Consider the following 113,878-nt stretch of genomic DNA (forward strand, 5'->3'; position numbering starts at 1 on the left):
TAAGCGGGAGGTAACGCCGACGTTTCAGGTAGTCGATTGCTCACGTAAAAACGCCGGGCCGGCGGCCTTGCGGCGCACCGACCCGGCGTGCTTACCGGCGTCGAAAGGTCAGGCCGTTTCGGTGATCGGCCGGTCGACCCAGCTCATCATCCCGCGCAGCTTCCTACCGGTCACCTCGATGGGGTGCTCGGCGCCCTGCTCGCGGTACTTCCTCAGCTCCGGCGCGCCGGCCTCGTCGTCGGCGATGAGCCGGCGGGTGAACTCGCCGGACTGGATGTCGCCGAGGATCCGCTTCATCTCCTGCTTGGTCTCCGCGTTGATCACGCGCGGGCCGGAGACGTAGTCGCCGAACTCGGCGGTGTCCGAGACGCTGTAGCGCATCCGGGAGATGCCGCCCTCGTACATGAGGTCGACGATCAGCTTGAGCTCGTGCAGGCACTCGAAGTAGGCGATCTCCGGGGCGTAGCCCGCCTCGGTGAGCACCTCGAAGCCGGTCTGCACCAGCGCGGCGGTGCCGCCGCAGAGCACGGCCTGCTCGCCGAACAGGTCGGTCTCCGTCTCCTCCTTGAAGGTGGTCTTGATGACCCCGGCGCGGGTGCCGCCGATCGCCTTCGCGTACGAGAGGGCCAGCGCCTGCGCGCCGCCGGTCGCGTCCTGCTCCACCGCGATCAGGGCCGGGACGCCCTTGCCGTCCACGTACTGGCGGCGGACCAGGTGGCCCGGGCCCTTCGGCGCCACCATCGCCACGTCGACGTCCGCCGGCGGCTTGATCAGCTCGAAGCGGATGTTGAGGCCGTGGCCGAAGAAGAGCGCCTTGCCGGCGGTCAGGTTCGGGGCGATCGACTCCGTGTAGATCTTCCGCTGCGCGGTGTCCGGGGCCAGCACCATGATCACGTCGGCCCAGGCGGACGCCTCGGCGGGGGTCAGCACCTTGAGGCCCTGCTCCTCGGCCTTGGCGCGGCTCTTCGAGCCCTCCTTGAGGCCGACCACCACGTCGACGCCCGAGTCGCGCAGCGACAGCGAGTGGGCGTGGCCCTGGCTGCCGTACCCGATAACGGCGACCTTGCGTCCCTGGATGATGGACAGGTCGGCGTCGTCGTCGTAGAACACTTCCGCGGTCATGACTTCCCTTTCAATCTTCTTGGTGACTAGGCCGCGCGCAGGGCGGGGCCGGTAGTGATCGAGCGCGAGCCGCGGCCGATGGCGACCAGCCCGGACTGGACCATTTCCTTGATGCCGTACGGCTCGAGGTCGCGCAGCAGCGCGTCCAGTTTGTCGGGGTTGCCGGTCGCCTCGATCGTGAGGGTGTCCGGGGCGACGTCGATCACCTTGGCCCTGAACAGCTCGACCGTCTCGAGGACCTGCCCGCGCACCGTGCGGTCGGCCCGCACCTTGACCAGCAGGAGCTCGCGCTGCACCGACTGCTGCGGGTCCAGCTCGACGATCTTCAGGACGTTCACCAGCTTGTTGAGCTGCTTGGTCACCTGCTCCAGGGGTGAGGAGTCGGCGTTGACCACGATCGTGATGCGGGAGACGTCCGGGTTCTCCGTCTCGCCGACCGCCAGCGAATCGATGTTGAAGCTCCGCCGCGAGAAGAGTCCCGAGACCCGGGCGAGCACGCCGGGCTTGTTCTCCACGAGCACGGACAGCGTGTGCTTGTTCATGGTGGTAGTTCCCATCCGCCTAGAGGTCGTCCTCGTCGAAGCTCGGGCGCACGTCCCGGGCGAACATGATCTCGTCGTTGCTGGTGCCCGCGGCGACCATCGGCCAGACCATGGCGTCCTTGCCGACCGTGAAGTCGATGACCACCGGCCGGTCGTTGATCTCCAGGGCCGCCTTGATGGTCGCGTCCACCTCGGCCTTGGTCTCGCAGCGCAGGCCGACGCAGCCCAGCGCCTCGGCGAGCTTCACGAAGTCCGGGATGCGGTGCTTGTGCGTGCCCAGCTCGGTGTTCGAGTAGCGGCCCTCGTAGAACAGGGTCTGCCACTGCCGGACCATGCCCAGGTTGCCGTTGTTGATGACGGCGATCTTGACCGGGATGCCCTCCAGCGCGCAGGTGGCGAGCTCCTGATTGGTCATCTGGAAGCAGCCGTCGCCGTCGATCGCCCACACCTGGGTGTCGGGGCGGCCGACCTTGGCGCCCATCGCGGCGGGCACCGCGTAGCCCATGGTCCCGGCGCCGCCCGAGTTGAGCCAGGTGCCCGGCTTCTCGTACTTGATGAACTGGGAGGCCCACATCTGGTGCTGACCGACGCCGGCCACGTAGACCGCGTCCGGGCCGACCAGCTCGCCGATCCGCTCGATCACGTACTGCGGCGCGAGGGTGCCGTCGGTCGGCTCGTCGTAGCCGAGCGGGTAGCGCTTGCGCAGGTCGTCGAGCTGCGCCCACCAGGACTGGTACGCCGCCGTTCCGCCCGCGGTGGCCGAGACGGCCGCGATCAGCTCGTCGATGACGTGCCGCGCGTCGCCGACGATCGGGACGTCCGCGTGCCGGTTCTTGCCGATCTCGGCGGGGTCGATGTCGGCGTGCACGACCTTCGCCTCCGGCGCGAACGAGTCGAGCTTGCCGGTGACCCGGTCGTCGAAGCGGGCACCGAGCGTGACCAGCAGGTCCGCCTTCTGCAGGGCGTAGACGGCCGGGACCGTGCCGTGCATGCCGGGCATGCCCAGGTGCTGCGGGTGCGAGTCGGGGAACGCGCCGAGCGCCATCAGCGTGGTGATGACCGGCATGCCGGTCAGCTCGGCGAGCTTGCGCAGCCCGTCGGTCGCGCCGGCCTTGAGCACGCCGCCGCCCACGTACAGCACCGGGCGCTTGGCGGCGGCGATCAGCCGGGCCGCCTCGCGGATCTGCTTGCCGTGCGGGTGCAGCGTCGGCCGGTAGCCGGGCAGGTCCAGGGTGGGCGGCCAGGAGAACGTGGTCGCCGCCTGCAGCACGTCCTTGGGGATGTCGACGAGCACCGGCCCGGGCCGCCCGGAGGCGGCGAGGTGGAACGCCTCCGCCATGATCTGCGGAATCTCGTCGGGCGTCTGGATCAGGAAGTTGTGCTTCGTGATCGGCAGCGTGATGCCCTGGATGTCCGCCTCCTGGAAGGCGTCCGTGCCGATCGAGGGCCGGGCCACCTGGCCGGTGATCGCGACGATCGGCACCGAGTCCATGTACGCGTCGGCGATCGGCGTCACCAGGTTCGTCGCGCCGGGGCCGGAGGTGGCGATGCAGACGCCGACCTTGCCGGTGGCCTGCGCGTACCCGGTGGCGGCGTGTCCCGCGCCCTGCTCGTGGCGGACCAGGATGTGCCGGACCTTGGAGTCGTACAGCGGGTCGTAGGCGGGCAGGATCGCGCCGCCGGGGATGCCGAACGCCACCTCGACGCCGAGCGCCTCGAGCGACCGCACGAGCGAACCGGCCCCGCTGGCGGGGGTCGGTGACACCGTGACTACGGCCGGGGCGCCGGCAGCCGCCGCGACGGTGGCCGGGGTGGCACGGTTGGCGAGGGTCTCGGGTGTGGGTCTCGTCATGGCGATTCAGACCTTCGTTCGGGATGGGCGGGCCGGTTCGTCCCCGTGCGTGAGCAACAAAAAAGGTCCTCGTGCCAAAGCACGGGACCTAGCGCACTGCTCATGAGGAGCAGTGCGCTCACATAAGTACTCGGGGCGACAAGCACATGCGGCTAAGACTGCCCCATCTCACGGGGTGCGTCAACTGATCTCACATCTTGGTCACCCGTCCGCGAGACTTCCCCGTCGGAGAAGGCCGGATCGGTCGGCAGCAGCGCCCTGAGCTGCCGCATCCCCGGGCCCAGCATGATCACCTGACTGCGCGCGGGCGCGCTGGGCTTGGTCACCGGGCGGGCGCGCTGCACCGGAACCGGCCGGGAGCCGGAGGACCGGGCGGTCTCCAGCTGCGCCTCGAGGTGCTCGGCGGGCACTCCCCAGCCGAAGAGCGAGCCCTGCCCCAGCCGGCAGCCGGCCTCCTCGACGATCGCCCGCTGCGCCGGCGAGCCGATCCCCTCGGCCAGCACCTCGAGCCCGAGCCGGTGGCCGAGCCGCACGACGACGTCGACCAGCGGCGCGGCCGTGCCGGTCCGCGACTCCGGCTCGGCGACCAGCGCGTGGTCGATCTTCAGGATGTCCACCGGCAGCTTGCGCAGCTGCCCGAGCGAGGAGTAGCCGGCGCCGAAGTCGTCGAGCGCGATCCGCACCCCGGTGGAGCGCAGCTCGCACAGCCGCCGGATGAGCTCGTCCATGTCGGTCGCCACGGCGTGCTCGGTCACCTCGAGCACCAGGCGCTGCGCCGGCACGCCGTACTTCTGCAGCACGCCGGCGACCTGGCCGGCGTAGTCGGCGGCGTGCAGCTCCTTGGGCGAGAGGTTCACCGAGACCCAGACGTCGTGGCCGACGGCCAGCCACTGGGACAGCTGCTCGCACGCCTGGTCCAGCACCCAGGAGCCGATCATGTTGATCAGCCCGGACTCCTCGGCCACCGGGATGAACTCGTCGGGCCGGACCGCGCCCAGCTCGGGGTGGTGCCAGCGCAGCAGCGCCTCGGCGCCGACCGGCCGCATCGAGGGCAGCGCGACCACCGGCTGGAAGACCAGCCGCAGCTGCTCGCGCTCGATGGCGTGGCGCAGCTCGTTCTCCAGCACGCTGTGCCGGCGCAGCAGCTCGTCGTAGCGCCGCTGGTAGCGCTCGACCCGGTTCTTGCCGCGCTGCTTGGCGTAGCGCAGCGCCAGGTCGGCGTCGCGCATCAGCTCGCCCGTGTCGCCCGGCTCGGGCGAGCCGGCGACGCCGACGCTCGCGGACAGGAAGACCGAGCCGTCCTCGGTGTCGTAGGGCTCGCCGAGCACCGCGAGCAGGCGCTTGCCGGCGAGCATCGCCTCCTCGGGCGTGGCCCACATGAGCACCGCGAACTCGTCGCCGCCGAGCCGCGCCGCCACGTCGCCGTCGCGCAGGTTGGCGCGCAGCCGCTCGCCGACCTCGACGAGCACGGCGTCGCCGACGTCGTGCCCGCGCATGTCGTTGACGTTCTTGAAGCCGTCCAGGTCCAGGCCGATCAGCACCCGCGACCGCTCCCGCCGCCCCGAGGGCTCGCGCAGCGCCCGGACCAGGCCGCGGCGGTTGGCCAGCCGGGTCAGCGGGTCGGTGTGCGCCAGCTCCCGGAAGTGCGACTCCCGGTGGCGCAGCTGCAGCGTGTAGCTCTTCACGTCGGCCAGCGCCAGGTACTGCCGGGCCACCAGGGCGAAGCCCTCGACGCTGAAGCCCAGGAAGCCGAACACGTCGAAGACGCCGCCGGCGGCGAGGTGGTAGCCGAGCGCGCCGACCATCGCGGACATCGGCACGAACGCGTACCCGGTGTTGCGCTGGGTGATGTCGCCGGTGACCTCGACCGGCCGGTCGGCGATCTTGACCGCGTGCGCGACCACGACCAGCCCGCCCGGCAGCAGCACGGCGCCGAGCAGCACGATGCCCGGCCAGCTCCGGCAGATCCCGCTGGAGAGGGCGGTCGCCGCGACGGCGACCAGCGTGACGCCGGCCGCCACCCGGACCGTGATGTGCCGGGGCCGGTGCGCGTGCATGGCCAGCACCGCGGTCAGCCCGGTCGCGACCGCCGCCATGGCCGCCGGCAGCAGGATGGACACGCCCGGCTTCGGCGTGTGGTCGCCGAGGATCCGGGTCGGCTCGGAGAGCAGCACCCAGCCGACGAACCAGAGCCCCGCGCCGACGACGAGCCCGTCCAGCAGGTGCCGCCAGGCCGCGCCGGCGTTCTCCGCGGCGCCGGGCAGCACGAGCGTGCCCGCCAGCAGCGTGGACGTGCCCAGGGCCATCGCGACCGCGACGGCCGAGCCGAGCTGCGCCGGGCGCTGCGCCAGGAAGAGGTCGCTGAGCAGGCCGGCCAGCGCGGCGGCCGTGGTGATCGCGGCGCCCCCGGCGAGCAGCAGGTGGGCACGGCGGGCGGCGCCGGTGTGCCGCCGACCGGAGTTGGCCAGCAGCGCTACGGCCGGGACCGCGACCAGAAGGCTCGCCAGCCCGGCCAGCTCCACGCCGGACGGTGAGTGCACGGGAACACTCTGCCGTACCGGAGGCCATTTCGGGAGGTGGACCGATCGACCGGTTTCGAACCGAAACTCACGATCACCATCCCGCGCTGTGGACGCGGCACCGCCCGGCGGCCGTGCGGTCCTTACCCGCGGTGGCAGAATGTAGGAATGCCTGAGCTGCGCTCCCGGACCTCGACCCACGGACGGACGATGGCCGGCGCGCGCGCCCTGTGGCGCGCCACCGGCATGACCGACGACGACTTCGGCAAGCCGATCGTCGCGATCGCCAACAGCTTCACCCAGTTCGTACCCGGCCACGTCCACCTCAAGGACATGGGCGGCCTCGTCGCCGACGCCGTGTTCGAGGCGGGCGGCATCGGCCGCGAGTTCAACACGATCGCCGTCGACGACGGCATCGCGATGGGCCACGGCGGCATGCTCTACTCGCTGCCCAGCCGCGAGCTGATCGCCGACGCCGTGGAATACATGGTCAACGCGCACTGCGCCGACGCCCTGGTCTGCATCTCGAACTGCGACAAGATCACCCCCGGCATGCTGATCGCCGCGCTGCGGCTGAACATTCCGACGGTGTTCGTCTCCGGCGGCCCGATGGAGGCCGGCAAGACCGTCGCCATCGAGGGCGTGGTGCACGAGAAGCTGGACCTGGTCGACGCGATGAGCGCCGCCGCGAACGAGAACGTGACCGACGCGCAGCTCGACACCATCGAACGCTCCGCGTGCCCGACCTGCGGCTCCTGCTCCGGCATGTTCACCGCGAACTCGATGAACTGTCTGACCGAGGCGATCGGCCTGGCCCTGCCCGGCAACGGCTCGACGCTGGCCACCCACGCCGCCCGCAAGGCGCTCTTCGAGCGCGCCGGCGCCCTGATCGTCGACATCGCCAAGCAGTACTACGAGAACGACGACGAGTCCGTGCTGCCGCGCTCGATCGCGAGCCGGGACGCGTTCGAGAACGCCGTCGCCCTCGACGTGGCGATGGGCGGCTCCACGAACACGGTGCTGCACCTGCTGGCCGCGGCCCGCGAGGCCGAGATCGACTTCAGCGTCACGGACATCGACGCGGTCTCGCGCCGGGTGCCCTGCCTGGCCAAGGTCGCCCCGAACAGCCCGAAGTACCACATGGAGGACGTGCACCGGGCCGGCGGCATCCCCGCCCTGCTCGGCGAGCTGGACCGTGGCGGCGCGCTGCGCCGCGGCGTGCGCTCGGTGCACTCCCCCGACCTGGACAGCTGGCTACAGCAGTGGGACATCCGCAGCGGCAACGCGAGCGAGGCGGCGCTGGAGCTCTTCCACGCGGCGCCGGGCGGCGTCCGCACCACCCAGCCGTTCTCCACGACCAACCGGTGGGCCACGCTCGACACGGACCCGGCCGAGGGCTGCATCCGGTCGGTCGAGCACGCATACACGGTCGACGGCGGCCTCGCGATCCTCTTCGGCAACCTGGCCCCCGACGGCTGCGTGGTGAAGACCGCCGGCGTGGCCGAGGAGCTGTGGAAGTTCAGCGGCCCGGCCCGGGTCTTCGAGAGCCAGGACGCGGCGGTCGAGGGCATCCTCGGCAAGCAGGTCGTCGCCGGCGACGTCGTGGTCATCCGCTACGAGGGACCGCGCGGCGGCCCCGGCATGCAGGAGATGCTCTACCCGACGTCGTTCCTGAAGGGCCGCGGGCTGGGCAAGGCCTGCGCGCTGATCACGGACGGCCGCTTCTCCGGCGGCACCTCGGGCCTGTCCATCGGCCACGTCTCCCCGGAGGCGGCCTCCGGAGGCCTGATCTCGCTGGTCGAAACCGGCGACGAGATCACCATCGACATCCCCGGCCGAACCATCCACCTGAACGTCACCGACGAGGATTTGGCGCAGCGGCGACACGCGGAGGAGCGCCGGCCCAAGCCCTACACTCCGACCGATCGGCAGCGGCCGGTCTCGGCGGCGCTGCGCGCCTACGCCTCAATGGCAACCAGCGCAAGCGATGGCGCCTACCGCAAGGTTCCCGAATAACCCTATTCCCTTACGCGGGCAGTAGCTCGACCGTTCGCCGGCACGAAGCTCCGTGCGGGTCAGGGCGGTCGAGCGCGCTGCGGGTTGATTCGCGGGTGTCGGCCTGCGCCGGGTCGGGGGTGGGATTCGCCCCACCCTTGCTCGGGGGTCTGTTGCGGTGGGGTGTTGGTTCCTCGCTGGTGGGTGCTTGGGTGGGCTTTTGCGTGCACCTTGCGGTGGGTGGTCTGGCTGCCGCGCGGTGGGCGCGGTAGGGGGTTTGGTCGGGCGGGCCGGGGTGGGTGGTGGGTCAAGCGGACGCACCTCGCCGGTTTCGGTCAGTGGAGACTGCAATCGCGCCGGGCCGGTCCGCAGGTGCCGCGCGGAAACGGCTCGCCCGGCGCCGGACGTGCTGGGAGCATGAGCCGCATGCAGCCATGCCGCCGGTCGATGATGCGCCCCCTCGCGGGGCCGTTCGGCGTGCGTTAGTCACCACCGATCAAGTCCCTGCCTTCGTGCGGGGACGACCGGCGGGGCGGGGCGCAGGAGTGAACATGACCTTCTACGTCACTACCGCGATCCCGTATGTGAATGCGGCGCCGCATCTGGGTCACGCGCTTGAGCTAGTGCAGGCCGACGTGCTTGCCCGGCACCGGAGGCTGCGCGGGGAGGACGTTCGGTTTCTTACCGGCACCGACGACAACGCGCTCAAGAACGTTGCCGCGGCACGGACCGCCGGCGTCGATGTCGCCGCGTTCGTCACGGCGAACGCCGACCGGTTCGCCGCGCTGCGCGGCCCGCTTGAGTTGTCGTTCGACGACTTCATTCGGACCGGCTCCGATCCGCGGCACGCGCCGGGGGTTGCCGCGCTGTGGCGCAGGTCCGCGGCCGACTTCTACCGCCGTGAGTACACCGGGCGGTACTGCGCGGGCTGCGAGGAGTTTCTGGACGCCGCCGCCTGCCCGGAGCATCCGGCGGCCCCGGAGGCGGTGGCGGAGACCAACTGGTTCTTCCGGCTGTCGCGGTATCAGGGGCGGATCCTCGACGCGCTGGAGTCGGGGCGGGTTCGCGTCGAGCCCGCCGCCCGGCGCAACGAGGTGCTCGCGTTCGTCCGCTCCGGGTTGCGCGACATCAGCGTCTCGCGGCCGGCGGCGCGGGCCGGCGGCTGGGGCATCGCGGTGCCCGGCGATCCGGAGCAGGTCGTCTACGTCTGGTGGGACGCGCTGGCCAACTACGTGACCGCGCTCGGCGACGGCGCCGCCTACCGGCAGTGGTGGGCCGGGTCGGATGAGCGGGTGCACGTGATCGGCAAGGGCATCGTGCGCTTCCACGCCGTCTACTGGCTCGCGCTGCTGCTCTCCGCCGGGCTGCCGCTGCCGACGGCGATCTTCGTGCACGACTATCTGACCGTCGACGGCGCGAAGCTCTCCAAGACCGCGGGCAACGCCGTCGACCCGGTCGCGCTGGCCGACCGGTACGGCGTCGACGCGCTGCGCTGGTGGCTGCTGCGCGAGCCGGCACCCGTCGGCGACACGGACTTCACCGAGCGGCGCCTGGTCGAGCGCGCCGACCGAGACCTCGCGGGCGGCATCGGCAACCTGCTCAACCGCACGCTGACCCTGGCACGCCGCCACGGCGTCGCACCCGCCGTCGACTCCGACCTCGGCACGCGCATCGACGCCGCGCTGGCACGGGCGGACTTCCGCGCGGCCACCGACGCCATGTGCACCGAGGTCGACCGCGGCAACCGCCTGATCGAGGCACAACAGCCCTGGAAACTGGCCGACCCGACCCCCGTCCTCGCCGAACTACTCGGCATCTGCCAGGTCGTCGCCGACGAACTACGCCCGTTCCTCCCCTCGGCCGCCGAACGCCTGCTGGCGCAACTACGCAAAGACGGGCCGCCGCGCCCCGCCTTCCCGCGAATCAGCCCGCAGCGCGCTCGCCGGGCCTGACCCGCACAAAGCTTCGTGCCGGCATAAGATCGAGCTACTGCCCGCGTAAGAGAAGAATGTCCTCTCAGACCAGGTCGTTGACGCAGCGCAGGACCGGCCGCGTGGTTAGGGCCGTCGGTTCCAAACCGGCACCTCCCCGGATGATGAACGTCGCCTGCTCGCCAGGTAGCAGCGTCACCACCGCGTCATTCGCCTCGGTTGCCGGGTCGAGGCGGTCCGGCTGTAGGACCAGGTCGCGCAGGATGTTGTGCGCGGTGATCTTCACCCGTGCGTCCGGGCCGACCGCCTCGAAGGTCGCGTCGAACTTCGCCTGCGGCCAGTCGATGTCCTTGTCCTCGGCGAAGAACCACCAGGCCCGGTGCTCATCGGCGGTCGCGACCAGCAGCTCCTGCGCCGGATCGCCGGCCGCGCCGACCTCGGCGGGCAGCGGAAGGACGATGGCCGAGCCCGGCGCGACGGTCGCGCCGACCGCGACCTCGGCCTCCACGACCCCCGCGAGGGTACGGCGGGACACGGTCGCCGACAGCGGCCACGGCTGCGCCGAGTCGTTGACCGCCACCAGCGCCGGCACGCCGTCGCGGGGCTGCACGGTGAGCAGCCGCGGCGCGTAGGAGCGGCGCAGGGCGTACCAGAGCGGCTTCTTGCGGCCGTCGCCGTCGACCGCCGCCCAGGAGGTCACCGGCCAGCAGTCGTTGAGCTGCCACATGATCGCGCCCATGCAGTACGGCCGCAGCGACCGGAAGTGCTCGATTCCGGTCGACAGCGCCCGGGCCTGGTTGAGCTGGGTCAGGTAGTGCCAGTCGTCGAAGTCGCGCGGTGGCGGCAGGTGCGCGTCGAGGCCGCGCTGCAGCTTGAGGTCCCCGTCGATCGCCTTCTGGTGTGCCCGCATGCCCGGCGAGTCCCGGGCCGGCGGCTGGTCGGAGATCGCGCGGCGCAGCGTCGCGTACGCCGGCGGCGCCTGGTATCCGAACTCCGCGACGAACCGCGGCCGGTACTGCCGGTACTTCAGGTAGTCGTCGGTGTTCCAGACATCCCAGACGTGCGTCGTCCCGTACGCGGGGTCGTTCGGGTGCAGGTCGTCGCGGCCCGAGTACGGGCTGCCGGGCCAGTACGGCCGGCTCGGATCCTCCTGCGCGACGATGCGCGGCAGCACGTCGAAGTAGAAGCCGGCGCCCCAGGAGCGGTCGCCGAGCGCCTCGATCCAGTCCCAGTCCGCGTGGCCCCAGATGTTCTCGTTGTTGCCGGTCCACATCATCAGGCTGGGGTGGCTCGAGAGCCGCACCACGTTCTCGCGCGCCTCGGCCGCCAGCTCGGTGGCGAACGGCTCCTCCTCCGGGTACGCGGCGCAGGCGAACAGGAAGTCCTGCCCCACCATCAGGCCGAGCTCGTCGGCGAGGTCGTAGAAGTCCTCGGACTCGTACCGGCCGCCGCCCCAGACCCGCAGGTAGTTGACGTTCGCGTCGACCGCCTGCGCGAACCGCGCGGCGAGGCGGTCCCGGGTGACCCGGTTGGCGAAGACGTCGTCGGGGATCCAGTTCACCCCGCGCACGAACACCGGGACGTCGTTGACGAGCAGCGTGAACGCGCTACCGCCGGCGTCCGGCGTGGTGTCCAGGCGCACCGAACGGAAGCCGACCTTGCGGGCCCAGGAGTCCAGCGGTTCGCCGTCCGGCCCGGCCAGGGTCACGTCGAGGTCGTAACGCGGCTGGTCACCGTACCCTCGGGGCCACCAGAGCCGGGGATCCTCGACGGTGAGGGAAAGCACGGCCTCGTCGCCCTCGGTCTGCACCGCCACGCGCCGGTCGGCGACCGTCGCGGTGAGGGTGACCGGCCCGGGGGTCTCCCGCTCCAGCCGCACGCGCACCTCGACGAGGCCGGTGCCGTCGGCGACCGTCACCTGCGGGCGCACCTCGGCCAGCCGCGCGACCGACCAGCTCTGCAGGCCGATGGGCTGCCAGATGCCGGCGGTGACCAGCGTCGGGCCCCAGTCCCAGCCGAAGTTGCAGGCCATCTTGCGGATGAAGTTGAACGGCTCGGGGTAGGCGTTCGGCCGGTCGCCGAGCCGGTCCCGCTGCGCCTGCGCGTAGGCGTACGCGGATCCGAAGCGGATCCGGAGCTGGTTCTCGCCCTCGCGCAGCACGTCGCGGACGTCGAAGCGGTAGCCACGGTGCATGTTGGCGGTGCGGCCCAGCTCGACGCCGTTGAGGATGACCGTGGCGACGGTGTCGAGTCCGGCGCAGACCAGGTCCGTCCGGCCGCCGCCGGTGTGCTGGAACACCGTCTCGTAGACCCAGTCGGTGCGCCCGATCCAGGCGAGTTTCTTCTCGTTCTCGTCCAGGTACGGGTCGTCGATCAGTCCCGCGGCGAGCAGGTCGGTGTGCACGCAGCCGGGCACCGTGGCGGCGACGCTGTCCACGTCGCCGCCGGTGACCGCCCAGCCGTCGTGCAGGGCTCGGTACGAGGTCACGGTTCTCCTCATCAGGACTTGACAGCGCCTTCCATGATCCCTCGCACGATCTGCCGCCCGCCCAGCAGCAGCAGCACGAGCAGCGGAACCGTGGCGACGAACGCGCCGGCGAGCACCCGGCGGTAGATGACGTAGTTTCCGCTGGCCAGGTCGGAGAGCGCCACCATCGAGGTCGGGAACGCGGTGCCGTTGAGCTGGATCAGCGGCCACTGGAACTCGTTCCACGTCGCGACGAACGTGAGCAGGCCGAGCACGGCCAGCGCGGGGCGGATCGCCGGCAGCACGATGCTCCAGTACACCCGCATGGTGAGCGCGCCGTCCATCCGCGCGGACTCGACCAGCTCGTCGGGGACCGCCTGCATGATGAACTGGCGCATGTAGAACACGCCGAACGCGCTGACCAGGAACGGCACGATGACCGAGATCAGGGTGCCGTTCCAGCCGAACTTGCCCATCAGGATGTAGAGCGCGACGATGCCCAGCTGGTTGGGGATCGTCAGGGTGAGGATCACGACGATCATCAGCTTGTCGCGGCCGGGGAAGCGCAGCTTGGCGAACGCGAAGCCGGCCATCGAGCAGAAGAACAGCGTCGACGCCGTCACCGCCGCGGCGACGAGGAAGCTGTTGATCAGCGACGCGGCGAAGTAGACCTGCTGCATGGTGAAGACCTCGTGCAGGTTCTCCATCAGCTGGTCGCCGGGCACCACCGACGGCGGGATCTGCGAGACCGCCTCGTCGTCGCTGGTGGCGATGACGAACATCCAGTACAGCGGGAAGGCCGACAACGCGAGGAACGCGACGAGCCCGAGATAGGTGTGCCAGCTGCCGCGGGTGTCCTGCGGCGCGCGGCCGATGTTCTTCAGGCTGCGCTTTCTGGGCCGGGTTGCGGTCGCGGTCATCGCCGTCCCCCTCCGAGTCGGTTCGTCGCCGCGGCGTTCAGGGCGGCGATGATGAGGATGATGAGGAACAGCGCCCACGACATCGCGGCCGCGTACCCGAGGTTGAGGTCCTTCCAGCCGACCTTGTAGATCAGCTGCGCGATGGTCTGCCACTGGTGGTCGGAGCCGCCGGACGCCGCCGCGGGGTTCTCCTCGAACAGCATCGGCTCGTTGAAGAGCTGCAGGCCGCCGATGGTCGACAGGACGACGGTGAAGACCAGCACAGGCTGGATCATCGGCACGGTGATGCGCCACAGCTGCCGCCAGGGTCCGGCGCCGTCGACGGCCGCCGCCTCGTAGACGTCCTTCGGGATGGACTGCATCGCCGACAGGTAGAGCAGCGCGTTGTAGCCGATCCACTTCCAGTTGACCATCGTGGCGATGGCGATCCAGGAGCTCCACTTGTACGCGCGCCAGTCCAGCGGCGCCTCCTCGCCGAAGCCGACCAGCGACAGCAGCCAGTTCGCCATGCCGTTGTCCCGGGCGAAGATGATGGCGAAGACCAGCGTCGACGCGACGACCGGCGTCACGTACGGCAGGAGCACGCCGACGCGCCAGAACGCGTTCGCGCGCAGTCGGCGGTTGAGCAGGTTGGCCACCACCAGCGCGATCAGCAGCTGCGGCACGGTCGACAGGACGAAGATGCCGAACGTGTTGACCAGCGCGTTCCAGAAGTCCTCGTCGTGCAGGAGCCGCTCGAAGTTGGCGAAGCCGGCCCAGCCGTCCTGGGCCGGATCGTCGAGGCGCCAGTTGCGCATCGCGACGATGCCGTTGAAGACGATCGGGAACAGCCCGAAGAGGGCGAAGAGCAGGAAGAACGGGGAGATCATCAGGTACGGCACCCGCTTGTTGTCGAAGCGGTGCAACCAGTTGCGACTCTTGTACCCGGACTTCGGCTTGCGGTGATGCGCCGGCTCGGTCGCCGAGGTCGGCGGCGCGCTGTGTGTCACGGACACGGCCACTCCTTCCAGGGAGCAGCGGGGCGGCCATGATGGCCGCCCCGCCGTCGTTTCGCTTTTAGGAAGCGGCTGCCTTTTCGGCCGCCTTGACCGCCTCGGCCCACGCCGCACTCGACTTGAGCGAGCCCTGCTGCACTCGGGTGATCACGTTCTCGACCTCGACCCGGGTCGGGCCGTTCTTCTTGCCCAGGTACTGCGGCTGCAGAGCCTCGGCCGTCGCGGCGTAGATCTGGCCGGTCGGCGCGTTGCTCATGAACTCCTTCTTGTAGTCCAGCACCGCGGGGTCCTTGTAGAGCGCGGGCTGCGACGGCAGGTTGCCGACCGTCTTGAAGATCTCGATCTGCTGCGCCGGCTGGACCATCCACTCGACGAACTTGTAGGCCTCGTCGACGTTCTTGCCCTGCTTCGGGATGGTCCACCAGGAACCGCCCCAGTTACCGCCGCCGCCGGGGATCGCGGCGATGTCCCACTTGCCCTTCTGGTCCGGCGCGGTCTCCTGGATGTGACCGAGCATCCACGCCGGGCAGGCGAGGACCGCGAACTGGTCCTTCTTGAAGCCCTGGTCCCAGTTCGGCTGGAAGCTGGCGAGGTTGGCCGAGATGCCGGCGTCGATCGCCTTCATGCTGACGTCGAACGCGACCTTGGGGCCGCCCTCCATCTGGAGCTGCTCGGAGGTGTCGTAGAAGCCGACCGGCTGCTGTGCCAGCACCGGGTTGAACAGGTTGGTGCCGGAGTCGACGAACTTCTTGCCGGTCGCCTTGGTGTACTTCGCCCCGGTGGCGATGAACTCGTCCCAGGTCTTCCAGAGGGCGGAGACCGACTCGCGGTCGGTCGGCAGGCCCGCCGCCTTGAACAGGTCGGAGCGGTAGCACATGGCCAGGCCGCCGACGTCGGTGCCGAGACCGATCTGCGCCGCACCGTCGGGCGACTTCGACTGCTGCCACTTCCAGGGCAGGTACTTGGACTCGTAGGACCCCGCGCCCTTGTCGAGCAGGTTGACGAACTTGTCGGCCTGGCCGCGGAACTGGACCATGAAGCCCTCGTCGACCGCGGAGATGTCGGGCGCCCCGGTGCCGGCGACCAGCTTCTTCTGCAGGTCCTCGTGCTGGGCGTTGTACTCGCCCGAGTTGAGCACGATCTTGACGTTGGGGTGGTCCTTCTCGTACGCCGCCTTGAGCGCGTCGAGGCCCATGTCGCCCCAGAAGTTGACCGTCAGGGTGGTCTGCCCCTCGGCGGCCTTGTTGCCGCCGCCCTCCAGGCTTTCTCCGCTGCAACCGGTAAGTGCCAGGGCCCCGGCGAGTCCGGCGGCGACAAGCGCCACGCCCCGCTTGGCGAACCGTTCCATTACTCCTCCACCCAAGGGGAATGTTGTCGAAAGAATTTACTGAACCGGATAAGTGACGTGACCGTATGACGCGCCTCACGGCGTGTCAAGACTGTGTTTCGCGTTCGTGACACGTCGCGTATTCAACCGATGTAAGCGCTCGTAAACCGGGTTATTTCGGCCACGGGGCTACAGCAGGTTTACGCCACGGCCAGTGGTCTGCAACACTTAACCGATCAAGTCATCCGTGCTGGCTAGACCCAAAGCGGCGCGAGGTAGCGTGAGAGCGCTCCACCAGCGCCGTTCTGGCAGCCCTTGCAGAGCGACCGTTTCCCGACGGCGGCTGGTGCCGGAGGATGGGTTCTTTGCAGAGAGGGGCACCCGAGTGAAACGGCCGACGATCGCCGACATCGCCCGCCGGGCCGGCGTGTCCAAGGGAGCCGTGTCGTACGCGCTCAACGGCCAGCCGGGCGTCTCCGAGGCGACCCGCCGGCGCATCGTCGCCATCGCGGAGGAGATCGGCTTCAACCCGAACAGCGCGGCCCGCGCCCTCTCCGGCGCCAGCTCCCGCGCCGTCGGGCTCACCCTGTGCCGGCCCGCCCGCATACTGAGCATCGAACCGTTCTTCATGGGCCTGATCAGCGGCTTCGAGCAGGAGCTCGCGGCCCGGTCGTTCGCGCTGACCCTGCAGGTCGTGGCCACTCCGCAGACCGAGACCGAGGTGTACCGCCGCTGGTGGGGCGAGCGCCGGGTCGACGGCGTGTTCGTCACCGACCTACGGGAGAACGACGTCCGCATCCCGGTGCTCAACGAGCTGCAGCTGCCGGCCGTGGTGATCGGCGGGCCGGGCGACACCGGCAAGGTGCCCCAGCTCTGGTCCGACGACGCCGGCGCGATCACCGAGGCGGTCCGCTACCTGATGGCGCTGGGGCACCGGCGCATCGCCCGCGTCGGCGGTCTGCCGGACCTGCTGCACACCCAGACCCGGACCAGGGCGTTCACGGAGGTGTGCGCCGCGCTGGGGCTCAGCGAGGCGGTGACCGTGCCGTCCGACTACACGGGCGAGGAGGGCGGCCGGGCGACCCGCCGGCTGCTCATCAACGCGGAACGGCCCACGGCGATCATCTACGACAACGACGTGATGGCCGTCGCCGGCCTGTCCGTCGCGCAGGAGATGGGCCTGTCCGTGCCGGGCGACCTGTCCATCGTGGCCTGGGACGACTCGCCGTTGTGCTCGCTGGTGCATCCGCCACTGACGGCGCTGACCAGGGACATCGCGGCGTATGGCGCGCACGCGGCCCGCCAGCTGCTGGCGGCCATCGCCGGCGAACCGGTGCAGGACGTCGAGGAGGGCACGGCACACCTGACCCCCCGCGGCAGCACCGCCCCACCCCGGGACTCCTGACCCAGCCCGCCCGGTACCGCTCAGGGGCGGTGGGTGTCCAGGTAAGCCTCCATGCGCTCGGCCGGCGCGGGCCTGGCCAGGGCGAAACCCTGGCCGTACATGCAGCCCGCGCGCCGGGCGCGCTCGATCTGTTCCGCGCTCTCGAGACCCTTGGCGACGATCTCCAGCCCCAGCCGGCGCCCCAGGCTGACCACCACGTCGATCACCGCCGGGCCCACCGGCTGCTCGGCCGGCGAGTTGACCAGCGCCTGATCGAGCTTGAGCATGTCGACCGGCAGGCGCCGCAGGTGGGACAGCGACGCCTGGCCCGCCCCGAAGTCGTCCAGCGCCGCGCGCACGCCCAGCTTCCGCAGGCCCGCGAGCGAGGCGACGATCGCCGGCACGTCCTCGGCCACCCAGGTCTCCTGCACCTCGATGACGAGCCGCTCCGGCCGCAGTTCGTGGTGGTCCAGGATCTCCGCGACCCGCTCCGGGAAGCGGGCCGTGAGCAGCTCGCGCGGCGCGACGTTCACCGAGAGCCAGTACTCGCTGTTGCCGCCGGTCCAGCCCGACAGGTGCCGGCAGGCCGCGTCGAGCACCCATTCACCCAGCTCGGCCGTGCAGCCGACCGCGCGGGCGATCGGCAGCAGCTCCGCCGGCAGGATCGTGCCCAGCTTCGGGTGGCGCCAGCGCAGCAGGGCCTCCACGCCGACGGGCTGCTCGTCGCGCAGCGAGACCACCGGCTGGAAGACCAGGTCGAGCTCGCCGCGTTCGACCGCGCCCAGCAGCTCGCGCTCCAGGTCCATCCGGCGGTGCAGCTGGATCTCGACGTCCGGGTCGTACCACTCGACGCGGTCCCGGCCGAGCTGGCGTGCGCGGCTGCGGGCCAGGTCGGCGTGGCGCAGCACCTCCTCGGAGTCGCGGCCGCCGGCCAGCTCCGCCAGGCCGACGCTGGTGTGCAGCTCGACGATCGTGCCGGGCAGGCGGTACGGCTCCATCAGCAGCGTCACGATCCGGGTGGCCAGCGCGTAGGCCAGCACCGCGCCGTCCGCCGTGAGCACCGCGAACTCGTCCCCGCCGAGCCGGGCCGCGACGTCACCGTCGGCGAGCAGGCTGCGGATGCGCCGGGACACCTCGATCAGCACCGCGTCGCCGGTCTCCCGGCCCTTGCTGTCGTTGATCTCCGCGAGCCCGTGCAGGTCGATCACCAGGACCGTGCCCTGCTGCCCGGCCCGCCGCCGGTACTCGAGCAGGTCGCGCATCAGCGCCCGCCGGTTCGCCAGCCCGGTCAGCTGGTCGGTGTAGGAGAGCTGGTGCAGGGTCCGCTCGAGGCGCCGCCGCTCGCCGACATCCCGGACGTGCACCACCAGGGCCGCCACCTCGGGCACCGACCGCTGGTCGGCCACCGTGGACTCGGTGTCGCGCCAGACGCCGTGGCCGTCGCGCAGCCGGGCGCTGAGCAGCGCGGGCGGTCCGTCGTCGTGCTCGCCGGCGAGCAGCGCGTCGATGCCGGCCTGTGCGCTCGCGGCGTCCTCCGGGTGGATGAGCTCGATGAACGTGCGGCCGACCACCTCCGAGTCCGCGAGCCCGAAGAGCCGGGCCGCCGCCGGGGACTGCCAGCGGACCGTGAGCTTGTCGTCCAGGACCAGGGTGAGGTCGGTCGCCCCGGCGACCAGCGACCGGAAGTGCGCCTCCTTGGTCCGAAGCTGCCCGGTGTAACGCCGGATGTCGCTGACCACCAGCAGCTCGCGCATCGTCAGGACGGCGACCATCGTGATGCCCAGGACGATCGCGACCTGGTCGAACGTCCCGACGGCGAGGAGGTGATAGAGGGCGGCCAGCACGCCTATCCCCGCGGGCACCGCCAGCAACGGATATCCGGAGAGGTACAGGTCCTGCTCGCGAGGGCTGATCGACACCGGCGCGCTCCGCCGGGATCCACCCTCCGCGGCAAGCCCCAGCCCGGCGACGATCGGCAGGCCGAAGAGCGCGACGATCCAGCCGTCGAAGCCCCAGAGCGCCAGATCGGCCGCCGTGGACAGCGCGACGAGAACGACGATCGCGCCGGCGCCGCAGCGCAGCGCCGCCGGCCGGTGCAGGCGGGCCCGCAGCACGACGACGGTGACGATCGAGATGCCCGTCGCCGCGCACAACGTGCAGGCCAGCGTCGCGTAAGGGGTGTCGCGCAGCGGCCGGAGCAGGTACGCGGCGAAGCCGAGCGCGATGCCCAGACCCAGCCCGTCGAACGCCCGGCGCAGGCGCACCGCGGTGGACGTGGCCGCGCCCGGAAGCAGCATCGTGCCGAGCACGAACAGCACGGTGACCAGGCCGACCCCGACCGCGAGAAGAGCGCCGAGACCGCGCGGCTCGAAGTAGAGCAGGGCGGCGGTCGCCCCGGTGGCGAGGGCACCCATGCCCAGGAAGCCCGCACCGCGACAGGCCGCAAAGGTGCCGTCCCGGTGATGGATCGCCAGGGCCGCGGCGACCAACACCACGGCGGCCCAGAGCGCGACGCCGCCGACCCCGATCGCCAGGGCGGCCCGCCCGGGCACGGAACCGGCCAGCGCGGCGAGCAGCACCAGAGCGCCGACGACCGGCGCGACCAGGAACGCCACCCGGTGATGCCGGGTGCCGGTACGCGCTGGGAGCCGCACTGCCACGGGGGGAGTGATCCTCTGCGTGTCTTTGGGTTTGGGGGGTAGGCGACGGCGAAGGGGGCTCACCGCACCCAATCCGGGTAACGATCGTTCCCCCGGACAGGTTACGTGCGCGAGTTGACACTCCGCACGTCCCGATCGTCGGCTATGGACGATCAAACGGCAATCCGACGAAAAGATCTAGCACCCCACCGCCTTCCCGTCCTCAGCCGCCGGCCACCGATGGGATCACCTGGATCTCCGCGGTGGGCGGGACCGCCGCCGCCAGGCCGCCGGAGCGGCGGCAGTCCTCTCCGTCCACGAAGACGTTCACGTAGCGGCGCAGCGTCCCGCTCTCGTCGCGGATTCGGCGCTCGAGGCGGGGCCACCGGTCGCGCACCTCGTCCAGCACCGCGCCGAGCGAGCCCTGCGCGGTCACCTCGAGCCGCGCCGCGCCGCCCGCCTCCGCCCGCAGCACGCCCGGGATCAGCAGGGTGGGCATCAGAACGTCGCCGCCCGGACGCAGAGGACGTCGCTCAGGTGCGCCGCCACGGTCGACCAGGTCTCCCCCTCGTCGCGGCTGGCGAACACCTCGCCCGACCGGGTGCCGAAGTAGACGCCGGCCGGCTCCGCGTCGTCGGCGCACATCGCGTCGCGCAGGACGCACACGTGGAACGGCTCGGTCGGCAGGCCGGCCTGCTGCGGCTGCCAGGTGTCGCCACCGTCGGCGGTCCGGAAGACCCGGCAGTGCTGGTCGACCGGCTCCCGCTGCCCGTCGCTGACCAGCGGGAAGTTCCACACCATCCCGCCGCGGCGCGGGTGCGCGACGATCGGGAAGCCGAAGTCGGCGGGCAGGGTGTCCGCGATGGTCTGCCAGGTGCCGCCGCCGTCCACCGAGCGGTAGACGCCGTGATGGTTCTGCGCGTAGAAGCGGTCCGGGTCGGCGCCGTCGCGGGCGACCTTGTGCACGCACTGGCCGAACTCCGGCCACGGGTCGGGCAGGAAGTAGGCCTTGATGCCCTCGTTGGAGGGTGCCCAGGAGGCGCCGCCGTCGGCGGTGCGGTAGACGCCGCCGGTGGACATCGCGACGAGCACCCGCTGCGGGTCGTCGGGGTGCGGAAGGATCGTGTGGATCGCCTGGCCGCCGAAGCCGGCGCCCCACTCGGGCCGGTGCGGGTGGTCCCACAGCGCGCGGACCAGCTCATAGGTGCGGCCGCCGTCCTCGGAGCGGAACAGCGCCGAGGGCTGCACGCCGGCGTAGACGACGTCGCCGGTGGCCGGGACGATCTGCCAGACTCGTTCGACCGCCGCGCCGGTGTCCGCCGGGAAGGCGAGCGGCGCCTTCTCCGGCTCCTGCCAGGTCTCGCCGAGATCGTCGCTGATCGCGACGCTCGGGCCGAAATGGGAGCTGTCGATACCGGCGAAGAGCCGGGGCACGGCGCGACGGGTGTCGATCGCGACGGCGTAGATCGAGTGCCCGGAGTAGTGCACGGAGCCGATCTTCCAGCTCTGCCGGTCGTCGTCGCTGATGGCCAGCAGGAGGCCCTTCTTGGTGCCGATGGCGAGTAGGTCGGTCATGGCGAGCAGTATGCGCGGGAGGTCCGACAGGAATGCCGCGTTCGGCGGGTGCGAGGATGAGGAACGTGAGCCGAAAGCCCGTCCTGCGCGTCCGTAAGTCCGGCGCCCTCATCGTCGCCGCCCTGATCGCGCTGGTCGGCACGCTCCCGTTCGCGGGTGCGCGCTGGCAGCTGGCCCCGATCCTGCTGATTCCCCTCGCGGTCCTGGTCTGGGCCGTGCGGGCGGGCACGGACGTGGACGCCGAGGGCCTGCGGGTCCGTGCGCTCTTCGGCACTACGGACATTCCCTGGTCCCGGGTCGCCGAGCTGGCGCCGGACGACCGTCGGCGGGTCTCGGCACTGCTCACGGACGGCAAGGTGATCCGGCTGACCGGGGTCACCTCGGCCAACCTGCCGGCCGTGATCGCGGCCGGCGGGCAGCGGCTGGACGGCGCCGACGGCTCAGTAGCCGTCGACCACCCGGTTGACGAGCGGCTCTCCGGCGGCGAACCGGCGTAGCTGGTCGCCGACCAGGCGATAGGCCCGCGGCAGCAGCCCCGCCACGGTGCCGGCGACGTGCGGGGTGATGAACACGTTCGGCAGCCGCCAGAGCGGGTGATCGGCGGGCAGCGGCTCCGGGTCGGTGACGTCCAGCGCCGCCGAGATGCGCCCGGAGGCGAGCTCGGCGAGCAGCGCACCGGTGTCCACCACCGGCCCGCGCGCGGCGTTCACCAGCAGCGCGCCGTCGGGCAGCGCGGCCAGGAACGCCGCGTCGACCAGGCCCCGGGTCCGCTCGGTCAACGGCACGACCAGGACGACCACTTCCGCGTACGGCAGCAGCGCGGCCAGCTCGCCGACCGCGTGCACGCTCCGCTCGGCGCGGGCGGTACGGGCGACGCGGGTGACCGTCACGCCGAACGGCGCCATCCGCTCCTCGATGGCCCGGCCGATCGACCCGGCCCCGACGATCAGCACCCGCCGGCCGGTCAGCTCGGCCGCCGGCGTGACGCCGCCCGGCGCCCACTCCCCCCGCTCCTGCGCCCGGGCGAAGGCCGGGAACCCCCGCAGCGCGCCGATCACGGCGCCGAGGACCCATTCCGAGACCGAGGCGTCGTGGACCCCGCGCGCGTCGCAGAGCTGGACGCCGGGCGGCACCCGGCCGACCCAGTTGTCCGCCCCTGCGGAGAGCAGCTGGACGACCTCCAGGCCGGTGAGCTTCGGCAGCAGCTCGGACTCCCGTACCCGCGCGATGAACGGCGGCACCCAGAACCGGACCCCCGCCGGATCGGACGGCAGGCTGACGGCGTCGGTACAGACCTCGACCCCCACACCGGCCGGCAGCGCGCCGAGGAGCTCGCGGCCCTGCTCATGGGCGATCCAGACCCTCACCGCCCCAAACTAACGCGAAGCGGGGTCCGGGTGCCCCTTCTCGCGTACCAGATCGATCGGGGCTTCAGAAGGGTCCCGGCTACCCTGGACCGGAAACGAGGAGGCCGGTGTGATCGAGCGCAGTCCCGGGGTCCGCACGGGTGCCGTGACGCTGGGTGCCCTGACGCTGGCCGCCGTGCTGGCGCTGACCACCGCGTGCAGCTTCGGTCCGCCGGACCCCGACGTGGCCGGCCAGCCGCCCAACCTGCCCACCCCGTCCGTCTCGGCCGGGCCGGACAGCGCCGCCGAGCGCGCCGCGGCCGTCACGGTTCTGGCCAAGCGCCTCGAGGTGCCGTGGGGGATGGCGTTCCTGCCGGACGGGGGCGCGCTGGTCACCGAGCGGGACACCGCCCGGATCCTGCGGGTCGGCCCCGAGACCGACGCCGAGGGCCTCAAGGTCGTCGAGGTGCAGCGCCTCTCCGAGCCGGAGCCCGGCGGCGACGGCGGCCTGCTCGGCATCGCCGTGTCCCCGAAGTTCGACCGGGACGAGACCGTCTTCGTCTACTACTCGACGGCCAAGGACAACCGGGTCGCCAAGCTCAAGCTCAAGGGCAAGCCGCAGCCGATCCTCACCGGCATCCCCCGCTCGCGCAACGACAACGGCGGCCAGCTCGCCTTCGGCCCCGACGGCTTCCTGTACGTGACCACCGGCGACGGCACCACCGCCGGCACGAATGCGCAGAACCCGAAGAGCCTCGGCGGCAAGATCCTGCGGATCACCGCCGCCGGCAAGCCGGCACCGGGCAACCCCGTCAAGGACTCGCCGGTCTGGTCGTCGGGTCACCGCAACGTGCAGGGCATAGCCTGGGACGCGGGCAAGAGGATGTACGCCGGCGAGTCCGGTCAGAAGATCAAGGGCGAGCTGAACCTGATCCAGAAGGGCAAGAACTACGGCTGGCCCGCCGTCGACGGCGACGGCACGGACGCGAAGTTCACCAACCCCCTCGTGAGCTGGCCGATCGAGGACTCGTACTGCTCGAGCGTCGCGGTACTGGAGAGCATGATCGCGACGGCGTGCCTGCAGGGCCAGCGGCTGTGGATGGTCGACGTCACCGGCAACGGAACCCTGCTGGGCCGGCCGCACGCGCTGCTCGAGGGCGAGTACGGACGACTGCGCGGCCTGATCGCCGCGCCGGACGGCTCGTTCTGGGTAAGCACCTCCAACCAGGAGGACGGCGGAGAACCGGGCCCGGACGACGACATGATCATCCGGCTGGTGTTCTCAGACGGCGGCGCCGGCCGCAGTTAACGTCTGACAACCGGCACACGGGGGGCAGGTGAGCCGATGACCATCAACGAGAGATACGCCGTCGCGGCCGCCGCGGTGCGCCGGACCTGGGCGCGCCCGTGGGTGCACCGCCTCCGCATCTGGGCCGCCGTGCTGGCCGTCAGCCTCATCGGCGTCTTCGTCGGCACAAGCCTGTTCGCGCAGTCGAAGGTGGCCGTCGGCCCGTTCCGCGCGGACATGTCGATCAGCCCGTCGATCAAGGGCGGCACCGAGGTGGACATCCCACCGCTGGGCTCGCTGCACCTCGACAGCCACGACGGCCCCATCCATCTCAAGGTCGACCTGGGCGCCCTGGACCAGGAACGCACCGAGGCGCTGATCGACGACCCGACGGCGATCAGCGCGGCGGGCCAGTCGGCGGTCGACGACGTGACCAAGGGCGTGCTGCAGCTCGGGCTGCGCGCGATGGGCGCGGCGATCGTGTGCGCCCTGATCCTCTCGGCGCTGATCTTCCGCAACATCCGCCGGGTGGCCGCCGCGGGCCTCCTGGCGCTGGTCGTGACCGGCGGCAGTCTGGCCCTGGCCGCGGGCACCATCCGCCCGGACTCGATCAGCGAGCCCCGCTACGAGGGCCTGCTGGTCAACGCGCCCGCGGTGGTCGGTGACGCGAGGCGCATCGCCGACAACTACGGCCGCTACTCCGACCAGCTCCAGCAGCTCGTCAGCAACGTCAGCCGCATCTACACCACGGTCTCGGCGCTGCCGGTCTTCGACCCCGCGGGCAACACGACACGGCTGCTGCACGTCTCCGACCTGCACCTGAACCCGAGCTCGTGGGGGGTGATCGAGACGGTCGTCAAGCAGTGGGACATCGACGCCGTGGTCGACACGGGCGACATCGTCGACTGGGGCAGCGGCGCCGAGACGTCGTACGTCAACGCGATCGGGCAGCTCGGGGTGCCGTACATCTATGTGCGGGGCAACCACGACTCGCTGGCCATCCAGGCCGCGGTCGCCCGGCAGAAGAACGCGAAGGTACTGGACAACTCGATGGTCACCGTCGACGGCCTGACGATCGCGGGCATCGGCGACCCGGAATTCACCCCCGACAAGAGCGAAAACCCCCCGGCGGACGATTCCGCGGTGTCGCCGTTGCTGGCCAGCGGCGAGGAGTTGGCCACGACCATCCGGGAGTCGAAGACGACGGTGGGCATGGCGATGGTGCACGACCCGGCCATGGCGCCGCCGCTCTCCGGCGTGGTGCCGCTGGTGCTGGCCGGACACCTGCACGAGCGCGAGGTCAGGACCCTGGACGTGCCGCTCCCCGAGGCCTCCCCCTCGGCCGCGCCGACGCCGGCACCGTCCGCGTCGATCGCGACGCAGCCGCCGATGGAGACCCGGCTGATGGTGCAGGGTTCGACCGGCGGGGCGGGCCTGCGCGGCCTGGAGGACGACGAGCCGACGCCGCTCATGATGTCGGTGCTGTACTTCGACGAGAACCAGGCGCTGAAGGCCTACGACGACATCCAGCTGGGCGGCACGGGCGAGCAGAACGTGACGATGCAGCGAAAGGTGATCGGCACCGACCCGGAGCCGACCACCAACCCGTCGGTCTTCAACGGCGTGACCCCGGGCATCCGCCCGAACGGCCCCCCACCAAGCCGCTGACGACCCGAAGCCGCTCCCCCGGAGGTGATCCGGAGCCGTTTCCGGCGAACCAGCCAAGAGCCAGAACCGCCCTAGGCGAACGGCCTGGGCCCGGCTCGGCCCGGACTCAGGCGGGCGGACCAGCCGGACGCCGGAACCGGCGCGGGCGAATCGGTGAGAGTCAGGCGCCGAGGCGGGAGAGGATCAGTTCGCGGACCGTCTTGGCGTCCGCCTGGCCGCGGGTGGTCTTCATGACCGCGCCGACCAGCGCGCCCGCCGCCGCGACCTTGCCGTCGCGGATCTTGGCGGCGATGTCCGGGTTTTCGGCGATGGCCGCGTCGACCGCCGCGGTGAGCGCGCCGGTGTCGGAGACGACGCCGAGGCCGCGGGCGGCGATGACGGCGGCGGGGTCGCCCTCGCCGGCCACGACGCCCTCGAGGACCTGGCGGGCCAGCTTGTCGTTGAGCTTGCCCTCGTCGACGAGGCCCTGCAGCTGTGCCACCTGTGCCGGGGTCGCGCCGACCTCGGCCAGCTCGACGCCGGTCTCGTTGGCGCGGCGGGCGAGCTCGCCCATCCACCACTTGCGGGCGCCGGCCGGGCTCGTGCCCGCCGCGATGGTCGCCTCGATGAGCTCGATCGCTCCGGCGTTGACCACCGACTGCATGTCGATCGCGGAGATGCCCCACTCGTCGGCGAGCCGGGCCCGCTTGACGCTCGGTAGCTCGGGCAGCGCCGCCTTGAGCTCCGCGACCCACGCCGGGTCCGGCGCGATCGGCACGAGGTCGGGCTCGGGGAAGTAGCGGTAGTCGGTCGCGGTCTCCTTGGAGCGGCCCGGGCGGGTGTCGCCGGTGTCCTCCTGGAAGTGCCGCGTCTCCTGGAAGATGCGGGTGCCGTCGTTGAGCAGCATCGCCTGACGGATGATCTCCGAACGGACCGCGCGCTCGACCGAGCGCAGCGAGTTGACGTTCTTGGTCTCGGTGCGGGTGCCCCACTCCTCGCCCGGCAGGTTCAGCGAGGTGTTCACGTCGCAGCGCATCGAGCCCTGCTCCATCCGCACGTCGGAGACGTCGAGCGAGCGGATGATGTCGCGCAGCTCCGTCACGTAGGCCTTGGCGACCTCGGGCGCCCTGGCACCGATGCCCGGCACCGGCTTGGTGACGATCTCGACCAGCGGAATGCCGGCCCGGTTGTAGTCCACGAGCGACTCGGTCGCGCCGTGGATACGCCCGGTGGCGCCGCCGACGTGCAGCGACTTGCCGGTGTCCTCCTCGAGGTGAACCCGCTCGATCTCGATCCGCACGGTCTCGCCGTCGACCAGGACGTCGACGTAACCGTCCACGCAGAGCGGCTCGTCGTACTGGCTGGTCTGGAAGTTCTTCGGCATGTCCGGGTAGAAGTAGTTCTTCCGGGCCATCCGGCACCACGAGGCGATGTCGCAGTTCAGCGCGAGGCCGATGCGGATGGTGGCCTCGATGGCGGCGCGGTTGGCGACCGGCAGCGCGCCGGGCAGGCCGAGGCAGACCGGGCACACCTGGGTGTTGGGCTCCCCGCCGAAGACGGTCGGGCAGCCGCAGAACATCTTGGTGTTCGTGCCGAGCTCGACGTGCGTCTCCAGGCCGATGACCGGCTCGTAACGGGCGATCGCGTCCTCGTACGAGGGCAGCACGGTCGTACTCATGCGATGAACTCCAGGTCGCGCGGGTATCCGGACTGAACCAGTCAAGCCTAGTAGGCGACGCCGACGTGTTTTCGTCAGGACCCGTTCGGGCACCGCCGACGCCGGCCGGCCGGACGTGCACCCGGCCTCGCCGCCTGATCAAACACCGTGCTGGACCGGCCCCGAGGGGCCGGCCCGGCGCGGTCGGTCAGAGTTCCGGCGGGGTGAGGGTGCCGACCGCGGACTCCAGGGCGGCCGCGACGCGGTACATGCGGTCGTCGGCCATCGTCGGTGCCATCACCTGGAAGCCGACCGGCAGGCCCTCGGACAGGCCGCACGGCACCGAGATGGCCGGGCCGCCGTAGAGGTTCGTCGGGATCGTGAAGAGGTCGGCGAGGTACATCTGGTAGGGGTCCGAGGTGCGCGATCCGAACGGGAACGCCACGAACGGGGTGGTCGGCGAGACGAGCACGTCGACCTTCTTGAACGCGGAGGTGAAGTCCCGCGTGATGAGCGTGCGGACCTTCTGCGCCTGGCCGTAATACGCGTCGTAGTAGCCGCTGGAGAGGGCGTAGGTGCCGAGGATGATGCGGCGCTTGACCTCCGGGCCGAAGCCGGCCTCGCGGGTCAGCGACATGACCTCCTCGAGCGACCGGTTGCCGTCGTCACCGACGCGCAGGCCGTAGCGCACGCCGTCGAAGCGGGCCAGGTTGGAGGAGGCCTCGCTCGGCGCGATGAGGTAGTAGGCCGGGAGGGCGTACTCGAAGTGCGGGCAGGACACCTCGACGACCTCGGCACCGAGCTTGACGAGCGCCTCGACGGACTCGCGGAAGGCCGCGATCACGCCGGGCTCGGCGCCCTCGCCGGCGAACTCCTTGACGACGCCGAGCTTGACCCCGGTCAGGTCGCCCGTCGCGCCCAGCCGCGCGGCCGCGACGACGTCGGGGACCGGCTGCGGGATCGAGGTCGAGTCGCGCGCGTCGTGGCCGGCGATGACCGAGTGGAGCAGGGCCGCGTCCTCGACGGTCCGCGTGCACGGGCCGGGGGTGTCGAGCGAGGACGAGAAGGCGATCAGGCCGTAGCGAGAGGTGCCGCCGTAGGTCGGCTTGGCGCCGACCGTGCCGGTGACGGCGCCGGGCTGCCGGATCGAGCCGCCGGTGTCGGTGCCGATCGCCAGCGGCGCCTCGTAGGCGGCCACCGACGCGGCGCTGCCGCCGCCGGAGCCGCCGGGGATGCGCCCGAGGTCCCACGGGTTGTTGGTGGGCCCGTATGCGGAGTATTCGGTCGAGGACCCCATGGCGAACTCGTCCATGTTGGTCTTGCCGAGCATGACCGTGCCGGCGGCACGCAGCCGCTCGACGACGGTGGCGTCGTAGGGCGGCTTCCAGCCCTCGAGGATCTTCGAGGCGGCCGTGGTCGGCACGCCCTTGGTGGCGATCACGTCCTTGACCGCGACGGGCACGCCCGCGAGCGGCCCGATCGCCTCGCCCCGGCTGCGCTGCTCATCGACCTTGCGGGCGGCCTCGAGGGCGCCCTCCCGGTCGACGTGCAGGAAGGCGTGGACCCGGTCGTCGACGGCGGCGATCCGGTCGAGGTGCGCGGTGGCGACCTCGACGGCGGACGCCTCCCCGCTGCTGATCAGTCCGGCGATCTGAACCGCGGTCATCCTGGTGACGTCGGTCATGCTCATTCCTCCTCATCCAGGATGCGCGGCACGCGGAACCGGCCCTCTGCGGAGTCGGGCGCGCCCGAGAGCGCCGCCTCCTGCGTGAGGCTCGGCTGCACGACGTCGTCGCGGTAGACGTTGGTCAGCGGCACGGAGTGCGAGGTGGGCGGGATGTCCTCAGCGGCCACATCACCGATCCGGGCGACCGACTGCAGAATGACGTCGAGCTGACCGGCGAAACGGTCGAGCTCCTGCTCGGTCACGGCGAGCCGCGACAGGCGCGCCAGGTGCGCGACCTCTTCGCGGGAGATGGCGGCCATCGTGCCCCCTTGGTGGTGGATGTCGCTGACCTGGAGAGTCTATTTCCAGGGGCGGGTGCGGCGGCGGGCGGCTCCCTGGTCTGTGGATAACCGCGCCGTCCGACCGCTCGGCCTGCGTCAGGACGCCACGCCGGGCGCGCGGCGCGGCGGGACCGCTCACGGTGCCGGTACCGCCAGGGCGCCGCGGCCGGGGCGTAGGGGGCGGTAGCGGATCAGCCACTCCGCGAGGTCCGGGGCTGGCATCGGGCGGGCGTGGAACCAGCCCTGCGCCGCGTGGCAGCCCACGGCGGCCAGCAGGCGCCAGGTGCGTTCGTCCTCGACGCCCTCGGCCACCACGCGCAGGCCGAGCGAGTCGGCCAGGGCGGTCACCGAGCGCACGATGGCGGCGTCGCCGCGGTCGGTCGCCATGCCCAGCACGAAAGAGCGGTCGACCTTGACCTCGGCGAGCGGCAGCCGGCGCAGGTGCTGAAGGGACGAGTAGCCGGTGCCGAAGTCGTCCAGGGAGATGGCGACGCCCATCCGGTCCAGCCTGGTGATGGTGTTCAGCACCCGGTGCGGGTCGGCCATCAGCGCGCTCTCGGTGATCTCCAGTTGCAGCAGGTCGGCCGGCACGCCGTGGTGGCGCAGCAGAACGTCGATCTCGTCGGCGATGTCCGCCGCGTGCAGGTCGCGCACGCTGACGTTGACCGAGGCCCGCAGCGGCCGGCCGGCCGCGTGCCAGGCCGCGACCTGCGGGATCACCTCGCGCAGCACCCGGCTGGTGAGCAGCCGCATGACCGGCGTGTGCTCGGCGACGCGGAGCAGCTCCTCGGGGCCGACCATGCCGCGCGCCGGGTGCCGCCAGCGCAGCAGCGCCTCGACGCCGACGATCTCGCCGGTCGCGATGGCGATCTGCGGCTGGTAGTAGAGGGTGATCCCGTCGGCGGCCGGGTCGGTGCCGGGCTCGGCCTGTACGGCCCGGCGCAGGTCGGCGAGCAGGGCCAGGTCGGGTGGGTGCGGGCCGGCGTCGCGGGCGTAGACGACGACCTGGTCGCCGCGCTGCTTGGCGTCGTACATGGCGGCCTCGGCCTGGCGGAGCAGCGCGGCGCCGTCGCCGCCGCGGTCGGGTTGCAGGGCGATGCCGATGGAGGCGCTGACGTCGATGAGCAGGCCGTCGAGCGCGAAGGGCCGGACGAACGCCTCGGCCAGGTGTCCGGCGAGCCGCCGGGCCGAGGCCGGGCCGTCGACGCGCTTGGCGAGCACGGCGAACTCGTCGCCGCCGAGGCGGGCCACGAGGGTGTGTGCGGGCACGGCGGCGGCGAGGCGATGGGCGACCTCGACCAGCAGGCGGTCGCCGGTGGTGTGGCCGAGTGCGTCGTTGACGGTGCGGAACCGGTCGAGGTCGAGCAGGAACAGGGCGGGCCGCCACCCGGGGCCCACGCCCCCCTCCACCACCGAGGTCTGCAGCGCGCGCCGGTTGGGCAGCCCGGTCAGCGCGTCCACCCGGGAGGCCCGCTCACACTCCCCGCTGGAGCGCACCATGCGGTGCACGGCGTGCAGCGCGAGCAGGACGAGGGGAACCAGCACCAGCCCGACCTGCGCGGCGGCGAGCACGACGGGCCCGAGCAGGAGCAGGGCGGCGGTGGCGAAAAGCTCGGGTCCCCAGCGCTGCATCCGCCGCCGCCCGCGCCGGGCGGCGGGCCGGCCGGCGATGACGGCGTCGGTGCCGTAGCGGCCGAGGATCCACGCGGCGGCCGCGGCGACGGTGAGCAGCGCGTCGTCCCAGCGCGGCTCGGCGCCGAGGTGCAGCCCGGCGAACGCGGCGACGAGGGCGGCCCCGGCCAGGGCGACGACGTGCTGGAGCCAGAGGTGCAGGACGCGCCGGGCGGGCTCGCGCATCCGCACGCAGGCGAGCGCGAGGGCGGCGAGTTGCACGGCGACGGCGGGCACGAATCCCCAGGCGAAGACGATGCCGAAGGTGAAGCAGATCGACGGCAGGATGACCGCGCTGGCCCGCCGGCCGGCGACCACGTAGGGCCGCGCGTCGGCCGCGAGGGCGAGCAGGGCCATGACCCAGAACCCGGTCGGCAGCTCCGCGAAGACCCCGGGCCGCAACGCCCACAGGACGAGATCGACGAGCAGCGCCCCGCCGACGGCGACTACCGCACCCCGCCGCGCCGAGACGGACCGCGCTGCGGACCGCCGCCCTTCGCCCGGCATGGAGCTGCGCTGCTGTGCGGCATCCATGCGACCTCCACGGTGGTGTCGACCGAACGATCTTCCTCACCATAGATCCACGTAGACAAAACTACGCGAAACAGACTCGCCGTTATCAAATCGGCATATCTGCCAGAACGCGGAACCCTCGCAATTTCACTCGTTGGGGTCCGGCTTCGCCGCGGCCTTGCGCCGCGGCTCCCGGACCGGCTCCTCCGCGATCTCGGCCACCTCGCGGGCCGCCTCCGGCCCCTGCTCCAACAGCACCGCGAAGCCCGCCTCGTCCAGCACCGGCACCCGCAGCGAGAGCGCCTTGTCGTACTTGCTGCCCGGGTTGTCGCCGACCACGACGAAGGCGGTCTTCTTCGAGACCGAGCCGCTCACCTTGCCGCCGCGGCCCATGACCGCCTCGGACGCCTCGTCGCGGGTGTGCGTGGACAGCGTCCCGGTCACCACGACCGTCATGCCCGCGAGCGGGCGCGGGCCGGTGTCGGTCCGCTCCTCCGCCATCTTCACGCCGGCCTCGCGCCACTTGCGGACGATCTCGCGGTGCCAGTCGACCGCGAACCACTCGCGCAGGCTCTCCGCGATCGTCGTGCCGACGCCGTCCACTGCGGACAGTTCCGCGATCCTGTCCGCCTCGATCGCCGCCTCGATCGCCTCCATCGAGCCGAACTCCAGGGCCAGCGCGCGGGAGGCGGTCGGGCCGACGTGCCTGATCGACAGCGCAACCAGCACCCGCCACAGCGGCCGCTGCTTGACCTCCTCGAGGTTCTCCAGCAGCTTCACCGCGTTGCTGCCCAGGCTGCCGTCCATGTTGACGAAGAACGGCGAGCGCCGCAGGTCGTCGGCGGTCACGCCGAACAGGTCGCCCTCGTCGGTCAGCACGCCCGACTCGTAGAGCGCGCGGGCACCCTTGTAGCCCAGCACCTCGATGTCGAGGGCGTCGCGCCCCGCCAGGTAGCTGAGGCGCTCGCGCAGCTGCCCCGGGCAGTGCCGGGTGTTGGGGCACCGGATGTCGATGTCGCTCTCCTTGGCGGGAGCGAGCGCCGTGCCGCACTCGGGGCAGTCGGTCGGCATCACGAAGGCGTGCGCATCGTCGGGCCGCAGGTCCATCACCGGGCCGAGAATCTCCGGGATCACGTCGCCGGCCTTGCGCAGCACCACGGTGTCGCCGATCCACACGCCCTTGCGCTCGACCTCGCGGGCGTTGTGCAGCGTCGCCTGCGCCACCGTCGAACCGGCCACCCGCACCGGCTCCAGCACGGCGAACGGGGTCACCCGGCCCGTCCGCCCGACGTTGACCTCGATGCCGAGCAGCTTGGTGGTGACCTCCTCCGGCGGATATTTGAAGGCGATCGCCCAGCGCGGCGCGCGGCTGGTCGAGCCGAGCCGGCCCTGGATGGCGACCGAGTCCACCTTGACCACGACGCCGTCGATCTCGTGCTCGACGTCGTGGCGGTGCTTGCCGTAGTAGGCGATGTAGTCGCGCACCTCGTCCATCGACCCGACCAGCCGCCACCGGTCGCTGGTCGGCAGCCCCCAGGCCTTCAGCGCCGCGTAGGCGTGTGACTGCGAATCGGGCCGGAACCCCGTGCGGGCGCCGATGCCGTGCACGACCATGCGCAGCCCCCGCGACGCGGTGATCCGCGGGTCCTTCTGCCGCAGGCTGCCCGCCGCGGCGTTGCGCGGGTTGGCGAACGGCGCCTTGCCCTGCTCGACGAGCGCGGCGTTGAGGTCGGCGAACGCGGACGCCGGGAAGTAGATCTCGCCGCGCACCTCGAGCAGCTCGGGCGGGTCGTCGCCGGCCAGCCGCTCGGGGATCTCGCGGATCGTGCGGACGTTGGAGGTCACGTCCTCGCCGGTGCGGCCGTCGCCACGGGTCGCGCCGCGGACCAGGCGGCCCTTCTCGTAGGTCAGGTTGATCGCCAGGCCGTCGACCTTGAGCTCGCAGAGGAACTGCACCGCGCCGCCCGCGTCCCGCTCGGTGCGCTCGGACCAGGCGGCCAGCCCGGCCAGGTCGAAGACGTTGTCGAGCGACATCATCCGCTCGGCGTGCTCGACCGGGGTGAACAGCGTGGAGAACGAGCCGCCGACGTTCTGCGTCGGGGAATCGGGGGTGCGCAGCGCGGGATAGCGCTCCTCGAGCTCCTCGAGCTCGCGCAGCAGCCGGTCGAACTCGGCGTCCGCGATGGTCGGCGAGTCGAGCACGTAGTAGCGGTACTGATGGCCGCGCAGCTCGTCGCTGAGCTCGGCGTGCCGGGTGCTGGCCGCCGCGGTCGGCTCGGCGCCGGCCGCGCTCACCTGCTCCGGGGTCGGCCGGGCCTCCGCTTCGACAGACTGCTTCTCAGACACCGCAAAGACCTCCGTGTTCGAACCTCTACCGGCACGTTAGCGGCCCGGTCCGACAATCCGCCGAAGGCAGGCGCCCGATATCGGGTGGACCACGGCCGGGCCGGGCCGGAGACTTCGGTCATGCAGCCCACGCAGACCGCGCTCATCGTGCCCGTACCGGAGGCAGAGCCGGCCGTGAGCCGCTGGCGGGCGGCGCTGGACACGGCCACGAGCTGGGGAATCCCGGCACACGTCACGGTGCTCTACCCGTTCCTCGCGCCCGGTGACCTCGACGACGCAACGCTGGCCGCGGTCGGCGAGGCACTCGCGTCCGTGCCGAGGTTCACAGTCGACTTCACGCACGTCCGGTGGTTCGGCGAAGCGGTGGTCTGGCTGGCGCCGACCCCGGACGCGCCGTTCCACGCGCTCACCACCGCGATCTGGCGGCGCTTTCCCCAGGCACCGCCCTACGAGGGCGCGTTCGCCGACGTCGTGCCGCACCTGACCATCGGCCACGACGCGCCGGCAGCGGCCATGACCGAGGCGGCCGACGCGGTCACCCGGTGCCTGCCGATCCGCGCGGCCGTCGACACGGTCCGCCTCATCGCCGGGACGCGACAGCCCGACGGCTGGCGAACGATCCGCGAGTTCCCACTCGGCGGGTAGCCAAGGCGGTGACTAGCTCACCAGACCAGCCAGAACGGGTTGCCGACCGGATCGGCGTACACCCGGCAGCGGCCGCTGCCCCCGTCCAGGCGCTTGCCGCCGGCCGCCAGCACCCGCCGCTCCGCCGCCTCGATGTCGCCCACCCGCGCGTTGAGGTGGAACTGCTGCGGTCGGTTCCGGTCCGGCCAGTCCGGCGGGAGCAGGTCGGGCGCCTTCTGGAACACCAGGCTCGGTGCGTCCGAGTCGGTCCGGGTGGTCACCCGCCCGTCCTCGTCCCGGACGACGTGCATGCCGAGGAGCGCACAGTAGAAGTCGGCGAGGGCACGGGGATCGGGGCAGTCGATGACGACGGCATCCAGGCGACCAATCATGAGTGCATGATGCCCGGCCGAGCCCCGCGAATCAGTCGAAACCCTCAGACTTCGGCCAGACGGCGACCGGCGTCCCGGCAGCCCTTCAGCACCGCGCGCACGTAGGACGGCACGGCGCCGGCGAGGCCGCAGGCCGGGGTGATCACGACCTGCGCGGGCAGCCGGGCCGCGGGGAAGCCGAGCCGGCTCCACAGCGTGCGCACCCGCTCCGCGATCGCCGCCGACGTCGGCGGGGGCGAGCCGGGCGCCGGGCGCGTGGGCACGGCCCCCGCGAACAGGCCGAGCCCCGCCTCGATGGCCTCGCCGAGCGGATCGAGATCTTTGATCATCCCTAGGTCGAGCGCGACGGCGGCGGCCCCGGCATCCCGCAAAACCTGCAACGGTACGGCCGGAGCACAGCAGTGCACGATCACCGGCACCCCGACGGCCCCGACCACGGTCCGCAACGCCGCCGCGGCACCGGCGCCCTCGACGGCCCGGTACGCACTCAGCCCGCTCTCGGTCGGGATCTGTCCGCCGAGGACCGCCGGCAGCGACGGCTCGTCGAGCTGAAGCAGCACTGACGCGCGCGGAAGACGCCGCCGCACCTCGGCGACGTGCCGGCGCAGCCCCTCGGCGAGCGAGTCGGTGAGATCGCGCACCGCCCCGGGGTCGCGCAACATGCGCCCGCCGATCGGCAGTTCGAGGCTCGCGGCCAGGGTCCACGGCCCGGGCGCCTGGAGCTTGATCGGTCCGGCGTAGCGGTCGGCCTGCTCGGTGAGCTGGTCGAGATCGCGTTCGAGCAGGTCGGCGATGCGGCGCTGGTCCCGGCCCGGGCGCGGCGCCATCTGCCAGCGCCCGACGTAGAGCTGCACCGGCAGCTCGACGAGCAGGCCCGCGCCCCGCCCGATCATGTCGGCGCCCGGCCCGCGCTCCGGCAGCTCGGCGAGGTGCGGCAGTTCGGGCAGCTCGCCGAGGATCAGCCGCTGCGCCTCGGCGATGTCGGTGCCGGGCAGCGAGCCGAGCCCGGTTGCCGCGCCGGACGGCCAGGGAAAGTCAGGCACCTTGCTCCGGCCCGGCCAGACCCGCGGTGACCTGCTCCGCGACGCCGGCGGCGATGGTCGCCGAGCCGAGCACGATGTCGCCGGCCGGGTCCGGGCGGTAGGCGACGATGGCCTGGCCGGCCGCGACGCCCCGGGCCGGTTCGTGCAGCCGGGCCCGCAGGCCGTCCGGGCCGACGGTCACGACGGCCGGGACCACCTCGCCGTGCGCGCGCAGCTGCACGTCGCACTCGACGGGCGTCGGCTCGCCGTGCCAGATCGGCCGGGTGGCGGTCACCAGGTCGACCGCGAGGTCCTCGCGGGGGCCGACGGTGACCGTGTTGGTCTTCGGGGTGATCGACAGCACGTAGCGCGGGCGGCCGTCGGGCGCGGGTACCCGCAGGTCCAGGCCCTTGCGCTGGCCGACGGTGTACGAGTACGCGCCGGCGTGCCGGCCGAGGACGGCCCCCGTGCGGGAGTCGACGATGTCGCCCGGCGCCTCGCCCAGCCGCGCGGCCAGGAAGCCACGGGTGTCGCCGTCGGCGATGAAGCAGATGTCGTGCGAGTCGGGCTTGTCGGCGACGGCGAGGCCGCGCTCGGCCGCCTCCTCGCGGACCTGCGCCTTGGTCGAGTCGCCGAGCGGGAAGACCGCCCGGTCGAGCTGCTCGCGGGTCAGCACGGCCAGCACGTAGGACTGGTCCTTGGCCATGTCGACGCTGCGCCGCAGCAGGCCGTCGGCGCCGAGCCGGGCGTGGTGGCCGGTGACGACCGCGTCGAAGCCCAGGGCGACGGCCCGGTCCAGCACCGCGGCGAATTTGATCTTTTCGTTGCAGCGCAGGCAGGGGTTCGGGGTGCGGCCCGCCGCGTACTCGGCGACGAAGTCGTCGACGACGTTCTCGTGGAACTGGTCGGCCATGTCCCACACGTAGAACGGGATGCCGATGACGTCGGCGGCCCGCCGCGCGTCCCGGGAGTCCTCGAGCGTGCAGCAGCCCCGCGCGCCGGTCCGATAGGTCTGCGGATTCCGCGCCAGCGCCAGGTGCACGCCGGTCACGTCGTGGCCCGCGTCACGGGCACGCGCGGCGGCGACGGCGGAGTCGACCCCGCCGGACATCGCTGCTAGTACTCGCACGTACCCCAGCCTATCCGCCGTGCCGGGGTGACCAGGAAAGGGTCAGCGGGGCGTCTTCCACGCCGTCGCGCGGCGGGCCCGCTCGACCGCCGCCGGCAGCGCGGCGAGCAGCGCGTCGACGTCGGCGGGCGTCGAGGTGTGTCCCAGGGTGAAGCGCAGCGACGAGCGGGCCCGGTCGTCGTCCGCGCCCATCGCCAGCAGCACGTGCGAGGGCTGCGCCACGCCCGCCGAGCACGCCGAGCCCGTCGAGCAGGAGATGCCCTGCGCGTCCAGGAGCAGCAGCAGCGCGTCGCCCTCGCAGCCGGGGAAGGAGAAGTGCGCGTTGCCGGGCAGGCGGTCCGCCGCGGCGCCGTTGTACACCACGTCCGGCACCGCCGCGCGTACCCGTTCGACCAGGTCGTCGCGGAGGGCGGCGACCCTGGTCGCGTACTCCTGCTGGGTCTTGACCGCGGTCTCGACCGCGACCGCGAAGGCCGCCACGCCCGGGGTGTCCAGGGTCCCGGAGCGCACGTCGCGCTCCTGGCCGCCGCCGTGCAGCAGCGAGGTCGCGACGACGTCGCGGCCGAGCAGCAGCGCGCCGACCCCGACCGGGCCGCCCAGCTTGTGGCCGGTGAGGGTCAGTGCCGCGGCGCCGCTCGCGGCGAAGTCGACCGGGACCTGGCCGACCGCCTGCACCGCGTCGGTGTGGAACGGGATGCCGGCGCCCGCGGCGAGCCGGGCCAGCTCGGCCACCGGCTGGACCGTGCCGACCTCGTTGTTCGCCCACTGGGTGCTGATCACCGCGATCTCGTCGCCGTGCTCGGCGAGCAGGCCGGCCAGCGACTCCGGGTCGACCCTGCCTGCCCCGTCCACCGGCAGCAGGCTGACGTCGGCGCCCTCGTGGCCGCCGAGCCAGTCGACCGCGTCAAGGACGGCGTGGTGTTCGACAGCGGAAGCGACCACCCGGTTGCGGCGCGGGTCGGCGGTCCGCCTGGCCCAGTAGATGCCCTTGGTCACCAAGTTGTCGCTCTCGGTGCCGCCACTGGTGAAGATCACTTCCGAGGGGCGGGCGCCGAGCACCGCGGCGATGCGCTCGCGGGACTCCTCGACCAGCCGGCGGGCGCGCCGGCCGGCGGCGTGCAGGGACGACGGGTTGCCGACCTCGCGGGCGGCCGCGACATATGCGTCGAGCGCCTCGGCGAGCATCGGCGTGGTCGCCGCGTGATCCAGGTAAACCATCAACGTGAAGCTTATGCCTTGAGGCGTCAACCGAAACGGTCCGGCTGGATGGAGCGCGAAACGGCCCGGCGGAAGCCTCCGCCGGGCCGCCTGGAAGGCGTCGCCTACCTGCGCTTACGGATTTCGTCGTCGGCCTGGGGCACGACCTTGAACAGGTCGCCGACCACGCCGAAGTCGGCCAGCTCGAAGATCGGGGCCTCGGGGTCCTTGTTGACCGCGACGATCGTCTTCGAGGTCTGCATGCCCGCCCGGTGCTGGATCGCGCCGGAGATGCCCAGGGCGACGTACAGCTGCGGCGACACGGTCTTGCCGGTCTGGCCCACCTGGAACTGGTGCGGGTAGTAGCCCGAGTCGACCGCCGCGCGGGAGGCGCCGACGGCGCCGCCGAGCAGGTCGGCCATCTCCTCGACCAGCTTGAAGTTGTCGGCGTTGCCGACGCCGCGGCCGCCGGACACGACGATCGACGCCTCGCTGAGCTCGGGGCGGGAGCCCTTCTGCTCGGCGACCCGCTCGACGACCCGGGTCAGCTTGTCCGCGTCGGTGGCCGTGACCTGGAGCGCGGTGACGGCCGGGGTGGCCGGCGCCGGCTCGGGGGTGACCGAGTTCGGGCGGATGGTGATGATCGGCAGGCCCTTGGTGACCTTGGACTTGACGATCGTCGAGCCGGCGAAGACGACCTGGGTCGCGGTGCCGTCCGCGGCGACCTCGACCGCGTCGGTCAGCAGGCCGTTGTCGAGCTTGACGGCGAGCCGGCCGGCGATCTCCTTGCCCTCCTGGGTCGAGGCGAGCAGCACCGCGGCGGGCTGGACCTGCTTGACCAGCTCGGCGACGGCGGTGGCCTTCGACGCCACGAGGTAGCCGTCGATCTCCTCGCCCTCGCCCGAGTAGATCTTCTCGGCGCCGTACTCGCCGAGCTTGGCGGCGAACGCCTCGGTGGCGCCGACGCCGCCGAGCACGACCGCGGAGACCGAGCCCAGCGCGCGGGCGATGGTCAGCATCTCGAGCGTTACCTTCTTGACGCCGGCGGCCTGGGAGGCCTCGACGACGACCAGTACTTCAGCCATGGTGTGAGCCCCTCTCAGACGAACTTCTCGGCGGCGAGGTACGCGACGAGCTGCTCGCCGCCCGTACCCTCGTCAGTGATCTTGGTGCCGGCCGAACGAGCGGGCCGCTTCGCGAACTCGACCACCGCGGAGGTCGCGCCGGCGGTGCCCACCTCGTCGGTGGAGACGCCCAGGTCGGCGAGCGACAGGGTCTGCACCGGCTTCTTCTTCGCGGCCATGATGCCCTTGAAGGAGGGGTAGCGGGGCTCGTTGATCGTGTCCCACACGCTGACGACGGCCGGGGTGGCCGCGGTGACGACCTCGTAGCCCTCGTCGGTCTGCCGCTCGGCGGTCAGCTGCGCGCCGTCGACGGTGAGCTTGCGGGCGCCGGTCAGCGCCGCGATGCCGAGGCGCTCGGCCAGCATGTGCGGCATGACCTGCACGCGGCCGTCGGTCGACTCGGCGCCGCAGATCACCAGGTCGGCGTTGAGCGTGCCGAGGGCGGCGGCGAGAACCTTGGAGGTCGCGACGGCGCAGGACCCGCGCAGCGCGTCGTCCTGCACGTGCACGGCCTTGTCGGGGCCCATGGACAGCGCCTTGCGGATCGACTCGGCGGCGCGCTCGGGGCCCATCGTCAGGACGGTCACCTCGCCACCGTGCGCCTCCTTGATCTTCAGCGCCTCCTCGATGGCGTACTCGTCCATCTCGTTGATGACGTTGTTCGCCGAGGCCCGCTCGACGGTGTTGTCACCCGCGCTCAGGGTGCGCTCGGCACCGGAGTCGGGTACCTGCTTGACCAGTACGACGATGTTCATCGCGCTTCGACGACCCTCCTGTTGATGGACGCACGCCTGCAGCCGGAACTGCTCTGTCCTCTCGCGATGTTACCCGCCAGTAGCTTAAGGGTCTCCACCACCGAGAGTGACTCACCTCACCCAGAGCCACCACAAGATCGCTACAGTCGGATCAAGGGGGTACCTGGATATGTCCGGCCAAATTACCGCTGTACCGCGCGGGTTACCCGCGCGTTCGCCCCATCCTCTCCCACCGCACCGACCGACCGGTCCGGAGGGAGCCTGGTGCACCTGTGGGCGGACCCGGGAGTCGTGCGTGAGCGCGCGGATGCGGGGACTCTGGGCGGCCTCCCCGGCACCCCTTGTGCACCTCGCTGGTCGATAATCGGCGGCGTGCTCGACCAGTGGTTCAACCCGCAGAACACCCCGATGGTCGGCGAGAAGCCGGACTACCGCTTCTCGCTGGCCAATGAGCGCACGTTCCTGGCCTGGATCCGGACCGCCCTGGCGCTGCTGGCCGGCGGGCTCGCGTGCGCGCAGTTCCTGCCGCCGCTGCCGATACCCCACCTGCGCGAGGGCATCGCGGTGGCGCTGCTGCTGCTCGGCGGCGTGGTCGCGCTGCGCGCCGTCGACCACTGGGCGCGCACCGAGCGGGCCATGCGGCTCGGCACCGACCTGCCGAAGTCGCGCTTCCCGGCGGTGCTGGCCCTGATCGTGGCGCTCGGCGCGCTGCTGCTCGTCGTCGCCGTACTGATCAAAGCGTTCTCATGAATCCGGACCCGGGCGCCTCCGCGCAGCGGACCCGCCTGGCCTGGCGGCGGACCGGGCTGTCGGCGACCGCGGTGGCGCTGCTGGCGACCCGGCCGGCCTTCGTGCCCGGCGCCGGCGCCTGGACCTTCCTCGCGGCGGGCACCGCGATGGCGCTCTGGGCCGGCCTCGTCGGCCTCGCCTACCGGCGCGCGCGGGGCCTCAACGCCCTCCCGCCGCGGCCCGGCCGGCGGACCGTCACGAGCTACGCGGCGCTCACCGTCAGCCTCGCCGTGCTCGGCGCCGCGCTTGTCATGCTCTGATCGTCGCCGTTCGGGTTGCGGCGCGTCATCATTGCCTAATGGTCCGGTTGTTCGTCGTCCTCGCTGCGGTGCAGCTCGTGCTCCTGGTGCTCGCGCTCATCGGCGTGCTGTCGGCCGATCGGGTACGCAACATGCCGCGCGCCCTGTGGCTGCTCGTCATCCTGCTGATCCCCCTGCTCGGCCCGCTCGCCTACTTCGTCTGGGGACGGCCGGTGCCGCCGCCGCACGAGGGCGGCCCGGTCCGCCGGACGGGCCCGCGGCCGACCTCGCCCGACGACGACCCGGACTTCCTGCGCTCAATGGACACCGAGCGGACCCGCCGCGAACGCGAGCTGCTCGACCAGTGGGAGCGCGAGCTGGAGAAGAACGACGAGTAGGCGACTCAGGCCAGGTTGGACGACCTGGGGTAGGCGTCCGCCGGGTCGGTCAGCACGTTGACCAGGTACGGCACGCCGGCGTCGAAGGCGCGCGCCAGCGCCGGGCCGAGCTCCGACGCCTTCTCCACCGTCTCGCCGGCACCGCCGAGCGCCTCGACCACGTGGTCGTAGCGCAGCCCGGGCTGCAGGTCGGCGGCGACGTCGTAGCCGTACATGGCCTGCATCGGGTGCTTCTCGAGGCCCCAGATGCCGTTGTTGCCGACCACGATCACCACGGGCAGCTTCTGCCGGGCCAGCGACTCCGCGTCCATCAGCGAGAAGCCGGCCGCGCCGTCGCCCATGAGGACGCAGATCTGCCGGTCGGGGTAGGTGACCCGGGCCCCCATCGCGTAGCCCATGCCGGTGCCGAGGCAGCCGTACGGCCCGGGATCGAGCCAGGTGCCGGGCCGGGCGGGCTCGAGGAAGCGGCCGGCGTAGGAGACGAAGTCGCCGCCGTCGCCGATGGTGACCGCGTCCGGGGCCAGCACCTTGCGCAGCTCGCCGTAGACCCGGGCCGGCTTGATCGGATCGCTCTCCGCGGCCATCGCCTCGGCGTCGCGGGCCTTTCCGGCGTCCTCGGCCACGCGCAGGCCGTCGATCCATCCGCTGTGGTCCGCGCGCGGGCCGGCGTGGTCGGCCAGCGCCGCGAGGATCAGCCGCAGGTCGCCGGCCGGCGAGACGGCGGTCTCGACGTGGCCCGCGCGCTGGGTCGGCGCGTCGACGATGTGCACGACCTTCGCGGCGCCGAACTCGCCGAAGCCGAGCCGGAAGTCGAGCGGGGTGCCGATGACGGCGACGACGTCGGCCTGGTCGAGCGCGGGGCGCCGGGCCCGGGCGAAGGCGAGCGGGTGGCCCGGCGGCAGCGCGCCGCGGCCCATGCCGTTGGCGAAGACCGGAATCTGCAGCGCCTCGGCGGCGGCGCGCAGCTCGTCGATCGCGTTGCCGCCCCACACGTCGGAGCCGGCGATGATGACCGGGCGCTCGGCCGCGGCCAGCAGCTCGGCCGCCCGGGCGACGTGCTCCGGGTCGGGCTCCACGACCGGGATCTCGGGAGCGCCGGGCGCGGCGACGTCCTCGCTGGAGAAGAGCACCTCGAGCGGCAGGTCGAGGAACGCCGGGCCGCGGTGCGCGGTGAGGGCCGCGGTCAGCGCCCGCGCCACCTCGGCCGGGATCTGGTCGGTGCCGGCGACCGTCGCGGCGTACTTGGTGACGGGCGCGACCAGCGGGACGTGGTCGATCTCCTGCAGGCTGCCGGAGCCCCAGCGGAAGGCCGGCGCCCGGCCGCCCATCACCAGCACCGGCGAGGCGTTGAAGAACGCGCTGGTCAGGCCCGATACGCCGTTGGTCACGCCGGGACCGGCGGTCAGGACGGCAAGGCCCGGGCGGCGCTGGAGCTTGGCGACGGCCTCGGCGGCGAACACGGCCGACTGCTCGTGCCGCACGTCGTAGATCGGGAATCCGGCCTTGTACGCGGCGTCGTAGAGCGGGAAGACGTGCCCCCCGGAGAGGGTGAACATCTCCGTCACCCCGTACGCCCGCAGCGCCGCCAGCGCCAGTTCCCCGCCGTGGCCCTCGATCATTTCCGACATGCCAGCTCCCGCCGCTTGATCCTCGTCAGCACGCTACCGGGGCCGGTGGGAAAATATGAACCAGACTCACCCTCTTAGTCGGTCCAACTCCTCCAGCAGTCGCTGCACCGCCGTGTCCATGGGCACCCCGGCGCTGACGCTGTACGCCGCCACCAGCGCGACCGCCGGCACCGCCAGCAGGAAAACGATGCTCAGGAGCACCTGGAGGAAGCGCAGCACCCGGCCGCGACGCCGGCGGCGCGGCTTGGCGACGAGGGCGGGACGGCCGGCCGCCGGCCGCTTCACCGGCCGCGCGGCGACCGCTGAGGGCGAGACGGGCCGCGAGGCGACCGACGGGGTGGCCGGGCGGGCGGCGGGCCGCTTGGCGGGCTTCGTCGCTCGGGCGGCCGGCAGGGGCCGGGTGGCGGCGGGCGCCGAGACCGCGGCGGCGCCGGTCGGGGTGTGCTGCAGCGCGTGCACGTCCCAGGACGGCTCGGAGGCGACCGTCTGGTCCGGGTCCGGCACCCAGTGCTGCTGCGCGTCCGGCCACGGGTCGACGGCCGGCGGCGGCAGGCCTTCCGCGGGCTTCGCCGAGGGCACGGTGTCCATGTCGTCGACCGAGGGGGCCCGCGGCGCCGGCACGACCGGGCCGTCGCGGGAGACCAGCCGCATCTCGGCCGTCGGGCCGGGCGCGGCCGGCTCCGTCGCCAGCAGCGCGGCGTCCGCCAGGATGCTGCCCTCCGCGACGACCAGCTCAGGCTGCTCGATGGCGACCGGCGCCTCGCCCAGCTCCCGGTGCAGCAGCGTCGCCACCAGCGGGATCCGGCTCGCGCCGCCGACCAGGAAGACCCCGGCCAGGCGCCCGTCCGGCAGGTCGGCCCAGTTCAGCACGTCCCGGGTGACCCGTACGGTCTGTTCCAGCAGCGGCCGGGCCAGCTCCTCGAGCTCCTCGCGGGTCACGTGCAGCTCGAGGTCGAGCAGCGGGACCACCACGTCGGCGGACTGGATGCGCGACAGCCGCTCCTTGGCGATCCGCACGTCGTCCCAGAGCTGCTGCTTGGCGCGCCGGTCCTCGAGCGTCTCCGGCTCGCAGAGGCGCTGCCAGACGGCCGCGTCGCGCTCGGCGACCAGCTTGCCGACGTGCTCGACGATCGCCGCGTCCACGTCCAGGCCGCCGATGTCGTCGCGGCCGTCGACGGCGAGCACCTCGAAGCCCTCCGCGGTGCGCGCCACCACGCTCGCGTCGAACGTGCCGGCGCCGAAGTCGTGCACCACCACGACGGACCCGATCGGCACGTCGCGGCCGAGCACCTCGGCGAAGTAGGTTGCCGCGGCGACCGGCTCGGCCACCAGGCGGACCCGCTCGAGGCCCGCGATGGCGGCGGCCTCGGCGAGCAGGCCCCGGCGGGTCGCGCCCCAGGTCGCCGGGCAGGTCAGGGTCGTCTCGGGGCGGACCGGGCCGACCGCGCGGTGCCACTCGTCGAGCACCCGGACCAGCACGGCCGCGATCAGGTCGACGACCGGCAGCTCTTGGTCGCCGAGCAGCACCAGGCCGTCGTCGATGCGGCGCTTCGGGTTCGGCTCGAAACGGGCCGGGTCGCGCCGGGCGCTGTGCACCGCGTCGCGGCCGACGGCGAGGCCGCCGCTCGGCTCGGCGTACACGGCCGACGGCAGCAGCGGGGAGCCGTCGACGAGGATCGGCCGCGCCCGGCCGTCGGGCCAGCGGGCCACCGCGACGGTGTTCGAGGTGCCGAAGTCGACGCCGAGAGAGTGCCGACCCGCTTCGATGGACATGCGCGCCAGTGTAGGCCCAGCCGAGAAGTTGATGATCTGCCTACACGAGCCGCCAGCGCAGGTCACCGTGGCGGCCGCGCAGGCAGCGCACGGCCCGGCCGTCGGCGGTCCGGCCGTCCGCGCCCTCCTCGTCGCACCGGTCCCAGACCTTGACCGGCGCCTCGGTCTCCTCGCCCTGCGCCGGCGGCGCGGGCGGCGCGGGCGGCGGCACGAGCTCCGTCGGCGCCGTGCCGGTGGCCGGCGGCGCCGGCGGGAGCGCGATGATCGTGGGCGGCGCGGCGGGCGGCCCGGGTGTCTCCGCGGGCGGCGCCGGGCGCGAGGCGGTCCGCGTGGGCGCGGCGGCGGGCCTACGGGTGGAGTGCTTCACCGAGGCGCCGGGGCCCCCGGTCTGGACGCTCGCGGACGGCGCGGCGGCCGGCGGCCCGCGGAACTCCGGCCCGGCGGCGCGGGCACCGGTCTTCGCGTCGCCCGGCTCGCCGAACGTGACGACACCGATGACCCCGCACAGCAGCGCCTGACCGGTCACCAGCGCCACGGCGACCGCGACGGTGCGCCGGACCGGTGTCACGCGCAAGCCGGACGTCGTCACAGAGAGGCACTTTATGGCAACAGATCGATATCCGCGAGATCCCCGCTCCCGTTTCTCGGTTGAGCCGGCCCGCTCAGCGGCCGGTGAACTTCGGTTTGCGCTTCTCGACGAAGGCCGTGGTGCCCTCGACCCGGTCGTCGGTGGCGAACAGGCCGGCGAACAGCTGGCTCTCCCACGCGAGCCCGGAGGCGAGGTCGGTGTTCAGGCCGCCGTCGATCGCCAGCTTCGCGGCGCGCAGGGCCAGGGCCGGCCCGTTCAGGTACGGCTTGAGCAGCTCGGCCGCGCTCGAGTACACGTCGGCGGCGGGCACGACGCGGTCGGCGAGCCCGATCCGCAGCGCCTCCTCGGCGTCGACCATGCGGCCGGAGAAGATCAGGTCCTTGGCCTTCGCCGGCCCGATCAGCCGGGCCAGCCGCTGGGTGCCGCCGGCGCCCGGGATGATGCCCAGCTTGATCTCCGGCTGGCCGAGCTTGGCGTCGTCCGCGACGACCCGCCAGTCGCAGGCCAGGGCGAGCTCGCAGCCGCCGCCGAGCGCGTAGCCGGTGATCGCCGCGACGACCGGCTTCGGGATCCTGGCGACCTCGTCGAACGCGCCGGAGAGCGCCGTCGCGCGAACGGTCATCTCCTGGAACGTGGTCGTGGTGAACTCGGTGATGTCGGCGCCGGCGGCGAAGACCTTCTCCCCGCCGTACACGATCACGGCCCGGACCTCGGTGTCGGCGGTCGCGGCCCGCGCGGCCGCCCGGAGCTCCTCCTGCACCTGGGTGTTCAGCGCGTTCATCGGTGGCCGCTCGAGCCGGATCGTGCCGATTCCGCCGCTCGTCTCCAGTCGCACGAACTCACCCACGCGCTTGCCTCCCTAGTGATCGTTCAGATGCTGACAGCGTAAGGGTAAGTACGATTGCCCCGAGGAGGGGTGATGACCACCTACTACCGTGACCCGGACGTGCTGGTCACCTCGGCCGGAGTCCGGATGGGCGGGCGCGACTACCGGCTGGGCGAGCTGGCCCGGGTCTGGCACCGGCGCGGCCGCCGGGCGTGGGGCAACGTCGCGGGTCGTGGCGCCCTCGTCCTCGCGATCGTCACACCCGTCGTCATCGGCGCCATCGGCGTCCTCATCGCACTGGTCATCGACGCGTCGACCGCGACGACGATCGCCCTGGCCGGCGGCGGCGTGCTCGTCGGCCTGGCCGCCCTGCCCCTGGCCGACGTGCTGCTGGAGTTCGTCGACCGCTCCTACGACCGGGGCAGCCACCGGCTGGAGATCTGGGCCCGGGTCGACGGCGCGGACGTCCTGCTGCTGGCGACGACCGACAAGCGGCGCTTCGGCCAGATCTACCGCGCCCTGCAGCGGGCCGTCGACGACGACCCCACACCGAGCCGGACACCGGAGGCACGATGAACGACGGACGCTCCGGCGCGCGGGCGCTGGCCGGGCTGCTCGCCACCAGCGGCGTGCTGCACTTCGCCGCGCCCCGGCCCTTCGACGCCATCGTGCCCCGCTCGCTGCCCGGCACCCCGCGTACCTGGACCTACCTCAGCGGCGCCGCCGAGCTGGCCGTCGCCGCCGCGCTTCTGCATCCCGGCACCCGGCGGCTCGGCGGCCTGGCCGCCGCCGGCCTGTTCGCCGCGGTGTTCCCCGCCAACGTCAAGATGGCGGTCGACTGGCGGCACGCGTCACCCGCGCGCCGGGCGATCGCGTACGCCCGGCTGCCGTTGCAGGTGCCGCTGGTCCTCTGGGGACTGCGCGTCGCCCGGCGGTGAATTCCGGCCAATCGGCCCCGGTGCCGGCCGGCGACCGGCGACGATACGGGGACCATGAAGGCCACCCATGTGCCGCCGACCGGCGTTGAGCGCAAACTCGGCGAGGACGAGCTGATCGTCACGAAGACCGATCCCCGCGGCCTGCTGACCTACACCAACGACGTCTTCCTGCGGATCTCGGCGCTGCGCGAGGACGAGGCGATCGGGCAGCCGCACAACATCATCCGCCATCCCGACATGCCCCGGGCGGTCTTCAAGCTGCTCTGGGAGACGATCGGCGAGCGGCGCGAGGTCTTCGCGTACGTGCAGAACCTGGCCCTGGACGGCGCGCACTACTGGGTGCTGGCGCACGTCACGCCCTCGATGGACGAGCAGGGCCGGGTGGTCGGCTACCACTCCAGCCGGCGCCGCCCCGACGACGCCGCGGTCGCCGAGATCAGCGGGATCTACGCCGGCCTGCGGGCCGAGGAGCTGCGCCACGCGGCCTCCCCCGCCGGACTCGACGCGTCCTGGGCGATGCTGACGCGGCTGCTCGACGACCGGGGGCAGACCTACGACGCGTTCGTCTGGTCGCTGACGAACGGGGCCCTGCGGTGAACACCGATACCCTGCGCCTGATCACGGAGGTCTGCGAGCGGGCCGCGGCGGGCGACTTCGAGGCCCGGGTGCCGCCGCTCGAGGAGTCCGCCGAGGCGCGGGCCGCCCGGGCGGCGATCAACCGCCTGCTCGACAACACCGACACCTTCGTCCGCGAGGCCGGCGCGTCGCTGACCGCGGCGGCCGAGGGCCGCTTCCACCGGCGCTTCCTGACCCGCGGCATGCGGGGCGCGTTCCGCGAGGCGGCCGCGCGGATCTCCGAGTCCATCCAGGAGATGAGCCGGTCCGCGGACCGCCTCGACGAGGCCGGGCGCTCCCGGGCGGCGCTCGCCGACGAGCTCGAGAACGCCGTGCTCACCGTCTCCGAGCAGGTGGCGACCGCCGCGACGGAGATGGGCGCCTCGGCGAACGGCCTGGCGGACTTCGCCCGCGACGCGGTCACCGAGGCCGAGCGGGGCGTCGAGACCGTCAGCTCGCTGCGCAGCGCCTCCGACCAGATCCGAACGGCCGTCGATCTGATCAACTCGGTCGCGTCGCAGACCCGGCTGCTGGCCCTGAACGCGACGATCGAGGCGGCCCGCGCGGGCGAGGCCGGCCGCGGCTTCAGCGTGGTGGCCGACGAGGTCAAGAACCTGGCCAACGAGACCAGCAGCTCCAGCGAGGAGATCCTCGGCCAGGTCAACACCGTTCAGCAGGCGGCGGCCGACTCGATCGGCGTGCTGGAGACGGTGACCGCCAGCCTCCGGGAGATGAGCGGCCTGGTGAACGGCATCGCGACCGCGGTCGACGGCGGGCAGGACTCCGGCACGGCCGGGCTGAGCCAGCTGGCCGAGGTGCTCCGCAGCGAGGTGCACCGCTTCGTGACCATGGCCCGGGAGAGCTGAGGCGGCGTTACGCGCTCCGGGCGTAGAGCTCGTCGATCTCCGCGCGGGTCGGCAGCGCGTTGCTGGCGCCGACCTTGCGGACGCAGGCGGCGCCCGCCGCGTTCGCCCAGCGGACCGCGTCCACCAGGTCGCGGCCCTCGCCCCAGGCGACGGCCAGCGCACCCGTGAACGCGTCGCCGGCCGCGGTCGTGTCCAGCACCTCGACCGTGCAGGCCGGCACCCGCTCGTCGGTGCCGTCGCGGTCGGCGTACCAGGAGCCGGCGCCGCCCATGGTCAGCACCACCCGCGGCACGAGCGCCAGCAGCCCGGCGACGTCCGGCGCCGGCGAGCCGGTGATCGCCCGCGCCTCGCCCTCGTTGACGACCAGCAGGTCCACCGCCGCGAGCAGCTCCGGCGGCAGCTCGCGGGCGGGCGCGGCGTTCAGGATCACCCGGGTGCCGCCGGCCCGCGCCGCCTGCGCGGCCGCCACCACCGTGTCCACCGGGATCTCCAGCTGGCAGACCAGCACGTCGCTGTCCACGATGGCCGCGGTCTCGGCCGCGCTCAGGCCCGCGAACGAGCTGTTCGCGCCCGGACTCACGATGATCGAGTTCTCACCCGCGCGGTCCACCATGATCACCGCAACGCCGGACGCGCCGTAGCTGGTCCGCAGGTTCGCGGTGTCCACGCCGGACGCGTTCAGCCGGGCCTTGATCGTCACACCGAACGCGTCCGAGCCGATCGCGCCGAGCATCACGCAGGTCGCGCCGGCCCGGACCGCGGCGATGGCCTGGTTGGCGCCCTTGCCGCCCGGCGTCATCACGAACTCGTCGCCCAGCACGGTCTCGCCGGGCAGCGGCAGGCGGGCGGCGAGCCCGACCAGGTCCATGTTGGCGCTGCCGGCGACCACGACCCGGGGCGGTGAGACGGCCATCGTCGCGCCTCAGGCCGCCCGGGCCATGTACCGGTCGCCGTTGCGCTGCACCACCAGCGGGAGCCCGAAGGTCTTGGACAGGTTGTCGGCGGTCAGCGTCTCGCCCAGCAGGCCCGCCGCGACGACCGTGCCCTCGCGCAGCAGCATCGCGTGGGTGAAGCCGGGCGGGATCTCCTCGACGTGGTGGGTGACCAGCACCAGGGCCGGCGCGTCCGGATCCTCGGCCAGCTCGGTGAGGCGCCCGATCAGGTCCTCGCGGCCGCCCAGGTCCAGCCCGGCGGCGGGCTCGTCCAGCAGCATCAGCTCGGGGTCGGTCATCAGCGCGCGGGCGATCTGGGTGCGCTTGCGCTCGCCCTCGGAGAGGGTGCCGAACTCGCGGTCGATCAGCGTGCCCATCCCCAGCTGGTGCAGCAGCGCCCGGGCCCGCGCCTCGTCCTGCGGGTCGTAGCTCTCCCGCCAGCGGCCGACGACGGACCAGGCCGCCGTGACCACCACGTCGAGGACCCGCTCGGTCGGCGGCACCCGGTCGGCGAACTGCCCGGTGCTGAGCCCGATCCGGGTACGCAGCTCGTTGATGTCCGTGCGCCCCAGCCGCTCGCCCAGCACCCAGGCGTTGCCCCGGGACGGGTGGAGCCGGCCCGACGCGAGGTTCAGCAGCGTCGTCTTGCCGGCGCCGTTCGGCCCGAGCACCACCCATCGCTCGTCCAGCTCGACCTGCCAGCTGAGCCCGCGCAGCAGGAAGCTGCCGCCGCGGATCACGCTCACCCGGTCGAAGGAGATGACGGTGTCGTCGTCGGGTGGTGTGGGAGTCGCCGCATCGAGCACGCGTCCATCCAACCATGCAGCGGGACGGCGGCTATCCCGTGGTGGAGCCGAAGACCTCCTCCCGGACGGACTCCAGGGCGGTCAGCAGGGCTCCGTTGAGGATCGGCTCGACGGCGACCTCGCTGATGACCACCTTCGGCGCGACCAGGGTGATGGCGGCGACCTCCTGCTCGACCCGCTCGGCGAGTGCGGAGCCGCCGGCCTGGCTCACCTCGCCGGCCAGCACGACCAGCGGCGGGTCGAGGACCACGCAGGTGGCGGCGACGCCGAGGGCCAGCCGGCCGGCCAGCTCGTCCAGCACCGGCTCGCCCGCCGCGCCCGCCTCGACGGCCGCGCGCACCACGTCGGCGGACTCGGCGCCACGGAAGCCGTACTTGCGGCCGATGGCCTTGGCGGCGTCCGACGCGACCAGGGTCTGGAACGCGCCCTTGGCGCCGCGCTTGCTGGCATTGCGCGGGATCTCGGCGCCGGCCACCGGCAGGTAGCCGATCTCGCCCGCCGCGCCCGTGCTGCCCTGGTGCAGGCGGCCGCCGATGACGGTCGCGAGGCCGACGCCGCGGCCGACCCAGATCAGCACGAAGTCGTCGTGGCCCTTGGCGGCGCCGGTGTGCTGCTCGGCGACGGCGGCCAGGTTCACGTCGTTGCCGAAGACCACCGGGGTGCTCAGGTCCTTGCGCAGCTCCGCGAGCAGGCCGCGGTGCCAGCGGGGCAGGTCGAACGCGAACGAGACCTCGCTGGTCTGCGGGTCGACCAGGCCGGGGGTGCCCAGCACGACCCGGCGCACGGACGCCATGTCGGTGCCGCCCCGCTCGGCCGCCTCGACGACCGCGCCGTGCACCGCGCGCACCGGGTCGTCGTCGCCCACCGTCGACCGCTCGCTGCGACCGACGACGTCGCCGGTGATGTCCGCGCAGGCCGCGATGACCCGGTCCGGCAGGACCTCGACACCGATAACATGGGCACTACCGGGAGTGACGGCGTACAGCTGCGCGTTCGGGCCGCGACCGCCCGCCTGCTCGCCGACCCGGCGTACCAGACCGCGCTCCTCGAGGCGCTCGACCAACTGCGAGGCGGTGACCTTGCTCAGACCGGTCATCTCACCGAGCTGCGCCCGGGTCAGCGGGCCCTTCGTGAGCAGCAGTTCCAGCGCGGCCCGGTCGTTGAGCGCACGCAGCAACCGAGGTGTCCCCGGCAGGCGGGTGGCAGCCATAACTACGTCCCCTAGTATTTAGGATTATTTCCTATTACATTATCGGCGCACATCAGGTAGCGGCAGCGTAACGGTCAGCAGCCCCACCGCCCCTGCGCCGCGTCCGATAGACATTCGACGATCATGGCAGCTCGGTCGGCAGGATCACCAGAGCTGAACCGGGGAAGGAAACCATGCCGATCGACCCGGGCCTACGGCGGCTCGCGCTCGGCACGCAGCTCGCCGCTTTTGCGGGGAAATCTGCCCCGGAATGGGCGTTGCGGCTGCTCGCTGAGGGCCTGGCCGGCCACACCCTCTTCGGCACCAACGTCGCTGAACCGGTACAGCTAGCGCGGCTGACCGGCGAGCTGCGGGCCGCGCGGCCGGATGTCCTCATCGCGATCGACGAGGAGGGCGGCGACGTCACCCGCCTGGCGCACCGGACCGGCAGCCCCTACCCGGGAAACGCGGCGCTCGGCGCCGTCGACGACCCGGACCTCACCCGCACCGTGTACGCGGCGATCGGCGCCGACCTCGCCGCGGCCGGCGTCAACCTCGACCTGGCCCCGACGGTCGACGTGAACACCGCCGACGACAACCCGATCATCGGCACCCGCTCGTTCGGCGCCGACCCGCTGCTGGTGGCCCGGCACGCCGCCGCCGCGGTCACCGGGCTGCAGGCCGCCGGCGTCGCCGCCTGCGCCAAGCACTTCCCGGGCCACGGCGCGACGACGACCGACTCGCACCTCGAACTGCCGACCGTCGACGTCCCGCTCTCCGTCCTGCGCGAGCGCGACCTGCCGCCGTTCGCGGCCGCGGTCGCCGCCGGGTCCCGGGGAGTCATGACCGCGCACATCCGGGTGCCCGAGCTGACCGGCGCCGGACCGGCCACCTTCAGCCGGGCGGCGCTGACCGACCTGCTCCGGGTCGACTACGGCTTCCACGGCGCCGTCATCACCGACGCGCTGGAGATGAAGGGCGCCGCGGTGGCGGCCGGCGGCATCGGCCGGGCGGCCGTGCTCGCGCTCGCCGCCGGCGCCGACCTGCTCTGCATCGGGGCACGCGTCGACGCGGAGCTCGTCGAAGCCGTCACGGCCGAGATCGTGACCGCGGTGCGCGACGGGCGACTGGCGCCGGACCGGCTCGAGGAGGCCGTCGAGCGCAACGCGGCACTGGCCGCGTGGACGCGGCGCCCGGTTCCGCCCGCGGCGCACGACGCGGCGCTCGGCTATGCGGCGGCGCGCCGGGCGATCCGGGTCGAGGGCACCGTCGCGGGGCTCGCCGAGCCGCTGGTCGTGCAGCTGGAGTCCGGCCACTCGATCGCCGAGGGCCGGGTGCCGTGGGGCCTGCTGCCACACCTGAACGGCACCGAGCAGGTGACGGTCGTGGCCGCGGACGCCTCACCCGAGTCGCTCGCCGAGCGGGCCGGATCGCGGCCGATCGTCCTCGTCGGCCGGCACAGCCACCGGGCCGAGGCGACCCGGGCGTTGATCGAGTGGCTCGCGGCCCGGCACGCGGTCACCGTGGTGGAGATGGGTTGGCCGTCCGCCTGGCGACCGGCCGGCGCGCGGGCCTTCGTCACCACCTACGGCGCGAGCCACGCCAACGGCCGCGCGGCGGCGGAGGCCCTCGGGCTGGCCCGCGACATCTAGCCCGCAACTTTGTGCTCCAAGTCTCCTTGAACGCGTTCAAATAAAGCCCTACTCTGAGCCCGACACCATTTGAACGTGTTCAAGAAGGGCTGGAACCGTGGACCACAAGGTCTGGATGTACCTCGCCTACGTGGTCGTCAGCGTCGGGCTGACGGTCTGGGTGGCGACGACGCTGTCTCGCAACGGACTGGTGTTCCTGGAGGACGTCTTCGCGGACAGCCGCCTGGCGCGGGCCGTGAACCAATTGCTGGTGATGGGGTTCTACCTGCTGAATCTCGGCTACGTCGCGGTGGCGATGCGCTCCAGCGCCGACGTGCCGGACGCGGCGAAGGCCTTGGAGACGCTGTCCTACAAGATAGGTTTCGTCCTGCTGGTGCTCGGCGTGCTGCACGTCTGCAACGTGTTTCTGCTGAACCGCTACCGCCGCGGCCGGCTGCGCCAGCAGCAGACCCTGCCGCCGCTTCCGCCGGCGGGACGACTCCCGATGCAGCCGCCGCCCGGCGGCCCGGCCGCGGGAACGCACGGTCAGGGCGCGAACCGGCCAGGACCGACCGCGAACTGGCCCGGCCAGGGAATCGCGGGACCGGTGCCGCCACCCGGGCCGGCGTGACCGTCAACGTCGATCCGGCCGGACACGGGGCCGGCCGGATCGGTTACTTCACCGTCCTCTACGACGAGGGCTGCCCCATCTGCCGGACCGCGCATCGCTGGCTCGAGGGCCGCGCTCAGCTCGTACCCCTGGAGTTCGTCGCGGCCGGGTCGGCGGAGGCCCGGCGGCGCTTTCCCGGGCTCGACCATGCGGCGACGCTGCGGGATCTGACGGTGATCACCGACGGCGGCCTGGTGTATGTCTCCGACGGCGCGTGGCTGGCCTGCCTGTGGGCACTGGCGGACTACCGCGCGATGGCCGAGCGGCTCGGCTCGCCGCGGCTGCTGCCCGCCGCGCGCCGCTTCATCGCCGCGGCCGCCGCCGCGCGGCAGGCGACGCGGACGGAAGACTACGGTGACGTGTGTGACGACAGCTGCCGCTGAACCCGCCGACGAGCCGGCCGCGCCGCCGCACCCCGCGGGCGAGGGCACGGAGGAGAAGCCGCGGCGGGCCCGGGGCGAGCAGACCCGGCAGCTGATCCTGGAGACCGCGCTGCGGCTGTTCCGGGAGCGCGGCTACACCGAGACCACGATGCGGGCGATCGCCAAGGAGGCGGGCGTCGCGGTCGGGAACGCCTACTACTACTTCGACTCCAAGGAACACCTGATTCAGGGGTTCTACGACCGCAACCAGCTCGCGCACCGGGTCGCCGCCGAGCCGGTGCTGGCGAACGAGAAGGACTTCGCCGCGCGGTTACGCGGAGTGCTGCACGCCGGCATCGACGTCAACGTGCCGTACCACTCGTTCGCCGCGACGTTCTTCAAGTCCGCGGCCGAGCCGTCGTCGCCGCTGAGCCCGTTCTCGCGGGAGTCGTCGCCGGCCCGCGAGGCGGCCATCGCGATCTTCCGGGACGTGGTGGACGGCTCCTCGGCCAAGCTCGACCCCGAGCTGCGCAAGGAGCTGCCCGAGCTGCTCTGGCTGAGCTGGATGGGCGTGGTGCTCTTCTGGGTGTACGACCGCTCACCCGACCAGCGCCGGACCCGGCGGCTCATCGACGGCATCGTCCCACTGGTCGACCGGCTCGTCGGTCTCTCCCGGCTGCGGGTGCTGCGCCCGGCGCTGCGGCAGGTGCTCGCGCTGATCGACACGATCCGCCGGGACTGATAACTCTCCGCACTGTTGACCGTCATCACTGTTAGTGATCAACACGTCAGCTGACCGAATCAGAACGTAACACTTTTCACCCCGTTGTGCGGCAATAGCCGGATCTGTCGCCCAAGAGCGGCCAACCGTTCGGCCAATTCGCGTACCGAACGCTTCCGAGGTGCGGCAGTCGCCACGTAGCGTTACCTCTGCAGGTGGATCTGGGGATGTCGCAGGGCTTCGGACCTCGGGACCGGTCCGAATTCCCCCGCGGCACAGATGGTGAGCCGGGCGCCCCGATGATTTCGGGAGCAGTCATCGGGCTGAGGCGCCCGGCTCACTCTGCCGCCTCCGCGTCGAACACGGCCGGCTTGAAGCGGCGCAGCCGCAGGCTGTTGGCGACCACGAAGATCGAGCTGAGCGCCATCGCCGCGCCCGCGATCATCGGGTTGAGCAGGCCCGCTGCCGCGAGCGGCAGCGCCGCCACGTTGTAGGCGAAGGCCCAGAAGAGATTCCCCCGGATGATCGTCACGGTACGGCGGGACAGCCGCACCGCGTCCACGGCGGCGGTGAGGTCGCCGCGCAGGATGGTCAGGTCGGACGCCTCGATCGCCACGTCGCTGCCCGCGCCCATCGCCACGCCCAGGTCGGCCTGGGCCAGCGCGGCCGCGTCGTTCACGCCGTCGCCGACCATCGCCACGGAGCGGCAGCGCGCCTGCAGCCGCTTGACCGCGTCCACCTTGCCCGCGGGCAGCACGCCGGCGATCACCTCGGCGACGCCGATCTGCGCGGCGACCGCCTCGGCCACCGCGGGCGCGTCGCCGGTGACCAGCACCGGCTCCAGGCCCAGCGCGCGCAGGCCCCGGACGGCGGCGGCGCTCGTCGGGCGTACCGCGTCGGCCAGCGCGATTCGCCCGCGGGCCGCGCCGTCGACGCGCAGCTCGACCCAGGTCTCGGCGGTGTCGCCCGCGCCTCGGATCACCTCGACCTCGGCGCCCTCCACGACGCCGCGCACGCCGACGCCGGCGGTCGCCCGGAAGTCGCTCACCGCGGGCAGCCCACCCCGCGCGGTGGCGGCCCGGGCGATCGCCCGGCCGAGCGGGTGCTCGGACGGCGCCTCGACGGCGCCGGCCAGCCGCAGCACCGCGTCCGGGTCCCAGCCCGGCTCGGGCACCACCCGCGACACCGTCATCGCGCCGGTCGTCACCGTCCCGGTCTTGTCGAGCACGATCGTGTCCACCCGCCGGGTCGACTCGAGCGCCTCCACGCCGCGGATGAGGATGCCGAGCTGGGCGCCGCGGCCGGTGCCGACCAGCAGGGCGGTCGGCGTCGCCAGGCCGAGCGCGCAGGGGCAGGCGATGATCAGCACGGCGACGGCGGCGGTGAACGCGGCCGTAGTGCCCGCGCCCGTGCCGAGCCAGTAGCCCAGCGTCGCGACGGCCAGGGCGATCACCACCGGCACGAAGACGCCGGAGATGCGGTCGGCCAGCCGCTGCACCGCGGCCTTGCCGTCCTGCGCCTCCTCGACGAGGCGGGCCATCTGGGCGAGCTGGGTGTCGGCGCCGACGCGGGTGGCGCGCACGACGAGGCGGCCGCCGGCGTTGACCGTGCCGCCGGTCACCGGGTCGTCGACGGCGACCTCGACGGGCACCGACTCGCCGGTGAGCAGGCTCTGGTCGACCGCGGAGGCGCCGTCGACCACGACGCCGTCGGCGGCCACCTTCTCGCCCGGCCGCACCTGGAACACGTCGCCGGCCTGCAGCCGGTCGGCCGGGATCTCCCGGCCGTCCACCAGGGTGACGGTCTTGGCGCCGAGGGCGAGCAGCGAGCGCAGGGCGTCGCCGGCGCGGTGCTTGGCGCGGGCCTCGGCGTAGCGTCCGGCCAGCAGGAACGTGGTCACCCCGGCCGCGGCCTCGAGGTAGATGGCGTCGCCGGTGGTGCCGGCCCTCAGCTCGAAGGGGTGCGTCATGCCGGGCACGCCGGCGTCGCCGAGGAAGAGCGCCCAGAGCGACCAGAGGAACGCGGCGAGCGTGCCGAGCGAGACCAGGGTGTCCATGGTGGCGGCGCCGTGCCGCAGGTTGACGAACGCCGAGCGGTGGAAGGGCCACCCGCCGTAGACGACCACCGGCGCGGCGAGCGTCAGCGAGAGCCACTGCCAGTAGGTGAACTGCCAGGCCGGGACCATGGCCAGGACGATGACGGGCACGCTCAGCGCGACCGAGACGAGCAGCCGGGTGCGCAGCGGGTCGGACGCCCGCTGCGCCGCGACCGGCGCGGCCTTCGGCTCGGTGGCCGTGTAGCCGGTCTTCTCCACCACGGCGATGAGATCGGCGGCGCCGACGCCGGCCGGGACCGTGGCCCGGGCCTTCTCGGTGGCGTAGTTGACGGTGGCGGTGACGCCCTCGAGACGGTTGAGCTTCTTCTCGATGCGGTTGGCACAGGCGGCACAGGTCATGCCGCCGATGTCCAGCTCGATCTGCTGCGTCATGACGCCAGCATATACCCCTCGGGGGTACCCGCCGAGGTAGGCGCGGCCGCGCCCGGTCCCGCGTGGCGACCGGGCGCGGCCGTCCGGATCAGCCGGCCGAGGAGGTCTTGACCAGGGTGCGGATCTGGCGGAGCAGGACCGAGAGCGCCGCCAGGTCGGCCGGGGACTCCTCCACGCTGCCCATGGCGTTGCCCGCCCGGGCCATCGAGGCCGCGTTCACCTGCTCCCACTCGGACACCCGCTCCTCCGGCGGCGCCTGCGACGAGGTCGACTGGAGCACCTCGGCCGTCAGCCCCGCCAGCGCCGCGTACAGGTCGTAGCGCAGCGCCATCCGGGCCAGGGTCTGCCAGCGGTCGCCGCGCGGCAGCCGGGAGATGTGCGAGAGCAGCACGTCGATCTGGAAGCGTTCCGAGATCACGAAGTAGACCTTCGCCACCTCGGTCGCGTCGTGGCCGGTCGCGGCCGCCGTCTCCAGGATGTCGAGCAGGCCGAAGCCGTACACCACCCGGCCGACGGTACCGGCCAGCTCCTCCGGGATGCCGCGCTCCGCGAGCGTGGCCACGTGCTCCTCCAGCGAACTGCGCTCCGCGCCGATGACGACCGTCGGAAGCTGCTCCAGCAGCGCGGTCACGCCGGGGCGCAGTCGGGCGATCTCGCCGGCCACGTCTATCGGCGAGCGGCGGTTGCTGACCAGCCAGCGCACCGCCCGGTCCAGCAGCCGCCGGGTCTCCAGGAAGACCAGTGTCTGCGCCGACGTCGGCCGCTCGTTGTCCAGCTGCTCGGCGGCCTCCCACACCTCGGGCAGGCCGTAGACGTCGCGGACGACGACGTACGCGCGGATCACGTCGGCCGCGGACGCGCCGCTCTCCTCCATCGCGCGGAAGACGAACGACGTGCCGCCCCGGTTGACCACCTCGTTGACCAGCGACGTCGAGATGATCTCGCGCCGCAGCCGGTGGCCGGCCATCCGCGCGCCGAACCGCTCACGCAGCGGCGTGGGGAAGTATCGCGCGAGGACGACGTTGGTCCACTCCTCGTCGACCAGCACGTCGGCGAGGGCCTGGCGCTCCAGCGAGATCTTCACGTACGCCAGCAGCACCGCGAACTCCGGCGCCGTCAGCCCCTCGCCGACCTCGTAGCGGGCCGCCAGCTCCTTGTCGGACGGCAGCGCCTCGAGCTCCCGGATGAGCTGCCCCGACTGCTCGAGGGTGGTCAGCATCCGGCGGTGCACCGGCAGCAGCGAATGCGCCTGCGACCGGGCGTTGCCGAGCGCGGTGGCCTGCTCGTAGTTGTCGCGCAGCACCAGCGCCGCGACCTCGTCGGTCATCGCCGCCAGCAGCTCGTCGCGGGCCGGCACGGTCAGCTCGCCGTCGGTCACCGCACCGCCGAGCAGGATCTTGATGTTGACCTCGTGGTCGGAGCAGTCCACCCCGGCGGTGTTGTCGATGAAGTCGGTGAAGATGCGGCCGCCGTGCCCAGTGCCGTTCTCGTCCTGCGGGCCGCCGGTGCGGGCGTACTCGATCCGGCCGCGCTGGGTCAGGCCCAGGTTGCCGCCCTCGCCGACCACCTTGGCCCGGACCTGGGCGCCGTTGACCCGGATCGCGTCGTTGGCCTTGTCGCCGACGTCGGCGTGCGTCTCCGCGGTCGCCTTCACGTAGGTGCCGATGCCGCCGTTCCAGAGCAGATCGACGGGCGCGGCCAGGATGGCCCGCATCAGGTCCGCGGGGCTGACCGCCTTGGCGTCGCCGAGGTCGAGCGCGGCTCGGATCTGCGGCGTCACCGGAATCGACTTCGCGGCGCGCGGGTAGACCCCGCCACCCTCGCTGATCAGCGCCGCGTCGTAGTCCGCCCACGACGAGCGCGGCAGGTCGAAGAGCCGGCGGCGCTCCGCGAAGGACCTCGCGGCGTCCGGATCCGGGTCGAGGAAGATGTGCCGGTGGTCGAACGCGGCCACCAGCCGGATGTGCTCGCTGAGCAGCATCCCGTTACCGAAGACGTCGCCGGACATGTCGCCGACGCCGACCACGGTGAAGTCCTGCGACTGGGTGTCGGTGCCCAGGTCCCGGAAGTGCTTCTTGACCGACTCCCACGCGCCGCGGGCCGTGATGCCCATCTTCTTGTGGTCGTAGCCGGCCGAGCCGCCCGAGGCGAACGCGTCGCCCAGCCAGAAGTCCTTGCTCACCGAGATCTCGTTGGCGATGTCCGAGAACGTCGCCGTGCCCTTGTCCGCCGCCACCACCAGGTAGGGGTCGTCGCCGTCGTGCCGGACCACGTCGATCGGCGGCACGATCTTGCCGCTGTGGATGTTGTCGGTCACGTCGAGCAGGGCGGCGATGAAGAGCCGGTAGCACGCGACGGCCTCGTCGCGGTCGCCCGGCTTCTGCTTGAGCACGAAGCCGCCCTTGGCACCGACCGGCACGATCACCGCGTTCTTCACCATCTGCGCCTTGACCAGGCCGAGCACCTCGGTGCGGAAGTCCTCGCGCCGGTCGGACCAGCGAAGGCCGCCCCGGGCGACGGCGCCGAAGCGCAGATGCACGCCCTCGAAGCGCGGCGAGTAGACGAAGATCTCGTACTTCGGCCGGGGCGCCGGGAGGTCCGGGATGGCCTGCGGGTCCAGCTTGAACGCCACGTACGACTTGGGCCGCGAGTCGGCGCCGCGCTGGAAGAAGCTGGTGCGCAGGGTCGCCTGCATCATCGTCAGGAACGACCGCAGGATCCGGTCCTGGTCCAGGCTTTCGACGCCGTCGAGCAGCGTCGTGATCTGCCCGACCAGGTCGGCGCCGCGGCGCGCCCGCTCCTCCTCGACCATCTCCAGCCCGGGCGAGAAGCGGACCTCGAAGAGCCGCACCAGCAGGCGGGCGATCTCCGGATAGGCGATGAAGGTCGACTCGACGTAGCGCTGGGAGAAGACGTTGCCGGTCTGGCGCTGATATTTCGCGTACGCCCGGAGCACGACGACCTGACGCCAGGTCAGCCCGGCGCGCAGCACCAGCTCGTTGAAGCCGTCGACCTCCTCCTCGCCGCGCCAGGCCGCCGCGAACGCGTTCTCGACCTGCGGGCGCACCTCGGACAGCTCGTGGTGCGAGGCGGGCGGCAGCAGGCCGAAGTCGTAGAGGTAGACCGTGCCGTCGGGGCGGCGGACCTCGTAGGGCCGCTCGTCGACCACCTCGACGCCGAGCGAGTGCAGCACCGGCAGGACCGCCGAGAGCAGCATCGGCTCGCCGTACCGGAAGACCTTGAACCGCACGTCGGCGTCGTCGGGCTCGGCGCAGCCCTCCCGGTTCACGTGCCGCTTGCGGTACAGGTGCATCTCGAGCTGGCCGGGCTCCTCCAGCAGCTCCAGCTTGGCGATGTCCTGCACCGCCTCGTACGGCGTGTGGCCGTCCTTGTAGCTGTCCGGGAACGCGGCCGCGTAGCGCACGAACAGGTCCTTGGCCGGCTCCTCGCCGAGCTTGCGCTCCAGCACCAGGGAGAAGTCGTCGTCCCACATCCGGGTCGCGTCGGCGAGCAGCTCGGCGAGCGAGTTCGGGTCGACGACGCCCGGCGGGTCGGCCGGGTCCGTGCGCACGATGAAGTGCACGCGGGCGAGCATCCGCTCGGTCACCCGGGTCGTGTAGTCGACCCCGACGCCGTTCAGCTCGCGGAGCAGGATCTCCTGCATGCTCTGCCGGTTGGCGGTGGTGAACCGGTCCCGGGGCAGGTAGATCAGGCAGGAGATGAAGCGGCCGTAGCCGTCGCGGCGCAGGAACAGCCGCAGCTGGCGGCGGCCGGCCATGCGCAGCACGCCGACGACCGCCTCGTACAGATCGTCGGTCTTGATCTGGAAGAGCTCGTCGCGCGGATAGGTCTCGAGGATCTGCAGCAGGTCCTTGCCCGAGTGCCCGCGCGGCGACAACCCGGAGCGGTCCAGCACCTCCGCGACTTTGCGGCGCACCACCGGCAGCTCGCGGACGCTGGTGCGGTAGGCCGAGCTGGAGAACAGGCCGAGGAAGCGGCGCTCGCCGATGACGTCGCCGGACTCGTTGAAGACCTTGACCCCGATGTAGTCCAGGTACGCCGACCGGTGCACGGTGGCCCGCGAGTTGGCCTTGGTGATCACCAGCAGGCGCTTCTCCAGCGCGCGCTGGTGCGCCTCGGGCGCCATCGAGGAGAGCTTGCGCGGGGTGCTGCCCTCGCCGCGCAGGATGCCCAGGCCGCTGCCCGGCACGGCCGTCAGCACGTCGCCGACCAGCTGGTACTCGCGGTAGCCGAGGAAGGTGAAGTGGTCGTGCGCGAGCCACTTGAGCAGCTCGATCGAGTCCGTGACGTCCTTGTCCGGCACCGGGAGCTTGCGCTCGGAGCCGCGCGCGGCGGCCAGTTCGTCGGCGATGACGACCGCCCGCTGGCGCATCCGCGGCCAGTCGTCGACCGCGTCGCGGACGTCGGTCAGCACCCGGCGCAGCTCCTGGTGCAGCTGCTCGCGGGCCTCGGCCTTGCGCACCGGGTCGATCTCGACCCGGATCCAGCTCTCCACCAGGTCGCCGTCGATCGCGTCGTCGGGCTCGACGTCGGCCTCGACCTGGGTCAGCTCGCCGGCCTCGGTGCGGCGGACCACGATCAGCGGGTGCACCAGCAGGTGCACGCCGAGCTGGTGCGCGGTGAGCAGGGCGGTGACCGAGTCGACCAGGAACGGCATGTCGTCGGTGACGATCGACAGCACCGTGTGCGGCTGGTTCTCGTCCGGCGCGCTGATGTCGAGCCGCAGCTCGCCGGGCAGACGGGTGCCGGCGAGCTCCCGGTGGGCGAGCGCGGCGGCGTACATCCCCGCGGGGGTGTCGCCGACCAGCTCCTCGTCCGGCGCGAAGCGCCAGTACCGGCCGACCAGCGACGCGGTGCCGTGATCCTCGCCCGCCAGCGCGACCGCCTGCGCCACCAGGCGCTCGGCATTGGGCAGCGGCTCGTCGAGCTCGTTGTCGGAGGTACCCAGCCGGCCCGTCAGGGCGGGTCCGGGACTGGGCCCGAAGTCGAGTTCCTGATCGGATTCGATCGCTGCCTCGTCGGCGACAGCCATGGCCCAGCGCTCCCCTCACCCACGACACTGTGGGTTCGACGTCTCGGCCATCAGCCTAGAGCGTGCCTCCGACGGCGCGGGCACACCCGGGGTGCGGGATAAAGATCCGACACCGAATTTGCGTCATCTCGCCCACCTTGGGGCATCATCGCGGCCCTGGTCCGGTTACCGTTCCGTAGGATTTTCGTATTCGTGCCCGAGGAAGGTGACATAATGCGCCGCACCGGATTTTCCGGACGGGGCCCGGCCGCGCTGGCCGCCCTGTTGCTGCTGGCCGGCGGCGTCAGTGCCTGCTCGAGCTCGGACGGACCCGGCCAGACGCTCGACGCCTTCCTCCGGGGCTGGCGCGACGGCGACCTGAGCAAGGTGGGATTCGTCACTGCCGACGGCTCCAAGATCTCCGCGAACGACGTCTTCGCCGAGCTGGAGCGGCTCTCCGGCGATCTGAAGAAGGCGCCGCTGCTGCTCACCGCCCTGAGCAAGCCGAAGGAGACCGGCGAGATCGCCTCCAGCCCGGTGAAGGTGGACTGGACGCTGCCCGGCGGCACGTCCTGGTCGTACCAGAGCACCGTCCGGCTCACCACGCGCGACAGCGACGGCTGGCGCGTGGTCTGGGAGCCGTCGCTCGTGCACAGCGAGCTGACCGCGGGGGACGCGCTCGAGCTGCGCCGCAAGAGCGCCGACCGGGCCGACATCCTCGGCGCGGACGGCAAGCCGATCGTCACCGAGCGCGAGGTCGTCACCGTCGGCGTGACCCCGCTGCGGATCACCGACCAGGCCGCCCTCCTGAAGGACCTCGGCGAGCTCCTCAAGTCCGTCGACGTCGAGATCGACCCCAAGGCGGTGCGGGAGCGGATCAAGAACGCCACCGACGAGGGCGCCTTCATCGACATCGTCACCCTCCGGCGCACCGACTACAGCAAGATCCGGGATCGGGTACGCGCGCTGGAGGGCACCGTCTTCCAGGAGGGCAAGCGCGAGCTCGCGCCGACCCGGCAGTTCGCGCGTGCGCTGCTCGGCACGGTCGACACCGCGACCCGCGAGGACCTGGACAACAACCCGGACACTCTCAGCGAGGGCGACCAGATCGGCCACGGCGGGTTGCAGCAGCGCTACGACGCCCGGCTGCGCGGCGTCGCCGGCCAGTCCGTGGTGATCGCCCGGCGGACGCCCGACGACCAGATCGAGGACGCGCAGCTGTTCAGCACCGAGCCGGTCGCCGGCCAGCCGGTGAAGACGTCGCTGGACGTCGCGACGCAGAACGCGGCCGACCGGGCGGTCGCCGGCGAGAAGCAGCCCAGCGCGCTGGTGGCGGTCCGGATCAGCGACTCCAGCGTGGTCGCGGTCTCGAACGGCCCGGACGGCGGCGGTGTCGACACCGCGATGAGCGGCCGGGTGCCGCCCGGCTCGACGTTCAAGATGGTCTCGACGCTGGGCCTGCTCGACAAGAAGGCGGTCACCCCCGACACCACCGTCGCCTGCCCGAAGACCAAGACCGTCGACGGCCGCGAGTTCAAGAACTCGCACGACATGGTCCTGGGCTCGGTCCCGTTCCACACCGACTTCGCGAAGTCCTGCAACACCGCCTTCGTCAACCTCGCGCCCAAGCTGGGCGCGGACGGCCTGCGGGACGCGGCGGCCAAGCTCGGCCTCGGCGCGAAGTGGGACCTCGGCACGGAGGCGTTCAGCGGCGAGATCTCCGCGGCCGGCACCCCGACGGAGCTGGCGGCGGCGACGTTCGGCCAGGGCGCGACGGCGGTCAGCCCGCTGGCGATGGCCGGCGCGACCGCGGCGGTCGCCCGCGGCCAGTTCAAGCAGCCGGCGCTGGTCCTCGAGCCGGCGCCGCCCGGCCGGGTGGCGGACGGCCCGCAGCTCGCCGAGAGCTCGATCCGGCCGCTGCAGGCGATGATGCGCGAGGTGGTCACCCGGGGCACCGGAACGGGCCTGTCCCGCGTGCCGGGCAAGCCGGTGTCGGGCAAGACCGGCACCGCCGAGTTCAAGGACGGCGAGCAGGAGACCCACGCCTGGTTCGTGGGCTGGCAGGGCGACATCGCGTTCGCGGTGATGGTGCAGAAGGGCGGGGCCGGCGCGGAGGCGGCGGTACCGATCGCCGCGCGCTTCCTGACCGCGCTGAACCGCTAGGCCAGGTCGGCGGGCTGCTCGGGGACGACCTCGAAGGCCGGGCGCTGGGCCGGCAGGGTGAAGTCCTCGGACGCGCGCGGGCGCAGCATGCCGGGCATCGTCGCGGGCAGCGGCTTCGAGTCCAGCCGGGGCGCGGGGCCCAGCGGCCGGGTCGCCGCGTGCGTCACGAAACCGTCCGGCCCGGAGTCCGGGTCGCCGGCGAGGTCCTCGACCAGGCCGAGCTCGCCGGGCGCGATCGGTTCGTGGACGACGTCGACCGGATCGACATCGTCCACCGCGGGCGCACCGAACGAATCGACATCGTCCACGGCGGGCGCACCGAACGAATCGATACCGTCCACGGCGGGCATGCCGAACGGATCGACGTCCGCGTCGAGGTCGACATGGACGAAGTCGGCGGTGTCATCGTCGGCCGCCTCGAGGTCGGTGCCGGCGTCCAGGCGCGGGTCGTCCGCCCCGACGAGATCGGCGAGCGGATCCCCGTCGAGCTCCACGTCCGCGAAGGGCTCTGCGGCCTCCTCCACGACCGCCTTGACGTCCTCGGCCTCCGCGGCGGGGCGGGAGGCCGCGGCGGGGGCGAGCCGGCCGGGTCCGGCCAGGTCACGACGCGCCTCCACCAGGTCCGGCCGGGCGTCGACCGCGTGCGCCGCCTTCAGCCCGGCCACGATCGTCGTCGTGATCTCCTCCGCGTACCTGCCGTCGAGGTCGTAGTCCGGGTCGAAGACGGTGATCTCCACGCCCAGGCAGTGCGGCGACTCGACCAGGCCGGACAGCAGCAGCTCCAGCTCCGGAAAGGCGATCCCGCCCGGCTCCGGCGCGTCCACCGCCGGCATCACCGCCGGGTCCAGCACGTCGACGTCCACGTGCACCCAGTAGCCCGCGCAGTCCTGAAGCTGGTCCCGCGCCCACTGCGCGCTGCGGGCCGCGCCCTCCGCCCGCAGCGCCGGCACCGGGCGGGTCACGATGCCCGCCGCCTGCAGGTCCAGCCGGTACTCGTCCTGCGCGCGGATGCCCATCACCACCACGTCGATGTCGCGGTAGTAGGGCCGCCGGCCCTCGATCGCCGCGAGGTCCGCCTGGCCGCGGCCGGTGACCAGGGCCAGGTCCTCGCCGGCCGCGGCGCCCACGTAGGACGCGTTGCCCGGGTGCCGGAAGTCCGAGTGACCGTCCACGAAGACCAGGCCGATCCGGCCGCCGACCGCCTCGCCGAGCCGGTGCATCGCCAGCGCCGAGCCGAGCACTATCGAGCAGTCGCCGCCCAGGATCACCGGGAACTCGCCCTGGTCCAGGATCGCACCGATGCGGTCGGCGAGCCGGCGCGAATAGGCGGAGATCTCCTGCGCGTGGCAGACGCCGTCGCCGGGCCGCCAGTCGCCCCCGTCGTATCGCGGCGGGGTCAGGCAACCGGCGTCCCGGGCGTTCAGCCGGCGCAGCAGGCCGTGGTCGCGCAGGGCTCCGGGCGCCTTGGCGCAGCCCGGCACGGACGTCGCCGTCGGCGGGCGAAGGCCGAGGTTGGACGGTGCGTCGAGCACGGCGATGCGGCGCATGGAGGCCCCCGTACCTTGCCTAGAAGAGCGCTCTGGCCAGCGCGCGCCGCGCGCCGGCCACGGCCGGGTCGTCGGGTCCGGCCACGTTGAAGAGTGACAGAAGATGCTTGCGGACGGCATCCCGATCTTCGCCGGTCGAGCGCTTCACCGCCGAGACCAGCCGCTCGTAGGCCTCCGCGGCCTGTCCGCTGAGGACCTCGATGTCCGCGGCGAGCCGCTGTGCCGCCAGGTCGTCGGGGTCGGCCGCCGCCCTGGCCAGCGCCTTCTCCGCGTCGACGCCGGCGACCCGGCGGTAGAGCTCGACCTGCGCCAGGCCGGACTCCGCCGCATGGTCCTGCGGCGACTCGGCCAGGATCTTCCGGTACGCCGCCTCGGCCGCGTCCAGGTCGCCGGTCATGAGCGCGTCGTCGGCGGCGTCGAGCCGGGGGTCCTCGGGCGTGGCGACCTCGATCCCGCCGGCCTTGAGCACCGCGTCGACGTACTGCCGGATCTGCGCCTCGGGCAGCACGCCGGTGAAGCCCTCGACGAGCTGGCCGCCGACGACCGCGATCACCATCGGGATGCCCTGCACCCGCAGCGCCTGCGCCAGCCGCGGGTTCGCGTCCACATCGACCTTGCCGAGCACCCAGCTGCCGGCGCCCTCGGCCGCGAGCTTCTCGAGCAGCGGGGAGAGCTGCTTGCACGGCTCGCACCACTCGGCCCAGAAGTCCAGGATCACCGGGGTGGTCATGGACAGCTCGAGCACCGTCGCCTGGAAATTCGCCTCGGTCACATCGATCACCGATGGCGGCGCGCCGCCCGGTGACGGGATGGGGCCGGCGCTCGCCGCCGGTCCGGCGGGGCCCGCGGGCGCGGGCTTGTTCGCGGGACGCAGTGCACCGAGGTCGACCGCGCCGCGGGTGAAGATCGACGGAGTGGTCCGTGGGTCGCTCATGGTTACCTAGTCTCGCACGCTGGCCGGGCTGTCCGCGTCGGCGCCGGGCAGGCGATATCGGACGTCACACCGGTACCCCGGGGCCCCTGTGGAGCTCCGGGGTAACGGCGTCCGCCGCCCGGTGCGCTAGAAGCGGGCCGGCTCCCGGTAGATCCCCCACTCGCCCTTGAGCGCCTCGCAGATCTCGCCGAGGGTCGCCTCCACGCGGGCGGCGTCGAGCATCGCGGGGATCATGTTCCCCTCGGTACGCGAGACCTCGACGAGCCGCGCCAGCGCCTCGCGCACCCGTACCGGATCGCGGGCCTCCTTGCGCGCGGCCAGCGTGCGCTTCTGCTCGGTCTCGACCTCGTGGGAGACCCGGAGGATCTCCAGGTCCTTGGCGACCGTGCCGGTGTGCACGTTGACGCCGACGATGCGCTTCTCGTTCTTCTCCAGGGCCTGCTGGTACACGAAGGCCGCCTCGGCGATGTTGCCGGTGAACCAGCCGTCCTCGATGCCGCGCAGGATGCCCGAGGTCATGCTGCCGTCGTGGCCCAGCTCGCGGATGCGGGTGAAGATCTCCTCGGCCTCCGCCTCGATCCGGTCGGTGAGCGCCTCGAGGTACCAGGAGCCGCCGAGCGGGTCGGCGACGTTGGTCACCCCGGTCTCCTCCATCAGCACCTGCTGGGTGCGCAGCGCGATCTCGGCGGACTCGTCGGTAGGCAGCGCGAGGGTCTCGTCGAGGGCGTTGGTGTGCAGCGAGTTGGTGCCGCCGAGGATCGCGGCCAGCGCCTCGACCGCCGTGCGGACCACGTTGTTGACCGGCTGCTGCGCCGTCAGCGAGACGCCGGCGGTCTGCGTGTGGAACTTGAGCCAGAGCGCCTTCTCGCTGGTCGCGCCGTACTCGTCGCGCAGGTGCCGGGCCCAGATCCGGCGGGCGGCGCGGAACTTGGCGATCTCCTCGAAGAAGTCGACGTGCGCGTCGAAGAAGAAGCTCAGGCCGGGCGCGAACGTGTTGACGTCCAGGCCGCGGGACAGGCCCAGCTCGACGTAGCCGAAGCCGTCCGCCAGCGTGTACGCGAGCTCCTGCGCGGCGGTCGCGCCGGCCTCGCGGATGTGGTAGCCCGAGACGCTGAGCGGCTTGTACTTCGGGATCTCGGCGTGGCAGTACTCCATCAGGTCGCCGATCAGGCGCAGGTGCGGCTCGGGCTCGAAGAGCCACTCCTTCTGCGCGATGTACTCCTTGAAGATGTCGGTCTGCAGGGTGCCGTCGAGCTTGCCGATGTCGGCGCCCTGGCGCTCGGCGGCGACCAGGTACATCACGAAGATCGGCACGGCCGGGCCGGAGATCGTCATGCTGGTCGTGGTCCGCTGCAGGTCGATGCCGTCGAACAGCACCTCCATGTCGGCGGCCGAGTCGATCGCCACGCCGCAGTGGCCGACCTCGCCCAGCGACTGCGGCTCGTCGGAGTCGCGGCCCATCAGCGTCGGCATGTCGAACGCGACGCTCAGGCCGCCGCCGCCGGCCGCGAGGATCATCTTGTAGCGCTCGTTGGTCTGCCGCGCGTTGCCGAAGCCCGCGAACTGGCGGATGGTCCAGGTCCGTCCGCGATACCCGGTGGGATAGAGGCCCCGGGTGTACGGGAACTCGCCCGGCCAGCCGATCCGCTCGAAGTCCGCGTAGGTGTCGCCGGCCGCGGGCCCGTACACGGGCTCGACGGGCATTCCGGACAGCGTGGTGAAATCTGCGTCCCGCTTGCGCGCGGCGTCGTAGCGCTGCTGCCAGCGCTCCCGGCCGGCGGCGATGTCGGCTGCGTCCATGGCGCCATCGTATGCGCAAAGCTGAACGATCGCTAAGGCCTCTTGACGCACCCCTCGTCGAGGTTATGACTTTTTCAGCATGTTCACAGAATGTTCCTTGATCGGTAGATATACATGCGTGGCTACCGCCACGGTCCCCCACCCGTTCAGGAGTTCACGTGAAACGACCCCTCGCCGCCGTCGGCTCCGCCCTGCTCATGGGCGGCCTGCTGGCAGGCACCGGTGCGACGTCCGCCGCCGCCGCGCCCGATCCCCTCTCGCCGTCCGCGCACCGCGCCACCATCAAGGCGAGCGCAGCGGACGCCTTCGCCGTCAAGGCGACGGCGAAGGACAGCGACGGCACGACGCACGTGCGCTACACCCGCACCCACGAGGGGCTCCGGGTCCTCGGCGGCGACTTCGTCATGCACGCCACCCCGGACGGCGCGTTCCGCCAGGCGTCGGTCGGCCTCGCCGCGCCGCTGACGCTGAGCACCACCCCGAAGCGCGCCGCCTCGACCGCGAGCGCGACCGCCAAGGCGCACTTCACCGGCACGGTCAGCCGGATCGGCGCGCCCGAGCTGGTCGTCGACGCCACCAGCGGCACCGGCACGCTGGCGTACGAGACCGTGGTCGAGGGCTTCGGCGAGGACGGGCAGACCCCGTCCCGGCTGCACGTCGTGACCGACGCGACCACCGGCGCCGTGCTCAGCTCCTGGGACACCGTCGAGACGGCCACCGGCAGCGGCAAGAGCGTCTACTCGGGCACCGTCTCGATCGACACCACCCAGGTGTCGACGAGCAGCTTCAGCCTGAAGGACGCGGCGCACGGCAACGGCACCACCTGCGACATGAACAACAAGACCTCGGGCACCTGCACGCTGTTCACCGACGCGGACAACGTCTGGGGCACCGGCGCCACCTCCAGCCGCCAGTCGGCCGCGGTCGACGCGCACTACGGCGCCGCGAAGACATACGACTACTACAACACCACGTTCGGCCGCCGGGGCATCTTCAACAACGGCACGGGCGTGCCGTCGCGGGTGCACTACGGCAGCGCCTACGTCAACGCGTTCTGGGACGGCGCGCAGATGACCTACGGCGACGGCAGCGGCAACGCCCGCCCGCTGGTCTCCCTCGACGTGGCCGGCCACGAGATGTCGCACGGCGTCACGGAGCGCACCGCCAACCTGACCTACTCCGGTGAGTCCGGCGGCCTGAACGAGGCCACCTCCGACATCTTCGGCACGATGGTCGAGTTCTACGCCGCCAACAGCAGCGACGCCGGCGACTACCTGATCGGCGAGAAGATCAACATCAGCGGCAACGGCAAGCCGCTGCGCTACATGTACAACCCGACGCTGGACGGCAAGGGCCACGGCTGCTGGTCGACCACCACGAAGAGCGTCGACGTGCACTACTCCTCCGGCGTCGGCAACCACTTCTTCTTCAACCTCGCCGAGGGCACCGGCGCCACCTCGTACGGCACCTCGCCGGTCTGTGGCTCGGCCGCCGCGGTGACCGGCATCGGGCGCACCAAGGCCGCGGCGATCTGGTACCGCGCGCTGAGCACCTACTTCACCTCGAGCACCAACTACAAGGCGGCCCGCGGCTACACCCTCTCGGCCGCGACCGACCTCTACGGCAAGTGCGGCACCGAGTACAAGGCCGTGCAGAAGGCCTGGACCGCGGTCAACGTGGCCGGAACCGACGCGGCCTGCTGAACCTGACGCGTCTGATCGACCGGATGCCCGGCGGTGCCACGAGCACGCCGGGCATCCGCATATCACCATCATCAGATCCGTTAAGGGTGGCGACGTTGTGGTTCAAGGCTGAATGCCCCGTCGCCGCGCGGGAACGGCGGTGGATCGACGGCAGGATGTCCTGGTTCGTCGACCAGTTCGGCACGGCCTGGCTGGAATCGCCGGTGGTGTCACTCACCGACGAGTTCTTCCCCGGCGCCTATGACGGCACCGAACATGACATTCGCCGTGTCGTGGCCAACGTCTGCGGCTACATGGACGTCGCACCGGAGCGCATCCGCGTCGTGTTCTCCACCGGCGGCACGGCCGACCGGCGTGGGGCGAGCCGCTGGACCACGACGACCGGAAGCAGCACCATGGCGCCGACCACGGCGCCGGACGTGTACATCCGGTCGGACCAGATCTCCGGCCACCACCGGGCGGGCGCGAAGTCGGTGATCACGCTCGACACGTCGATCTGCCGGAATCCCCTGCTGCTGGTCGCCACGATCGCACGCGCGCTGGCGTACGAAAGGCTCGTCAGCGAGAAGCGGATGACCGCCGGCCAGGTCGCCAGGGAGCCCGTGGACGAGCTGTTGACGGTCTTCCTGGGGTTGGGTGTCATCACCGCCAACGCGGCACTGGAGTTCTCCCACGCGACCACCGACGAGGTGAGCATCCGCGCGACCGAATGGACCGCCGGCCGCCTGGGCCGCCTCACCGAGCCGATGTACGGCTACGCGCTGGCCCGCTACGCGGTCATGCGCGGCGAACGTCGTCCCCGTTGGATTCGTACCGTCGACACCAACCCGCGCGTGTACCTCAGGAAGAGCCTGCGCTACCTGAGACGGTCCGCCTGAGGATGCGCCCGGCGGTGGTGCGGGGCCGGCGCCCCGCACCAGGTGGCGGCTACTTGATGATGCCGTTGGCCCGGCACAGCGCCAGGAAGCGGCCCGAGCAGACGGCCTTCTTCTCGACGAAGCCGTCCTTGATGACGACGTTGATGTTGTCCTTGAAGATGGCCTGCGGGTCCTCGAGGAACGACTGCACGTACGCGCCGGACTCGGGGTCCTTCACCCGGTCGTCGCCGGCGACCTGCTCGCCCTTGTAGAGCTTGATGGCCAGGTCGGCGGCGGCGTCGGCCTCCTTCTTGATGGCCTTGTAGACGGTCATGCACTGGTCGCCGGCGAGGATGTTCTGCAGGCCCTGCACGGTCGCGTCCTGGCCGGTCACCGGGACCTGGCCGTTCTTCTTGCTCTTCTTCAGGATCTCGATCGCGGCGTTGGCCAGGCCGTCGTTCGCCGCCAGGACGCCGTTGATCTTTTGGTTGGTCTGGTCCCACATCTCCTGGAACACCACGCCGGCCTCGTCGTTGTCCCAGTCGGCGACCGACTGGTCCGGTCCCTTGAGGAACGTGCCGTCGTCGTACTTCTGCTGCAGGACCTCGTCGTAGCCGGCCTTGAACAGGGTCGCGTTGTTGTCCGTCGGCGAGCCGTTCAGGTCGGCGATCATCGGCCGCTGGAGGCCCTTCTCGTCCAGGCAGCGCACCAGGCCGCTGCCCTGCAGCCGGCCGACGGCCTCGTTGTCGAAGCTGACGTAGAAGTCAGCGCCGCCGTTGAGCGTGAGCCGGTCGTAGTCGATCGTCTTGATGCCGGCGGCCCTCGCCTTGTCCAGCACGGCCTTGCCGGTGCCCGAGTCCAGGTTGACGATCATCAGGACCTTGACGCCCTCGGCGATCATGCCGTCGGCAATCTGCGCGAACTTCTGCTTGTCGCCCTGCGCGTTCTGGATGTCGACGGGGACGTCCGCCTTGTCGAACGCGGCCTTCAGCAGCTTCGGGTCGTCGGTGCCCCAGCGCTGTGAGGTGGTGGTGTCCGGAAGGATCACGCCGACCTTGCCGCCGCCACCGCCTCCGCGGTTGCCGCCGCCGTCGTCGGAAGCGCCGGAGTTACCATCGTTGGTGCAGGCGGCGGTGCCACCGAGCGCGATCAGGCCGACCGCAACCAGAGCGAACATCTTGGAACGCATCGCGACTTTCCTCCCGGGCAGAGGGCGGCAAGGTTACCAGTCATTGGCGCTGCGTAACCCATTGATCGTCAATGAAACTCAATGGATGCGCGTCGCTACGCAAGGTCACCCCCGCCGACCCTCCGCCCGCCCGTTTTAGTCATACACATCGCCATATCGATATCTCGGGGCGTTTGTCCGGATGGCCGAAACGGCGACACCGCGGACCCTCAGCCGACCCGGTACTCGTGAATCCAGGCCTGCGGGTCGCCGTTGCGGTAGAGCAGCCGCATGACCATCGGGGTCAGCGCGTCGCGGATCAGGGCACCTACCGGTCCGGCGGTCTTGGTGCTGCCGCTGCGCCGCCCGTACGCGACGACCCTCTCCACCCGCTCGCGCCGCAGCCCCTCGTACTCGGCCAGCGCGCCCGCGATGTCCTCGCGCGCCGCCAGGCAGCGGCCGAGCGTGACCGCGTCCTCGATGGCCATCGACGCGCCCTGCCCGGAGGAGGGCGAGACCGCGTGCGCGGCGTCGCCGATCAGCACGGTCCGCTCGTCGCGCCAGACCGGCACCCGGGGCAGGTCCCAGGTGTTCCACGGGCCGACGATCTCGTCGCTGGCCCGGATCAGCGCGGCGGCCGGCACCCCGTCGTCGGCGACCAGCTCGAGCAGGTGGTCCCGCCAGGACGCCGGGCTCCACTCGCCCGGCTCGGCCGGGTGCTTGCGCGCCGGGTTGGCGAACCACCACACCGAGCCGTCGGGCGCGGTCGCCCAGCCGAAGAACGCCCGCCGCCCGAACGCCATCTGCATGACGCCGCGCTCCGGCGCGATCGCCGGGTCCACCGGACCGGAGGTGAAGCCGCCGGCGTTGAGCAGGCCCAGGTAGCGCGGCGCGGGCGCGGCCGGGTCCAGCGCCGCACGGGTGCGCGAGTGCAGGCCGTCCGCGCCGACCAGCAGATCGGCCTCGACCTCCGTGCCGTCCTCGAAGTGCGCGGTGACCCCGCCGGGCCGCAGGGTACGACCGGCGAGCCGCTTGCCGTACGCGATCGGGATGCCCCGGCGCTCGGCCTCCCCCCGCAGCGCCAGGTAGAGGTCGGCGCGCCGGATGGTGGTGGTCGTGGTGCCGTCCGGCAGCGGGCCGCCCAGCGGCAGCTCGGCCAGGTGCCGCCCGGCGGAGTTGCGCAGCACCATGGCCGGCGTCGCGAATCCGGCGGCGAACAGGCGCTCCGGGTCGAGGCCGAGCGCGCGCAGGGCGTTCAGTCCGTTGACGGCGACGGTGAGGAACGCGCCGCGCTCGTCGGCGCCGCGCTCGCGCGCCTCGTGGATGAGCGGGGCGAAGCCGGCGCGGTGCAGCGCGATGGCGGCGACGGTGCCGGCGATGCCGCCGCCGGCGACCACAACGTTTTTAGTCATACAATGACTATGCATGCCATGACTATGGTCCGGCAACCCTGAGAACACCCCTAGGCTGTGGACCATGACGTCTGCGGAGCCGCGCCGGTCGACGCTGGCGATGATGCTGCTGGCCCTGCTGGCCGAGGCGCCGATGCACCCGTACCGGATGCAGCAAATGATCAAGGAGCGCGGCCAGGATCAGCTGGTCAACGTCGCCCAGCGCAACAGCGTCTACCAGGCGCTGGACCGGCTGGTCCGGGACGGCCTGGCCCGGCCCGGCGGCACCGCGCGCGAGCCCGGGCGCCCCGAGCGCACGGTCTACGAGATCACTCCCGCGGGCCGCGCGACGCTGCGCCGGTGGCTGACCGACATGCTGCCGACGCCGGCCCGGGAGTTCCCGGAGTTCCCGGCCGCGCTGGCGTTCCTGCCGATCCTGGACCCGGCCGAGGTGCGCGCGCTGCTGGAGCGGCGCATCGCCGCGCTACGGGAGAAGGTCGCGCTGATTCAGGGGCAGGCGCCGCCCGGCCTGCCCCGGCTCTTCCTGATCGAGGACGAGTACCGCGCCGCCATGCTCGGCGCCGAGCTGGCCTGGCTGGGCGCACTGGTGGACGATCTGGCCTCGGGCCGGCTGAGCTGGGACGAGAACCTGATCATGGAGACGCTCGCCGAGTTCGGCAGCTGACGCCTCAGCGGTCGCGGTACGCGCGGGTGCGGCGCTCGCGCGGCGTGCCCGACACCACGCGGTCGCGGCCGGCGTGCTTGGCGGCGTAGAGGTTGCGGTCGGCGGTGGCCAGCGTCGCGGACAGGCTGGGTGGTGAGGTCTCGCCGGCGGCGGCGACGCCGATGCTGATCGTGACGGGCAGCTCGCCGGTCACGTCGTGCCAGCGGTGCCCGCCGATCGTCCGCCGGATCGCGTCGAGGTGCCCGACGGCCGCGGCGAGCCGGGTGGCGGGCAGCACGAGCAGGAACTCCTCGCCGCCGAGGCGGGCGACGAACCCCTCCGGCGCGACCTCGGCCAGTCCGGTCTTCAGCAGGTCGGCGACCTGGATCAGCACCTGGTCGCCGGTGTCGTGCGACAGCGTGTCGTTGATCCGCTTGAAGTGGTCGAGGTCGGCGATCGCCAGGGCGAGGTCGGGGTCGCCGGCGATCAGGGCGGGCAGCTCCTCGTCGACGTAGCGGCGGTTGCGCAGCCCGGTGAGCGGGTCGTGGCGGGCCTGCTCCCGGAACCGCTCGGCCTCCTGACGGGCCTCGGCGGTCTCGAAGATGGCCTGGCGGGTCTGCGCCTGCGACTGCCGCTCCTTCACCCGCAGGTTCTCATTGGCGGTGAAGGCCGCCTTCTGCTCGGCGTACGCCGCCGCGTACTCGCCGCGGGCGGCGTACAGCTCGGCCTGCTCCTGGTGCACCCGGGCCATGACCGTGTGCAGCTCCCGCTCGGCGCAGAGCGACCGGGAGACGTCCAGGGCGGCCTGCGCCGGTTCCAGCTCACCCAGTCCGCGCAGCGCCCGGGCCAGGGTCAGCTGATACTCGGCCATGTCGTCGGCGTTGTCGCTCTCGCCGGCCGCGCAGCGCTGGATGCACAGCCGCATGGTCCGCTCGGCCTCGGCGTACAGCCCGTTCTCGATCTGGATCGCGCCGATGGTGTCCAGGTAGGCGGGGCCGAGGTCGACGCCGTGCGCGGCCGCGTGCTCCAGCAGCCGGTTGGCCACCTGCTCGGAGCGGGCGAACTCCCCGGCGAGGAACTCGGCGTACGCCCAGTTGTTGAGGGCCACCGGGAGCATCTCCCAGTACCCCAGCTCCCGGGCCAGCTCCTCGGCCTGGCGGAAGCGGAGCCGGGCGGCGTCGATGGTGCTGCTGCGGGAGAGCGCCTCGGCCAGCCGCAGGCGATAGGACACCCGCATGTACGGGGTGTCGGTCTCGTCCAGCAGCTCGACCGCGCTCAGCGCCTGCTCCAGCCGCTTGTCCGCGTCGCCGGCCAGCAGGGAGGCGTTCGCGCAGGCGTGATAGACGCGGGCCAGCAGCAGGCGGTCGCCGTAAGGGGTGGCCCACTCGAGCAGGGCGTAGATCTGCCGGGTAGCCGTGGCGATGTCGCCCGAGCGCAGCCGCAGGCTCGCCGCGCAGAGCCGGGCCCGGGCGAGCAGCAGCTCGTCGCCCAGCGGCTCGGCCAGCCGCTCGATCTCGACCGCGGCGGCGAGGTTGCCCTCGACGTCGGTCACGATCTGGTCCTCGATCGCCAGGAGCGCGCGCGACAGCTCCTCGGCGCCCATGGCGCTGTAATCCACCCCTACCGCCTCCCAGCCGTCACCGTTCCGATCGACGGCCCGGGCGGAAGCATGAAGTCATTCGGCGGCGGCTCATGCGGTTTGCGTCACGACGACATCACTAGGAGTGATGTCCTACAGGCCCCGGATCAGGTCGTCGGCGGCCGCGTACGGGTCCAGCTCACCGGCCGCCACCCGGGCGGCGAGGTCGCTCAGCGCCGTACCCTCGCGCAGGGAGCCAAGCCGGGCGCGCAGCGTGCCGAGCGCGATGGCCTCGACCTCCGCGGCGGCCCGCGCCTCGCGCCGGTCCCGGAGCCGGTCCGACGACTCCAGCCAGGCGCGGTGCTTACCGATCGCGTCGACGACGTCGTCGACGCCCTCGCCCTTGACCGCGACCGCCCGCACCACCTGGGGCCGCCAGTCGCCCGGGCCGCGCTCGCCGAGCGAGAGCATCCCCTGGATGTCGCGGTAGGTGGCGTCGGCGCCGGGCCGGTCGGCCTTGTTGACCACGAAGACGTCGGCGATCTCCAGGATGCCGGCCTTGACCGCCTGGATCGCGTCGCCCATCCCGGGCGCGAGCAGTACCAGCGTGGTGTCGGCCAGCGACGCGATCTCCACCTCGGCCTGGCCGACGCCGACGGTCTCGACGAGCACGACGTCGCAGCCCGCGCCCTCCAGCACCCGCACCGCCTGCGGCGTCGCCGCGGCGAGGCCGCCCAGGTGGCCCCGGCTGGACATCGAGCGGATGTAGACGCCCGGGTCGGTGGTGTGGTCCTGCATCCGGATCCGGTCGCCGAGGATCGCGCCGCCGGTGAACGGGCTGGACGGGTCGACGGCCAGCACGCCGACCCGGCCGCCCGCCTTGCGCAGCGCGCGGACCAGCTCGTTCGTGGTCGTCGACTTGCCGACGCCCGGCGAGCCGGTCAGGCCGACGACCTGTGCCCGGCCCGCGTACGGCGCCAGCGCGGCGGCGACCTCGGGCAGCTTGGGGTCGCCGTTCTCGACGAGGCTGATCAGGCGCGCGACGGAACGGGGGTCGCCCTCACGCGCCCGCCTGACCAGCGTCGGAACGTCCCGGCCGGGACGCGAGGAGGTGTTCACCCCCGCATCCTGCCCCACGATCAAGCGGTGGGCACCTTGATGAGAAGAGCGTCGCCCTGGCCGCCACCGCCGCAGAGCGCGGCCGCGCCGAGGCCGCCGCCGCGCCGCTTGAGCTCCAGCGCGAGCGTCAGCACCAGCCGGGCGCCGGACATGCCGATCGGGTGACCGAGCGCGATCGCGCCGCCGTTGACGTTGACGATCTCCTCGCTCACCTTCAGCTCGCGCATCGACTGCAGCACGACCTGCGCGAAGGCCTCGTTCATCTCGATCAGGTCGAGGTCGCCGACCGAGAGGCCGGCCTTGCCGAGCGCGTGCTTGATCGCGTTGGCCGGCTGTGCCTGCAGCGAGCTGTCCGGTCCGGCGACGTTGCCGTGCGCGCCGATCTCGGCCAGCCAGGTGAGCCCGAGCTCCTCGGCCTTGGCCCGGCTCATCACCACGACCGCGGCGGCGCCGTCGGAGATCGGCGAGGAGCTGCCGGCCGTGATGGTGCCGTCCTTGGCGAACGCGGGGCGCAGCGTGCCCAGCGACTCGGCGGTGGCGTCGGGCCGCACGCCCTCGTCGGTGTCGATCACGACGTCCGCGCCGCGCTGGCCGGTCGGGATCGCGGTGATCTCCTCGGCGAAGTGGCCGTTGCGCTGGGCGGCGGCCGCCCGCTGGTGGCTCAGCGCGGCGAAGGCGTCCTGCTCCGCGCGGGTGATGCCGAGGTCGGTGCCGCTGCGCTCGGTGGCCTCGCCCATCGAGACGCCGTCCCACGGGTCCGTCAGGCCGTCGTACGCGGTGTGGTCGCGCACCAGGATGTCGCCGTACTTCTTGCCCTGGCGCTGGCCCATCATCAGGTGCGGCGCGTTGGTCATCGACTCCATGCCGCCGGCCACCACGATGTCGAACTCGCCCGCGCGGATCAGCTGGTCGGCCAGCGCGATCGCGTCTAGGCCGGAGAGGCAGACCTTGTTGACGGTCAGCGCCGGCGTCGTCATCGGGATGCCCGCGGCCACCGCGGCCTGCCGGGCGGTGATCTGGCCGGTGCCGGCCTGCAGCACCTGGCCCATGATCACGTACTGCACCTGGCCGGGTGCGACCCCGCCGCGCTCCAGCGCGGCGGCGATCGCGTGACCGCCGAGGGCGGTGGCCGACACGTTCTTGAGGTTGCCGAGGAGGCGGCCCATGGGCGTACGGGCGCCGCTGACGATCACCGAGCTGGTCACGGGTGGCTTCGCTTTCGGTTTACGGCGGCCGCGGCCGGGACACCGGCGCGGCACCTGAACGATGGTTAGGGTCAGCCTAGCCCGGCGCCGAACCGTTACCCATCGGGGATCGCCGCGAGAATGTCACACTCTCCGACATGGAATCACTTCGCGACCTTGACTCCCTGCCGGAGGTCGGCCTGCTCCGCGTCGACCACGTCGGCATCGCGGTCCCGGACCTGGACGAGGCCATCACCTTCTACTCGCAGATGTTCGGCATGCGCTGCGTGCACGAGGAGACGAACCAGGACCAGGGCGTACGCGAGGCGATGCTGGCCGCCGGCGACGACGGCACCGGCGCGCGGATCCAGCTGCTCGCGCCGCTGCGGCCCGACTCGGCGATCGGCAAGTTCCTCGACCGCAGCGGACCCGGGCTTCAACAATTGGCATACACCGTCGCCGACGTCGAGGCGACCAGCGCGGCGCTGCGCGCCCGGGGGCTCCGGCTCCTCTACGACGAGCCGAAGCGCGGCACGGCCGGCTCGCGGATCAACTTCGTGCACCCGAAGGACGCCGGCGGCGTGCTCGTGGAGCTGGTCCAGCCCGCCTGATTCGTCAGCCTTGCGGGTGAAACGTCCTGACGCCGGCCCCGGGGCCTGGCAGGATCGTCACCATCGAGGAGCGCCACCCGGCGACCCCGTGCGACGAACCTCCGATTTCGGACAGCACAGCAGGTAGTGGCGCGACAACGCTCTGCGGACGGATTCGCCGCGGTGCCCTCCGAACGGTTGACGCAGGGCCCCGGTGGCAACGCCGAAGGTGATCTTAGGCCGGAATACCAGGCCCGTACGCTCTTGCGTGGCCCCCTGGGGGGTCTGCCAGTATGTCCCAATGCCCCAGCAGCAGGATGCCAATCTCGCGTTTTTCGAGACCGCAAATTCGCAGCACGACTTCACCGTCGTCCTGCGTGGATACGACCGCCACCAGGTGGATGGTCACCTCGGCCGGCTCGTCGCCGCCCTGAACCAGTCCGAGCAGGCCCGCGGTGAGGCCGAGCAGCGGATGAACGACGCGCAGCGCCGGCTGCGCCAGGCGGAGCAGCGCCTCAACGCCCTCGAGCAGAAGCTGGCCGACAGCACCAAGCTCCTCGAGGAGAACAACCGGCCGACCCTCTCCGGGCTGGGCACCCGGGTCGAGCAGATCCTGCGGCTGGCCGAAGAGCAGGCCAACGATCACCGCAACGAGGCCAAGCGGGAGTCCGAGGGCATCCTCTCCGCGGCCCGGCTCGAGGCGCGCGAGATCACCGACAAGGCCCGCGCCGAGGCCGCCGCCATGAAGGCGACCGCCGAGCGTGAGGCGGGGCAGGTCCGCACGCAGGCCGAGCGCGAGTCCGCGGAGAACCGGGTGCAGGCCCGCCGCGAGGCCGACACGCTGCGCTCCGACGCCGACCGCGAGACTAAGCAGCTGCGCACGGTCACCGCGCACGAGGTCGCCGAGCTCAAGTCGACAGTGGAGCGTGAGGTCGCCTCGCTGCGCGCCACCGCCGAGCGGGAGATCACCCAGCTGCGCGCCAAGGCCGCCCGCGAGGCCGAGGAGAAGCGCGCCGAGGCGACCAAGATGCTGACCGACGCCCGCGACAAGCGCGACAAGGACCTGCAGGCCCTCGCGCTGGAGACCGCGGAGCGCCGGGAGAAGAGTGAGCGCGAGGAGTCACAGCGGCACGCCGCCCAGGTCAACGCCACCCAGAAGATGGTGGCCGAGGCCGAGCAGCGCGCCCGCGCCGCGGAGGAGCGCGCCAAGGAGATCGGCCAGCGCGCCGAGACCCGCCGCGTCGAGGCCGAGCGCAACGCCGTCGAGACGGTCGAGAAGGCCCGCGCCCTCGCGGAGAAGACGGTCACCGAGGCCCGCGCCGAGGCCGGCCGCATGCTCAGCTCGGCCCGCACGGAGGCCGAGCTCACCACGCAGGCCGCCAAGCGCGAGGTCGAGGACCTGACCCGGCAGAAGGACGCCGTCACCAACCAGCTGGGCCAGATGCTGTCCGGCCTGTCCGGCCTGGTGCCGACGCCCGGGGCCGCGGCGCAGGCCGCCGAGGTCATCAAGCAGGCGGAGGCCAAGGCCGAGACCCCGCCGCAGCGGGCGCCCGAGGCCGCCAAGTCCGAGGCGGGCGCCAAGACGAGCTGAGTTTTTTGCCACTCGGTCACCGGTTGCGCCACCCTTTGGCGTGGGTAACGGTTGATATAACCGGGCCGGTGGTGCGTAGGCGTTTGCGGGCCGCACCGGAGCTCCCTCCGGTGCGGCCCGTTCGTTTTCTTACGTAGCCTGAGCACCTGAACACCGACAAATCACAACGAGACGCTTACTCCCGCCAGGCGGTGTGTATCGACACGTCACGGGACGATGCGTATGTGAGGATGGAAAGCATGTCGCACGGCGGGGAAATCTTCGGTCTCGGTGGAGACGCAGCCTCCGAGCCCAGCTTCGAGACCGCCCTGCGGGGTTACGAGAAGAAGCAGGTCGAACGCTACGTAGCGCGCGCCGAGAGCGAGATAGCCACCCTGGCGACCGAGCGGGAGCAGGCCTACTCGCAGTTGCAGGCGATGGCCGGGCAGATCGACCGGCTTCAGCAGGAGGCCGCCCAGGCGCGCCGCCAGCCCGGCCTCGGCGCCGAGGTCTCGTTCCGCCACCTCGGCCCGAAGGTCGAGGAGATCCTCGCCCGGGCCGAGGAGGTAGCCGCGGACATCAAGCGCGCCGCCGCCGACGACATCGCCGCCCGCCTCGCCGAGGCCGAGCGGATCCGCGGCGAGGCCGAGGCGCACGCCCACGACGGCTTCCGCGACTTCGAGATCACGCTTGCCGCCCGCCGCGCCGAGGAGGAGAAGGCCGACGTCGCCCGGCGGGCCGCCGCGGAGAAGGCCGTCGCCACCAGCCGTCAGGCCGCCGAGCAGATGCGCGCGGAGGCCGAGTCGACGCTCGCCCGCGCCCGCGCCGAGGCCAAGCAGCTCGGCGAGCAGGCCGCACAGGAGGCGCAGCGAGCCCGCGCCGAGGCCGACGGCTACGTCAAGTCGACCCGGATGCAGGCCGACCAGGAGATGAAGGCGCTCCGCGCCAAGACCCAGCAGGACGTCGCGAAGCTGCGCACGGATGCCGAGCGCGAGCGCACCGAGCTGAAGTCGTCCGTCGCCCAGGAGCTCACCCAGATGCGCTCGAGCGTCGAGAAGCAGTGCGCCGACCTGCGCAGCGAGGCCGACAAGTACGCGGAGGAGGTGCTGCGCCGCTCCGACGAGCAGGCCACCGCGACCCGCAAGGAGATCTCCGCACAGCAGGAGAAGATCAACCGGGCCGGGCAGGACCTGGAGACCGCCCACGCGGAGGTCGCCGAGGCCGAGCGGAAGGTCGCCGCGGCGAAGGAGCGGGCCGAGGCCGCCGAGAAGGACGAGGCGCTCGTGCAGCAGCGCCTGGCCGAGGTGACCAAGGAGCTCGAGGCCGAGCTCGAGCACGTCGCCGAGGCCAAGCGCGCCGGGGAGGCCGCGGAGCGCCGCGCCAGCGACGTGCGCCGCCAGGTGCAGAAGGAGGCCAAGCGGGTCGCCGAGCTGGCCGCCGCCGCGGTGCTCGCGGCCGCCGCGGCCCCGGACGACGACGAGGACGATGAGGACGAGGCGCCGGCCGCCCCGGCCGCCGGCCAGGCACACGTCGGCACGCAGTCGCCCTCGCCCATGACCTCGGTCGGACAGCACGCGGCGCCCGAGTCGGCCGCGACCTCCGGGCCCGCCGCGCCCGCCTCGCCCGCGCCCGCGAAGATCACCGCCTCGGCCAAGGTGACCCCTCGCCCGGCGGACAGCCGGGTCGGCGTCGACGCGGACTGAGCAGCACGGGTTCGGACAACCGGGTGGCGGGCACCGGCCGGTACCGATAAATTGCGCCGGGGCGTCCTGCGCCGCACCGGTCGCCGACCTCTGCCCGGGCCCCCGTCGTGCATGTATGGGAGGTACCGGTGACGGCCGACGATTCCGGCCCGGTTGACGCGGACACCGAAGCGGTGGAGCCGCCGGCCGAGGATGCCGCGCCGGCCGACGACGCCGTCGCCGAGCATTCCGGCGAGTTCGGCCGGCCCGGGCCGCCGCTCAACCGGCGCAACCCGTTCCTGTTCGGACTGCTGGGCGGGCTGGGGCTGATCACCGCGTACGGGATCTTCCTGGGCCTGCGCAACGCGGCCTCGATCCTGGTGCTGATCTTCATCGCGATGTTCCTGGCGATCGGCCTCAACCCGGCGATCACCCGGATGCGCCGCTGGGGCGTGCCCCGATGGCTGGCCGTGACCGGGCTGACGCTCTCCATCGTGCTGCTGCTCTGCGGCGGCGTGTTCGCGCTGATCCCGCCGCTGGTCACGCAGACCGCCGAGCTGGTCGAGAACGCGCCGGGCTACATCGAGAGCCTCCAGCGCAACGCGACGGTGAACGACCTGGTGCAGCGCTACGACATCGTGAACAAGGTGCAGAGCGCCGTGGACGCGGGCACGGTGACGGACGCGCTGGGCGGCGTGGTCGGCGGCGCGAAGCTGCTCTTCGGCACGATCTTCAACGTGCTGACCGTGCTGGTGCTGGTCATCTACTTCATGGCGGCCTTCGACCGGATCAAGGAGGGCGCGTACTCCCTGGTCCCCCGCTCCCGGCGGGACCGGGTCCGGCTGCTGAGCGACGAGATCCTCGGCAAGGTCGGCGCGTACATGGTGGGTGCCATCGCGATCGCGGTGCTGGCCGGCGTCTGCACGTTCGTGTTCGCGACGATCGTCGATCTGCCGTACCCGTTCGCGCTGGCGGTGGTGGTCGCGGTCTGCGACCTGATCCCGCAGATCGGCGCGACGCTGGGCGCGATCATCGTCAGCCTGGTCGGGCTGGCGGACTCGCTGACGACCGGCATCGTCTGCATCGTCTTCTTCGTCATCTACCAGCAGGTGGAGAACTACCTGATCTACCCGAGGGTGATGCGCACGTCGGTGAAGGTGAGCGACGTGGCGGCGGTGACCGCGGCGCTGCTGGGCGTCGGGCTGTTCGGCGTCATCGGCGCGCTGATCGCCATCCCGGTGGTGGCGGCGGTCCAGCTCATCATCCGCGAGGTCGTGAACCCCAGCATGGAGGAGAAGTAGCCCGACCGCCTCATGACCCGGGCTTGGGCACCGGCACGTCGGAGAACGCCGCCACCGTGCGGTCCGCGTACGCGTTCATGTCGCCGGACTCCATCGCGCCCGCCCACTCGCGCGGCAGCGGCACCTCGACGCCCGGTGCCACCCGGCGCACGACCTCGTCGAGCACGGTCTCCGCGTCGCCGACCCAGAGGTGCTTGGCGCCCGGCACGCCGACCACCTCCGCCTGCGGTATCGCCGCGAAGCGCTCCGCGGCCTCCGCCGGGCGCAGGTAGTCGTCGAACTCCGGCACCAGCGCGGTCACCGGCTTGCCGTCGGCCGCCCAGGCCGCGAGGTGTTCCTCGGACGAGAAACGCAGCGGCGGCGACAGCAGGATCGCGCCCGCGACCGCCGGGTCGAGGCCGTGCATCAGGGTCAGGTCGGTGCCGAAGGACCAGCCCAGCAGCCAGATGTTCGGCAGGTCGAGGAACTCCGCGTACTCGATCGCGGCCGCGACGTCGTACCTCTCCCCCTCGCCCGCCGAGAACTCGCCCTGGCTGGTGCCGCGCACGCTCGACGTGCCCCGGGTGTTGAAGCGCAGCACCGCGATCCCCGCCAGCGCCGGCAGCCGCCAGGCCGCCTTGCGGAAGACGTGGCTGTCCATCATCCCGCCGTGTGTAGGCAGCGGGTGCAGGCAGACGAGCGTGGCCACCGGCTCGCCCGTCTCGGGGCGGACAAGCTCGCCAACGAGGGTCAGGCCGTCGGCCGTGTGCAGCTCGATGTCCTGCCGGCGCGCGGGCAGCACGGAGTTTGCACGGATCTGATTGGTCACGTCCCCATCCTCACCCATAGCGCGGCGCGTTGCGCGAGCGCTCCACGGTTGGGCCGCGCCGGTCACGCGCCCGCCAGCAGCCGGTGTGCCAGTGCCGCCGGTCGCTCTCGTCGCCGCGGTCGTCGACCGGCCAGGCCACGATGTGCGCGACGCCGGGGCGGATCTCCTGCGTGCAGCCGGGGCACCGGTACGCCTTGACCGCCGCCCCGCCGAAGATCGACCGGACCATCCACTCGCCGTCCTGATACTGCTGGATGCCCTCGACGCCCTTGCGGGCGCCCTCGCCGCCGTAGGGCGCGGAGGGCTCGGACCGCCGGGGGCGGTTGCGGCGAGGACTCACGAAATCAAGCGTACGTGTGAGGCACGGGGCACCGAATGCGACCTACACTCACGTTCATGACGGCTACCCGCACTCCCGGCCTGCCCGTGGTCGAGGACGGCTTCCTCATCTCGACCAGCCCCGCCACCGGCGTCGAGGCGGGACGCGTGCCCGTCAGCGACGACAAGGCGGTCGACGCCGCGGTCGACCGGGCCCGCGAGGCGGCCACCTGGTGGGCGGGCCTCGGCTTCGACGGCCGCAAGACGCGGCTGCTGCGTTGGCGGGCCCTGCTCGTCCAGCGGATCGAGGAGCTGGGTGCGCTGACCCACGCGGAGACGGGCAAGCCGGCCACCGACGCGATCATCGAGGCCATCGCCGCGATCGAGCACGTGGACTGGGCCGCCCGCAACGCCAAGCGGGTGCTCGGGCCGCGCCGGGTCAAGACCCGCCTGCTGGTCGCCGAGCACGCCGGCCACCTGGAGTACCAGCCGTACGGCGTGATCGGCGTGATCGGCCCCTGGAACTACCCGATCCTCACGCCGCTGGGGCCGATCAGCGGCGCGCTGGCGGCCGGCAACGCCGTCGTGCTCAAGCCCAGCGAGTACACCCCGGCGGTCGGCCAGTGGCTGGTCGACACGTTCGCCGAGGTCGTGCCCGAGCAGCCGGTGCTGCAGGCGGTGCACGGGCTGGGCGACGTCGGCGCCGCGCTGTGCCGGTCCGGCGTCGGCAAGATCGCGTTCACCGGCTCGACGGCCACCGCCAAGCGGGTCATGGCCACCTGCGCGGAGACGCTGACCCCGGTCATCCTCGAGGCCGGCGGCAAGGACGCGCTCATCGTCGACGCCGACGCGGACGTCGCCGCGGCGGCCGAGGCCGCGGTCTGGGGCGCGATGACCAACGCCGGGCAGACCTGCATCGGCATCGAGCGGGCGTACGCCGTCACGCAGGTCTACGACGCGTTCGTGGCCGCCGTCGTGGAGAAGGCCGGCAAGCTCCGGCTGGGCGAGGAGATCGGCCCCATCACGATGCCGGGCCAGGTCGACATCATCCGCCGGCACATCGACGACGCGCTCGCCTCCGGCGCGACGGCGGTGCTCGGCGGCGCCGACGCGGTGCAGCCGCCGAACGTCGCGCCGACCGTGCTGGTCGACGTGCCCGACGACTCGGCCGCGATCCGCGAGGAGACGTTCGGGCCGACGCTGACCATCACCCGGGTCGCCGACGCGGACGAGGCGATCGCCAAGGCCAACTCGCTGCCGTACGGGCTGGGCGGCGCCGTGTTCGGCAAGGCCAACGGCGTCCGGATCGCCCGGCGGATGCGCGCCGGCATGGTCGCCGTGAACTCCACGCTGAGCTTCGTCGGCAACGCCAACCTGCCCTTCGGCGGCATGGGCGACTCCGGCTTCGGGCGCATTCACGGCGACGACGGGCTGCGCGAGTTCGGCCGGGCCAAGTCGATCAGCGTGCGCCGGGGGCCCTCGCTGCTGCCCTCGATGACCTTCGAGCGCACCCCGGCGCAGGTGCAGCGCATCGTCAAGGCGGTGAAGCTACTGTACGGCCGCCGCCCGTGACCCCGTTTGCTAGCGTCGGCCGGTGGATCATTCCGCGATCGAGGTCCGCGGCCTGTCGGTGAGCTACGGCTCCGCGCCGGTCCTGGTGGACGTCGCGCTGACCGTGCCCGTCGGCGCCGGCGTCTGCGTGACCGGCGAGAACGGCATCGGCAAGTCGACGCTGCTGCGCTGCGTCGCCAGCCTGCAACGCCCCGACGCGGGCGAGATCGAGATCTTCGGCGGGCCGCCCGGTTCCACACCGGAGTTCTGGCGCGCCGTCGTCACCACTGTGGAGCCACCGACCTGGTATCCGGGCCTCACCGCGCGCGAGCACGGCGAACTCGTCTGCCGCGCGCATGGGCTGACGCCGGAGACGGCCGGGCTCGACGACATGCTGGAACGCTTCGGCATCGCCGGGCACGCCGACGTCATCCCGCCCTCGCTCTCCTCGGGCCAGAAGCAGCGGCTCACGCTGGCCCTCGTGCTGCTGCGGCCGAGCCGGCTGCTGATCCTGGACGAGCCCGAGCAGCGCCTCGACCCGCAGGCCAGGACGATGGTGGCCGGCCTGCTGCGCGACTATCTCGCGGGCGGCGGCACGGCCCTGATCGCCAGCCACGACGACGCGTTCGCGGCCGCGGCCGGCACCACCACGATCAGCATGGCCGACCTGCACGCCGCCGAGGCGCGGTGACCACGACCGTCTCCGTCGGCGGCGTCCGGCGCTGGGTGCGCCGGACCCGGTCGGCGCATCGCGAGCGCGGCGAGACGCTGGGCAACTTCTACTTCGCGGTGCTGTTCGTCGCCATCGTCGGCGGCATGCTGCACCGGCAGCTCGCGGCGATCTTCTGGCCGGCCGCCCCGAACGCCTCCGCGCTGGCCGGCGGCGCGCTGTGCCTGGTCATCGTCGGCGGGCTCTACCTCGCGCTGCGCCGGCTCGGCCCGCTGGGCCTCAGCCGCCCGGCGGCGTCCTGGCTGCTCACCGCCCCGGTCAGCCGCCGCCGGCTGCTGCTGCCCTCGCTCTGGGCGGCGGCGCTCGGCGCGGCGCTCGCGGGCGCCCTCGGCGGGCTCGCCGTGCTCGGGCATGTCGCCGCGCGGCCCGTGCCCGGCCCGGACGCGCTGCTGCCGCTGACCGGCGCGCTGCTCGGCGGCGCCCTGCTGCTGATCGCGCTGGACGCGCAGGCGGACCGCCCCTGGTCGGCCTGGTCGGACGACGCGGCCTACCTGCTGGCCGCGGCGGGGCTGGCCGGGCTGGTCGTCGACTCGGCCGTCTCCGCGCCGAGCGCGCCCGCCGGCTGGCCCGCCGGCGGCGTCGTGCCCGCCGTCACCGCGGCGCTCGCGGTGGTCGTGACCGCCTTCTTCCTTTTCGCGGTACGCCGGCTCGCGCGTACGCCGAACGAACGGATCCTCGAGGCGTCCAAGACGGCCGGCACGCTGCTCGACTCGGCGTTCGGGGTGGAGCCGTCGTTCGTGACGGAGATGGTCGAGCGGCGGTACTGGGCACGGCGCCGGCTGCGGTCGCGGCGCCTGTGGACCCGGGTGCCCGTACTGGTGGCTCAGGATCTGATCCTGCTGCGCCGCCGGCCGCGGCGGCTGCTGTTGCTGGCCGGCGCCACCACCCTGCCGGCGCTGCTGGCGCACGCGCCGGGGTGGATCCTGGCCGTCGCCGTGCTGGTCGGCGGGTGTGTGGCCGGCGGCGCGGCCGCGGCGAACGTCCGCACCGACGCCGGCAACCCGGTCCTGCTGCGCCTGCTCGGCCTGAGCTCGCGGCAGGCGGTGATCCAGCGGCTCTGGGTGCCCGGCGTGCTGGCCGCGCTCTGGTACTCGGCCGCCCTGTCCCTGCTGCACGGCCTCGGCGACCTGCCGGCCGGCCCGTGGTGGGCGCTGGGGCTGGTGCTCGGCCCGGCCGGCGCGGCCGCGACCGTCCGCAAGGCGCGCGTCGGCTTCGTCGACAACGGACTGCTGCCGCTGGACACCCCGATGGGATCGTTCTCGACCGGGCCGGCGATCAGCGCGTTCGCCGGGCTCGACGTGCTGCTGCTCGGCCTGCCGACGGTGGTGCAGATCGCCCAGGGCACCCCGCTGACCTGGACCGGTGTCGCGGTGCAGGGCGGGGTCGCCGCGCTCGGCGCGCGGGCGTACGTGAGCGGGACCACCGAGAAGGACCGGGTCGAGCTGAGCGGCCGCTAGAAGAGCGTGAGCTCGTCGCGCTCCATGCCGCGCAGCCGGTCGTAGTCGACGACCACGCAGCGGATGCCGCGGTCGGTCGCCAGGACCCGGGCCTGCGGCTTGATCTCCTGCGCCGCGAAGACGCCCTGCACCGGGGCGAGCAGCGGGTCGCGGTTCATCAGCTCCAGGTAGCGGGTGAGCTGCTCGACGCCGTCGATCTCGCCGCGCCGCTTGATCTCGACCGCCACCGCGCCGCCGGCGGCGTCGCGGCAGAGCAGGTCCACCGGCCCGATCGCGGTCATGTATTCGCGGCGGACCAGGGTCCAGCCCTCGCCGAAGGTCTCCGGGTGCGCGGCGAGCAGCTCCTGCAGATGCGCCTCGACGCCGTCCTTCACCAGGCCGGGGTCGACGCCCAGGTCGTACGAGGTGTCCTGGAAGATCTCCTCGAGGGTGATCCGCAGCTCCTCGCCGGCCTTGTTCACCACCCGCCACACGCCGTCCGCCTCGCGCAGCTTGCAGGGCGGGCTCATCCAGTTCAGCGGCTTGTAGGCGCGGTCGTCGGCGTGGATCGAGACCGAGCCGTCCGCCTTGACCATCAGCAGCCGCACCGCGGGCGGCAGGTGGGCGGAGAGGCGGCCGACGTAGTCCACGGAGCATTTCGCAATGACCAGGCGCACCCGACGAGGGTAGCCGCCGCACCGGGCGGGCTCGCGTGGCGGTGCCATGCTGATGATGTGCTCGAAGCGCTCACCGGTACCGGCCTGGCGGCATCCGCCGGACTCAATGCCTACATCCCCCTGCTCACGATGGGTCTACTGGCCCGCTACACGGATCTGATCGAGCTGCCCGGCGGCTGGCAGTGGCTCTCCGGCGGGTGGGCGCTCGGCATCCTCGCGCTCCTGCTCGCCGTCGAGGTGGTCGCCGACAAGGTGCCGGTGCTGGACCACGCCAACGACGTCGTGCAGACCGTGATCCGGCCGACCGCCGGCGGGCTCGCGTTCGGGGCCGGCTCGGCGTCCGAGACGGTGACCGTGTCCAACCCGGGCTCGTTCTTCGGCTCGCACCAGTGGGTGCCCGTCGCGGCGGGTGTGATCATCGCGCTCTGCGTGCACGGCGTGAAGGCGGCGTCCCGGCCCGTGGTGAACGCCTCGACGGCCGGCCTCGGCGCGCCGGTGGCCAGCACCGCCGAGGACATCGGCAGCGTGCTGCTGTCGGTGCTGGCGATCCTGCTTCCGGTGCTCGTCCTCTTCGGACTCCTGCTGATGCTTTTCGCCGGCTGGCGGGTGATCAGGCGGCGAAAGCGGCGAAAGCGGGAACCGAGGCCATTAGAGGGTGTCGGTACCGAGCGTCTGTTTGGTTGACTGCTGCGGTGCCCGCGATCGCAGTACCCGCCTTCGCCCTGACCTGGTGGCTGGGTTGCTATCTGGTGGGGCGTGACCCCACCCGCCCGCTGCTGTGGCGCTCCGCCGCCGCCCTGATCGCGTACGCGGTCGCGATGGTCGCCTGGACGCTGAGCCCGGCCTCCGCGCTGGCCCAGTTGCTGCTCTGCGTGCCGGCCCTGTTCTGGGCGGGCGTGGCCGCCGGCCTGCTGCCCCGCGACGCGCCGGAGTACCGGCCGGCGAACCGCGGCTGGCCGTTCCTGGCGGCGGTGTTCCTGGCGCTGGCCGCGGTGCTGCCCGGCGTCGGCAAGCTGGTCGCGCTCGCGCCGCTGGCGGGCGCGATGGTGCTGCTGATGCGCTACCGCGAGCGGGTGCGCCCCGCCGCGCTGCCGTCGGCCCTGGCCGCCGCGGCCGCGCTGCACGCGCTCGGCCTAGTCGTCGTGCTGGCCCCGATCGACCTGGGCGCGCCGGTCCTGGTGCTCGCCGCGATCGGCCTCGACCTGCTGCTGATGGGCTTCCTCGTCGCGGTCGCCGACGCGGTCGACGCGGGCGAGCGGCTGCAGCCCGGCCTGGGCCGCGCCCTGCTCGCCGCGGCGGCGGCCCTGCTGCTCTGCGGCGGCCCGGCCGTGCTGACCATGCTCGCCGCGCCCGGCCTGGGCGCGGTGACCCTGCTGCAGTTCGTGCTGGTGGCGATGGTGGTGAGCGCGGTCGGCCTGGCCGGGCAGCTGCGGGCGGTGCTGGACCGGCTGGCGTTCGTCGGCGACGAGCGGCTGCGGCAGGAGCGCGCCGCGCTGCTGCTGGCCGCCGACGCGCTGCCCCGGCGGCGCGAGCGGCACCGGATGATCGCCCTGGACGCGGCGGAGTTCCAGCGGCTGACCCGGCGGGCGCTGGAGGACTTCGGCGACGTGGGCCGGCTGCTGCGCAACCCGCTCATCGACCTGCCGACCGTCGACCGGCGGCTGGCCGCGCGCGGTCCCGGGGTGGCCGAGCAGCCGCTGGTACGGGCCGCGGAGTTGCGGGCCGTGCTGAGCGAGCACGTGCTGCGGCTCAAGCCGGCCGGCGCGTTCGGGACCACCGAGGAGTGGCGGTATTTCAACACCCTCTACTACTGCTGCGTGCTGGGGCTGCGGCCGTACCGGCGGCGGTCGCAGCCCGAAGGGCTGGACCGGGACGCGCGGCGGGCGATCGACTGGTTCCGCCGCTACGTGCCCCGGCGCTCGCTGCACCGCTGGCGGACGGAGGCGGCGAACATGGTGGCCGCGCACCTCTGGCGGGACCTGGTGAGGACCGATCCGCGCTGGCTGGCCGGCGCCGGCGGCGGCGCCCGCCGAGAACCCGTGCGGTGACCTTCGATAGCGACACGCGCCACATAAGTTGGCAACCACGGCAAAATGGTTAAAATCTCCCATCGTGACTTCCGGGGGGTGCTGTGGGTAGCCACCGCAACGCGCTGGTCGCCGTCGTCCGGCAGGAGCTGGCCGAGGCGCGCGGTACCGCCCGGGCCGTGCTGGCCGCCGCGGAGTCGGCCCGTGGCGAGGCCCTGCGCCGTAAACAGCTGATCCGGGACGCCTATTCGACCTGCCTGGCGCAGCTCGCCGAGGCGCGCGAGGCCGCGCGGCAGGACATCCTGCGGCGGACCTCCGCCGAGGCCGCCACGCTGACCCGCAACGTCGAGTCGCTGGCCGCGCTCTGCGCGTCCGGCTCCGCCGGCACGCCCTGGCGCTACTGGACACCCGCCGAGCCCGACCGGGTCGGCCGGCCCCGGCTGCTGCGGATCGGCACGGTCGGCTACAACGCCGGCGACGGCGAACGGCGCCTGCCCGCCCTGGTGCCGCTGCTCGACCACGCCCACGTGAACCTCGTCGGCGACCCGGAGACCGCGGACGGCGTCATCTCCGGGCTGCTGCTGCGGGCTCTGGGCACCACCCGACCCGGCGACGTGCGGCTCACCGTCTACGACCCCGAGCAGCTCGGCGGCACGCTCGCGGCGTTCGCGCCGCTCGGCAACGCCGGCCTGCTCTCCTTCGTCGGCCCGGGCGGCCTGAGCGCGGTGCTCGACGACCTGGTCGAGCAGATCTGCCGGGTCAACGAGACCGTGCTGGCGGGCGAGTACGCGTCCCTCGCCGAGCTCACCGCCGCGACCACCGGGCCGCGCCCCGAGCCGTGGCGGGTGGTCGTGCTGCTCGCGGACGCCGAGCTCACCGCGGGCCAGCGGGCCCAGCTCGACCGCATCGTCCGCACCGGCGTGGCCTGCGGCGTACACCTGGTGGTCCGGGGTCTCGAGCTAGCGCCGCATCCCACGGTGGAGCACATCGCCGTGCGCGACGGCACCGCCACCTGCGACACCACCGGCCCGCTCGCGGTCACCCTCGACGCGCCGCCGCCGCCGGAACGGATCTCCGGGTTCGCCCGGACCACCGCCGAACGCCTGCGCGAGGGGCCGCCGCCGGCCAGCTTCGCCGACCTCGAGCCCGACAAGCTCTGGACCGAGTCGTCCGCGCACGGCCTGGCCGCGCCGATCGGCGACAGCACCGCCGGCCCGCTCATCTGCGTGCCGCTCGGCGACGACCCGCCGCACGCGCTCATCGGCGGCCCGTCCGGCTCCGGCAAGACGAACCTGATCTACGCCTGGATCGGCTCGCTCGCGGCCCGGTACAGCCCGGCGGAGCTGGCGTTCTACCTGCTGGACTTCAAGGAGGGCGTGTCCTTCGCGCGGTTCGCGCCCGGCCCGCGCGACCCGAGCTGGCTGCCGCAGGTCCGGCTGGCCGGCATCAACGTCAACGGCGACCGCGAGTTCGGCCTCGCGATGCTGCGCCACCTCGGCGAGGAGCTGCGCGCCCGGGCGCAGGCCGCCAAGCGGTACGAGGCGTCGAAGCTGGCCGAGCTGCGCGCCGAGGACCCGGGCGGGCACTGGCCCCGGATCGTCGCCGTCATCGACGAGTTCCAGGTGCTGCTCGCCGGGCGCGACGCGCTCGCCGACGAGGCCGTGACGCTGCTGGAGGACCTGGCCCGGCGCGGCCGGTCGCAGGGCATCCACCTCGTGCTGGCCAGCCAGGACGTCTCCGGCATCGAGGCGCTCTGGGGCCGCTCCGGCCTGATCGGACAGTTCACCCTGCGCATCGCGCTGCCGAAGGCGCGGCGGGTGCTCGCGGACACCAACCTGGCGGCCGCGGTGATCCCCCGCTTCCACGCGGTCGTCAACGCCGACTCGGGTGCGGCCGGCGCCAACCACATCGTGCGGCTGCCCGACGCGGGCGACCGGGCCGCGTGGCGCACCCTGCAGCACAAGCTGTGGCACAGCCGGCCGGACGACTGTCTGCCGCCCCGGCTCTTCGACGGCGACGCGGTGCCGCGGCTGCCCGAGGCGTACCGGCCCGCGGGGCGGGTGCCGCGGGTGACCTCGGACATCGGCTCCTCGCCCGGCGCCGTGCTCGGCGAGCGGATCGACGTCGCCGCGCGGCCCGCCCGGCTGCGGCTCGGGCGGATGCCGGGGCGCAACCTGGCGGTGCTGGGCACGCGTACCGGCGAGGCCTGCGACGTGCTCGCCGCGGCCGCGCTGTCGCTGGCCGCGCAGGGGCCGGCCCGGTTCAGCGTGGCCTGCCTCGACCCGGGCGCGGAGCGGGCGGCGGCCCGGCTGGTCGCCGAGCTTCCGCAGGCCGACTGGTACGGCCCGGCCGACCTGGATCAGCTCTTCGACGCCCTCGAGCCGGACGGCATCCCGCACTACCTGCTCGGCTACGCGCTCGACGCCGCCGGACCGTCCTACCGGGAGCGGCTGCGCGCCGTGCTCACCGACGGGCCCGAGGAGCGCACGCACGTGCTGGGCTGGTGGCGCTCGGTGCAGCGGCTGCGCGACGACCTGGGCGGGATCGGCGCGCGGCTGGACACCATCGGCGCGTGGGTGGCCCTCGACGTGCAGGGCCCCGAGCTCAGCCCGCTCTCACCGCAGCCCGGCGGACCGGTCTGGTACCCGCGCCGGCGCCGGGCCCTGTTCTTCGACCGATCGGTGCACCGTCATCCGGAAGTGATCATCCCGTACGAGGTGAACAGTGACCACACGTGACCGCGACTACCAGCTGATGATGAGCGCGCTCGCCGACGTCGCCCGGCGCCGGGACGAGGCGCTGGAGAACGCCGAGCAGGCTTACCAGACCAGCTCGGCCCAGGCGGCCGGCGAACTGGCCCGGGCGGAGAACGACGCCATCGCGGCCGACCGCTGGGCGGGGGCCGCCGCGGCTCAGGTGCTGGACGTGGACCGGGAGGCGGCCCGGCTCTGGGACGGGCTGCGCCGGGCCCGGGGCATGCGGGTGCGCACTCTCGGCGAGATGCCCGAGCCCGCGGCGATCGAGACGCTGCCGCGGGTCGCGCTCGAGAGCTCGCCGGACTCCGGCGCGCCGGCGCCGGCGCCGCGGCAGTCGGCCCGGACGCTGCTCGCCCGGACCGCGGAGCGGATCGACGACACCGTACGCCCGGCCGCGCGCCGCCCGGCGCCGCGCTGGGTGCTGCCGCTGCTGCCGGTGCTGGGCGCGCTGGTCGCCGGCGCGTGCGGGCTGATCGCGGCCGGCCTGGTGACCTTCGGAGGCTCCGGCATCCCGGGCGGGGCCGTGCTGCGCGGGATGGGCTGGCTGGCGTTCCTGATGGCGCCGTCGGCGGGCGTCCCGGTGGCCGCCGCGCTCGCGCACCGGCGGCTGAACGCCCGGCTCGACGTCGGCGGCATCGGCCTCACCCTGCTCGGCGGCATGCTCGCGGCCACGGTGCTGTCGGTGACGTTCGCGGGGACGCGCTAGGCACGCCGCAGGCGTGCCTAGCGCGTCCTCCACCCCTGCCGCCCTAGCCCGGCGTGCCTAGCGCGTCCTCCACCCCTGCCGCTCAGTACGTGTAGAAGCCCTTGCCGGTCTTGCGGCCCAGGTCGCCCGCGGTGACCATGCGCTGCAGCAGCTCCGGCGGGAAGAACTTCTCGTCCGCGGTGTCGTGGTAGATGTTGCTCGCCGCGTTCAGCATCACGTCGAGGCCGGTCAGGTCGACGGTGGCCAGCGGGCCCATCGCGTGCCCGAAGCCCAGCTTCATGACGGTGTCCAGGTCGGCGGCCGAGACCACGCCGCTCTCGACCAGGCTGATCGCCTCGACCAGCAGGGCCGAGAAGAGCCGGTTGGAGACGAACCCGGCCACGTCCCGCTTGACCTCGACGCAGGTCTTGCCGACCTCCTCGGCGAAGTCGCGGGCGGCGGCGAGGGTCTCGTCGGAGGTCTGGTAGCCCCGGACCAGCTCGACCAGCTTCATCATCGGCACCGGCGAGAAGAAGTGGATGCCGACCACCGACTCCGGCCGCGAGGTGACCGCTGCGATCTGGGTGATCGGGATCGCGGAGGTGTTGGTGCCGAGCACCGCGCCGGGCTTGCAGATCTTGTCGAGCGCGCGGAAGACCTCGTGCTTGGCCTCGAGCTTCTCGTAGATCGCCTCGACCACCACGTCGGCGTCGGCCATCGCGTCGAGCTCGGTGGTCGTGGTGATGCGGCCCGCCGCCGCCTCGGCGTCCTCGGCCGAGATCCTCCCCTTGGCGGCGAAGCGCCCGAGGGAGTCCCGGATCGCCGCGACGCCGCGGCTCAGCGATGCCTCGTCCAGGTCCCGCATGGTGACCTGCCAGCCCGCCTGGGCGGCCACCTGAGCGATGCCGGAACCCATCAGACCGGAGCCGATGACAGCGAGTCGACCCGCCATGTGTGCTCTCCTTCTCACGTTGAGGTTGCGGTGACAGCCTAGCCGCCCCGCTTAACGCTGACTCAGTGCCTCGATCGGGGCAAATCGGGGAAAACACCGGCCGCCGGTGCCAGACTGTGCCCATGCCACCAAGCGACGGCTGGTACCTGGTAGGGCCGTTCATAGCCGTCGCGCTGGTCGGGTTCCTCGCCGCCGTCTTCTGGCGGATGGGCCTGCAGTGGAACCAGGTCGGTGAGAACCCGCCGCGCGAACAGGGACTGGCCATCTTCGGCGAGACCGAGGACTACGGACTGCTCTGCCCCGCCGCGGCGACCGACGACCCGGGCATCGCCGACGAGATCCGCGGCCTGCTGGCCGCGGCCGGCATCCGCTCGACGTCGGCCGCCCGCCCGGACGGCCGGCTGATGGTCCTGGTCTTCCCGGAGGAGGTCGACGAGGCCCGCCGGCTGGTCGGCGGCTCACCCGCCCTCTGAGCGCGCGTGCGCGACCGCTCAGAAGTCGAACGTCGGCTCGGCCACGACCGCGCGCTCGACCTCGACGCCGAGCCCGGAAAGGTCCGACACGAAGTCCGGGTAGCCGCGGTCGATGTGGTGCACCTCGCCGACCTCGGTGCTGCCCTCCGCGCACAGGCCGGCGATGACCAGGCCCGCGCCCGCGCGGATGTCGGTGGCCCGCACCGGGGCGCCGGAGAGGCGCTCGCGCCCGTTCACGACCGCGTGGTGGCCGTCGGTGCGGATGTCCGCGCCCAGCCGGACCATCTCGTTCACGAACATGAACCGGCCGTCGAAGATGTTCTCGGTGATCAGCGACGAGCCCGTGCTCACCGCGGCCAGGCCGATCGCCATCGGCAGCAGGTCGGTCGCGAAGCCCGGGTACGGCAGGGTCACGATGTCGACGGCCTTGGGGCGGTCGTCCATGCGTACCCGGAAGAGGTTGTCGCCCGGCTCGACCACCGCGCCGGCCGAGACCAGCTTGTCCAGGGCGATCTCCAGGTAGGCGGGCTGCACCCCGTGCACCGTGACGTCGCCGCGGGTCATCGCCGCCCCGAACGCCCAGGTGCCGCCGACGATGCGGTCGCCGATCGTGGCGTGGCGCACCGGCTTGAGCGCGTCGACGCCCTCGACGGTCAGCGTCGAGGTGCCCGCGCCCGAGATCTGCGCGCCCATCGCGGTGAGCATGTCGCAGATGTCGACGATCTCGGGCTCCCGGGCCGCGTTGTCGATCTCGGTGACGCCCTTGGCCAAGACGGCCGCCATCAGCAGGTTCTCCGTCGCGCCGACGCTCGGGAAGTCCAGCCAGATCTTGGCGCCGCGCAGGCCGCTCGGCGCCGAGGCGATGACGAAGCCGTGCTCGCCGGAGATGTCGGCGCCCATCCGGGCCAGGCCGGCCACGTGCATGTCGAGGCCGCGCGAGCCGATCGCGTCGCCGCCGGGGTGCGCCACCCGGACGTAGCCGCGGCGGGCCAGCAGCGGGCCCAGCACGCAGATCGAGGCCCGCAGGCGGCGCACCAGGTCGTAGTCGGTCTCGCTGCCCGGCTCGGCGGGCACGTCTATGGTCGCGTCGCCGCTGCCGAGCGTCACGTCGCAACCCAGCCGGCGCAGCACCTCGGCCATTATGGCGACGTCGGTGATGTGCGGGACGTTGGTGACCACGCTGCGCCCCTCCGCCAGCAACGCGACCGCCATCAGCTTGAGTGCCGAGTTCTTCGCGCCGCCCACCGTGACATCGCCGGAGAGACGCACGCCGCCCTTGACCCTGATCACATCCACGCGCGCAATCGTATGGGGCCGGACCCAGCCACCTCCGTAGGGTGGGGGGCATGGCTGTGCATCTCACCCGCATCTACACCCGCGCCGGCGACGCCGGTGCGACCCGGCTCGGCAACAACGAGGTCACCGCGAAGACCGATCCCCGGGTCGCGGCGTACGCCGACGCCGACGAGTGCAACGCCGCGATCGGCGTCGCGCTGGCCATGGGCGCGCTCGCCCCGGACGTCAAGAGCGTCCTGACGGCCGTGCAGAACGACCTGTTCGACGTGGGCGCCGACCTGTGCAATCCGCTGGCCGAGGACCCGCCCTACCCGCCGCTGCGCATCAACGAGGCGTACGTCACCCGGCTCGAGGGCTGGTGCGACGAGTACAACGACCAGTTGCCGGCGCTCGACTCCTTCGTGCTGCCGGGCGGCACGCCGGGCGCGGCGCTGCTGCACGTGGCCCGCACGGTCGCGCGCCGGGCGGAGCGGTCCGCCTGGGCGCTGCACGAGCAGGACGAGGCGCGCACGTCACCGCTGCCGGCCAAGTACCTGAACCGGCTCTCGGACCTGTTGTTCATCCTGGCCCGCACGGCGAATCCGGCCGGGGACGTCAAGTGGGTGCCCGGCGGGGTCTCCTGAGCCGTGGCGCACGCGGCGCGGCCGGTCCGACCCGTCCGCGCCGGACCGATCAGCGCTCGACGACGCGGTGCGTGATGGCCGGGCGCGGGGCGACCGAGCCCGGCTGCCCCGGCGGGCCCGCCTCGAGCCACGAGAGGAAGCCGGTCACCGTCGACTCCGCCATGGCGATCTCAAGCTCCGCGCGGCCCGTGGTGCAGAGCAGGACCACGCAGTGGCCCGGCATGGTCAGGCGCTCGGGACCCTCCGGCAGCCGCTTGTGGCCGACCTCGAGCGTGCGACGGTTCAGCACGCGCTTGGGGCGGAAGGCGAAGCTGAACATGCGGTGGAAGCGCAGCTCGTCGCCGACGAACTGGCCGATCCCGGAGGACCAGCCGCGCCCGGGTACCAGCTTGTGCACCCGGACCTGTAGCCGGATGGTGCCGCCGCCGGACATCAGCAGCCGGCGGCGCAGGAAGACCGCCAAGAGGGCGACGAGCAGCGCGGCGACGCAGATTCCGAGGATCACCAGAACCCGCATCGCCGGCGTCAGTGCGCGTCGGGGGTGGCGGGGGTGGCGCTCTCGGCCAGTACCGTCACACCGTCGGCGTCGACGGAGAGGAAGCCACCGGCCACGTCGTAGGTCAGCTGCTCGCCGCCGGCGAGCTTGACCCGCACCTGGGACGGCTCCTTGAGCAGGCCGAGCAGCGGCGCGTGGCCGGGGAGCACGCCGAGCTCACCCTCGACGGTGCGGGCGACGAGCATCTCGGCTTCGCCGGACCAGACCTTCTCCTCGACGGCGACGACCTGGACGTGCAGCTGATTGGCCACGCTGTCTCCTTGTAAAGCCTGCGGACGCTCTTGCGGTGAAGTCTAAACGGCTGGGTGACACGACGGTGCCTCGGGTGGCGACCGCCACTGCTAACCGTCAGAGTTTCTGGAAGAAGTCCGGATGGTCGATCAGGAACGTCGTGATCGTGTCGTTGTTGACGGACGCGAAGAAGGAGTCGGCGGAGGGCTCGAGCGTCTCGCCGAGGTACTTCCCGTTGTCGATCAGGCTCCGGCCGGGGAGCTTGACCAGCGTCATGTCGTCGGCGCGCAGGCCCTTGAGCGCCAGGCCCCAGTCGACGATGGTGTGGCCGTTGCCGTCGAAGATCAGCGCGTCACCGGCGGCCCGCAGTACGGCGTCGAGCTTGACCGGGTTGGACACCACGTTCTTGCTCAGCGCCTGCGAGGCCATGGCCTTGATGAACTGCTGCTGGTGCCGCTGGCGGTCGTAGTCGCTGCGGGGCAGGCCGTAGCGCTGCCGCACGTAGTCGAGCGCCTGCCAGGCCTCGAGGTGGTACGTGCCCTTCTTGTACTCCGCCTGCGGCCCGATGTAGGGGTGCTCGCAGTTGTTCGCGGCGCACTCGGGCCGGCGGTCCCGCGGCTTGCCGTTGGGCTTCAGGTGCTCCGACTTCACGTTCTGGTCGATCTTCATCGTGACACCGCCCATCGCGTCGACGATGTCCTTGAAGCCGTTGAAGTTGATGATCGCGCCAGCGTCGAACTTCTTGATGCCCGTCAGCTTGCTGACCGTCTTGGCGAGCAGGTCGAAGCCCTGCGCGACGTCGTGCTTGCCGTTGCCGACCGAGCTGCCGTACGACATCGCGGCGTTGATCTTCGAGGTGCCGCCCCGGAATCCCGTCTTCTCGAAGGGCGGGATCTCGACCCGCAGGTCGCGCGGGATCGAGAAGAGGTAGGCCTGCTTCAGGTCCTTGGGTATGTGCACCACGATGATCGAGTCGGACAGCGGCGCCGCGTTGGTGTTCCGCGGGTCGATGCCGACCAGCAGGATGTTGACCGGGCCCTTGATGTCGCTCGCCTTGGTGGCGCCGTTGGCGGCGTTGCCGAAGAGGTCCTTGGTCTCGACCGCGCCGGCGTAGCGGGCCACGAGCACCTGGCTCGTGACGATCCCGCCGCCGCTGACGACCATCAGGACGGATCCCAGGATCGCGCAGAGCCGCGCCCACAGGGGCGCGCGCCGGCGGTTCCCGGATTTGCTGCTCTTGGCCACTCGATCCCCAACCATGCCGGTCGAACCATCCGCGATCAACGGCAGTGCCCAGACTATCCGATCAATAAAAGAAAGATTCGCGTCTGAACCCTGTACTGCGTAGCTAAACGGACATAACGGGCCTATGGAAACGCGTGAGCCGCGCCGACAAGCGTCGGCGCGGCTCACGTGAGATCCGCAAAGATCAGCCCTTCATGAGCTCGTGCGCGTTCTTCTCGAGGTCCTCGAGGCCGCCACACATGAAGAAGGCCTGCTCGGGGTAGTTGTCGTACTCCCCCTCGCTGATCTTCTTGAACGCCTCGATGGTCTCCTTCAGCGGGACCGTCGAGCCGGGAACGCCGGTGAACTGCTCGGCGGCGTACGTGTTCTGCGAGAGGAAGCGCTCGATGCGGCGGGCCCGCTGCACCGTGACCTTGTCCTCCTCGGAGAGCTCGTCCATGCCGAGGATCGCGATGATGTCCTGCAGGTCCTTGTACTTCTGCAGGATCCGCTGCACCTCGCGGGCGACCGCGTAGTGCTCGGCACCGACGAACTCCGGCGCCAGGATCCGCGAGCTGGAGGCCAGCGGGTCCACGGCGGGGTAGATGCCCTTGTCGGAGATCGACCGCTCGAGGTTCGTCGTCGCGTCCAGGTGGGCGAACGTGGTCGCCGGGGCCGGGTCGGTGTAGTCGTCCGCGGGCACGTAGATCGCCTGCAGCGAGGTGATCGCCTTGCCCCGGACCGACGTGATCCGCTCCTGCAGCTCACCCATCTCGTCCGCCAGCGTCGGCTGGTAACCCACGGCGGACGGCATGCGGCCGAGCAGGGTCGACACCTCGGAGCCGGCCTGGGTGAACCGGAAGATGTTGTCGATGAAGAGCAGCACCTCCTGGTTCTGCACGTCACGGAAGTACTCCGCCATGGTCAGCGCGGAGAGGGCGACGCGCAGGCGGGTGCCCGGCGGCTCGTCCATCTGGCCGAAGACGAGGGCGGTCTTGTCGAGCACGCCACCCTCTTCCATCTCCAGGATGAGGTCGTTGCCCTCACGGGTGCGCTCACCCACGCCGGCGAACACCGACGTACCACCGAAGTTGCGGGCAACCCGGATGATCATCTCCTGGATGAGCACCGTCTTGCCGACGCCAGCGCCACCGAACAGGCCGATCTTGCCACCGCGCACGTACGGCGCGAGCAGGTCGAGCACCTTGATGCCGGTCTCCAGCATCTCGGTCTTCGGCTCGAGGTCCGCGAACGCCGGGGGCTTGCGGTGGATCGGCCAGCGCTCGGTGATGTCCAGCGTGGACGGGTCCACGTTGAGCACCTCGCCGAGGGCGTTGAACACGTGGCCCTTGGTCACGTCGCCGACGGGCACCGAGATCGGCGAGCCGGTGTCCCGGACCTCGGCGCCGCGGACGAGACCGTCGGTGGGCTGCATCGAGATGGCGCGGACCAGGTTGTCACCCAGGTGCTGGGCGACCTCGAGGGTCAGCGTCTTCGTGCCACCGGAGAGGGTCACGTCGACGTGCAGCGCGTTGAAGATTCCCGGCATGGCTTCACGGGGGAACTCGGCGTCGACGACCGGGCCGATGACCCGGACGACGCGGCCGACGCCGGTCTCCGTCTTGGTGGGCTCAGCAACAGCAGTCATCACTCATCACTTCCCGCCGCGGCCAGCGCGTTGGCGCCGCCGACGATCTCACTGATTTCCTGGGTGATCGCAGCCTGCCGCGCGGAGTTCATCTCGCGCGTGTACCGCTTGAGCAGGTCGTCCGCGTTGTCCGACGCGCTCTTCATCGCCCGGCGCCGGGACGCCGACTCGCTGGCCGCCGAGTCCAGCAACGCCGCGTAGATCCGCGTGTTGAGGTACTTCGGCAGCAGCGCCTCGAGCAGTTCCTCGGCCTCCGGCTCGAACTCGTATGCCGGACGCAGCCCGGGCTCGCGCTCCAAGTCCTCGACCTGCATCGGCGCCAGGAAGCGCGCCTCCGCGGACTGGGTCATGAGCGACTTGAACTGGGTGCTGACGATGTGCAGCTCGTCGACACCCTGAATGCCGTCCGGACCGAACGCCTCGTCGTTGTCCGCACCCGCGACGAACGCCTCGAGCAGCGCGTTGCCGATGGTGCGGGCGTCGGAGAACGACGGCCGCTCCGAGAACCCCGTCCAGCTGGTCTCGATCGGCCGGTTACGGAACCGGTAGTACCCGACGCCCTTGCGGCCGACGATGTACAGCGCCACGTCCTTACCGTCCGCGCGCAGCCGGGCCATCAACTGCTCGGCGGTGCGGATCGCGTTGGCGTTGTAGGCGCCGGCCAGGCCCCGGTCGCTGGTGATCAGCAGAACCCCGGCCCGCTGCACCCGCTCGCGCGACTGCAGCAGCGGGTTGTCGATCGTCGCGTTGGACGCCAGCGCCGTCAGGACCCGCGTGATCGCCTCCGCGTACGGCTTGGAGGCGTTCACCCGCTCCTGAGCCTTGGCGATGCGGCTCGTCGCGACGAGCTCCTGCGCCTTGGCGATCTTCTTGGTGGACTTGACGGTGCGGATGCGCCGCCGAAGTGCCTGTACCTGACCGGCCATGGCTTAGTTCTCGTCCCCGGGACGGACCTCGCGGGTCACCGTCTCCCGGCTCTCGCTGCCGTCGGCCAGCGGTTCGGCCTGCGCCTCGTTGCCGACGTTGCCACGCGTCTCGCCCTGCTTGAACAGCACCTTGAACTCGTCGACACCGCTCTGCAGCGTCTCGACCTGCTCGTCGCTGAGCTGGCCGCTCGACTCGATCGCCGTGAAGGTCTCGCTGCGGTTGCGCTTGACCCAGTCCAGCAGCTCGGACTCGAAGCGCCGCACGTCGCCGACCGGGACGTCGTCGAGCTGGCCCGTGGTGCCGGCCCAGATGATGATCGTCTGCTCGGCGACCGAGTACGGCGAGTACTGCGGCTGCTTGAGCAGCTCGACCAGGCGTACGCCCTTCTCCAGCTGGGCACGCGACGCCCGGTCCAGGTCGGAGGCGAAGGCCGAGAAGGCCTCCAGCTCACGGAACTGGGCGAGGTCGAGGCGGAGCCGGCCGGAGACCCGCCGCATGGCCTTGACCTGCGCCGAGCCGCCGACCCGCGACACCGAGGTGCCGACGTTGATGGCCGGGCGCACACCCGAGGCGAACAGGTCGGCCTCGAGGAAGATCTGGCCGTCGGTGATCGAGATGACGTTGGTCGGGATGTAGGCCGAGATGTCGTTGGCCTTCGTCTCGATGATCGGCAGGCCGGTCATCGAGCCGCCACCCAGCTCGTCGGAGAGCTTCGCGCAGCGCTCGAGCAGGCGGCTGTGCAGGTAGAAGACGTCGCCCGGGTACGCCTCGCGGCCCGGCGGGCGGCGCAGCAGCAGCGAAACGGCGCGGTACGCCTCGGCCTGCTTGGTCAGGTCGTCGAAGACGATCAGGACGTGCTTGCCGGCGTACATCCAGTGCTGTCCGATGGACGAGCCGGTGTACGGCGCGATGTACTTGAAGCCGGCCGGGTCCGACGCGGGCGAGGCCACGATCGTCGTGTACTCCAGCGCGCCCTGCTCCTCCAGCGTGCCCCGGATGCTGGCGATCGTCGTCGCCTTCTGGCCGATGGCGACGTAGATGCAGCGGACCTGCTTGTCCGGGTCGCCGGACTCCCAGTTGGCGCGCTGGTTGATGATCGTGTCGAGCGCGACCGTGGTCTTGCCGGTCTTGCGGTCGCCGATGATCAGCTGGCGCTGGCCGCGGCCGATCGGCGTCATGGCGTCGATCGCCTTGATGCCGGTCTGCAGCGGCTGCTTCACGGGCTGCCGGGACATGACGTTCGGCGCCTGCAGCTCGAGCTCGCGGAAGCCCTCGCTCTCGATCGGGCCGCGGTCGTCGATCGGCTCGCCGAGCGCGTTCACCACGCGGCCCAGGTAGGCGTCGCCCACCGGGACCGAGAGGACGCGGCCGGTCCGCTTGACCTGCTGGCCCTCCTCGATGCCGGTGAAGTCACCGAGGACGACGGCGCCGATCTCGCGGACGTCGAGGTTCAGGGCGACACCCAGCGTGCCGTCGGCGAATTCAAGCAGTTCGTTCGCCATCGTCGAGGGCAGACCCTCGACGTGCGCGATCCCGTCGCCCGCATCGGAGACGATGCCGACCTCCTCACGGGAGACCTCGGGCGTGTAGGACGAGACGTAGCGCTCTAGCGCCCCCCGGATCTCGTCCGAGGAGATGGTCAGCTCGGCCATCCTCTGCCTTCTCTAGTCGGCTCGGGGCGTCGCCGCCGCCGAGGGCGTGCTCGGGACGTCGCCGCCACCGAGGGGAAGAAACTATTTAGCGAACGCCTGCCGGGCTTCGTTGAGTCGCCGCAGGATCGTGCCGTCGTAGAGGTCGGATCCGACCCGGACGCTGAGGCCGCCGATGATGCTCGGATCCAGCTCGACCTTCAGTGAGACCTGCCGGCCGTAGATGTCGGACAACTTGGCGGCGAGCTGCTGCTCCTCGGCATCGCCGAGCAGCTTGGCGACCGTCACGTAGGCGACCTCGTGGTCCCGCTTCGCGGCGGTCAGCTCGACCAGCCGTTCCAGCGAGGTCTCGAAGTTGCGCCCGCCGAAACCCTCGAGCGCCACCACGATGAGCTGGATCGTCGCCGCCTGGGCCTTGCCTTCCAGCAGGTCCCTGGCCAGCTTAACCCGGCGCTCGGCCGGCGCACCCGGGTCACTGAGCGTGACCGCGAGCTCGGCGTTGCCCGAGACGATGTGGCCGAAGCGGAACAGCTCGTCCTCGACGTCGGCGATCGTGTCGGCCTTGGCGGCCGCCGCCAGGACCATGTCCACCCCGAGCCGCTCGACCGCGTCGAGCAGCTCGGACGGCCGGGAGAAGCGCGCGGACACCAGGGTCGCGAGCGCGTCGACGGCGACCGCCCCGAGCTTGCCGGCGAGGATCGAGCGGAGCAGCTCCGCCCGGTCGCCGCCGCCGCGCGACGGGTCGGTCAGGGCACGACGGAGCCGCAGCTCGCCGCGCAGCAGCCGGGCCACCGACAGGATCTCGTCGGCGGTCGTGGCGAGCTGCGCGGCCGTCGCCTGCCGCGTGTCCGCGGCGAGCTTCTCAGCGGCCGCCGCGTACGACTCCCGGTTGACGGTCGCCATCAGCGCCGCCCGGTGCCCGTGCCGGCGCCGAGCTCGTTGATGAAGCGGTCGACGGTGCCCCGGCTGCGCGCCTCGTCGGCGAGCGACTCGCCGACGATCTTGCTGGCCAGGTCGACCGCGAGCGTGCCGACCTCGGAGCGGAGCTCACGGACGATGCTCTCGCGCTGGGCGGCGAGCTGGTCGCGACCGGCCGCGATGATGCGGTCGGACTCCTCCCGGGCCTTCGCCAGGACGTCCTGGCGGATGCCCTCGGCGTCGGCACGAGCCTCGTCACGGATGCGAGCAGCCTCGGTGCGGGCTTCGGAGAGCTGGGCGCGGTACTGCTCCAGCAGCTCGTTGGCCTCCGCCTGAGCGGTCTCGGCGCGCTTGATGCCACCCTCGATCGCGTCCACCCGGGCCGCGAACGTCTTCTCCATGATGGGGAAGACGAACTTCATCAGCACGAAGCAGAGCACCGCGAAGGCGATCGCGCCGACCACCATCTCCTGCCAGATCGGGATGATCGGGTTGTGAGTGGTTTCGCCGGCCTCAGTGGCCAGGTACGTGTACATGGAGACCTCCCGTCGAGGCTGAAGCGTTTATCAGCCGGCCCAGATGAAGCCGAATGCGATGCCCAGCAGGGCGAGCGCCTCGATGACGGCGAAGCCGATCCAGACGAAAGGCAGGGTCAGGCGCGACGACTCCGGCTGGCGGGCCGTCGACTGGATGTAGGCCGAGAAGACCAGGCCGACACCGATGCCGGGGCCGATGGCAGCAAGACCGTAGCCGATGGCGGCGGTGCTGCCCGTAACGGCGGCAATAACGTCCATTACTGATTCCTCCTGGTATCTCGCGTGACTTTCACGCGGGACGACAACGGGGTGTTAAGCGGGCGGGCGACTCAGTGCTCGTCGGCGAGGGCGCCCTGCACGTAGCTCGCGGTCAGGACCGTGAACACGTAGGCCTGGAGCACGATCACCAGGAACTCGAGGAACGTCAGCGCGATGGTCATCACCCACGAGACGGCCGAGAACGGCAGGTACCACACGTTCGCGCTGAGCATCGCAAAGCCGCCGAGCGTGAAGACCAGCAGCAGCATGTGACCGGCGAACATGTTGGCGAAAAGTCGGACCGCCAGCGAGAACGGGCGGACCAGGAAGTTCGAGAAGAACTCGATCGGAATCAGCAGCGGCAGAATGAACCACGGCGCCGGCGGGATCAGCGCGGTCTTGAAGTATTTCACGAAGCCGTGGTGCCTGATGCCGACGTAGATGAACAGCACGTAGCTGATGATCGCGAGAACCGCGGGGATGGCGATGTGCGAGTTCGGCGAGATCTGGATCAGCGGGATGATGCCGAAGAAGTTCGTCAGAATGATGAAACAGAACAGCGTGGTCAGGTACGGCGCGAAAGCGACGCCGCGCGGCCCGATCATCTCCACCGAGATGTTGTTGCGGACGAAGCCGTAGATGCTCTCCGCCAGCCACTGCTTCTTCGTCGGAACGAGGTGCGGCCTCCGGTTCGAGACCAGGAAGAAGATGATGAGCGCCGCAACGGCCACCCAGACCAGCAGGGTGATCTTGGTGAACCAGTAGGAGTGCTCACCCCACGGCGCGATGCTGGGCAGGTAGAAGTCCTCGACGCTCGGCGGGAACGGAACATCCGCTGCGAGGACGATCGACTGACCGGTCACCGTAGCCCTTTCCTGTCAGGCGCCGAGACGGCGCACGATGAGGTAGACACCGCCGGCGGTGCCGATAACGACACCGATTCCGGCGAAGATGCCCTTGGTCCCGACGTAGTGGTCGACCAACCAGCCGATGCCACCCCAGACCAGCATTCCCCCGACGAGATAGCTGACTGCCGTCATTCCCATGCCCGAGTCGGGGGGATTTTGACCGTCGTCGCCGTGGGGGTTGCCGGGAGGTTTTTCACCAGTCATGACGGCCCGAACGATATCAGCAGCCGATACAAAGCTAAGCGGGACCCCCCGCACAACCGCAGTTGTCCAGGCGTCAGGGGTCTCGCAACTCGCCATCACGCTACTCCTCCTTCGCCAGAACCGGACAACTTCGCCGTGCATCAGTCACCGGATCGTGGACAGATGACACTCAAAGGGGCACTGACCAGCCGAAACACCAGTGCAAAAGATCACTTCGAGAGGCTGGTACGCGCCACCCACCAGATCTGCACGGCGGTCCAGCCGAGCACGCCGGCGACGATTCCCCAACCCATCGCGAACCGGCCCGGCCACTCCGAGGAGACCACAAACGCCAAGATCACGCCGAGCAACGAGTACTTCACCACATAGGTCAGCATCCCCAGCGGCATCAGCAGCGCGGGGCGCACGGTGTCCGCCCAGGCCAGCACCAGGGTCGACATGGTGAAGCTGACCGTGACGATGGCCACCCCGGCGGCGGCGCCGACCGCCGAGGGCGCACCGCCGGCGAAGAAGCCGACGGACGCCGCGCAGATCATCAGCGCCACCGAGAAGGCGGTCAGGAACGGCAGGTGCTCGACGCGCCAGCGCGGATCCGCGGGCAGCGGCGGCAGGTCGGGCAGCGGACGGGCGTCCTCGTCGTCGACGGCGCCGGGCTGCGCCGGCACCACGCGGTCGGCGGAGTCGTTCACGCCGGCACCCCGACCTGCGCGTACGCCGGGAAGGCCCGGACCAGGTCGGACACCTCGCCGGCGGCCTCACGCAGCGCGGCGGCGCCGCCCGCCGAAGCGGGGTCCGCGCGCACCGCGGCGGCGATCAGCCCGGCGATCCGGCGCATCTCGCCCTCCCGCATGCCCTGCGTCGTCACGCTCGGCGTGCCGACCCGGATACCGGAGGCGGTCATCGGCTTCTCCGGGTCGTAGGGGATCGCGTTCTTGTTCAGCGTGATCCGGGCCCGGTCGCAGCGCGTCTCCGCGTCGCGGCCGGTGACACCGACGTCGCGCAGGTCGACCAGGGCCAGGTGGGTGTCGGTGCCGCCGGAGACCGGACGCATGCCCTCCGCGGCCAGCCCGGCGGCGAGCGCCTGACTGTTCTTGACCACCTGGTGCGCGTACGAGCGGTACTCGGGCTGCGCCGCCTCCAGCAGGGCGACGGCCTTCGCGGCGATGGTGTGCATCATCGGCCCGCCCTGGGAGAACGGGAAGACGGCCTTGTCGATACGCGCGGCAAGCTCCTCACGACACAGGATCATGCCGCCCCGGGGGCCGCGCAGCACCTTGTGGGTGGTGCAGCACACGACGTCGGCATGCGCTACGGGCGACGGAACGGCCCGGCCGGCGACCAGGCCGATGAAGTGCGCCGCGTCGACCATCAGGTACGCGCCGACCTCGTCGGCGATGTCGCGGAACGCCTTGAAGTCGATCAGCCGCGGGTACGCCGTCGCGCCGCAGACGATCAGCTTGGGCCGGTGCGCGAGGGCCAGGTCGCGCACCTCGTCGTAGTCGATGAGCTCGGTGTCGCGGCGCACCGCGTAGCCGACCGGGTGGTACCACTTGCCGGAGAAGTTGACCTTGCTGCCGTGGGTCAGGTGCCCGCCGTGCGGCAGGTCCATGGCCAGCACGGTGTCGCCGGGCTGGATCAGCGCCGCGTACGCCGCCATGTTGGCCGCCGAGCCCGAGTGCGGCTGCACGTTCGCGTGCTCGGCGTCGAACAGCGCCCTCGCGCGCTCGATCGCCAGCTCCTCGGCGCGGTCCACCTGCGCGCAGCCGCCGTAGTAGCGCCGGCCGGGGTAGCCCTCGGCGTACTTGTTGGTCAGCGTCGAGCCGAGCGCGGCCAGCACCGCCGGCGAGGTGAGGTTCTCGCTCGCGATGAGCTGCAGACCGCCGCGCTGACGCTCAAGCTCGCCCAGGATCACTTCCGCGATCTCCGGGTCCTCACGCTCGAGCGCACCGAAGTCGGGGCCCCAGAACGTCTCCATGGCGCGCTCCCTCGAGTCGGCGACGCTGCCGGATTCGAGCATATGGCTTATCGGGGCCCGCCTGCGGGCACAGTGGGGTTATGCATTGTCTGGTCACCGGCGCCACCGGCTACATCGGCGGCCGGCTGGCGCCCCGGCTGCTCGACGCGGGCCACTCCGTGCGCTGCCTCTCGCGCAGCGCCGCACGCCTGCGGGACGTGCCCTGGGCCGGCCGGGTCGAGATCGTCGAGGGCGACCTGTCCGACCCGGGCACCCTGCCGGCCGCGTTCGACGGCGTCGAGGTGGCCTACTTCCTGATGCACTCGCTCGGCCGGCCCGACTTCGAGCGCCTGGACCGGGAGGCGGCCGCCAACTTCGCCGCGGCGGCGCGGGCCGCCGGCGTCTCCCGGATCGTCTACCTGGGCGGGCCCGAGCCGCCCGCCGACGAGCATCCGTCGGCGCACCTGCGCTCCCGGGCCGAGGTCGCGAGGATCCTGCTGGACAGCGGCGTGCCGACGGCGGTGCTGCGGGCACCGGTGATCATCGGCTCGGGCTCGGCCTCCTTCGAGATGCTGCGCTACCTGACCGAGCGGCTGCCGGTGATGATCACCCCGCGCTGGGTGCGGAACCGGATCCAGCCGATCGCCGTGCGCGACGTGCTGCGCTACCTGATCGGCTGCGCCACGCTCCCCGGCGACGTCAACCGCGGGTTCGACATCGGCGGCCCGGACGTGCTGACCTACCTGGAGATGATGCACCGGTACGCGCACGTCGCCGGCCTGCCCCGGCGGGTCATCGTCCCGGTGCGCCCGCTGAGCCCCTGGCTGTCGTCGCACTGGGTCGGCCTGGTCACGCCCGTGCCGAATTCGATCGCCCGGCCGCTGGTCGGCAGCCTGATCCACGAGGCGTTCGCCCGGGAGAACGACATCGCCCGGTACGTGCCGGCCGACGGCCTGCTCGGCTTCGACGAGGCCGTCCGGCTCGCCCTCGGCAAGATCCGCGACGCGAACGTCGAGACCCGGTGGTCGAACGCGGCCGGCCGGGACGCGGCCGCGGAGCCGCTGCCCAGCGATCCGGACTGGTCGGGCGGCAGCATCTACGTCGACGAACGCAGCCAGCCGGTCGAGGCGCCACCGCATGCCCTGTGGCGGGTGATCGAAGGGGTCGGCGGCGAGAACGGCTGGTACTCGTCCCCGCTCGCCTGGTCCGTGCGCGGTTGGCTGGACCGGCTGGTCGGCGGCGTCGGCCTGCGCCGGGGCCGCCGCGACCGGGAGCACCTCTACGTCGGCGAGGCGCTGGACTGGTGGCGGGTCGAGGAGATCAAGCCGGGCGAGCTGCTGCGGCTGCGTGCCGAGATGCGGGTGCCGGGCCGGGCCTGGCTGGAGATGTGCGCCGAACCCGGTCCCGACGGGACCAGCGTCTACCGGCAGCGGGCCATCTTCGTGCCGCGCGGGCTGGCCGGACACGCCTACTGGGCGTGCGTGCTGCCCTTCCACGGCGTCATCTTCAGCGGCATGGCCCGCAACATCGCGCGGGGCGCTACGACGCGGCCGCCCGGCGCAGCCGGTCCCGCACGGCCAACCATTCCTCGGTCTCCGGCGGGGCCTGCACGATGATCGTGCCGACCCCGGCGTCGTCCAGGCGGTGTAGGGCCGCGTAGAGGTCGGCCGCGTACTCGCGCGGATCCACGCTGAGCACCTCGGCGACGAGCCGGTCCGAGAAGTCCTCGACGCTCTCGTAGCTGAGCACCGCCACCGGACCGGCCAGGTCGCGGTGTTCCACCTCGCGCACGTCCTTGGCGAGGATCACGGTCGCCTTCGGCGCGTAGTGCCGGGCGCCCATGCCGGGCGAGGACCGCACCGCGCCGTCGACGACCTCGTCCGGCAACGCGATCGTGCCGGTCACCTCGCGCAGTTCGCGCAGCCCGAGCGCGCCCGGGCGGAGCAGCTTCGGCGTCTCCCCGGTCAGGTCCAGGACCGTCGACTCGATGCCCAGCGAGGCCGGGCCGCCGTCCAGGATGAGCGGGACGTCGGGCAGACCGCGCAGCACGTGCTCGGCCGTCGTCGGCGAGATGCCCTCCGAGCGGTTCGCGCTCGGCGCGGCGAGCGGCAGCCCCGAGGCCTCCAGCAGCTTCAGCGCGACCTCGTGCGCCGGCACCCGGACCGCGATCGTGTCCAGCCGCGGGCCGACCGCGCCCAGGTGCCGGGCCCGCTCCACCACCAGGGTCAGCGGGCCGGGCCAGAAGTGTGCCGCCAGCTCGTTCGCCGCGTCCGGCCACCGTTCCGCGAGTGCGCGGGCCTCCGCCACACCGGACACGTGCACGATCAGCGGGTTCCACGACGGGCGGTTCTTGAGGCGGTAGACCTCCGCGATCGCCTTCTCCGAGAAGGCGTGCGCGCCGAGGCCGTAGACCGTCTCGGTGGGGAACGCGACCACCGACTCCTGGCGAAGCAGCTCCACCGCCCGGCGCAGGCCGTCGGCGTCCGGTTGAACAATCGTCACGCGGGCCTCGGCGCGGTCGGCAGCAGCGCGTCCACGAGCGGGTACAGCGACTCGTCGATGTCGTCGGCGATGCGCTGGAAGGTCTGGTCGCCGCGGCCCCACGGGTCGTCCAGGTCGTCGCCGGGCACCGGCTCGGTCTCGCCGCGGCGGCGGTCGGCGGCGGCGACCAGGGCGGCGGCCCGGGCGGCGAAGGCACCGGCGTCCGCGCCGGCCGGCGGCAGCGCCGAGAGGTCCAGCTCGCGCAGCAGGCGGGCGAGGTGGCCGAGCACGAACGTGCGGGCGGCCGCGCCGGGCACCAGCGCGTGCACGTAGTCGCTCTGGTCGGCGGTGGCGGTCAGGATCAGGTCGGCGTCGTCCAGCTGCGCGCTCGTCAGCTTGCGGGCCGTGAAGCCGTCGGTGCTGCCGCCGCGAAGGGTGATCTGCCGGGCCGCGGGCGGGTTCATCTCCTCGCCCTCGTGCCAGCCGCCGGTGCCCGCGCTGGCGCTGCGCAGCAGGTCGCCCAGCTCCGCCTCGGGCGCGGTCTTGGCCAGCCGCTGCCCGGCGGCGAGCACGAGCAGCCGCTCGGCCATCGGTGAGCGGCAGATGTTGCCCATGCACACGTGCAGGACGGTGAACGGCATCGTCAGGCCTCTGCAGCCAGGATGCCGGGCACGACCTCACGCAGCTTCTCGAACGGGATGGCACCCTCGCGCAGCACCCGGGGCTCGTCCCCGGTCACGTCGACGATCGTGCTGGGCGCCGGGTCGGCGGCCGGTCCCGCCTCCAGGTAGACCCGGACCGCGTACTCCAGCTGGTCGCGGGCCTCCTCGGCGGTGGTCGGCGCCGGCTGGCCGATCCGGTTGGCCGTGGTGACGGCCATCGGCCCGACCTCGCGCAGCACCTCGAGCGCCACCGGGTGCAGCGGCATCCGGACGGCCACCACCCCGCCGGTGTCGCCCAGGTCCCACTGCAGGCTGGGCGAGTGCTCGACGACGATGGTCAGCGCGCCCGGCCAGAACGCGTCGGCCAGCTCGCGGGCGGCCTTCGGCAGGGAGTAGACCAGCCCGTCGAGGGTGTGCCGCGAGCCGACCAGCACGGGCGGCACCCGGCGGTCCGTGCCGCGCGCGTTCTGCAGGGCGTTGACGGCGTGCGCGGTGAACGCGTCCGCGCCGACGCCGTAGACGGTGTCGGTGGGAAAGACGGCAAGCTCACCGCTCTTCACCGCCTCGACGGCCGCGGCGATGCCGCGATCCCGGTCGGCGACGGTACGGCAGTCGTAGAGCATCACAGGTTGCAGTGTGCCATGGCGCGGGTCACGTTCCCTATCTGCGCCGTGCCGTCGCGAATCGTGGACGGCCCGCCAGATCGCGGTGCGCCACGACGTCGGCGAAGCTCCCGTCCGCGCGCAGCAGGTCGGGGACCGCGGCGCCGTGCACGTCATCGTGCTCGATGCCGACCGCGCCGCCGGGCCGCAGCAGGGACGCGGCCAGGGCGATCACCGGCCGGATCACGGCGAGGCCGTCGGCGCCGCCGAAGACCGCCTCGCCCGGGTCGTGCTCGGCGACCTCCGCGGGCACGGCGGTGCCGTCCGGCACGTACGGCGGGTTGCAGAGCAGCACGTCGACCCGGCCCCGGTACTCCGCGAGCAGGCCGGGGTCGGTGACGTCGCCCTCGACGACCCGCACCGCACCGAACTTCGCCGCGTTCCGGCCCAGGAAACCCAGCGCCGCCGGCGCGCGCTCCACCGCGATGACCAGCCCGGGCGCGGCCTCGTCCGCGACGGACAGCGCGATCGCGCCGGTGCCGCTGCACAGATCGACCACCGTCGCGCCCGGCGCGGTGCGCTCGATGCCCCAGCCCGCGAGCAGCTCGGTCTCGGGCCGCGGCACGAAGACGCCGTCGCCGACCTCGAGCTCGAGATGCCGGAACGCGGCGGTGCCGAGCAGGTGCTGCAACGGGATCCGGCGCGCGCGCTGCTCGACGAGGCGGGCGAATCGGCGCAGCTCGTCGCCGCGCACGGTGTCCATCAACAACAGCCGGCCGCGGCCGACCCCGAGCGCGTGCGCGGCGAGCAGTTCGGCATCGACGCGGGGCGACGCGACACCCGCCTCGGACAGCCGCGCGGCCGCCCGCGCGAGTTCCGGCGCCAACCGCGCCCGTTCCGTCCCCTCGGAGGGGTGTTCGTGCGTCGGCGTCACGGCATAATCATGGAACGTCGTATCTCGAAGGTGACCGGCCGGGTCACCCCATCGACGAACGACGTCGGCAGGAGGGGCCTGGATGGCCATGGCAACACCATGACGTGGTTGGACCAGCTCCCGG

General features: G+C 72.2%; 98 protein-coding genes and 1 pseudogene (1 of these 99 cut by a window edge). 37 read left to right on the plus strand and 62 right to left on the minus strand.

The annotated features are described in order from the left end of the window. Positions 1 to 108: 108 nt before the first annotated feature. From ilvC to ACIBSW_RS02065, 4 genes are all read right to left on the minus strand, one after another. On the minus strand, positions 109 to 1,122 hold the full coding sequence (gene ilvC / locus ACIBSW_RS02050) for a ketol-acid reductoisomerase (RefSeq protein WP_354723396.1): 1,014 nt from the start codon (positions 1,120 to 1,122) through the stop codon (positions 109 to 111). Positions 1,123 to 1,148: 26 nt separating this feature from the next. Next, positions 1,149 to 1,664: an acetolactate synthase small subunit gene (gene ilvN / locus ACIBSW_RS02055; RefSeq protein ID WP_023561968.1), complete on the minus strand. Its 516-nt coding sequence runs from the start codon at positions 1,662 to 1,664 to the stop codon at positions 1,149 to 1,151. Between the two features lie 19 nt (positions 1,665 to 1,683). Next, the gene (locus ACIBSW_RS02060; protein WP_354723393.1) at positions 1,684 to 3,516 is read right to left on the minus strand and encodes an acetolactate synthase large subunit; all 1,833 of its coding nucleotides are present in this window, start codon (positions 3,514 to 3,516) and stop codon (positions 1,684 to 1,686) included. Between the two features lie 152 nt (positions 3,517 to 3,668). After that, on the minus strand, positions 3,669 to 6,056 hold the full coding sequence (locus ACIBSW_RS02065; RefSeq protein WP_354723391.1) for a bifunctional diguanylate cyclase/phosphodiesterase: 2,388 nt from the start codon (positions 6,054 to 6,056) through the stop codon (positions 3,669 to 3,671). 147 nt (positions 6,057 to 6,203) lie between these two features. Here ACIBSW_RS02065 and ilvD point away from each other — a divergent pair, with 147 nt between their 5' ends. Beyond that, complete coding sequence (gene ilvD / locus ACIBSW_RS02070) at positions 6,204 to 8,051, plus strand: dihydroxy-acid dehydratase (protein WP_354723389.1); 1,848 nt, start codon at positions 6,204 to 6,206, stop codon at positions 8,049 to 8,051. A 530-nt stretch (positions 8,052 to 8,581) separates the two neighbouring features. Then, positions 8,582 to 9,982, plus strand: coding sequence for a methionine--tRNA ligase (locus tag ACIBSW_RS02075; protein ID WP_354723387.1), 1,401 nt, complete (start codon positions 8,582 to 8,584; stop codon positions 9,980 to 9,982). Positions 9,983 to 10,046: 64 nt separating this feature from the next. Here ACIBSW_RS02075 and ACIBSW_RS02080 read toward each other — a convergent pair whose 3' ends face one another. From ACIBSW_RS02080 to ACIBSW_RS02095, 4 genes are all read right to left on the minus strand, one after another. Further along, the gene (locus ACIBSW_RS02080) at positions 10,047 to 12,461 is read right to left on the minus strand and encodes a glycoside hydrolase family 2 protein (protein ID WP_404799190.1); all 2,415 of its coding nucleotides are present in this window, start codon (positions 12,459 to 12,461) and stop codon (positions 10,047 to 10,049) included. Further along, positions 12,461 to 13,348, minus strand: coding sequence for a carbohydrate ABC transporter permease (locus ACIBSW_RS02085; RefSeq protein ID WP_354723384.1), 888 nt, complete (start codon positions 13,346 to 13,348; stop codon positions 12,461 to 12,463). Before ACIBSW_RS02085 ends, ACIBSW_RS02080 begins: the two co-directional genes overlap by 1 nt. After that, positions 13,345 to 14,217 carry a sugar ABC transporter permease gene (locus tag ACIBSW_RS02090; protein ID WP_354723412.1) on the minus strand — a complete coding sequence of 291 codons (873 nt, stop codon included), beginning with the start codon at positions 14,215 to 14,217 and terminating at the stop codon, positions 13,345 to 13,347. Before ACIBSW_RS02090 ends, ACIBSW_RS02085 begins: the two co-directional genes overlap by 4 nt. Before the next feature lie 187 nt (positions 14,218 to 14,404). Next, positions 14,405 to 15,691 carry an extracellular solute-binding protein gene (locus ACIBSW_RS02095; RefSeq protein ID WP_354723382.1) on the minus strand — a complete coding sequence of 429 codons (1,287 nt, stop codon included), beginning with the start codon at positions 15,689 to 15,691 and terminating at the stop codon, positions 14,405 to 14,407. A gap of 364 nt (positions 15,692 to 16,055) precedes the next feature. Between ACIBSW_RS02095 and ACIBSW_RS02100 the strand changes: the two genes are divergently transcribed. Then, a complete protein-coding gene (locus ACIBSW_RS02100; RefSeq protein ID WP_354723380.1) occupies positions 16,056 to 17,075 on the plus strand; it encodes a LacI family DNA-binding transcriptional regulator in 1,020 nt (339 codons plus the stop codon). A 20-nt stretch (positions 17,076 to 17,095) separates the two neighbouring features. Here ACIBSW_RS02100 and ACIBSW_RS02105 read toward each other — a convergent pair whose 3' ends face one another. From ACIBSW_RS02105 to ACIBSW_RS02115, 3 genes are all read right to left on the minus strand, one after another. After that, on the minus strand, positions 17,096 to 19,714 hold the full coding sequence (locus ACIBSW_RS02105) for a bifunctional diguanylate cyclase/phosphodiesterase (RefSeq protein ID WP_354723378.1): 2,619 nt from the start codon (positions 19,712 to 19,714) through the stop codon (positions 17,096 to 17,098). A gap of 202 nt (positions 19,715 to 19,916) precedes the next feature. Continuing rightward, the gene (locus ACIBSW_RS02110; protein WP_354723376.1) at positions 19,917 to 20,192 is read right to left on the minus strand and encodes a MoaD/ThiS family protein; all 276 of its coding nucleotides are present in this window, start codon (positions 20,190 to 20,192) and stop codon (positions 19,917 to 19,919) included. After that, positions 20,192 to 21,268: an exo-alpha-sialidase gene (locus ACIBSW_RS02115; RefSeq protein ID WP_354723374.1), complete on the minus strand. Its 1,077-nt coding sequence runs from the start codon at positions 21,266 to 21,268 to the stop codon at positions 20,192 to 20,194. Before ACIBSW_RS02115 ends, ACIBSW_RS02110 begins: the two co-directional genes overlap by 1 nt. 65 nt (positions 21,269 to 21,333) lie before the next feature. Between ACIBSW_RS02115 and ACIBSW_RS02120 the strand changes: the two genes are divergently transcribed. Beyond that, the gene (locus tag ACIBSW_RS02120) at positions 21,334 to 21,765 is read left to right on the plus strand and encodes a PH domain-containing protein (protein ID WP_404799191.1); all 432 of its coding nucleotides are present in this window, start codon (positions 21,334 to 21,336) and stop codon (positions 21,763 to 21,765) included. Here ACIBSW_RS02120 and ACIBSW_RS02125 read toward each other — a convergent pair. After that, entirely contained in the window at positions 21,709 to 22,635 is a 927-nt protein-coding gene (locus ACIBSW_RS02125; protein WP_354723370.1) for a 2-hydroxyacid dehydrogenase, read from the minus strand. The two genes, ACIBSW_RS02120 and ACIBSW_RS02125, sit on opposite strands and share 57 nt — an antisense overlap. Positions 22,636 to 22,744: 109 nt before the next feature. Here ACIBSW_RS02125 and ACIBSW_RS02130 point away from each other — a divergent pair, with 109 nt between their 5' ends. Then, a complete protein-coding gene (locus ACIBSW_RS02130) occupies positions 22,745 to 23,923 on the plus strand; it encodes a PQQ-dependent sugar dehydrogenase (protein ID WP_404799192.1) in 1,179 nt (392 codons plus the stop codon). 36 nt (positions 23,924 to 23,959) lie between these two features. Continuing rightward, complete coding sequence (locus tag ACIBSW_RS02135) at positions 23,960 to 25,570, plus strand: metallophosphoesterase (protein ID WP_354723368.1); 1,611 nt, start codon at positions 23,960 to 23,962, stop codon at positions 25,568 to 25,570. A gap of 160 nt (positions 25,571 to 25,730) precedes the next feature. On the opposite strand, the gene gatB is transcribed toward ACIBSW_RS02135, so the two are convergent. From gatB to ligA, 5 genes are all read right to left on the minus strand, one after another. Then, positions 25,731 to 27,227 carry an Asp-tRNA(Asn)/Glu-tRNA(Gln) amidotransferase subunit GatB gene (gene gatB / locus ACIBSW_RS02140; protein ID WP_354723366.1) on the minus strand — a complete coding sequence of 499 codons (1,497 nt, stop codon included), beginning with the start codon at positions 27,225 to 27,227 and terminating at the stop codon, positions 25,731 to 25,733. A 187-nt stretch (positions 27,228 to 27,414) separates the two neighbouring features. After that, entirely contained in the window at positions 27,415 to 28,890 is a 1,476-nt protein-coding gene (gene gatA, locus ACIBSW_RS02145) for an Asp-tRNA(Asn)/Glu-tRNA(Gln) amidotransferase subunit GatA (protein WP_354723364.1), read from the minus strand. Positions 28,891 to 28,892: 2 nt separating this feature from the next. Next, a complete protein-coding gene (gene gatC / locus ACIBSW_RS02150; RefSeq protein ID WP_354723362.1) occupies positions 28,893 to 29,192 on the minus strand; it encodes an Asp-tRNA(Asn)/Glu-tRNA(Gln) amidotransferase subunit GatC in 300 nt (99 codons plus the stop codon). Positions 29,193 to 29,348: 156 nt separating this feature from the next. Beyond that, positions 29,349 to 31,418, minus strand: a complete 2,070-nt coding sequence (locus tag ACIBSW_RS02155) for an EAL domain-containing protein (protein ID WP_354723360.1) — start codon at positions 31,416 to 31,418, stop codon at positions 29,349 to 29,351. A 126-nt stretch (positions 31,419 to 31,544) separates the two neighbouring features. Continuing rightward, positions 31,545 to 33,743, minus strand: a complete 2,199-nt coding sequence (gene ligA / locus ACIBSW_RS02160; protein WP_354723358.1) for an NAD-dependent DNA ligase LigA — start codon at positions 33,741 to 33,743, stop codon at positions 31,545 to 31,547. 120 nt (positions 33,744 to 33,863) lie between these two features. Between ligA and ACIBSW_RS02165 the strand changes: the two genes are divergently transcribed. Then, positions 33,864 to 34,388, plus strand: coding sequence for a 2'-5' RNA ligase family protein (locus ACIBSW_RS02165; protein WP_354723356.1), 525 nt, complete (start codon positions 33,864 to 33,866; stop codon positions 34,386 to 34,388). Positions 34,389 to 34,405: 17 nt separating this feature from the next. On the opposite strand, the gene ACIBSW_RS02170 is transcribed toward ACIBSW_RS02165, so the two are convergent. From ACIBSW_RS02170 to ACIBSW_RS02195, 6 genes are all read right to left on the minus strand, one after another. Beyond that, positions 34,406 to 34,759, minus strand: a complete 354-nt coding sequence (locus ACIBSW_RS02170; RefSeq protein ID WP_184989928.1) for a VOC family protein — start codon at positions 34,757 to 34,759, stop codon at positions 34,406 to 34,408. A 44-nt stretch (positions 34,760 to 34,803) separates the two neighbouring features. After that, positions 34,804 to 35,802, minus strand: coding sequence for a methionine synthase (locus ACIBSW_RS02175; RefSeq protein WP_354723354.1), 999 nt, complete (start codon positions 35,800 to 35,802; stop codon positions 34,804 to 34,806). Next, the gene (mnmA, locus tag ACIBSW_RS02180; RefSeq protein ID WP_354723352.1) at positions 35,795 to 36,910 is read right to left on the minus strand and encodes a tRNA 2-thiouridine(34) synthase MnmA; all 1,116 of its coding nucleotides are present in this window, start codon (positions 36,908 to 36,910) and stop codon (positions 35,795 to 35,797) included. Before mnmA ends, ACIBSW_RS02175 begins: the two co-directional genes overlap by 8 nt. Before the next feature lie 42 nt (positions 36,911 to 36,952). Continuing rightward, the gene (locus tag ACIBSW_RS02185) at positions 36,953 to 38,128 is read right to left on the minus strand and encodes a cysteine desulfurase family protein (RefSeq protein WP_354723350.1); all 1,176 of its coding nucleotides are present in this window, start codon (positions 38,126 to 38,128) and stop codon (positions 36,953 to 36,955) included. Positions 38,129 to 38,232: 104 nt separating this feature from the next. Then, positions 38,233 to 39,192, minus strand: coding sequence for an electron transfer flavoprotein subunit alpha/FixB family protein (locus ACIBSW_RS02190; RefSeq protein ID WP_354723348.1), 960 nt, complete (start codon positions 39,190 to 39,192; stop codon positions 38,233 to 38,235). 14 nt (positions 39,193 to 39,206) lie between these two features. Next, a complete protein-coding gene (locus ACIBSW_RS02195) occupies positions 39,207 to 39,986 on the minus strand; it encodes an electron transfer flavoprotein subunit beta/FixA family protein (RefSeq protein ID WP_354723346.1) in 780 nt (259 codons plus the stop codon). A 408-nt stretch (positions 39,987 to 40,394) separates the two neighbouring features. Here ACIBSW_RS02195 and ACIBSW_RS02200 point away from each other — a divergent pair, with 408 nt between their 5' ends. The 3 genes from ACIBSW_RS02200 to ACIBSW_RS02210 are packed head-to-tail and all read left to right on the plus strand — an operon-like array spanning position 40,395 to position 41,412. After that, positions 40,395 to 40,736, plus strand: coding sequence for a DUF202 domain-containing protein (locus ACIBSW_RS02200; protein WP_354723408.1), 342 nt, complete (start codon positions 40,395 to 40,397; stop codon positions 40,734 to 40,736). Further along, positions 40,733 to 41,035 (plus strand): DUF202 domain-containing protein, encoded by a 303-nt coding sequence (locus ACIBSW_RS02205; RefSeq protein WP_354723344.1) that lies wholly within the window; start codon positions 40,733 to 40,735, stop codon positions 41,033 to 41,035. Before ACIBSW_RS02200 ends, ACIBSW_RS02205 begins: the two co-directional genes overlap by 4 nt. Positions 41,036 to 41,073: 38 nt before the next feature. Continuing rightward, the gene (locus tag ACIBSW_RS02210) at positions 41,074 to 41,412 is read left to right on the plus strand and encodes a PLDc N-terminal domain-containing protein (protein WP_354723342.1); all 339 of its coding nucleotides are present in this window, start codon (positions 41,074 to 41,076) and stop codon (positions 41,410 to 41,412) included. A 5-nt stretch (positions 41,413 to 41,417) separates the two neighbouring features. Here the strand turns inward: ACIBSW_RS02210 and ACIBSW_RS02215 are convergent, their stop codons facing one another. The 4 genes from ACIBSW_RS02215 to ACIBSW_RS02230 all read right to left on the minus strand — a co-directional run bounded on the left by ACIBSW_RS02215 (position 41,418) and on the right by ACIBSW_RS02230 (position 46,249). Continuing rightward, a complete protein-coding gene (locus ACIBSW_RS02215; RefSeq protein ID WP_354723340.1) occupies positions 41,418 to 43,040 on the minus strand; it encodes an acetolactate synthase in 1,623 nt (540 codons plus the stop codon). 66 nt (positions 43,041 to 43,106) lie between these two features. Then, positions 43,107 to 44,813, minus strand: a complete 1,707-nt coding sequence (locus ACIBSW_RS02220) for an Hsp70 family protein (RefSeq protein WP_354723338.1) — start codon at positions 44,811 to 44,813, stop codon at positions 43,107 to 43,109. A 40-nt stretch (positions 44,814 to 44,853) separates the two neighbouring features. Further along, positions 44,854 to 45,402: a hypothetical protein gene (locus ACIBSW_RS02225; RefSeq protein WP_354723336.1), complete on the minus strand. Its 549-nt coding sequence runs from the start codon at positions 45,400 to 45,402 to the stop codon at positions 44,854 to 44,856. Positions 45,403 to 45,475: 73 nt separating this feature from the next. Beyond that, positions 45,476 to 46,249 (minus strand): enoyl-CoA hydratase-related protein, encoded by a 774-nt coding sequence (locus tag ACIBSW_RS02230; RefSeq protein ID WP_354723334.1) that lies wholly within the window; start codon positions 46,247 to 46,249, stop codon positions 45,476 to 45,478. A gap of 72 nt (positions 46,250 to 46,321) precedes the next feature. Between ACIBSW_RS02230 and ACIBSW_RS02235 the strand changes: the two genes are divergently transcribed. Genes ACIBSW_RS02235 through ACIBSW_RS02250 form a run of 4 tightly spaced genes read left to right on the plus strand, consistent with a single transcriptional unit; the run spans position 46,322 to position 48,647 of the window. Beyond that, positions 46,322 to 46,804 (plus strand): DUF6232 family protein, encoded by a 483-nt coding sequence (locus tag ACIBSW_RS02235; protein ID WP_354723332.1) that lies wholly within the window; start codon positions 46,322 to 46,324, stop codon positions 46,802 to 46,804. Then, the gene (locus ACIBSW_RS02240; protein ID WP_354723330.1) at positions 46,801 to 47,166 is read left to right on the plus strand and encodes a MauE/DoxX family redox-associated membrane protein; all 366 of its coding nucleotides are present in this window, start codon (positions 46,801 to 46,803) and stop codon (positions 47,164 to 47,166) included. Before ACIBSW_RS02235 ends, ACIBSW_RS02240 begins: the two co-directional genes overlap by 4 nt. A gap of 54 nt (positions 47,167 to 47,220) precedes the next feature. Then, positions 47,221 to 47,763, plus strand: a complete 543-nt coding sequence (locus ACIBSW_RS02245) for a PAS domain-containing protein (RefSeq protein ID WP_354723328.1) — start codon at positions 47,221 to 47,223, stop codon at positions 47,761 to 47,763. Then, positions 47,760 to 48,647: a methyl-accepting chemotaxis protein gene (locus ACIBSW_RS02250; protein ID WP_354723326.1), complete on the plus strand. Its 888-nt coding sequence runs from the start codon at positions 47,760 to 47,762 to the stop codon at positions 48,645 to 48,647. The genes ACIBSW_RS02245 and ACIBSW_RS02250 overlap by 4 nt, the downstream gene beginning before the upstream one ends. A gap of 7 nt (positions 48,648 to 48,654) precedes the next feature. Here ACIBSW_RS02250 and ACIBSW_RS02255 read toward each other — a convergent pair whose 3' ends face one another. From ACIBSW_RS02255 to ACIBSW_RS02265, 3 genes are read right to left on the minus strand one after another with little or no spacing between them, the layout of a single operon-like run. After that, the gene (locus ACIBSW_RS02255; RefSeq protein WP_354723324.1) at positions 48,655 to 49,560 is read right to left on the minus strand and encodes a ribokinase; all 906 of its coding nucleotides are present in this window, start codon (positions 49,558 to 49,560) and stop codon (positions 48,655 to 48,657) included. Between the two features lie 9 nt (positions 49,561 to 49,569). After that, positions 49,570 to 50,385 carry an ABC transporter ATP-binding protein gene (locus ACIBSW_RS02260; RefSeq protein ID WP_354723322.1) on the minus strand — a complete coding sequence of 272 codons (816 nt, stop codon included), beginning with the start codon at positions 50,383 to 50,385 and terminating at the stop codon, positions 49,570 to 49,572. Between the two features lie 31 nt (positions 50,386 to 50,416). Further along, a complete protein-coding gene (locus tag ACIBSW_RS02265; RefSeq protein WP_354723320.1) occupies positions 50,417 to 51,595 on the minus strand; it encodes an ROK family transcriptional regulator in 1,179 nt (392 codons plus the stop codon). A 173-nt stretch (positions 51,596 to 51,768) separates the two neighbouring features. On the opposite strand from ACIBSW_RS02265, the gene ACIBSW_RS02270 reads away from it, so the two are divergent. The 4 genes from ACIBSW_RS02270 to ACIBSW_RS02285 all read left to right on the plus strand — a co-directional run bounded on the left by ACIBSW_RS02270 (position 51,769) and on the right by ACIBSW_RS02285 (position 54,979). Next, entirely contained in the window at positions 51,769 to 53,226 is a 1,458-nt protein-coding gene (locus tag ACIBSW_RS02270) for a glycoside hydrolase family 3 N-terminal domain-containing protein (RefSeq protein WP_354723318.1), read from the plus strand. Between the two features lie 97 nt (positions 53,227 to 53,323). Next, positions 53,324 to 53,836, plus strand: a complete 513-nt coding sequence (locus ACIBSW_RS02275) for a hypothetical protein (RefSeq protein WP_354723316.1) — start codon at positions 53,324 to 53,326, stop codon at positions 53,834 to 53,836. Continuing rightward, on the plus strand, positions 53,833 to 54,258 hold the full coding sequence (locus tag ACIBSW_RS02280; RefSeq protein WP_354723314.1) for a DCC1-like thiol-disulfide oxidoreductase family protein: 426 nt from the start codon (positions 53,833 to 53,835) through the stop codon (positions 54,256 to 54,258). Before ACIBSW_RS02275 ends, ACIBSW_RS02280 begins: the two co-directional genes overlap by 4 nt. After that, the gene (locus ACIBSW_RS02285; protein ID WP_354723312.1) at positions 54,239 to 54,979 is read left to right on the plus strand and encodes a TetR family transcriptional regulator; all 741 of its coding nucleotides are present in this window, start codon (positions 54,239 to 54,241) and stop codon (positions 54,977 to 54,979) included. Before ACIBSW_RS02280 ends, ACIBSW_RS02285 begins: the two co-directional genes overlap by 20 nt. 316 nt (positions 54,980 to 55,295) lie before the next feature. Here ACIBSW_RS02285 and ACIBSW_RS02290 read toward each other — a convergent pair whose 3' ends face one another. Both ACIBSW_RS02290 and ACIBSW_RS02295 read right to left on the minus strand, forming a co-directional pair. Continuing rightward, a complete protein-coding gene (locus tag ACIBSW_RS02290; protein WP_354723310.1) occupies positions 55,296 to 57,446 on the minus strand; it encodes a heavy metal translocating P-type ATPase in 2,151 nt (716 codons plus the stop codon). An 88-nt stretch (positions 57,447 to 57,534) separates the two neighbouring features. Then, on the minus strand, positions 57,535 to 62,499 hold the full coding sequence (locus ACIBSW_RS02295) for an NAD-glutamate dehydrogenase (protein WP_354729207.1): 4,965 nt from the start codon (positions 62,497 to 62,499) through the stop codon (positions 57,535 to 57,537). Positions 62,500 to 62,712: 213 nt separating this feature from the next. On the opposite strand from ACIBSW_RS02295, the gene ACIBSW_RS02300 reads away from it, so the two are divergent. Further along, complete coding sequence (locus ACIBSW_RS02300) at positions 62,713 to 64,641, plus strand: penicillin-binding transpeptidase domain-containing protein (RefSeq protein ID WP_354729209.1); 1,929 nt, start codon at positions 62,713 to 62,715, stop codon at positions 64,639 to 64,641. A gap of 649 nt (positions 64,642 to 65,290) precedes the next feature. Here the strand turns inward: ACIBSW_RS02300 and ACIBSW_RS02305 are convergent. The 3 genes and pseudogenes from ACIBSW_RS02305 to ACIBSW_RS02315 form a co-directional block, all read right to left on the minus strand. Beyond that, positions 65,291 to 66,188: pseudogene (locus tag ACIBSW_RS02305) on the minus strand (arginase family protein); the annotation flags it as partial. 19 nt (positions 66,189 to 66,207) lie between these two features. After that, complete coding sequence (locus ACIBSW_RS02310) at positions 66,208 to 67,122, minus strand: tetratricopeptide repeat protein (RefSeq protein WP_354729211.1); 915 nt, start codon at positions 67,120 to 67,122, stop codon at positions 66,208 to 66,210. A gap of 126 nt (positions 67,123 to 67,248) precedes the next feature. Further along, positions 67,249 to 68,922: a methylmalonyl-CoA mutase family protein gene (locus tag ACIBSW_RS02315; RefSeq protein WP_354729213.1), complete on the minus strand. Its 1,674-nt coding sequence runs from the start codon at positions 68,920 to 68,922 to the stop codon at positions 67,249 to 67,251. 158 nt (positions 68,923 to 69,080) lie between these two features. On the opposite strand from ACIBSW_RS02315, the gene ACIBSW_RS02320 reads away from it, so the two are divergent. After that, positions 69,081 to 70,625 (plus strand): M4 family metallopeptidase, encoded by a 1,545-nt coding sequence (locus ACIBSW_RS02320; RefSeq protein ID WP_354729215.1) that lies wholly within the window; start codon positions 69,081 to 69,083, stop codon positions 70,623 to 70,625. Further along, positions 70,550 to 71,503, plus strand: coding sequence for a hypothetical protein (locus tag ACIBSW_RS02325; protein WP_404799193.1), 954 nt, complete (start codon positions 70,550 to 70,552; stop codon positions 71,501 to 71,503). Before ACIBSW_RS02320 ends, ACIBSW_RS02325 begins: the two co-directional genes overlap by 76 nt. Before the next feature lie 49 nt (positions 71,504 to 71,552). Here ACIBSW_RS02325 and ACIBSW_RS02330 read toward each other — a convergent pair whose 3' ends face one another. Together ACIBSW_RS02330 and ACIBSW_RS02335 are read right to left on the minus strand one after the other, a co-directional pair. Next, positions 71,553 to 72,671, minus strand: a complete 1,119-nt coding sequence (locus ACIBSW_RS02330; protein WP_354729219.1) for a substrate-binding domain-containing protein — start codon at positions 72,669 to 72,671, stop codon at positions 71,553 to 71,555. 209 nt (positions 72,672 to 72,880) lie between these two features. After that, positions 72,881 to 74,062, minus strand: a complete 1,182-nt coding sequence (locus ACIBSW_RS02335) for an NAD(P)/FAD-dependent oxidoreductase (RefSeq protein ID WP_354729221.1) — start codon at positions 74,060 to 74,062, stop codon at positions 72,881 to 72,883. 64 nt (positions 74,063 to 74,126) lie between these two features. Here ACIBSW_RS02335 and ACIBSW_RS02340 point away from each other — a divergent pair, with 64 nt between their 5' ends. Then, positions 74,127 to 74,726, plus strand: a complete 600-nt coding sequence (locus tag ACIBSW_RS02340) for a PadR family transcriptional regulator (protein WP_354729224.1) — start codon at positions 74,127 to 74,129, stop codon at positions 74,724 to 74,726. Positions 74,727 to 74,730: 4 nt separating this feature from the next. On the opposite strand, the gene ACIBSW_RS02345 is transcribed toward ACIBSW_RS02340, so the two are convergent. From ACIBSW_RS02345 to ACIBSW_RS02355, 3 genes are all read right to left on the minus strand, one after another. Next, a complete protein-coding gene (locus ACIBSW_RS02345) occupies positions 74,731 to 76,323 on the minus strand; it encodes a diguanylate cyclase (protein WP_404799194.1) in 1,593 nt (530 codons plus the stop codon). A gap of 114 nt (positions 76,324 to 76,437) precedes the next feature. After that, positions 76,438 to 77,403: a methylmalonyl Co-A mutase-associated GTPase MeaB gene (gene meaB / locus ACIBSW_RS02350; protein ID WP_354728998.1), complete on the minus strand. Its 966-nt coding sequence runs from the start codon at positions 77,401 to 77,403 to the stop codon at positions 76,438 to 76,440. Positions 77,404 to 77,423: 20 nt separating this feature from the next. Further along, a complete protein-coding gene (locus ACIBSW_RS02355; RefSeq protein WP_354728996.1) occupies positions 77,424 to 78,608 on the minus strand; it encodes an acetyl-CoA C-acetyltransferase in 1,185 nt (394 codons plus the stop codon). 137 nt (positions 78,609 to 78,745) lie between these two features. Here ACIBSW_RS02355 and mce point away from each other — a divergent pair, with 137 nt between their 5' ends. The 4 genes from mce (at position 78,746) to ACIBSW_RS02375 (ending at position 83,730) form a co-directional block, all read left to right on the plus strand. Beyond that, positions 78,746 to 79,198 carry a methylmalonyl-CoA epimerase gene (mce, locus tag ACIBSW_RS02360; protein WP_354728995.1) on the plus strand — a complete coding sequence of 151 codons (453 nt, stop codon included), beginning with the start codon at positions 78,746 to 78,748 and terminating at the stop codon, positions 79,196 to 79,198. A 280-nt stretch (positions 79,199 to 79,478) separates the two neighbouring features. Next, on the plus strand, positions 79,479 to 80,768 hold the full coding sequence (locus tag ACIBSW_RS02365) for a DivIVA domain-containing protein (RefSeq protein ID WP_354728993.1): 1,290 nt from the start codon (positions 79,479 to 79,481) through the stop codon (positions 80,766 to 80,768). A 239-nt stretch (positions 80,769 to 81,007) separates the two neighbouring features. Continuing rightward, the gene (locus tag ACIBSW_RS02370) at positions 81,008 to 82,450 is read left to right on the plus strand and encodes a Laminin subunit beta-1 (RefSeq protein ID WP_354728991.1); all 1,443 of its coding nucleotides are present in this window, start codon (positions 81,008 to 81,010) and stop codon (positions 82,448 to 82,450) included. Positions 82,451 to 82,578: 128 nt separating this feature from the next. Then, positions 82,579 to 83,730, plus strand: coding sequence for an AI-2E family transporter (locus tag ACIBSW_RS02375; RefSeq protein ID WP_404799195.1), 1,152 nt, complete (start codon positions 82,579 to 82,581; stop codon positions 83,728 to 83,730). A 10-nt stretch (positions 83,731 to 83,740) separates the two neighbouring features. Here ACIBSW_RS02375 and ACIBSW_RS02380 read toward each other — a convergent pair whose 3' ends face one another. Next, positions 83,741 to 84,556, minus strand: coding sequence for an alpha/beta hydrolase (locus ACIBSW_RS02380; protein WP_354728989.1), 816 nt, complete (start codon positions 84,554 to 84,556; stop codon positions 83,741 to 83,743). Further along, positions 84,549 to 84,878, minus strand: coding sequence for a hypothetical protein (locus tag ACIBSW_RS02385; RefSeq protein WP_354728987.1), 330 nt, complete (start codon positions 84,876 to 84,878; stop codon positions 84,549 to 84,551). The genes ACIBSW_RS02380 and ACIBSW_RS02385 overlap by 8 nt, the downstream gene beginning before the upstream one ends. A gap of 56 nt (positions 84,879 to 84,934) precedes the next feature. On the opposite strand from ACIBSW_RS02385, the gene ACIBSW_RS02390 reads away from it, so the two are divergent. From ACIBSW_RS02390 to ACIBSW_RS02400, 3 genes are read left to right on the plus strand one after another with little or no spacing between them, the layout of a single operon-like run. Continuing rightward, positions 84,935 to 86,428, plus strand: coding sequence for an aldehyde dehydrogenase family protein (locus ACIBSW_RS02390; protein WP_354728985.1), 1,494 nt, complete (start codon positions 84,935 to 84,937; stop codon positions 86,426 to 86,428). 22 nt (positions 86,429 to 86,450) lie between these two features. After that, positions 86,451 to 87,098 (plus strand): ABC transporter ATP-binding protein, encoded by a 648-nt coding sequence (locus ACIBSW_RS02395; RefSeq protein ID WP_354728983.1) that lies wholly within the window; start codon positions 86,451 to 86,453, stop codon positions 87,096 to 87,098. Next, positions 87,095 to 88,594 (plus strand): DUF6297 family protein, encoded by a 1,500-nt coding sequence (locus ACIBSW_RS02400; RefSeq protein WP_354728981.1) that lies wholly within the window; start codon positions 87,095 to 87,097, stop codon positions 88,592 to 88,594. The genes ACIBSW_RS02395 and ACIBSW_RS02400 overlap by 4 nt, the downstream gene beginning before the upstream one ends. Here the strand turns inward: ACIBSW_RS02400 and nucS are convergent. Continuing rightward, positions 88,591 to 89,250 (minus strand): endonuclease NucS, encoded by a 660-nt coding sequence (nucS, locus tag ACIBSW_RS02405; RefSeq protein ID WP_354728979.1) that lies wholly within the window; start codon positions 89,248 to 89,250, stop codon positions 88,591 to 88,593. The genes ACIBSW_RS02400 and nucS overlap by 4 nt on opposite strands. Positions 89,251 to 89,307: 57 nt before the next feature. On the opposite strand from nucS, the gene ACIBSW_RS02410 reads away from it, so the two are divergent. The 4 genes from ACIBSW_RS02410 to ACIBSW_RS02425 all read left to right on the plus strand — a co-directional run bounded on the left by ACIBSW_RS02410 (position 89,308) and on the right by ACIBSW_RS02425 (position 94,739). Beyond that, entirely contained in the window at positions 89,308 to 89,934 is a 627-nt protein-coding gene (locus ACIBSW_RS02410) for a DUF4126 domain-containing protein (protein WP_354728977.1), read from the plus strand. A gap of 8 nt (positions 89,935 to 89,942) precedes the next feature. After that, complete coding sequence (locus tag ACIBSW_RS02415; RefSeq protein ID WP_354728975.1) at positions 89,943 to 91,298, plus strand: hypothetical protein; 1,356 nt, start codon at positions 89,943 to 89,945, stop codon at positions 91,296 to 91,298. Positions 91,299 to 91,381: 83 nt separating this feature from the next. Beyond that, entirely contained in the window at positions 91,382 to 94,015 is a 2,634-nt protein-coding gene (locus ACIBSW_RS02420; protein WP_354728973.1) for an FtsK/SpoIIIE domain-containing protein, read from the plus strand. After that, on the plus strand, positions 94,002 to 94,739 hold the full coding sequence (locus tag ACIBSW_RS02425) for a hypothetical protein (protein WP_404799197.1): 738 nt from the start codon (positions 94,002 to 94,004) through the stop codon (positions 94,737 to 94,739). The genes ACIBSW_RS02420 and ACIBSW_RS02425 overlap by 14 nt, the downstream gene beginning before the upstream one ends. Positions 94,740 to 94,821: 82 nt before the next feature. Here the strand turns inward: ACIBSW_RS02425 and ACIBSW_RS02430 are convergent, their stop codons facing one another. Continuing rightward, positions 94,822 to 95,670, minus strand: a complete 849-nt coding sequence (locus ACIBSW_RS02430; RefSeq protein ID WP_354727565.1) for a 3-hydroxyacyl-CoA dehydrogenase family protein — start codon at positions 95,668 to 95,670, stop codon at positions 94,822 to 94,824. 122 nt (positions 95,671 to 95,792) lie between these two features. Between ACIBSW_RS02430 and ACIBSW_RS02435 the strand changes: the two genes are divergently transcribed. Then, a complete protein-coding gene (locus ACIBSW_RS02435; protein WP_354727563.1) occupies positions 95,793 to 96,143 on the plus strand; it encodes a hypothetical protein in 351 nt (116 codons plus the stop codon). 18 nt (positions 96,144 to 96,161) lie between these two features. Here ACIBSW_RS02435 and murA read toward each other — a convergent pair whose 3' ends face one another. Next, positions 96,162 to 97,448, minus strand: coding sequence for a UDP-N-acetylglucosamine 1-carboxyvinyltransferase (murA, locus tag ACIBSW_RS02440; RefSeq protein WP_354727570.1), 1,287 nt, complete (start codon positions 97,446 to 97,448; stop codon positions 96,162 to 96,164). 41 nt (positions 97,449 to 97,489) lie between these two features. Between murA and ACIBSW_RS02445 the strand changes: the two genes are divergently transcribed. After that, a complete protein-coding gene (locus ACIBSW_RS02445) occupies positions 97,490 to 98,062 on the plus strand; it encodes a cob(I)yrinic acid a,c-diamide adenosyltransferase (RefSeq protein WP_354727561.1) in 573 nt (190 codons plus the stop codon). Between the two features lie 49 nt (positions 98,063 to 98,111). Here the strand turns inward: ACIBSW_RS02445 and ACIBSW_RS02450 are convergent, their stop codons facing one another. The 13 genes from ACIBSW_RS02450 to glyA form a co-directional block, all read right to left on the minus strand. Further along, the gene (locus ACIBSW_RS02450; protein WP_354727559.1) at positions 98,112 to 98,579 is read right to left on the minus strand and encodes a DUF2550 domain-containing protein; all 468 of its coding nucleotides are present in this window, start codon (positions 98,577 to 98,579) and stop codon (positions 98,112 to 98,114) included. A gap of 8 nt (positions 98,580 to 98,587) precedes the next feature. Beyond that, a complete protein-coding gene (locus tag ACIBSW_RS02455) occupies positions 98,588 to 98,869 on the minus strand; it encodes a F0F1 ATP synthase subunit epsilon (RefSeq protein ID WP_354727557.1) in 282 nt (93 codons plus the stop codon). Between the two features lie 97 nt (positions 98,870 to 98,966). After that, on the minus strand, positions 98,967 to 100,109 hold the full coding sequence (locus ACIBSW_RS02460) for an LCP family protein (protein ID WP_354727555.1): 1,143 nt from the start codon (positions 100,107 to 100,109) through the stop codon (positions 98,967 to 98,969). Positions 100,110 to 100,278: 169 nt separating this feature from the next. Then, positions 100,279 to 101,721: a F0F1 ATP synthase subunit beta gene (gene atpD / locus ACIBSW_RS02465; RefSeq protein ID WP_404799198.1), complete on the minus strand. Its 1,443-nt coding sequence runs from the start codon at positions 101,719 to 101,721 to the stop codon at positions 100,279 to 100,281. Continuing rightward, positions 101,721 to 102,647, minus strand: a complete 927-nt coding sequence (locus ACIBSW_RS02470) for a F0F1 ATP synthase subunit gamma (protein WP_354727552.1) — start codon at positions 102,645 to 102,647, stop codon at positions 101,721 to 101,723. The genes atpD and ACIBSW_RS02470 overlap by 1 nt, the downstream gene beginning before the upstream one ends. A 3-nt stretch (positions 102,648 to 102,650) precedes the next feature. Continuing rightward, on the minus strand, positions 102,651 to 104,300 hold the full coding sequence (atpA, locus tag ACIBSW_RS02475) for a F0F1 ATP synthase subunit alpha (RefSeq protein ID WP_354727550.1): 1,650 nt from the start codon (positions 104,298 to 104,300) through the stop codon (positions 102,651 to 102,653). Positions 104,301 to 104,381: 81 nt separating this feature from the next. Then, on the minus strand, positions 104,382 to 105,203 hold the full coding sequence (locus ACIBSW_RS02480; protein ID WP_354727568.1) for a F0F1 ATP synthase subunit delta: 822 nt from the start codon (positions 105,201 to 105,203) through the stop codon (positions 104,382 to 104,384). After that, positions 105,200 to 105,751 carry a F0F1 ATP synthase subunit B gene (locus tag ACIBSW_RS02485; RefSeq protein WP_354727548.1) on the minus strand — a complete coding sequence of 184 codons (552 nt, stop codon included), beginning with the start codon at positions 105,749 to 105,751 and terminating at the stop codon, positions 105,200 to 105,202. Before ACIBSW_RS02485 ends, ACIBSW_RS02480 begins: the two co-directional genes overlap by 4 nt. Positions 105,752 to 105,781: 30 nt before the next feature. Next, positions 105,782 to 106,009, minus strand: a complete 228-nt coding sequence (locus tag ACIBSW_RS02490) for an ATP synthase F0 subunit C (RefSeq protein WP_354727546.1) — start codon at positions 106,007 to 106,009, stop codon at positions 105,782 to 105,784. Positions 106,010 to 106,080: 71 nt separating this feature from the next. Further along, positions 106,081 to 106,872 (minus strand): F0F1 ATP synthase subunit A, encoded by a 792-nt coding sequence (gene atpB / locus ACIBSW_RS02495; protein WP_354727544.1) that lies wholly within the window; start codon positions 106,870 to 106,872, stop codon positions 106,081 to 106,083. Positions 106,873 to 106,887: 15 nt separating this feature from the next. Beyond that, complete coding sequence (locus ACIBSW_RS02500) at positions 106,888 to 107,121, minus strand: hypothetical protein (RefSeq protein WP_354727543.1); 234 nt, start codon at positions 107,119 to 107,121, stop codon at positions 106,888 to 106,890. Between the two features lie 209 nt (positions 107,122 to 107,330). Beyond that, the gene (locus ACIBSW_RS02505) at positions 107,331 to 107,810 is read right to left on the minus strand and encodes a hypothetical protein (protein WP_354727541.1); all 480 of its coding nucleotides are present in this window, start codon (positions 107,808 to 107,810) and stop codon (positions 107,331 to 107,333) included. Then, positions 107,807 to 109,096, minus strand: coding sequence for a serine hydroxymethyltransferase (gene glyA / locus ACIBSW_RS02510; RefSeq protein WP_354727539.1), 1,290 nt, complete (start codon positions 109,094 to 109,096; stop codon positions 107,807 to 107,809). The genes ACIBSW_RS02505 and glyA overlap by 4 nt, the downstream gene beginning before the upstream one ends. 80 nt (positions 109,097 to 109,176) lie before the next feature. Here glyA and ACIBSW_RS02515 point away from each other — a divergent pair, with 80 nt between their 5' ends. Further along, positions 109,177 to 110,691: an SDR family oxidoreductase gene (locus tag ACIBSW_RS02515; protein WP_354727537.1), complete on the plus strand. Its 1,515-nt coding sequence runs from the start codon at positions 109,177 to 109,179 to the stop codon at positions 110,689 to 110,691. On the opposite strand, the gene ACIBSW_RS02520 is transcribed toward ACIBSW_RS02515, so the two are convergent. The 4 genes from ACIBSW_RS02520 to prmC are packed head-to-tail and all read right to left on the minus strand — an operon-like array spanning position 110,615 to position 113,754. After that, positions 110,615 to 111,577: an L-threonylcarbamoyladenylate synthase gene (locus ACIBSW_RS02520; RefSeq protein ID WP_354727535.1), complete on the minus strand. Its 963-nt coding sequence runs from the start codon at positions 111,575 to 111,577 to the stop codon at positions 110,615 to 110,617. The genes ACIBSW_RS02515 and ACIBSW_RS02520 overlap by 77 nt on opposite strands. Next, positions 111,574 to 112,197, minus strand: a complete 624-nt coding sequence (locus tag ACIBSW_RS02525) for a phosphotyrosine protein phosphatase (protein WP_354727533.1) — start codon at positions 112,195 to 112,197, stop codon at positions 111,574 to 111,576. The genes ACIBSW_RS02520 and ACIBSW_RS02525 overlap by 4 nt, the downstream gene beginning before the upstream one ends. Before the next feature lie 2 nt (positions 112,198 to 112,199). Further along, the gene (locus ACIBSW_RS02530) at positions 112,200 to 112,841 is read right to left on the minus strand and encodes an L-threonylcarbamoyladenylate synthase (RefSeq protein WP_354727566.1); all 642 of its coding nucleotides are present in this window, start codon (positions 112,839 to 112,841) and stop codon (positions 112,200 to 112,202) included. Positions 112,842 to 112,878: 37 nt separating this feature from the next. Further along, positions 112,879 to 113,754, minus strand: a complete 876-nt coding sequence (gene prmC, locus ACIBSW_RS02535) for a peptide chain release factor N(5)-glutamine methyltransferase (protein ID WP_354727531.1) — start codon at positions 113,752 to 113,754, stop codon at positions 112,879 to 112,881. Between the two features lie 99 nt (positions 113,755 to 113,853). On the opposite strand from prmC, the gene ACIBSW_RS02540 reads away from it, so the two are divergent. Further along, positions 113,854 to 113,878, plus strand: partial view of a GGDEF domain-containing protein gene (locus tag ACIBSW_RS02540; RefSeq protein ID WP_354727529.1) — the 5' portion only. It continues 1,481 nt past the right edge of the window; 25 of the gene's 1,506 nt are visible here — the first part of the coding sequence; it begins with the start codon at positions 113,854 to 113,856; its stop codon lies beyond the right edge, outside the window.

The sequence above is a fragment of the Actinoplanes sp. NPDC049668 genome (genome assembly GCF_044465445.1).
Taxonomy (GTDB): Bacteria; Actinomycetota; Actinomycetes; order Mycobacteriales; family Micromonosporaceae; genus Actinoplanes.

Bases quoted from the DNA above. Each gene is read 5' to 3' on its own strand.
- ilvC (WP_354723396.1), bottom strand. From the start codon at position 1,122: ATGACCGCGGAAGTGTTCTACGACGACGACGCCGACCTGTCCATCATC.
- ilvN (WP_023561968.1), bottom strand. From the start codon at position 1,664: ATGAACAAGCACACGCTGTCCGTGCTCGTGGAGAACAAGCCCGGCGTG.
- ACIBSW_RS02060 (WP_354723393.1), bottom strand. From the start codon at position 3,516: ATGACGAGACCCACACCCGAGACCCTCGCCAACCGTGCCACCCCGGCC.
- ilvD (WP_354723389.1), top strand. From the start codon at position 6,204: ATGCCTGAGCTGCGCTCCCGGACCTCGACCCACGGACGGACGATGGCC.
- ACIBSW_RS02075 (WP_354723387.1), top strand. From the start codon at position 8,582: ATGACCTTCTACGTCACTACCGCGATCCCGTATGTGAATGCGGCGCCG.
- ACIBSW_RS02080 (WP_404799190.1), bottom strand. From the start codon at position 12,461: ATGAGGAGAACCGTGACCTCGTACCGAGCCCTGCACGACGGCTGGGCG.
- ACIBSW_RS02085 (WP_354723384.1), bottom strand. From the start codon at position 13,348: ATGACCGCGACCGCAACCCGGCCCAGAAAGCGCAGCCTGAAGAACATC.
- ACIBSW_RS02090 (WP_354723412.1), bottom strand. From the start codon at position 14,217: ATGATCTCCCCGTTCTTCCTGCTCTTCGCCCTCTTCGGGCTGTTCCCG.
- ACIBSW_RS02095 (WP_354723382.1), bottom strand. From the start codon at position 15,691: ATGGAACGGTTCGCCAAGCGGGGCGTGGCGCTTGTCGCCGCCGGACTC.
- ACIBSW_RS02110 (WP_354723376.1), bottom strand. From the start codon at position 20,192: ATGCCCACCCTGCTGATCCCGGGCGTGCTGCGGGCGGAGGCGGGCGGC.
- ACIBSW_RS02115 (WP_354723374.1), bottom strand. From the start codon at position 21,268: ATGACCGACCTACTCGCCATCGGCACCAAGAAGGGCCTCCTGCTGGCC.
- ACIBSW_RS02135 (WP_354723368.1), top strand. From the start codon at position 23,960: ATGACCATCAACGAGAGATACGCCGTCGCGGCCGCCGCGGTGCGCCGG.
- gatB (WP_354723366.1), bottom strand. From the start codon at position 27,227: ATGAGTACGACCGTGCTGCCCTCGTACGAGGACGCGATCGCCCGTTAC.
- gatA (WP_354723364.1), bottom strand. From the start codon at position 28,890: ATGACCGACGTCACCAGGATGACCGCGGTTCAGATCGCCGGACTGATC.
- gatC (WP_354723362.1), bottom strand. From the start codon at position 29,192: ATGGCCGCCATCTCCCGCGAAGAGGTCGCGCACCTGGCGCGCCTGTCG.
- ACIBSW_RS02155 (WP_354723360.1), bottom strand. From the start codon at position 31,418: ATGGATGCCGCACAGCAGCGCAGCTCCATGCCGGGCGAAGGGCGGCGG.
- ACIBSW_RS02165 (WP_354723356.1), top strand. From the start codon at position 33,864: ATGCAGCCCACGCAGACCGCGCTCATCGTGCCCGTACCGGAGGCAGAG.
- ACIBSW_RS02170 (WP_184989928.1), bottom strand. From the start codon at position 34,759: ATGATTGGTCGCCTGGATGCCGTCGTCATCGACTGCCCCGATCCCCGT.
- ACIBSW_RS02185 (WP_354723350.1), bottom strand. From the start codon at position 38,128: ATGGTTTACCTGGATCACGCGGCGACCACGCCGATGCTCGCCGAGGCG.
- ACIBSW_RS02190 (WP_354723348.1), bottom strand. From the start codon at position 39,192: ATGGCTGAAGTACTGGTCGTCGTCGAGGCCTCCCAGGCCGCCGGCGTC.
- ACIBSW_RS02195 (WP_354723346.1), bottom strand. From the start codon at position 39,986: ATGAACATCGTCGTACTGGTCAAGCAGGTACCCGACTCCGGTGCCGAG.
- ACIBSW_RS02200 (WP_354723408.1), top strand. From the start codon at position 40,395: ATGGTCGGCGAGAAGCCGGACTACCGCTTCTCGCTGGCCAATGAGCGC.
- ACIBSW_RS02205 (WP_354723344.1), top strand. From the start codon at position 40,733: ATGAATCCGGACCCGGGCGCCTCCGCGCAGCGGACCCGCCTGGCCTGG.
- ACIBSW_RS02210 (WP_354723342.1), top strand. From the start codon at position 41,074: ATGGTCCGGTTGTTCGTCGTCCTCGCTGCGGTGCAGCTCGTGCTCCTG.
- ACIBSW_RS02215 (WP_354723340.1), bottom strand. From the start codon at position 43,040: ATGTCGGAAATGATCGAGGGCCACGGCGGGGAACTGGCGCTGGCGGCG.
- ACIBSW_RS02220 (WP_354723338.1), bottom strand. From the start codon at position 44,813: ATGTCCATCGAAGCGGGTCGGCACTCTCTCGGCGTCGACTTCGGCACC.
- ACIBSW_RS02235 (WP_354723332.1), top strand. From the start codon at position 46,322: ATGACCACCTACTACCGTGACCCGGACGTGCTGGTCACCTCGGCCGGA.
- ACIBSW_RS02240 (WP_354723330.1), top strand. From the start codon at position 46,801: ATGAACGACGGACGCTCCGGCGCGCGGGCGCTGGCCGGGCTGCTCGCC.
- ACIBSW_RS02245 (WP_354723328.1), top strand. From the start codon at position 47,221: ATGAAGGCCACCCATGTGCCGCCGACCGGCGTTGAGCGCAAACTCGGC.
- ACIBSW_RS02255 (WP_354723324.1), bottom strand. From the start codon at position 49,560: ATGGCCGTCTCACCGCCCCGGGTCGTGGTCGCCGGCAGCGCCAACATG.
- ACIBSW_RS02265 (WP_354723320.1), bottom strand. From the start codon at position 51,595: ATGGCTGCCACCCGCCTGCCGGGGACACCTCGGTTGCTGCGTGCGCTC.
- ACIBSW_RS02270 (WP_354723318.1), top strand. From the start codon at position 51,769: ATGCCGATCGACCCGGGCCTACGGCGGCTCGCGCTCGGCACGCAGCTC.
- ACIBSW_RS02290 (WP_354723310.1), bottom strand. From the start codon at position 57,446: ATGACGCAGCAGATCGAGCTGGACATCGGCGGCATGACCTGTGCCGCC.
- ACIBSW_RS02295 (WP_354729207.1), bottom strand. From the start codon at position 62,499: ATGGCTGTCGCCGACGAGGCAGCGATCGAATCCGATCAGGAACTCGAC.
- ACIBSW_RS02300 (WP_354729209.1), top strand. From the start codon at position 62,713: ATGCGCCGCACCGGATTTTCCGGACGGGGCCCGGCCGCGCTGGCCGCC.
- ACIBSW_RS02310 (WP_354729211.1), bottom strand. From the start codon at position 67,122: ATGAGCGACCCACGGACCACTCCGTCGATCTTCACCCGCGGCGCGGTC.
- ACIBSW_RS02315 (WP_354729213.1), bottom strand. From the start codon at position 68,922: ATGGACGCAGCCGACATCGCCGCCGGCCGGGAGCGCTGGCAGCAGCGC.
- ACIBSW_RS02330 (WP_354729219.1), bottom strand. From the start codon at position 72,671: ATGCGTTCCAAGATGTTCGCTCTGGTTGCGGTCGGCCTGATCGCGCTC.
- ACIBSW_RS02335 (WP_354729221.1), bottom strand. From the start codon at position 74,062: ATGACTAAAAACGTTGTGGTCGCCGGCGGCGGCATCGCCGGCACCGTC.
- ACIBSW_RS02340 (WP_354729224.1), top strand. From the start codon at position 74,127: ATGACGTCTGCGGAGCCGCGCCGGTCGACGCTGGCGATGATGCTGCTG.
- mce (WP_354728995.1), top strand. From the start codon at position 78,746: ATGGAATCACTTCGCGACCTTGACTCCCTGCCGGAGGTCGGCCTGCTC.
- ACIBSW_RS02365 (WP_354728993.1), top strand. From the start codon at position 79,479: ATGCCCCAGCAGCAGGATGCCAATCTCGCGTTTTTCGAGACCGCAAAT.
- ACIBSW_RS02370 (WP_354728991.1), top strand. From the start codon at position 81,008: ATGTCGCACGGCGGGGAAATCTTCGGTCTCGGTGGAGACGCAGCCTCC.
- ACIBSW_RS02380 (WP_354728989.1), bottom strand. From the start codon at position 84,556: ATGGGTGAGGATGGGGACGTGACCAATCAGATCCGTGCAAACTCCGTG.
- ACIBSW_RS02390 (WP_354728985.1), top strand. From the start codon at position 84,935: ATGACGGCTACCCGCACTCCCGGCCTGCCCGTGGTCGAGGACGGCTTC.
- ACIBSW_RS02430 (WP_354727565.1), bottom strand. From the start codon at position 95,670: ATGGCGGGTCGACTCGCTGTCATCGGCTCCGGTCTGATGGGTTCCGGC.
- ACIBSW_RS02435 (WP_354727563.1), top strand. From the start codon at position 95,793: ATGCCACCAAGCGACGGCTGGTACCTGGTAGGGCCGTTCATAGCCGTC.
- ACIBSW_RS02445 (WP_354727561.1), top strand. From the start codon at position 97,490: ATGGCTGTGCATCTCACCCGCATCTACACCCGCGCCGGCGACGCCGGT.
- ACIBSW_RS02450 (WP_354727559.1), bottom strand. From the start codon at position 98,579: ATGCGGGTTCTGGTGATCCTCGGAATCTGCGTCGCCGCGCTGCTCGTC.
- ACIBSW_RS02460 (WP_354727555.1), bottom strand. From the start codon at position 100,109: ATGGTTGGGGATCGAGTGGCCAAGAGCAGCAAATCCGGGAACCGCCGG.
- atpD (WP_404799198.1), bottom strand. From the start codon at position 101,721: ATGACTGCTGTTGCTGAGCCCACCAAGACGGAGACCGGCGTCGGCCGC.
- ACIBSW_RS02470 (WP_354727552.1), bottom strand. From the start codon at position 102,647: ATGGCCGGTCAGGTACAGGCACTTCGGCGGCGCATCCGCACCGTCAAG.
- atpA (WP_354727550.1), bottom strand. From the start codon at position 104,300: ATGGCCGAGCTGACCATCTCCTCGGACGAGATCCGGGGGGCGCTAGAG.
- ACIBSW_RS02485 (WP_354727548.1), bottom strand. From the start codon at position 105,751: ATGTACACGTACCTGGCCACTGAGGCCGGCGAAACCACTCACAACCCG.
- ACIBSW_RS02490 (WP_354727546.1), bottom strand. From the start codon at position 106,009: ATGGACGTTATTGCCGCCGTTACGGGCAGCACCGCCGCCATCGGCTAC.
- ACIBSW_RS02500 (WP_354727543.1), bottom strand. From the start codon at position 107,121: ATGACTGGTGAAAAACCTCCCGGCAACCCCCACGGCGACGACGGTCAA.
- glyA (WP_354727539.1), bottom strand. From the start codon at position 109,096: ATGGAGACGTTCTGGGGCCCCGACTTCGGTGCGCTCGAGCGTGAGGAC.
- ACIBSW_RS02515 (WP_354727537.1), top strand. From the start codon at position 109,177: ATGCATTGTCTGGTCACCGGCGCCACCGGCTACATCGGCGGCCGGCTG.
- ACIBSW_RS02525 (WP_354727533.1), bottom strand. From the start codon at position 112,197: ATGCCGTTCACCGTCCTGCACGTGTGCATGGGCAACATCTGCCGCTCA.
- ACIBSW_RS02530 (WP_354727566.1), bottom strand. From the start codon at position 112,841: ATGCTCTACGACTGCCGTACCGTCGCCGACCGGGATCGCGGCATCGCC.